This window comes from Methylovorus sp. MP688 (assembly GCF_000183115.1).
GTDB classification, from domain to species: Bacteria; Pseudomonadota; Gammaproteobacteria; order Burkholderiales; family Methylophilaceae; genus Methylovorus; species Methylovorus glucosotrophus.
On record NC_014733.1, the window covers coordinates 1439765 to 1552883 of the forward strand.

Annotated in this window: 120 protein-coding genes and 1 tRNA gene (1 of these 121 only partly in view); 45 read left to right on the forward strand and 76 right to left on the reverse strand. The window is 54.9% G+C overall.

Annotated features, from left to right (window positions below; genetic code table 11):
* Nucleotides 1-47 precede the first annotated feature (47 nt).
* The 13 genes from MPQ_RS06855 to MPQ_RS06915 all read left to right on the forward strand — a co-directional run bounded on the left by MPQ_RS06855 (nucleotide 48) and on the right by MPQ_RS06915 (nucleotide 12997).
* The gene (locus MPQ_RS06855; protein ID WP_013442180.1) at nucleotides 48-1439 is read left to right on the forward strand and encodes a cell division protein ZipA C-terminal FtsZ-binding domain-containing protein; all 1392 of its coding nucleotides are present in this window, start codon (nucleotides 48-50) and stop codon (nucleotides 1437-1439) included.
* A gap of 24 nt (nucleotides 1440-1463) precedes the next feature.
* The gene (gene ligA / locus MPQ_RS06860; protein ID WP_049821883.1) at nucleotides 1464-3563 is read left to right on the forward strand and encodes an NAD-dependent DNA ligase LigA; all 2100 of its coding nucleotides are present in this window, start codon (nucleotides 1464-1466) and stop codon (nucleotides 3561-3563) included.
* The gene (gene cysQ / locus MPQ_RS06865; RefSeq protein WP_013442182.1) at nucleotides 3553-4377 is read left to right on the forward strand and encodes a 3'(2'),5'-bisphosphate nucleotidase CysQ; all 825 of its coding nucleotides are present in this window, start codon (nucleotides 3553-3555) and stop codon (nucleotides 4375-4377) included. The genes ligA and cysQ overlap by 11 nt, the downstream gene beginning before the upstream one ends.
* 2 nt (nucleotides 4378-4379) lie before the next feature.
* Nucleotides 4380-5297, forward strand: a complete 918-nt coding sequence (locus MPQ_RS06870; protein ID WP_013442183.1) for a lipopolysaccharide assembly protein LapB — start codon at nucleotides 4380-4382, stop codon at nucleotides 5295-5297.
* A gap of 132 nt (nucleotides 5298-5429) precedes the next feature.
* Nucleotides 5430-6401, forward strand: coding sequence for a protein-methionine-sulfoxide reductase catalytic subunit MsrP (msrP, locus tag MPQ_RS06875; protein ID WP_202944356.1), 972 nt, complete (start codon nucleotides 5430-5432; stop codon nucleotides 6399-6401).
* 2 nt (nucleotides 6402-6403) lie between these two features.
* Entirely contained in the window at nucleotides 6404-7015 is a 612-nt protein-coding gene (locus tag MPQ_RS06880; RefSeq protein WP_013442185.1) for a sulfite oxidase heme-binding subunit YedZ, read from the forward strand.
* Between the two features lie 59 nt (nucleotides 7016-7074).
* Nucleotides 7075-7578, forward strand: a complete 504-nt coding sequence (locus tag MPQ_RS06885) for a DoxX family protein (RefSeq protein ID WP_013442186.1) — start codon at nucleotides 7075-7077, stop codon at nucleotides 7576-7578.
* A 217-nt stretch (nucleotides 7579-7795) separates the two neighbouring features.
* Entirely contained in the window at nucleotides 7796-8473 is a 678-nt protein-coding gene (locus MPQ_RS06890; protein WP_013442187.1) for a hypothetical protein, read from the forward strand.
* 104 nt (nucleotides 8474-8577) lie between these two features.
* Nucleotides 8578-8910 (forward strand): YnfA family protein, encoded by a 333-nt coding sequence (locus MPQ_RS06895; RefSeq protein ID WP_013442188.1) that lies wholly within the window; start codon nucleotides 8578-8580, stop codon nucleotides 8908-8910.
* 34 nt (nucleotides 8911-8944) lie between these two features.
* Complete coding sequence (locus tag MPQ_RS06900) at nucleotides 8945-9562, forward strand: cation transporter (RefSeq protein ID WP_013442189.1); 618 nt, start codon at nucleotides 8945-8947, stop codon at nucleotides 9560-9562.
* Between the two features lie 122 nt (nucleotides 9563-9684).
* Nucleotides 9685-9978 carry a hypothetical protein gene (locus tag MPQ_RS06905; RefSeq protein WP_013442190.1) on the forward strand — a complete coding sequence of 98 codons (294 nt, stop codon included), beginning with the start codon at nucleotides 9685-9687 and terminating at the stop codon, nucleotides 9976-9978.
* A 12-nt stretch (nucleotides 9979-9990) separates the two neighbouring features.
* Complete coding sequence (locus tag MPQ_RS06910) at nucleotides 9991-12189, forward strand: VTT domain-containing protein (RefSeq protein WP_013442191.1); 2199 nt, start codon at nucleotides 9991-9993, stop codon at nucleotides 12187-12189.
* A 73-nt stretch (nucleotides 12190-12262) separates the two neighbouring features.
* Complete coding sequence (locus MPQ_RS06915) at nucleotides 12263-12997, forward strand: endonuclease/exonuclease/phosphatase family protein (protein WP_041362140.1); 735 nt, start codon at nucleotides 12263-12265, stop codon at nucleotides 12995-12997.
* A gap of 144 nt (nucleotides 12998-13141) precedes the next feature.
* On the opposite strand, the gene MPQ_RS06920 is transcribed toward MPQ_RS06915, so the two are convergent.
* On the reverse strand, nucleotides 13142-13621 hold the full coding sequence (locus MPQ_RS06920; protein WP_013442193.1) for an EF-hand domain-containing protein: 480 nt from the start codon (nucleotides 13619-13621) through the stop codon (nucleotides 13142-13144).
* A gap of 213 nt (nucleotides 13622-13834) precedes the next feature.
* Here MPQ_RS06920 and MPQ_RS06925 point away from each other — a divergent pair, with 213 nt between their 5' ends.
* From MPQ_RS06925 to MPQ_RS06940, 4 genes are all read left to right on the forward strand, one after another.
* The gene (locus MPQ_RS06925; protein WP_013442194.1) at nucleotides 13835-14365 is read left to right on the forward strand and encodes a DUF4142 domain-containing protein; all 531 of its coding nucleotides are present in this window, start codon (nucleotides 13835-13837) and stop codon (nucleotides 14363-14365) included.
* A gap of 789 nt (nucleotides 14366-15154) precedes the next feature.
* Nucleotides 15155-16039 (forward strand): dihydrodipicolinate synthase family protein, encoded by an 885-nt coding sequence (locus tag MPQ_RS06935; protein ID WP_013442196.1) that lies wholly within the window; start codon nucleotides 15155-15157, stop codon nucleotides 16037-16039.
* Between the two features lie 267 nt (nucleotides 16040-16306).
* The gene (locus tag MPQ_RS13885; protein ID WP_148225268.1) at nucleotides 16307-16522 is read left to right on the forward strand and encodes a hypothetical protein; all 216 of its coding nucleotides are present in this window, start codon (nucleotides 16307-16309) and stop codon (nucleotides 16520-16522) included.
* Nucleotides 16523-16524: 2 nt separating this feature from the next.
* A complete protein-coding gene (locus tag MPQ_RS06940) occupies nucleotides 16525-17769 on the forward strand; it encodes a hypothetical protein (RefSeq protein WP_013442197.1) in 1245 nt (414 codons plus the stop codon).
* Between the two features lie 179 nt (nucleotides 17770-17948).
* Here the strand turns inward: MPQ_RS06940 and MPQ_RS06945 are convergent, their stop codons facing one another.
* From MPQ_RS06945 to MPQ_RS13890, 3 genes are all read right to left on the reverse strand, one after another.
* Nucleotides 17949-18782, reverse strand: coding sequence for an oxidoreductase (locus tag MPQ_RS06945; RefSeq protein ID WP_013442198.1), 834 nt, complete (start codon nucleotides 18780-18782; stop codon nucleotides 17949-17951).
* 98 nt (nucleotides 18783-18880) lie between these two features.
* Nucleotides 18881-19465, reverse strand: a complete 585-nt coding sequence (locus MPQ_RS06950; RefSeq protein WP_238525285.1) for a TetR/AcrR family transcriptional regulator — start codon at nucleotides 19463-19465, stop codon at nucleotides 18881-18883.
* Nucleotides 19466-19694: 229 nt separating this feature from the next.
* Nucleotides 19695-20117, reverse strand: a complete 423-nt coding sequence (locus MPQ_RS13890; protein ID WP_148225269.1) for a hypothetical protein — start codon at nucleotides 20115-20117, stop codon at nucleotides 19695-19697.
* 98 nt (nucleotides 20118-20215) lie between these two features.
* Between MPQ_RS13890 and MPQ_RS06960 the strand changes: the two genes are divergently transcribed.
* Nucleotides 20216-20686: a DUF4142 domain-containing protein gene (locus MPQ_RS06960; RefSeq protein WP_013442202.1), complete on the forward strand. Its 471-nt coding sequence runs from the start codon at nucleotides 20216-20218 to the stop codon at nucleotides 20684-20686.
* A 110-nt stretch (nucleotides 20687-20796) separates the two neighbouring features.
* On the opposite strand, the gene MPQ_RS06965 is transcribed toward MPQ_RS06960, so the two are convergent.
* The 8 genes from MPQ_RS06965 to MPQ_RS07000 form a co-directional block, all read right to left on the reverse strand.
* A complete protein-coding gene (locus MPQ_RS06965; RefSeq protein ID WP_013442203.1) occupies nucleotides 20797-21702 on the reverse strand; it encodes an SDR family oxidoreductase in 906 nt (301 codons plus the stop codon).
* A 118-nt stretch (nucleotides 21703-21820) separates the two neighbouring features.
* Nucleotides 21821-22465 carry a response regulator transcription factor gene (locus MPQ_RS06970; RefSeq protein ID WP_013442204.1) on the reverse strand — a complete coding sequence of 215 codons (645 nt, stop codon included), beginning with the start codon at nucleotides 22463-22465 and terminating at the stop codon, nucleotides 21821-21823.
* Nucleotides 22466-22770: 305 nt separating this feature from the next.
* Nucleotides 22771-23007 (reverse strand): KGG domain-containing protein, encoded by a 237-nt coding sequence (locus tag MPQ_RS06975; RefSeq protein ID WP_013442205.1) that lies wholly within the window; start codon nucleotides 23005-23007, stop codon nucleotides 22771-22773.
* 155 nt (nucleotides 23008-23162) lie between these two features.
* A complete protein-coding gene (locus tag MPQ_RS06980) occupies nucleotides 23163-23825 on the reverse strand; it encodes a DUF1345 domain-containing protein (RefSeq protein ID WP_013442206.1) in 663 nt (220 codons plus the stop codon).
* Between the two features lie 146 nt (nucleotides 23826-23971).
* Complete coding sequence (locus MPQ_RS06985) at nucleotides 23972-24577, reverse strand: YceI family protein (protein ID WP_013442207.1); 606 nt, start codon at nucleotides 24575-24577, stop codon at nucleotides 23972-23974.
* Nucleotides 24578-24633: 56 nt separating this feature from the next.
* Nucleotides 24634-25581 (reverse strand): succinylglutamate desuccinylase/aspartoacylase family protein, encoded by a 948-nt coding sequence (locus MPQ_RS06990; RefSeq protein ID WP_013442208.1) that lies wholly within the window; start codon nucleotides 25579-25581, stop codon nucleotides 24634-24636.
* 18 nt (nucleotides 25582-25599) lie between these two features.
* Nucleotides 25600-27804: a cation-translocating P-type ATPase gene (locus tag MPQ_RS06995; protein ID WP_013442209.1), complete on the reverse strand. Its 2205-nt coding sequence runs from the start codon at nucleotides 27802-27804 to the stop codon at nucleotides 25600-25602.
* A 228-nt stretch (nucleotides 27805-28032) separates the two neighbouring features.
* Entirely contained in the window at nucleotides 28033-28236 is a 204-nt protein-coding gene (locus MPQ_RS07000; protein WP_013442210.1) for a cold-shock protein, read from the reverse strand.
* Nucleotides 28237-28522: 286 nt separating this feature from the next.
* Here MPQ_RS07000 and MPQ_RS07005 point away from each other — a divergent pair, with 286 nt between their 5' ends.
* Together MPQ_RS07005 and MPQ_RS07010 are read left to right on the forward strand one after the other, a co-directional pair.
* A complete protein-coding gene (locus MPQ_RS07005; protein WP_013442211.1) occupies nucleotides 28523-28717 on the forward strand; it encodes a CsbD family protein in 195 nt (64 codons plus the stop codon).
* 33 nt (nucleotides 28718-28750) lie between these two features.
* Nucleotides 28751-29299 carry a hypothetical protein gene (locus MPQ_RS07010; protein ID WP_013442212.1) on the forward strand — a complete coding sequence of 183 codons (549 nt, stop codon included), beginning with the start codon at nucleotides 28751-28753 and terminating at the stop codon, nucleotides 29297-29299.
* Nucleotides 29300-29380: 81 nt separating this feature from the next.
* Here the strand turns inward: MPQ_RS07010 and MPQ_RS07015 are convergent, their stop codons facing one another.
* Nucleotides 29381-30427, reverse strand: coding sequence for a response regulator transcription factor (locus tag MPQ_RS07015; RefSeq protein WP_013442213.1), 1047 nt, complete (start codon nucleotides 30425-30427; stop codon nucleotides 29381-29383).
* 217 nt (nucleotides 30428-30644) lie between these two features.
* On the opposite strand from MPQ_RS07015, the gene MPQ_RS07020 reads away from it, so the two are divergent.
* Both MPQ_RS07020 and MPQ_RS07025 read left to right on the forward strand, forming a co-directional pair.
* Nucleotides 30645-30872: a hypothetical protein gene (locus MPQ_RS07020; protein ID WP_013442214.1), complete on the forward strand. Its 228-nt coding sequence runs from the start codon at nucleotides 30645-30647 to the stop codon at nucleotides 30870-30872.
* Nucleotides 30869-32419, forward strand: a complete 1551-nt coding sequence (locus MPQ_RS07025) for a sodium:solute symporter (RefSeq protein WP_013442215.1) — start codon at nucleotides 30869-30871, stop codon at nucleotides 32417-32419. The genes MPQ_RS07020 and MPQ_RS07025 overlap by 4 nt, the downstream gene beginning before the upstream one ends.
* A 215-nt stretch (nucleotides 32420-32634) precedes the next feature.
* Here the strand turns inward: MPQ_RS07025 and MPQ_RS07030 are convergent, their stop codons facing one another.
* The 6 genes from MPQ_RS07030 to MPQ_RS07050 form a co-directional block, all read right to left on the reverse strand.
* Nucleotides 32635-33351: a type VI immunity family protein gene (locus MPQ_RS07030; RefSeq protein ID WP_013442216.1), complete on the reverse strand. Its 717-nt coding sequence runs from the start codon at nucleotides 33349-33351 to the stop codon at nucleotides 32635-32637.
* Between the two features lie 2 nt (nucleotides 33352-33353).
* Nucleotides 33354-33854 (reverse strand): VRR-NUC domain-containing protein, encoded by a 501-nt coding sequence (locus MPQ_RS07035; protein WP_148225270.1) that lies wholly within the window; start codon nucleotides 33852-33854, stop codon nucleotides 33354-33356.
* A 262-nt stretch (nucleotides 33855-34116) separates the two neighbouring features.
* Nucleotides 34117-34257: a hypothetical protein gene (locus MPQ_RS13940; RefSeq protein WP_013442218.1), complete on the reverse strand. Its 141-nt coding sequence runs from the start codon at nucleotides 34255-34257 to the stop codon at nucleotides 34117-34119.
* A gap of 219 nt (nucleotides 34258-34476) precedes the next feature.
* The gene (locus MPQ_RS07040; protein ID WP_238525286.1) at nucleotides 34477-37281 is read right to left on the reverse strand and encodes a type VI secretion system Vgr family protein; all 2805 of its coding nucleotides are present in this window, start codon (nucleotides 37279-37281) and stop codon (nucleotides 34477-34479) included.
* Nucleotides 37282-37387: 106 nt separating this feature from the next.
* Nucleotides 37388-38005: a response regulator transcription factor gene (locus MPQ_RS07045; protein ID WP_013442220.1), complete on the reverse strand. Its 618-nt coding sequence runs from the start codon at nucleotides 38003-38005 to the stop codon at nucleotides 37388-37390.
* 142 nt (nucleotides 38006-38147) lie between these two features.
* Nucleotides 38148-38891, reverse strand: coding sequence for a ferredoxin--NADP reductase (locus MPQ_RS07050; RefSeq protein ID WP_013442221.1), 744 nt, complete (start codon nucleotides 38889-38891; stop codon nucleotides 38148-38150).
* Between the two features lie 150 nt (nucleotides 38892-39041).
* On the opposite strand from MPQ_RS07050, the gene MPQ_RS07055 reads away from it, so the two are divergent.
* On the forward strand, nucleotides 39042-39464 hold the full coding sequence (locus MPQ_RS07055; protein WP_013442222.1) for a hypothetical protein: 423 nt from the start codon (nucleotides 39042-39044) through the stop codon (nucleotides 39462-39464).
* A 52-nt stretch (nucleotides 39465-39516) separates the two neighbouring features.
* On the opposite strand, the gene MPQ_RS13695 is transcribed toward MPQ_RS07055, so the two are convergent.
* From MPQ_RS13695 to MPQ_RS07085, 7 genes are all read right to left on the reverse strand, one after another.
* Nucleotides 39517-39654, reverse strand: a complete 138-nt coding sequence (locus tag MPQ_RS13695) for a DUF2474 domain-containing protein (protein WP_013442223.1) — start codon at nucleotides 39652-39654, stop codon at nucleotides 39517-39519.
* Nucleotides 39654-40658: a cytochrome d ubiquinol oxidase subunit II gene (gene cydB / locus MPQ_RS07060; RefSeq protein ID WP_013442224.1), complete on the reverse strand. Its 1005-nt coding sequence runs from the start codon at nucleotides 40656-40658 to the stop codon at nucleotides 39654-39656. The genes MPQ_RS13695 and cydB overlap by 1 nt, the downstream gene beginning before the upstream one ends.
* A gap of 2 nt (nucleotides 40659-40660) precedes the next feature.
* Entirely contained in the window at nucleotides 40661-42079 is a 1419-nt protein-coding gene (locus tag MPQ_RS07065; RefSeq protein WP_013442225.1) for a cytochrome ubiquinol oxidase subunit I, read from the reverse strand.
* Nucleotides 42080-42372: 293 nt separating this feature from the next.
* Nucleotides 42373-44568 carry a xanthine dehydrogenase family protein molybdopterin-binding subunit gene (locus MPQ_RS07070; RefSeq protein ID WP_013442226.1) on the reverse strand — a complete coding sequence of 732 codons (2196 nt, stop codon included), beginning with the start codon at nucleotides 44566-44568 and terminating at the stop codon, nucleotides 42373-42375.
* 1 nt (nucleotide 44569) lies between these two features.
* Nucleotides 44570-45040, reverse strand: a complete 471-nt coding sequence (locus tag MPQ_RS07075) for a (2Fe-2S)-binding protein (protein WP_013442227.1) — start codon at nucleotides 45038-45040, stop codon at nucleotides 44570-44572.
* 70 nt (nucleotides 45041-45110) lie between these two features.
* The gene (locus MPQ_RS07080) at nucleotides 45111-45728 is read right to left on the reverse strand and encodes an NTP transferase domain-containing protein (RefSeq protein ID WP_013442228.1); all 618 of its coding nucleotides are present in this window, start codon (nucleotides 45726-45728) and stop codon (nucleotides 45111-45113) included.
* A 4-nt stretch (nucleotides 45729-45732) separates the two neighbouring features.
* Nucleotides 45733-46722, reverse strand: coding sequence for an XdhC family protein (locus tag MPQ_RS07085; protein ID WP_013442229.1), 990 nt, complete (start codon nucleotides 46720-46722; stop codon nucleotides 45733-45735).
* Nucleotides 46723-46886: 164 nt separating this feature from the next.
* On the opposite strand from MPQ_RS07085, the gene MPQ_RS07090 reads away from it, so the two are divergent.
* The gene (locus tag MPQ_RS07090) at nucleotides 46887-47804 is read left to right on the forward strand and encodes a LysR family transcriptional regulator (RefSeq protein WP_013442230.1); all 918 of its coding nucleotides are present in this window, start codon (nucleotides 46887-46889) and stop codon (nucleotides 47802-47804) included.
* A 62-nt stretch (nucleotides 47805-47866) separates the two neighbouring features.
* Here MPQ_RS07090 and MPQ_RS07095 read toward each other — a convergent pair whose 3' ends face one another.
* The 16 genes from MPQ_RS07095 to MPQ_RS07165 all read right to left on the reverse strand — a co-directional run bounded on the left by MPQ_RS07095 (nucleotide 47867) and on the right by MPQ_RS07165 (nucleotide 60267).
* On the reverse strand, nucleotides 47867-48280 hold the full coding sequence (locus tag MPQ_RS07095) for a hypothetical protein (RefSeq protein ID WP_013442231.1): 414 nt from the start codon (nucleotides 48278-48280) through the stop codon (nucleotides 47867-47869).
* An 80-nt stretch (nucleotides 48281-48360) separates the two neighbouring features.
* A complete protein-coding gene (locus MPQ_RS07100) occupies nucleotides 48361-49125 on the reverse strand; it encodes an MBL fold metallo-hydrolase (RefSeq protein WP_013442232.1) in 765 nt (254 codons plus the stop codon).
* Nucleotides 49116-49892, reverse strand: coding sequence for a TatD family hydrolase (locus MPQ_RS07105; protein ID WP_041362150.1), 777 nt, complete (start codon nucleotides 49890-49892; stop codon nucleotides 49116-49118). The genes MPQ_RS07100 and MPQ_RS07105 overlap by 10 nt, the downstream gene beginning before the upstream one ends.
* 119 nt (nucleotides 49893-50011) lie before the next feature.
* Entirely contained in the window at nucleotides 50012-50392 is a 381-nt protein-coding gene (locus MPQ_RS07110; protein ID WP_013442235.1) for a PilZ domain-containing protein, read from the reverse strand.
* Nucleotides 50389-51411 (reverse strand): DNA polymerase III subunit delta', encoded by a 1023-nt coding sequence (gene holB / locus MPQ_RS07115; RefSeq protein WP_013442236.1) that lies wholly within the window; start codon nucleotides 51409-51411, stop codon nucleotides 50389-50391. The genes MPQ_RS07110 and holB overlap by 4 nt, the downstream gene beginning before the upstream one ends.
* Complete coding sequence (gene tmk, locus MPQ_RS07120; protein WP_013442237.1) at nucleotides 51408-52013, reverse strand: dTMP kinase; 606 nt, start codon at nucleotides 52011-52013, stop codon at nucleotides 51408-51410. Before tmk ends, holB begins: the two co-directional genes overlap by 4 nt.
* Complete coding sequence (gene mltG, locus MPQ_RS07125) at nucleotides 52003-53007, reverse strand: endolytic transglycosylase MltG (protein WP_013442238.1); 1005 nt, start codon at nucleotides 53005-53007, stop codon at nucleotides 52003-52005. Before mltG ends, tmk begins: the two co-directional genes overlap by 11 nt.
* Nucleotides 52994-53827, reverse strand: a complete 834-nt coding sequence (gene pabC / locus MPQ_RS07130) for an aminodeoxychorismate lyase (protein ID WP_013442239.1) — start codon at nucleotides 53825-53827, stop codon at nucleotides 52994-52996. Before pabC ends, mltG begins: the two co-directional genes overlap by 14 nt.
* Nucleotides 53828-54148: 321 nt before the next feature.
* The gene (fabF, locus tag MPQ_RS07135) at nucleotides 54149-55381 is read right to left on the reverse strand and encodes a beta-ketoacyl-ACP synthase II (protein WP_041362697.1); all 1233 of its coding nucleotides are present in this window, start codon (nucleotides 55379-55381) and stop codon (nucleotides 54149-54151) included.
* Between the two features lie 50 nt (nucleotides 55382-55431).
* Nucleotides 55432-55668: an acyl carrier protein gene (acpP, locus tag MPQ_RS07140; RefSeq protein ID WP_013442241.1), complete on the reverse strand. Its 237-nt coding sequence runs from the start codon at nucleotides 55666-55668 to the stop codon at nucleotides 55432-55434.
* Between the two features lie 102 nt (nucleotides 55669-55770).
* Nucleotides 55771-56511 (reverse strand): 3-oxoacyl-ACP reductase FabG, encoded by a 741-nt coding sequence (gene fabG / locus MPQ_RS07145; protein ID WP_013442242.1) that lies wholly within the window; start codon nucleotides 56509-56511, stop codon nucleotides 55771-55773.
* Between the two features lie 18 nt (nucleotides 56512-56529).
* Complete coding sequence (fabD, locus tag MPQ_RS07150; RefSeq protein WP_013442243.1) at nucleotides 56530-57459, reverse strand: ACP S-malonyltransferase; 930 nt, start codon at nucleotides 57457-57459, stop codon at nucleotides 56530-56532.
* Nucleotides 57460-57481: 22 nt separating this feature from the next.
* Complete coding sequence (locus tag MPQ_RS07155; RefSeq protein ID WP_013442244.1) at nucleotides 57482-58435, reverse strand: beta-ketoacyl-ACP synthase III; 954 nt, start codon at nucleotides 58433-58435, stop codon at nucleotides 57482-57484.
* Nucleotides 58432-59490, reverse strand: a complete 1059-nt coding sequence (plsX, locus tag MPQ_RS07160; protein ID WP_013442245.1) for a phosphate acyltransferase PlsX — start codon at nucleotides 59488-59490, stop codon at nucleotides 58432-58434. The genes MPQ_RS07155 and plsX overlap by 4 nt, the downstream gene beginning before the upstream one ends.
* A 73-nt stretch (nucleotides 59491-59563) precedes the next feature.
* Nucleotides 59564-59743 (reverse strand): 50S ribosomal protein L32, encoded by a 180-nt coding sequence (rpmF, locus tag MPQ_RS13700; RefSeq protein ID WP_015830096.1) that lies wholly within the window; start codon nucleotides 59741-59743, stop codon nucleotides 59564-59566.
* Nucleotides 59744-59763: 20 nt separating this feature from the next.
* Nucleotides 59764-60267: a DUF177 domain-containing protein gene (locus MPQ_RS07165; protein ID WP_013442246.1), complete on the reverse strand. Its 504-nt coding sequence runs from the start codon at nucleotides 60265-60267 to the stop codon at nucleotides 59764-59766.
* Between the two features lie 54 nt (nucleotides 60268-60321).
* Here MPQ_RS07165 and MPQ_RS07170 point away from each other — a divergent pair, with 54 nt between their 5' ends.
* From MPQ_RS07170 to MPQ_RS07190, 5 genes are all read left to right on the forward strand, one after another.
* Nucleotides 60322-61740: an acetyl-CoA carboxylase biotin carboxylase subunit gene (locus MPQ_RS07170; protein WP_015830097.1), complete on the forward strand. Its 1419-nt coding sequence runs from the start codon at nucleotides 60322-60324 to the stop codon at nucleotides 61738-61740.
* Between the two features lie 39 nt (nucleotides 61741-61779).
* Nucleotides 61780-63630, forward strand: a complete 1851-nt coding sequence (gene oadA / locus MPQ_RS07175; RefSeq protein WP_041362153.1) for a sodium-extruding oxaloacetate decarboxylase subunit alpha — start codon at nucleotides 61780-61782, stop codon at nucleotides 63628-63630.
* A gap of 68 nt (nucleotides 63631-63698) precedes the next feature.
* Complete coding sequence (locus MPQ_RS07180; RefSeq protein WP_013442249.1) at nucleotides 63699-64280, forward strand: Maf family nucleotide pyrophosphatase; 582 nt, start codon at nucleotides 63699-63701, stop codon at nucleotides 64278-64280.
* A gap of 26 nt (nucleotides 64281-64306) precedes the next feature.
* Nucleotides 64307-65743, forward strand: coding sequence for a DUF4139 domain-containing protein (locus MPQ_RS07185; protein WP_013442250.1), 1437 nt, complete (start codon nucleotides 64307-64309; stop codon nucleotides 65741-65743).
* A gap of 4 nt (nucleotides 65744-65747) precedes the next feature.
* Complete coding sequence (locus tag MPQ_RS07190; RefSeq protein WP_013442251.1) at nucleotides 65748-66503, forward strand: SAM-dependent methyltransferase; 756 nt, start codon at nucleotides 65748-65750, stop codon at nucleotides 66501-66503.
* Here the strand turns inward: MPQ_RS07190 and rnhB are convergent.
* The 15 genes from rnhB to rpsB form a co-directional block, all read right to left on the reverse strand.
* Entirely contained in the window at nucleotides 66500-67066 is a 567-nt protein-coding gene (gene rnhB / locus MPQ_RS07195; RefSeq protein WP_013442252.1) for a ribonuclease HII, read from the reverse strand. The two genes, MPQ_RS07190 and rnhB, sit on opposite strands and share 4 nt — an antisense overlap.
* Nucleotides 67063-68199, reverse strand: coding sequence for a lipid-A-disaccharide synthase (lpxB, locus tag MPQ_RS07200; protein WP_013442253.1), 1137 nt, complete (start codon nucleotides 68197-68199; stop codon nucleotides 67063-67065). Before lpxB ends, rnhB begins: the two co-directional genes overlap by 4 nt.
* 14 nt (nucleotides 68200-68213) lie before the next feature.
* Nucleotides 68214-68999, reverse strand: a complete 786-nt coding sequence (gene lpxA, locus MPQ_RS07205; protein ID WP_013442254.1) for an acyl-ACP--UDP-N-acetylglucosamine O-acyltransferase — start codon at nucleotides 68997-68999, stop codon at nucleotides 68214-68216.
* Nucleotides 69000-69004: 5 nt separating this feature from the next.
* Entirely contained in the window at nucleotides 69005-69466 is a 462-nt protein-coding gene (fabZ, locus tag MPQ_RS07210) for a 3-hydroxyacyl-ACP dehydratase FabZ (RefSeq protein ID WP_013442255.1), read from the reverse strand.
* Nucleotides 69467-69475: 9 nt separating this feature from the next.
* Nucleotides 69476-70531 carry a UDP-3-O-(3-hydroxymyristoyl)glucosamine N-acyltransferase gene (gene lpxD / locus MPQ_RS07215; protein ID WP_013442256.1) on the reverse strand — a complete coding sequence of 352 codons (1056 nt, stop codon included), beginning with the start codon at nucleotides 70529-70531 and terminating at the stop codon, nucleotides 69476-69478.
* 29 nt (nucleotides 70532-70560) lie between these two features.
* Nucleotides 70561-71064, reverse strand: a complete 504-nt coding sequence (locus MPQ_RS07220) for an OmpH family outer membrane protein (protein ID WP_015830106.1) — start codon at nucleotides 71062-71064, stop codon at nucleotides 70561-70563.
* A gap of 39 nt (nucleotides 71065-71103) precedes the next feature.
* Nucleotides 71104-73452 carry an outer membrane protein assembly factor BamA gene (gene bamA, locus MPQ_RS07225; protein WP_013442258.1) on the reverse strand — a complete coding sequence of 783 codons (2349 nt, stop codon included), beginning with the start codon at nucleotides 73450-73452 and terminating at the stop codon, nucleotides 71104-71106.
* 5 nt (nucleotides 73453-73457) lie between these two features.
* A complete protein-coding gene (rseP, locus tag MPQ_RS07230) occupies nucleotides 73458-74810 on the reverse strand; it encodes an RIP metalloprotease RseP (protein WP_013442259.1) in 1353 nt (450 codons plus the stop codon).
* Complete coding sequence (gene ispC, locus MPQ_RS07235; protein ID WP_013442260.1) at nucleotides 74807-76000, reverse strand: 1-deoxy-D-xylulose-5-phosphate reductoisomerase; 1194 nt, start codon at nucleotides 75998-76000, stop codon at nucleotides 74807-74809. Before ispC ends, rseP begins: the two co-directional genes overlap by 4 nt.
* A 15-nt stretch (nucleotides 76001-76015) precedes the next feature.
* The gene (locus tag MPQ_RS07240) at nucleotides 76016-76855 is read right to left on the reverse strand and encodes a phosphatidate cytidylyltransferase (RefSeq protein WP_013442261.1); all 840 of its coding nucleotides are present in this window, start codon (nucleotides 76853-76855) and stop codon (nucleotides 76016-76018) included.
* 3 nt (nucleotides 76856-76858) lie between these two features.
* Complete coding sequence (locus MPQ_RS07245) at nucleotides 76859-77608, reverse strand: isoprenyl transferase (RefSeq protein WP_013442262.1); 750 nt, start codon at nucleotides 77606-77608, stop codon at nucleotides 76859-76861.
* Between the two features lie 39 nt (nucleotides 77609-77647).
* Nucleotides 77648-78205 carry a ribosome recycling factor gene (frr, locus tag MPQ_RS07250; protein ID WP_013442263.1) on the reverse strand — a complete coding sequence of 186 codons (558 nt, stop codon included), beginning with the start codon at nucleotides 78203-78205 and terminating at the stop codon, nucleotides 77648-77650.
* A 27-nt stretch (nucleotides 78206-78232) separates the two neighbouring features.
* Complete coding sequence (gene pyrH / locus MPQ_RS07255; RefSeq protein WP_013442264.1) at nucleotides 78233-78949, reverse strand: UMP kinase; 717 nt, start codon at nucleotides 78947-78949, stop codon at nucleotides 78233-78235.
* 127 nt (nucleotides 78950-79076) lie between these two features.
* Entirely contained in the window at nucleotides 79077-79952 is an 876-nt protein-coding gene (gene tsf / locus MPQ_RS07260; RefSeq protein WP_013442265.1) for a translation elongation factor Ts, read from the reverse strand.
* Nucleotides 79953-80039: 87 nt separating this feature from the next.
* Nucleotides 80040-80789 (reverse strand): 30S ribosomal protein S2, encoded by a 750-nt coding sequence (rpsB, locus tag MPQ_RS07265; RefSeq protein ID WP_015830110.1) that lies wholly within the window; start codon nucleotides 80787-80789, stop codon nucleotides 80040-80042.
* A gap of 185 nt (nucleotides 80790-80974) precedes the next feature.
* On the opposite strand from rpsB, the gene map reads away from it, so the two are divergent.
* From map to dinB, 3 genes are read left to right on the forward strand one after another with little or no spacing between them, the layout of a single operon-like run.
* Nucleotides 80975-81814 carry a type I methionyl aminopeptidase gene (gene map, locus MPQ_RS07270; protein WP_255348601.1) on the forward strand — a complete coding sequence of 280 codons (840 nt, stop codon included), beginning with the start codon at nucleotides 80975-80977 and terminating at the stop codon, nucleotides 81812-81814.
* A gap of 5 nt (nucleotides 81815-81819) precedes the next feature.
* A complete protein-coding gene (locus MPQ_RS07275) occupies nucleotides 81820-84408 on the forward strand; it encodes a [protein-PII] uridylyltransferase (protein ID WP_013442268.1) in 2589 nt (862 codons plus the stop codon).
* A 17-nt stretch (nucleotides 84409-84425) separates the two neighbouring features.
* The gene (dinB, locus tag MPQ_RS07280) at nucleotides 84426-85601 is read left to right on the forward strand and encodes a DNA polymerase IV (RefSeq protein WP_083801053.1); all 1176 of its coding nucleotides are present in this window, start codon (nucleotides 84426-84428) and stop codon (nucleotides 85599-85601) included.
* 29 nt (nucleotides 85602-85630) lie between these two features.
* Here dinB and MPQ_RS07285 read toward each other — a convergent pair whose 3' ends face one another.
* From MPQ_RS07285 to MPQ_RS07305, 5 genes are all read right to left on the reverse strand, one after another.
* A complete protein-coding gene (locus tag MPQ_RS07285; RefSeq protein WP_013442270.1) occupies nucleotides 85631-86419 on the reverse strand; it encodes an SDR family NAD(P)-dependent oxidoreductase in 789 nt (262 codons plus the stop codon).
* A gap of 176 nt (nucleotides 86420-86595) precedes the next feature.
* Nucleotides 86596-86871: a cupin domain-containing protein gene (locus MPQ_RS07290; protein WP_013442271.1), complete on the reverse strand. Its 276-nt coding sequence runs from the start codon at nucleotides 86869-86871 to the stop codon at nucleotides 86596-86598.
* Nucleotides 86872-86933: 62 nt separating this feature from the next.
* A tRNA-Ser gene (locus MPQ_RS07295) sits at nucleotides 86934-87023 on the reverse strand.
* Between the two features lie 69 nt (nucleotides 87024-87092).
* The gene (gene def, locus MPQ_RS07300) at nucleotides 87093-87626 is read right to left on the reverse strand and encodes a peptide deformylase (RefSeq protein WP_015830115.1); all 534 of its coding nucleotides are present in this window, start codon (nucleotides 87624-87626) and stop codon (nucleotides 87093-87095) included.
* The gene (locus MPQ_RS07305) at nucleotides 87616-88362 is read right to left on the reverse strand and encodes an S-methyl-5'-thioinosine phosphorylase (protein ID WP_013442273.1); all 747 of its coding nucleotides are present in this window, start codon (nucleotides 88360-88362) and stop codon (nucleotides 87616-87618) included. The genes def and MPQ_RS07305 overlap by 11 nt, the downstream gene beginning before the upstream one ends.
* Before the next feature lie 131 nt (nucleotides 88363-88493).
* Here MPQ_RS07305 and hpnC point away from each other — a divergent pair, with 131 nt between their 5' ends.
* The 5 genes from hpnC to MPQ_RS07330 are packed head-to-tail and all read left to right on the forward strand — an operon-like array spanning nucleotide 88494 to nucleotide 92744.
* Nucleotides 88494-89345: a squalene synthase HpnC gene (gene hpnC, locus MPQ_RS07310; protein ID WP_013442274.1), complete on the forward strand. Its 852-nt coding sequence runs from the start codon at nucleotides 88494-88496 to the stop codon at nucleotides 89343-89345.
* Nucleotides 89346-89361: 16 nt separating this feature from the next.
* Nucleotides 89362-90198 (forward strand): presqualene diphosphate synthase HpnD, encoded by an 837-nt coding sequence (gene hpnD / locus MPQ_RS07315; protein WP_013442275.1) that lies wholly within the window; start codon nucleotides 89362-89364, stop codon nucleotides 90196-90198.
* A gap of 46 nt (nucleotides 90199-90244) precedes the next feature.
* Nucleotides 90245-91594, forward strand: a complete 1350-nt coding sequence (gene hpnE / locus MPQ_RS07320) for a hydroxysqualene dehydroxylase HpnE (RefSeq protein WP_013442276.1) — start codon at nucleotides 90245-90247, stop codon at nucleotides 91592-91594.
* A complete protein-coding gene (locus MPQ_RS07325) occupies nucleotides 91591-91986 on the forward strand; it encodes a phage holin family protein (protein ID WP_015830119.1) in 396 nt (131 codons plus the stop codon). Before hpnE ends, MPQ_RS07325 begins: the two co-directional genes overlap by 4 nt.
* A gap of 11 nt (nucleotides 91987-91997) precedes the next feature.
* A complete protein-coding gene (locus MPQ_RS07330) occupies nucleotides 91998-92744 on the forward strand; it encodes a YciK family oxidoreductase (RefSeq protein WP_013442278.1) in 747 nt (248 codons plus the stop codon).
* A gap of 34 nt (nucleotides 92745-92778) precedes the next feature.
* Here MPQ_RS07330 and MPQ_RS07335 read toward each other — a convergent pair whose 3' ends face one another.
* Nucleotides 92779-93021, reverse strand: a complete 243-nt coding sequence (locus MPQ_RS07335; protein ID WP_013442279.1) for a hypothetical protein — start codon at nucleotides 93019-93021, stop codon at nucleotides 92779-92781.
* Between the two features lie 182 nt (nucleotides 93022-93203).
* Between MPQ_RS07335 and MPQ_RS07340 the strand changes: the two genes are divergently transcribed.
* Nucleotides 93204-93833, forward strand: coding sequence for a DUF2238 domain-containing protein (locus MPQ_RS07340; protein WP_013442280.1), 630 nt, complete (start codon nucleotides 93204-93206; stop codon nucleotides 93831-93833).
* A gap of 28 nt (nucleotides 93834-93861) precedes the next feature.
* Here MPQ_RS07340 and MPQ_RS07345 read toward each other — a convergent pair whose 3' ends face one another.
* The 10 genes from MPQ_RS07345 to ppc all read right to left on the reverse strand — a co-directional run bounded on the left by MPQ_RS07345 (nucleotide 93862) and on the right by ppc (nucleotide 103999).
* Nucleotides 93862-94506, reverse strand: coding sequence for an HAD family hydrolase (locus MPQ_RS07345; protein WP_013442281.1), 645 nt, complete (start codon nucleotides 94504-94506; stop codon nucleotides 93862-93864).
* 20 nt (nucleotides 94507-94526) lie between these two features.
* Nucleotides 94527-95885 (reverse strand): DNA repair protein RadA, encoded by a 1359-nt coding sequence (gene radA / locus MPQ_RS07350; RefSeq protein WP_041362159.1) that lies wholly within the window; start codon nucleotides 95883-95885, stop codon nucleotides 94527-94529.
* Entirely contained in the window at nucleotides 95878-96948 is a 1071-nt protein-coding gene (gene alr, locus MPQ_RS07355; protein WP_013442283.1) for an alanine racemase, read from the reverse strand. The genes radA and alr overlap by 8 nt, the downstream gene beginning before the upstream one ends.
* A 12-nt stretch (nucleotides 96949-96960) precedes the next feature.
* A complete protein-coding gene (dnaB, locus tag MPQ_RS07360) occupies nucleotides 96961-98343 on the reverse strand; it encodes a replicative DNA helicase (protein ID WP_013442284.1) in 1383 nt (460 codons plus the stop codon).
* A 52-nt stretch (nucleotides 98344-98395) separates the two neighbouring features.
* The gene (locus MPQ_RS07365) at nucleotides 98396-99565 is read right to left on the reverse strand and encodes a cystathionine beta-lyase (protein ID WP_013442285.1); all 1170 of its coding nucleotides are present in this window, start codon (nucleotides 99563-99565) and stop codon (nucleotides 98396-98398) included.
* Between the two features lie 116 nt (nucleotides 99566-99681).
* Nucleotides 99682-100131, reverse strand: a complete 450-nt coding sequence (gene rplI, locus MPQ_RS07370) for a 50S ribosomal protein L9 (RefSeq protein ID WP_013442286.1) — start codon at nucleotides 100129-100131, stop codon at nucleotides 99682-99684.
* An 11-nt stretch (nucleotides 100132-100142) separates the two neighbouring features.
* Nucleotides 100143-100370 (reverse strand): 30S ribosomal protein S18, encoded by a 228-nt coding sequence (rpsR, locus tag MPQ_RS07375; protein WP_013442287.1) that lies wholly within the window; start codon nucleotides 100368-100370, stop codon nucleotides 100143-100145.
* A 19-nt stretch (nucleotides 100371-100389) separates the two neighbouring features.
* Nucleotides 100390-100701 carry a primosomal replication protein N gene (gene priB / locus MPQ_RS07380; protein WP_013442288.1) on the reverse strand — a complete coding sequence of 104 codons (312 nt, stop codon included), beginning with the start codon at nucleotides 100699-100701 and terminating at the stop codon, nucleotides 100390-100392.
* Nucleotides 100702-101079 carry a 30S ribosomal protein S6 gene (rpsF, locus tag MPQ_RS07385; RefSeq protein WP_013442289.1) on the reverse strand — a complete coding sequence of 126 codons (378 nt, stop codon included), beginning with the start codon at nucleotides 101077-101079 and terminating at the stop codon, nucleotides 100702-100704.
* A 139-nt stretch (nucleotides 101080-101218) separates the two neighbouring features.
* Complete coding sequence (gene ppc / locus MPQ_RS07390) at nucleotides 101219-103999, reverse strand: phosphoenolpyruvate carboxylase (protein ID WP_148225272.1); 2781 nt, start codon at nucleotides 103997-103999, stop codon at nucleotides 101219-101221.
* Between the two features lie 173 nt (nucleotides 104000-104172).
* Here ppc and MPQ_RS07395 point away from each other — a divergent pair, with 173 nt between their 5' ends.
* Both MPQ_RS07395 and glgA read left to right on the forward strand, forming a co-directional pair.
* Nucleotides 104173-105435 (forward strand): putative Na+/H+ antiporter, encoded by a 1263-nt coding sequence (locus tag MPQ_RS07395; protein WP_013442291.1) that lies wholly within the window; start codon nucleotides 104173-104175, stop codon nucleotides 105433-105435.
* Between the two features lie 141 nt (nucleotides 105436-105576).
* On the forward strand, nucleotides 105577-107058 hold the full coding sequence (gene glgA / locus MPQ_RS07400) for a glycogen synthase GlgA (protein WP_013442293.1): 1482 nt from the start codon (nucleotides 105577-105579) through the stop codon (nucleotides 107056-107058).
* Between the two features lie 244 nt (nucleotides 107059-107302).
* On the opposite strand, the gene orn is transcribed toward glgA, so the two are convergent.
* The gene (gene orn / locus MPQ_RS07405; RefSeq protein ID WP_013442294.1) at nucleotides 107303-107851 is read right to left on the reverse strand and encodes an oligoribonuclease; all 549 of its coding nucleotides are present in this window, start codon (nucleotides 107849-107851) and stop codon (nucleotides 107303-107305) included.
* A 108-nt stretch (nucleotides 107852-107959) separates the two neighbouring features.
* Here orn and MPQ_RS07410 point away from each other — a divergent pair, with 108 nt between their 5' ends.
* The 5 genes from MPQ_RS07410 to queD all read left to right on the forward strand — a co-directional run bounded on the left by MPQ_RS07410 (nucleotide 107960) and on the right by queD (nucleotide 112036).
* Complete coding sequence (locus tag MPQ_RS07410; RefSeq protein ID WP_013442295.1) at nucleotides 107960-109204, forward strand: M48 family metallopeptidase; 1245 nt, start codon at nucleotides 107960-107962, stop codon at nucleotides 109202-109204.
* Nucleotides 109205-109220: 16 nt separating this feature from the next.
* Nucleotides 109221-109529, forward strand: coding sequence for a hypothetical protein (locus MPQ_RS07415; RefSeq protein ID WP_013442296.1), 309 nt, complete (start codon nucleotides 109221-109223; stop codon nucleotides 109527-109529).
* Nucleotides 109530-109577: 48 nt separating this feature from the next.
* The gene (gene rsgA, locus MPQ_RS07420; RefSeq protein WP_083801054.1) at nucleotides 109578-110456 is read left to right on the forward strand and encodes a ribosome small subunit-dependent GTPase A; all 879 of its coding nucleotides are present in this window, start codon (nucleotides 109578-109580) and stop codon (nucleotides 110454-110456) included.
* Nucleotides 110457-110582: 126 nt separating this feature from the next.
* Entirely contained in the window at nucleotides 110583-111500 is a 918-nt protein-coding gene (locus MPQ_RS07425; protein WP_013442298.1) for a histone deacetylase family protein, read from the forward strand.
* A gap of 95 nt (nucleotides 111501-111595) precedes the next feature.
* The gene (queD, locus tag MPQ_RS07430; protein WP_013442299.1) at nucleotides 111596-112036 is read left to right on the forward strand and encodes a 6-carboxytetrahydropterin synthase QueD; all 441 of its coding nucleotides are present in this window, start codon (nucleotides 111596-111598) and stop codon (nucleotides 112034-112036) included.
* A gap of 63 nt (nucleotides 112037-112099) precedes the next feature.
* Here queD and rfbD read toward each other — a convergent pair whose 3' ends face one another.
* Entirely contained in the window at nucleotides 112100-113005 is a 906-nt protein-coding gene (gene rfbD, locus MPQ_RS07435) for a dTDP-4-dehydrorhamnose reductase (protein WP_013442300.1), read from the reverse strand.
* 21 nt (nucleotides 113006-113026) lie between these two features.
* Nucleotides 113027-113119, reverse strand: partial view of a dTDP-4-dehydrorhamnose 3,5-epimerase gene (rfbC, locus tag MPQ_RS07440; RefSeq protein WP_013442301.1) — the end only. The gene runs 453 nt beyond the window's last position; the window shows 93 of its 546 coding nt (coding positions 454-546); the start codon falls outside the window, past its right edge — the gene reads right to left on this strand; it ends in the stop codon at nucleotides 113027-113029.

Genomic DNA, 113119 nt, shown 5'->3' on the forward strand with positions numbered 1-113119 from the left:
CGATTCCGCTTTATTTACAAGTAAACACCAATAGAGTGCATTAACACATGACCGATTTACAGCTAGCATTGATTGCCCTGGGCGCACTGATCATCATCGCAGTCGTGCTCTTCAACTGGTGGCAAGAGCGTAAGCTGCACAAAGAAACCGAAAGCCGTTTTGTCGAGCCTGAAACCGATGTGCTGATGGACGAAGACTTTCGCATCGACCCCCATACCGTGTTGCGCGGTGACAAACGCGAAGAACCCGAGGAAGAAGAATTCGTGGTTCGTGTGCGCATACAGGACGACGAGCCTGCACCGCAAGTGGCTCCTTCCTACGCTGCTGAGCTGAGCCTCAGCGTCGAAGAGCCAGAAGTCAAGGCAGCACCCGCTATCAGCGAACCTTCTGTTGATGAAGCTCCCGTCAGGATAGATAGCGCAGAAGATGTTGCTGAAGAAGAAGCACCCGCCGTATATGCATCTACCGTTGCAAGCGATTTGCCTCCCGACGAACAAGAACCTGTTGCCCCAGCCCAGTCAGAAGAGCCTGTCGTTAACCTCAGCTCGGCAACCGCCCCGTGGGATGAACCTGCCGCAGAACCCGAGCAAGCCGACGCCCCGGAATCCATTGCACTGCCTGCAGATGTGGATGCGCAAATCGACCTTAGCGCGATTCTTTACCTGCCACGCCCATACAGCGGCGCCGCTTTGCGCCAGCAGTTCCTGAATTTCTCCGAAATCGACAAGCCGGTGTATGCCTTTGGCCTTGATGCCTTCCGCGAGTGGCATTTGCTGACGCGCGAACAAGAGCAGGGCGAGTTTACCCGCTGCGTATGCAGCCTGCAGATGGCAGACCGCTCTGGCGCGGTCTCGCGCGAGATGCTGATCCGCTTTCAGAATGCCGCTGAAGATATTGCCCTTAATCTGGGCGCGCAGGTGGAATGGCAAGGCGCGCCTGATCCGCTGGTCTACGCCCAGGCGCTGGATGCGTTTTGTATCGAAGTCGATAAACTGGTCAGCCTGCATATTGTGCAAGGCAGCAATGGCCCGTTCACTGGCACCAAGTTCCGTGGCTTGGCCGAGGCCAGCGGTCTGGTGCTCGGCAACGATGGCGCTTTCCATTATCGCGATGAACAGGGCCACACCTCGTTTTCACTGATCAATCAGGATAGCAACCCCTTCAATGCCGACATGCTGCGCACGGTCGTGATCAAGGGCGTGGTATTCCAGCTGGATATCCCCCATGTGAAAAACTGCACCGAGGTATTCAACCAGATGGTGCTGGCCGCACGTCAGATGTCCCACAGCCTGAACGCCAACCTGGTGGATGACAACTACCGCCAGCTTACTGATACCCAGATAGACCGGATTCGCCAGCAACTGAAAATGCTGCACGCGCAGATGATTACCCGCGGCATCATGCCCGGTGGTCAGACGGCCGCCCGATTATTCTCCTGAGTTTGAATTTATTGCCCCCTGCCTATGACGAAGCCAGACCCCAGCCAGGGAGCATTGTTTGACAATGCACCAGCCACCGTGACCTCTGCCACGCCAGAGGTCCAGATCCGCCAGCTGCGCGAGCAGATCAATCTCTACAATTATCAGTACTATGTGCTGGATGACCCCAGCGTTCCGGACAGCGAATACGACAAGCTGTTTCGCGAGTTGCAGGCGTTGGAGCACGCTCACCCAGAGCTGCTCACGCCCGATTCCCCCACGCAACGCGTAGGCGCGTCGCCGCTCAAGGCGTTTGCCAGCGTGCAGCACCGGCAGGCCATGCTCTCGCTCAACAATGCGTTTGAAGAAAGCGAACTGACTGCCTTTGACAAGCGCATCCGTGATGCCTTGGGCATTGCGCAGGTGGAATATGCAGTAGAGCCCAAGTTTGACGGCCTGGCCATCACGCTGACCTATGAAAACGGCCTGTTCGTGCAAGGCGCCACTCGCGGCGATGGCTACACAGGCGAAGATGTCAGCTCCAACCTGCGCACCATACGCGCTATTCCCATGCGCCTGCCGGTAGAAAACCCACCGGCACTGATCGAAGTACGCGGCGAAGTGCTGATGCTGAAACGGGATTTCGACAAGCTGAACCGCCAGCAGGCCGAGCGCGGTGAAAAGCTGTTTGCCAACCCGCGCAATGCCGCCGCTGGCAGCCTGCGTCAGCTTGACCCTGCCATTACCGCGACGCGCCCCTTGATGTTTTTTGCCTATGGCCTGGGCATCGCCGAGGGCGTGCCGCAGCTCAGCACGCATGCTGCCGCCATGGATTATCTGGCATCACTACGCCTGCCGGTGAGTGATCAGCGCGATACGGTGCAAGGGCTGGCAGGATTGCTGGACTATTACGCCCGCATAGGCGCCGCCCGGCCCAATCTGCCGTTTGATATTGATGGCGTGGTTTACAAGGTCAACAGCATTGCCCAGCAAAACGAACTGGGCTTTGTGTCGCGCGCCCCGCGCTGGGCAGTGGCGCATAAATTCCCGGCACAAGAGGCGCTCACCGAAATACAGGCGATTGATGTGCAAGTGGGTCGCACTGGCGCCATTACACCCGTCGCACGGTTGAAACCGGTATTTGTCGGCGGCGTGACCGTCACCAATGCCACCTTGCATAATCAGGATGAAATCGATCGCAAGGATGTGCGCGTGGGCGATACCGTCAGCGTGCGCAGGGCAGGGGATGTGATTCCGGAAGTGGTCGCCGTGGTGCTGGAAAAACGCCCGGCCGATACCGTTGCCTATCGCCTGCTGGAAGCCATCAACCACCAATGCCCGGTGTGCGGCTCGCACGTCATCCGGCAAGAAGATGAAGCCGTGGCGCGCTGCACTGGCGGTCTCTTTTGCTCGGCCCAGCGCAAGCAGGCTGTGCTGCATTTTGCCTCGCGCCGCGCCATTGATATCGAAGGCCTGGGCGAAAAGCTGGTCGATCAACTGGTAGATGGGGCGCATATCCATACCCTGGCAGATATCTACCGCCTGGATCTCGCTACGCTGTCGTCCCTGGACCGCATGGCGGAAAAGTCCGCCCAGAACATTCTCGATGCCCTGCAAGCCAGCAAAGCCACTACGCTGGCGCGATTTATTTATGCCCTTGGCATACGCAATGTAGGCGAGGCCACGGCCAAGGATCTGGCGCGCTACTTTGGCAGCCTGCAAGCCTTGCTGGCGGCAGACATTGAACAGTTGCAACAAGTGCCGGATGTCGGCCCCATCGTCGCCGAATCCATACGCCAGTTCCTCTCCGAGCCACATAACCAGCAAGTCATCCAGGACCTGCAGGACGTCGGGCTGCACTGGACGGAATCCGACGGCGCAGGCACGCAGCAAGGCGTGCTCACCGGCAAAACCCTGGTGCTCACTGGCACGCTACCCACTATGTCGCGCGATCAGGCCAAGGCACTGATTGAAGCCGCAGGTGGCAAAGTCGCAGGCAGTGTTTCCAAGAAAACCGATTTTGTCGTCGCCGGTGAAGAAGCTGGCAGCAAGCTCACGAAGGCGCAGGAGCTGGGCGTTGCCGTGATTGATGAAAACGGCCTGCTGGCACTGCTGGAGGACAAGCAGGCCAGCCATGACGACTGATACGCCCATCGCCTTGCAGGCGCTCCTGCCAGAAGTCATCCGCATCGCAAAAGAAGCTGGCAAGGCGATCATGGAGGTGTATCAGGGCGAGTTTTCCGTTACCCGCAAGGCCGATGCTTCGCCCGTTACCGCTGCCGACCTGGCCGCACACGAGGTCATCGAAAAAGGCCTTAGTGCCTTGCCTTGGCAACTGCCCGTGCTATCAGAAGAATCAGTGCTGGCGCCTTACTTCGTCAGGCAGCAATGGCAACATTACTGGCTGGTAGACCCGCTGGATGGCACGCGCGAATTCATCAAGCGCAATGGCGAATTCACCGTCAATATTGCGCTGATCCATGAGGGCATTTCGATACTTGGCGTCGTCTACGCGCCCGTCACCGGTGATCTTTACTATGCAGCGCAGGGCGCAGGTGCATTTCACCAGGCAGACCAAAGCGAGCCACGACAGATTCATGCGCGTGCGCTGGCATTGCCTCAAATCACCATCGCTGGCAGTCGTTCGCACAGCCAGGTCCGTATGCAACATTTTATGGACCAGCTCAGCCGGAACTATTCGCCTCCGCAGGTAATCTCTATCGGCAGCTCCCTTAAAATCTGCCTGGTGGCAGAAGGGCGGGCGGATGTTTATCCCCGACTGGGCCTGACCTCGGAATGGGATACCGCGGCTGGCCAGTGTGTGCTGGAGCAAGCGGGCGGACATCTGGTGGATATGGCAGGCAACAGGCTGATCTATAACAGCAAGGAAAGCCTGCTGAATCCGGAATTTTTCGCATGTGGCGCCACGCCGCATGCCTGGCAACTTTATCTGGAATAACGATGCGTTTAAGAGTCTTTTTGTTTGCAGTGATGGTGGCCGCCAGTACGCTGGCCCAGGCCGGAGATGAAAATCTGGCGGAGAAAATTGCCGCCTGTAACCGCGCCATAGGCGAGGGCGATGCTTCCAAGGCCTTGGCCTTTGCCGAGCAGGTATTGAAGCAGGATAAATCCAACCGTCAGGCCTTGCTTTGCAAAGGCCGTGCACACGGCGGTACCGGCCAGTTTGATCAGGCCATCAATGCCCTGATGGCAGCGGAAAAGCTGTCGACCACCCCCATGGAACACATCATCGCGCTGACATTAATAGGCAATGTGCAAAAAAGCGCCCAGCGCTATCCCGAAGCACTGGCGGCTTACCAGCAGAGTCTGGCCCTCGCCAAAAGCGCCAACGATGCCAATTTTCAACGCATAGACCTCAACCTGATTGGCGATACTCTGGTCGCTTCTGGCGACCTCAAGGGCGGCCTGCAGCACTATCTGCAAGGCAGCGGCCTGGCGGCGAATGACAACGAACGTGCCGATGGCTTTGCGCGCATAGCCTCTACCTACAGCAGCCTGCAGCAACACGACCAGGCGGTGGAATACCAGCTCAAGGCCGTGCTGATGCAGGAGCGGGCAGGGGATATGGACCAGTTCTGTGATGCCAACCTTGAGCTTGGCCGCATTTACACCGCGGCACAGGACTACCCCAATGCCGAAAAATACATCCAGAAAGTGATCAAGATCGCCAAGGATCAGGGCGGCGCCTACTGGGAAGCCAAAGGCTATTACTACCTGGCACAGGCCAAGGCCGCCAGCAAGCATCCGGAAGAGGCCCGTCAGCTGCTGGCCGATGCCCAGCACATTACGCAAGACATTGGTGCCGAGCGCCTGGGGGATGAGATCGCCCGTAGCCAGCAAAGCTTGCCACGGCCGTAAATTTTCACGTGGGCCTGATGAAAATGTAAGGCCTTCGCTTTCTGTACGACTAAGGGGTAAGTCCGGCTGCCTGCGTGCAGGCATGCTGGTCGATATTCCGACCCACAGGCAGGTTTACGCAGGAGCATCATGATGCTGATAGGCAAACAATCCGATATCACCCCCTCCGAAATCACCCCGCAAAGCGTGTATCAGGACAGGCGGCAATTCATCAAGGCCGCCGGTTTTGGTCTGCTGGCAACGGCGGCCGCTGGTTATGGCCTGCTACCCAGGCAGGCCTGGGCCGCTGCCGAGCAGCGCAAAAAGATCACCGGTTTCACCAAAACCGCTTACGGGGCCGATGAAAAACTCACCCCGTATGACGACGTCACCACCTACAACAACTACTACGAATTCGGCACCAGCAAGAGTGATCCAGCAGAGCATTCCAAGCTGTTCAAGCCCACGCCATGGAGTGTTGCCATTGAAGGTGAAGTAAAAAATCCGCGCACAGTCAATCTGGAAGACATCCTGAAAATCGCTCCGCTGGAAGAGCGCATCTACCGCATGCGCTGTGTTGAGGGCTGGTCCATGGTCATCCCCTGGGTAGGTCTGCCTCTGGCGCAACTGATCAAATGGGCCGAGCCCACCGCCAATGCCAAGTTCGTGGAATTTGTCACGCTGGATGATTCACTCAGGATGCCCGGCGCCCGCGTGCCTATCCTCGATTGGCCTTATACCGAAGGCCTGCGCATGGACGAGGCCATGAATCCACTCACCATTCTCGCCGTAGGTCTCTATGGCGAGGTGCTACCCAATCAGAATGGCGCTCCGCTGCGATTGGTGGTGCCATGGAAATATGGCTTCAAAGGTGCCAAGGCCATCGTCAAAATCCGCTTTCGCGAAACCATGCCACAAACCACCTGGGTAAAAGCCGGGCCGCGCGAATATGGTTTTTATGCCAATGTGAACCCGACCGTGGACCATCCGCGCTGGACGCAAGCCTCAGAGCGTCGCATCGGCGGCAGTGTATTCTCGCCTCGCATCAAGACGCAGATGTTCAATGGCTACGCCGAACAGGTGGCCCACCTGTATAGCGGCATGGATTTGCGCAAGAACTTCTAGCCATGCTCCCTCCCAATCGAAAACAGCTGGGCCTGATCAAGGCCGGCCTGTTCCTGCTCGCGCTTATTCCGCTGGCCCGCCTGCTGTGGCTGGGCATGCAGGATGACCTTGGCGCCAACCCCATCGAATTCATCGAGCGGTCTACCGGTACCTGGGCCCTGGTCATCCTGCTGGTCACCTTGTCATTCACGCCATTACGGCTGCTGACGGGCACGGCGTGGCCGGTGCAATTGCGGCGCATGGCCGGGCTTTTCATGTTTTTTTATGCCTGTCTGCACATCACCACCTATGTCTGGCTGGATCACTGGTTTGATTGGCAGGAGATTGCCAAAGACATCATCAAGCACCCGTATGTGCTGGTGGGCTTTGCGGCATTCATGCTCAGCGTGCCGCTGGCGCTGACATCAAGCAATGCCATGATCAAGCGCCTGCGCCAGCGCTGGAAAACCTTGCATCGCCTGGTGTATCTGGTCGCCATCTTTGCCGTGCTGCATTTCTGGTGGCTGGTGAAAAAAGACATCACCGAGCCCATGCTGTATGCCCTGGTGCTGGCGGCGCTGCTGGCAATACGCCTGGTGTTCAGCCTACGCAAAAGAAAAGGGCAGATGGTGTAAGGATACGCGCGCCAGCTCGACTAAGCCTTGTAACACTCACTATTTACAAGGGGAATCCAATGTCGACTTCTTTACGCGTTTATCAATCCTTTCAACACATCAGCAACCGCATAGGCGATGCCTTGCCGCCGCTGGTGCTGCGCCTGATTCTGGCGTGGGAATTCGGCGAAGCCGGGTATGAAAAGCTCATGGGCAGCAACTGGTTTGCTGACGTGAGCTTTCCTTTTCCATTCAGCCTGTTACCGCCAGAAGCCAGCTGGCAGATCGCCACCTGGTTTGAGCTGGGTGGGGCCGCGCTACTGGTGCTGGGGCTGGCCACTCGCTTTATCAGTCTCTCCCTTATCATCCTGACCATCGTTGCCATTGCCGCCGTGCATTGGCCAGCCGAATGGCACAGCCTGCGTGAGTTGCTCACCGGCTACCGCATCATCGACGAAAACGGCGATGGCCTGGGCAATTACAAGCTGCCGCTGCTATACATCGTCATGTTCCTGCCGCTATTGTTCCGCGGGGCAGGCCCCCTCAGCCTGGATCACCTGCTACAGCGCCGCTTGTTTAAATAAGCCCATATTAATATTTTTATTTTCAATATTTACATATGGATAGGATTAAAACCTAAAGTAAAATAATATTATCAAGCCCTAAGTTTATTGCGAGATGGGACTAATTGCGCCAAAATGCAGCTCGGCTTTTTTGAGTCTACGCAGCACAACATCCATTCCACAGCTGCGGCCTTAGCGGTATTCAAGGTATCTCGCAATACATATTTAGGAGGATCCAATGCAAACTCAGATCGATATCTTTTTATCGTCTCTCAATCAGTTCTGGGGTCAGGTCGCGACATTTTTCCCCAAGTTGTTAGCCGTCATGGTGATCCTGTTTTTTGGCTGGGTACTCGCAAAAATCGCCTGTGTCGGCGTCAAGCGCGTCCTTGAGTTCACTCATTTCGATCAATTCGCTGACAAATCCGGCCTTGAAGCCTTCCTCAAGCACAGTGAATTCGACCTGACACTCAGCGGCGTCATCAGCCAGGTGGTTTACTGGCTGGTTATCCTGTTGTTCGTCATTACCGGCGCCAATGCTCTGGGCCTGAACGAAGTGGCCGTGATGCTGCACCAACTGGCGAACTACCTGCCCAAGATCATCATCGCCATTCTGGTATTGCTGTTTGGTACCTTGCTGGCCCGCTTTGTTAACCGCCTGGTATTCGCATGGCTGCACGGCATCAAGTTCAGCGGTGCGCTCGCTATCAGCACCTCGGCCGAATATGGCATCCAGATCCTGGCCATGTTTGTTGCCCTTGAGCAGCTGGATATCGGCACGCAATTGCTGACCTCGCTGTTCGTGATCGTATTCGGTGCCATTTTCCTGGCGCTGGCGATTGCCTTTGGCTTGGGTGGCAAAGAGTGGGCCGCTGGCATTATCGAAAACTTCCAGAAAAACAAAAACCAGAAGTAAGCCTGCTGGTTGTGATACTACTGAAAGCGCCTGCGGGCGCTTTTTTATTGTCCGCAAGCCGGGCAAAATGCAGGTATATTCAAGGCTTAACCAGAACATCCGATATGAATCCGCTCACGACCTTTTTATTGTTTGTGCTGACCGCGCTAGCCGAGATTGTGGGCTGCTACCTGCCATATTTGTACTTAAGCAAGGGCAAAAGCGCCTGGTTGCTGCTGCCTGCAGCGCTGTCACTCGCCCTGTTTGCCTGGCTGCTTTCCCTGCATCCGACGGCAGCAGGGCGGGTGTATGCGGCGTATGGCGGGGTGTATATTGCTGTCGCCATCGTCTGGCTGTGGCAAGTCGATGGCATACGGCCAACCGGCTGGGATCTGCTGGGCGCAGGCGTTGCCCTGTGCGGCATGGCCATCATCATGTTTGCCCCCAGAGCCGCCTGAGCGGGCAGGGGACTTTCATAACAGGAGGTGACGCATGGCAGATTGTTGTAATAACACATCGTGTGCCATCGAGGCGCTGAAGCAGCGCCAGAGCAAAACCCTGAAGATCGTGCTTGGCATCAATGCCACCATGTTCGTGGTGGTATTCGTCGCGGGCTTGCTGGCCCATTCCACCGCGTTGCTTTCCGATAGCCTCGATAACCTGGGCGATGCGCTGACCTATGCACTCAGCCTGTATGTAGTCTCGCGCAGCGCGCGCGAAAAGGCCGTGGTGGCTTTGTTCAAGGGCGGCCTCATTCTGCTGGCAGGCCTGTTTGTGCTGGGGCAGGTGATCTACCGGCTGTTTGTGCCGGCGTTGCCGCTGTTTGACGCCATGGGCGGCATAGGTGTGCTGTCGCTGCTGGCGAATAGCCTTTGCCTGTTCCTGCTCTGGAAGCACCGCAGTGATGACATCAACATGTCGTCGGTCTGGGCCTGCTCCCGCAATGACATTGCCACCAATCTCGCTGTGATCGTGGCTGCGGGTGCCGTGTGGCTGTTTAACTCTGCCTGGCCAGATCTGGTGGTCGGCCTGGCGCTCTCCGTGCTCCTGATCAGCTCATCTGCCAGGGTGCTGGCAGCGGCATGGCATGCGCTGAGAAGCGCTGCATGAGGCGTTTCATAAAGATCGTCTGACAAGCGCAAGCGGAACTGTAAGGCGCCTGGCTTTTCATACAGGCATGGCTTCTGCCATAAGGCATGTTTTTCATGACATTCACCTGACTGGAGCCCACCATGCCCATGCTACGTTTATGCTTGTTTGCAGCATCGTTGTGCCTGATGGCGATGATCTCCGTCAGCCATGCGGCCGATCCCTCGGGCAGTACACTGCCGCCCTGTGACCAATCATCCGCCACCAGCAAGCCGCCATGCAGCGCTGATAGCAAAAGCGTTACCGTTCCCCCTGCACACCCGCAAGAGCATAAAAGCGTGATTGTGCCGCCGCGCATGCCGCAAGAAGACCAGCCTGATCGCAGCACCAAGCCAGGCACGGACATCCACCAGCCTACCCCATCGACCAAACAATAGGCGCAGCCGACCGTGGATGCCTGGGAGGACACCAAGTTGCCGGATACTGAACACGCCAAGCCAGCGCAGCCCATGCAGCTGCACGACGCCAATACCTGGCACGCAGCGCAAGCTACGCACGCTGCGCTGCTGGTAGATTGCGCCAATTACTATCGCGCGCTGTATCACGCCATTTGCGAAGCCCGCCACAGCATTTTCATTCTGGGCTGGGATATCGACAGCCGCATTGAGCTGTTGCGCGGCGAAGAGGCCGCCAGTGCCAGCTGCCCACCCATGCTGTATGAGCTGCTGACCTGGAAAGCCGGGCAGAATCCGGCGATCCAGATCTACCTCAACCGCTGGAATTATTCGGTGTTTCTGGCCGCCGAGCGCGAGAGCTTTTCCGAATTCAAATGGAAATGGCAGGACGCCGACAATATCCACTTCGTGTTCGATGGCCAGCTGCCACTGGGCGCCAGCCATCATCAGAAAGTGGTGGTGGTGGATGATGAGCTTGCCTTTTGTGGCGGCATGGATGTCGCCATCGCCCGCTGGGACAAGCGCGAACACCATACCGAGGATGATCGGCGGGTAGACCCGGATGGCACTCTCAAACTGGGCGCCAAAAAGGAGTTCGGGCCTTACCATGATATTCAGGCCGTGGTGGCCGGGCCGGTTGTGCAGCCGCTGGCAACGCTGGTACGCGAGCGATGGCATCAAGCCACTGGCAAGCACGCCATTCCCACCCGCATGCCAGACAGCGATGCCTTGCCAGCTGTCTGGCCCAAGTTTGCCAAACCTGCGCTGACCAATATCCGCACCGCCGTGGCATTAACGCAACCCGCCTTCCTGCGCCAGCCCGTGCGTACCCAGATCAAGCAGCTTTACCTGGACATGATTGCCCGCGCCGAGCAGTTCATCTACATGGAAAACCAGTTTTTCACGCAGAAAGACATTGCCCGGGCGCTCAACAAACGGCTGAAGGAACGTCCTGGCCTGCGTGCACTCCTGATCAGCTGCGACCGGCCGCAGGGCATCATGGAACGTAAATCCATGTACACCGGGCGCGTGCATTTCAAGGAACTGCTGGAAGCCGGTGGAGTTGGGGGTCGCGTAGTCATGGCGTATCCAGCCAGCAGCGAGCATGGCGAAGAAAAAGCCATCCGCATCCATTCTAAACTGATGGTGGTGGATGACCACTACCTGCGCGTGGGCTCCAGCAATATCAATCGCCGCTCAATGACGCTGGATACCGAATGCGACCTTATGTTTGAGGCCCATGACGAGGCCACGCAACAGGCGATTGCCGGCATGCGCAATGACCTGATCCGTGAGCACACCGGCCGCGAGTTAGACGATATTCAGCAGCTGATCTCCAGCGGTGCCAGCGTGCAGACATTTCTGGAGGATATTCCGCATAGCCGCCAGCATCTGCGCCGTATCAATGACGAAGCCTATCGCCATGAGCGCTTTTCGCGCATCGCCACCTGGCTGGCCGATCCTGCGCATCCCTTGTTGCCGCGGCTGATCACATCGCGTGGGCAGCGCAAACAGTTCAGGGCGTCCATCCCGCCCAAGCTGGTGATTGCCGTGCTGGCGATCATCGCCTTGGTGCTGGCCTGGAAAGTCACGCCGCTGAGCGAATACGCCACTCCGGAAAAAATCGTCCCCTTGCTGGAGAAAGTAAAAAACACGGCATGGGCATTCCCGGCGGGCATGGCGGCTTATATCGTCGGCACGCTGATTTTCTTTCCGCACATGATCATGACCGCCACCGTGGTGATTGTGTTTCCTCCAATGGAGGCGTTTCTGATTGCCATGCTGGGCTCGCTGGTGAGCTGCATCATCGGTTTTTTTGCTGGCAAGCAGCTGGGGGAAGATTCGCTGCGCGCGCTCACCGGCCGCTATGCGAAAAATATCGCGCATTACGCAGACAAGGGCGGCCTGGTCGGGCTTACCTTGCTGCGGCTGGTGCCGATTGCGCCTTACACCGTGGTCAATCTGGCGTTGGGCATGATGAATGTGCCTTTCTGGCGGCTGATGGCGGCTACGGTACTGGGCATGCTGCCCGGTACCGCCGTCTCCGTGTTATTGGGGCAATCGGCACTCTCATTCTGGAAGCATCCGGACATGCACAACATGCTGCTGCTGGGCGGCGGGCTGCTGGCCTGGATACTGATCATCGTGCTGAGTCATCTGGCCGCCAAACACTGGCAGACTGCAGCAAAATGATTCGCGCCATGGATGTCGTTTGCCAATACGGTTGGCCCTATCTGCCTGCATGCCACGCAAGGCCTGTTTGCCTATGAGTCTCATGCGGTTGCTGTGCTTCAATATTCATGGCGGGCGCAGTCTGGATGGTCAACGCGATCTCCAGCGCATACACCATCTCATGCAGCGTCTGGATATTGATGCAGGGGTGATTCAGGAGATGGAAACGCGCCCCTCACGAGGTGGCCAGCCGGATGATGTTGAACGCCTGGCGGGGCCGGAGCGCCCGTTTCACCTGATCTGCCCCAGCATGCTGGAAGGGCAGGGCTGGTATGGCAACCTCATCGTCAGTCGTTACCCCATCGTGCGCGGGCTTATTCACAACCTGGAAACCCGGCCCAGCCTGGAGCCGCGCATGGCGGCCGATGCCCTGATTGCAGGCCCGCATGGCAATCTGCGTGTGATCGGCACTCATCTCTCGCTCTCGATCTACGAACGACGCAGCGAGGCACGTAACCTGATACGGCTGATACAAGCGGTGGAGGAGGAGACCAAAAACCCCTTGCTGCTAATGGGCGACATCAACGAATGGCAACGCCCCTCTGCCTTGCTGCGCTTTCTTGATGGTCATTTGACGCCGGTGCCCTGCAAGGCGACTTTCCCTTCCCTGTGCCCGGTGTTGCGGCTGGATAGGGTGTGGTACGAGGCGGAAGGTATCAAAATCACCGCGCATCGCATCCATGGCAACGATATCCGAAGGTTGTCAGACCACTTGCCGATCGTGATTGAACTGGAGTGGCCAGAATCTTGGCCGGAAAAGCGAACCTGACTTGGCAGGCAAAAAGTTGCTCTCGAAAAAGGCGCAGATATAGCCTGGAGGCATATCCTGCGCCATCTGACTTTTGATGAGTTTCAGGAGGAGTTTCAGTTAGTGCTCAAGGGGCCGATCGCCACCTTGAACACGTGAGACCTATCAGTTGCCCGTCTGTTTTGCCAGCCATTCCTGGCCGTCAATCTGATTGTCTCCTGATTTGTCCATGGCTTTGAATAACATGTCGTGATAAGCAATAAACTCATCTTTTGAGACTTTGTGGTCATTGTTTTTATCCACCATGGACATCATTTTCATTGATCGCAGTTCACGACTATATCCACCAGTGGCAATGCTGATTTGCTCAGTAGCCTTGGTACCAGCCCATTCAGTAGCGTCCAGATTGCCATCCTTGTTCTTGTCCAGCTCATCAAAAATACTGGAGTAATAGCGATCAAACTCACTTTTGGTGACCATGTGATTGCCATCCGCATCCAGCATTTTCATCATTTCCATCTTATGCATTTCAGTCGCATATCCTCCGGTGCTCAGCATGGGGTCAGCAGCCACGGCAGCAGTGGTGAATAGTGCGCCAAGCAGGGTGGCGGCAATCAGTCCGGCAGAAGTTGTACATGTTTTCATTTTTTAAATCTCCAAAGTATGGGAATTAATAGGGTGTTACATGCGTTAGTCGCCCCCATGACCTTTCCCTTACATAACTTTGGGATGGGATTACCAGTGGCACCTGAAAAGGCGGATTTATCCCACAGACAAATCGGACACTCCCCGATGACCCCTAATAAATAAGCCGCGTACCTTGTCAGTGTGCCCGCCACTATGACCAAGGAGAACACCATGAGTCTCACCCGAATGAAACTGCTATCTGTCTGCACGCTTGTTGGCTTGATGACATTGAGTACCATCCACCAGGCCTGTGCCGCGGATGTATCGATGAGCGACAAAAATTTCTTTGAAAACGCTGCCCAGGCCAACAAAGCTGAAATCGCCGCCAGTGAAATGGCCAAGAGCAAGTCCAAAAACCCTCAGGTATTGAAGTTTGCCGACCAGATGATCAAGGATCACACCGAGGCATATGCCGCGCTGAGCGCACTCGCCAAAACCAAGGGCGTGGAAATCCCCACGGAGCCTAGCCTGATGCAAAAAGCCAAGGCCAAGCTGCTCTCCACCAAGGATGGCAAGGATTTTGACGAGGAATATGCCGAATCCATAGGCGTGGCTGCGCACAAGGATACCGTCGAGCTGTTTGAAAAAACCGCGAAGAATGCCGACGATGCCGACGTAAAACAATTCGCCAATAAAATGCTGCCTGGCTTGAAGCACCACCTGGCAGAGGCGAAGAAGCTCAAAGCCAGCACCGACGATTAATCTCTAGACTCTTCGCCGCATATGGCGGAGTGTTTTCTCCACTCGCTCATGCAGCTTATATGGGCGAGCTTTTTATTGTCTGCCTGCCATGCATCGTGGCAGGCGGCCTTGCAAATTCACCCTACAGCAACTCCCGGTTGGCGCCTACAGGGCCTGGCGGCATACGCCATTAGCATCATGATTTGCGGCTCGGACCTGCACTGCGGCAAGATCCCCATGATGCTCAAAACAAAAGCCCCATATTTGGGGCTTTTGTTGACCTGCAACATGTGGCTAATAGATCCAGCGTAGTGAAAATATCAGACACAAGACAATAAAAAGAAAAATCGGCCCAGCAAACCCCCAGCTCTGTTTCTGGGTACCATTTGAATCACGTGCTTGTCTCTCATTTTTCATAAGAGCCACCTTTCCTTAACGCATTTAAGGACCAGCACTCCCTGCAATATTGAACCCTTCAAAATTCTCAGCTTGTCATGAAGCTATGCAGATTTGGATAGACCCCGACGCTCACGCCTCAGGTCTAATGATCTGCCTGGATAAATTTCGACAATACGCTCTCTGGTTATAAGTTAGCTGCCTTCATCGGAAGCTAGCGTTCAATATAGGCCTGAAATTTCCGTTTCACTATGACAAATCACATTTAAGCAACTTATTTTTAAAGGTTTTTTCAATTAAATATGCTTTTTGAAGGGTAGAGCAGGGCGCACCGGCCAATTAGCACTACGCGAGCCCCTGAAGTTGGCTTTAGAAAGCTAAAATGACGCATTTACGCGCATAGAAAGTTTCGCCATGTTTACAGGTTTAAGCGCCTTCCCGTTAACCCCCATGGACGAAGTATCCATCGATGAAAACGCCTTCAGCCAACTGGTGAGCAGGCTTGCCCAGGCCCAGGTAAATTCCATAGGCGTATTGGGGTCCACCGGCAGCTATGCCTATCTCAACCGCGAAGAGCGCAACCTGGTCACCCGACTGGCAGTGGAGAGCGCCCAAGGCACCCCCGTGGTGGTTGGCATAGGCGCATTGCGCACCAAAGATGTCCTGAAACTCGCCGAAGATGCTCAAAAAGCAGGCGCAAACGGCCTGCTGTTAGCCCCGGTCTCTTACCAAAAACTCACCGAAGACGAAGTATTCGCGCATTATCAGGCCGTCAGTCAACACAGCTCTATCCCGATCTGCGTGTACGACAACCCCACCACCACCCATTTTGAATTCAGCGACGTATTGCATGGCCGCATCGCCGCCTTGCCCAACATCGCCTCCATCAAAATCCCGCCGCTCTCAAACCATCTTGATGAAGCCAAAGAGCGCGTTGCACGCCTGCGCGCACATATCCCCCATCATGTGACGATAGGCATCAGCGGTGACCACTCCGGCGCCACAGGCCTTATCGCAGGCTGCGAAGCCTGGTATTCCGTGCTTGGTGGCTTGTTCCCATTACCTATCCTGGCAATAGTCAAAGCATCGCAGCAGGGCAACATCGATGAAGTCAACCGCCTATCCACCGCCCTGGAGCCCATCTGGGCCTTCTTCCGCCGCTACGGCAGCCTGCGCGTCATTGCCACCATCGCCGAATTAAAAGGGCTGGTGAAAGCCCCCAGCCTGCCATTGCCAATTAAATCGCTGGGTGGGGAAGAGCGGGAACGATTAAACGCCTGCATTGCGGATTTGCTATGAAATAGGGTGGCTGTGCGAATCGAGAGCGCCGAAAGGCGCTTTTTTTTGGCGTCTTCGTGACGAGACGGCAGTCCGGCGCGAAGCGCCGTCTAGATTTATATTACGGACACAATACAACCAGCGTGAGCTTTTCCTATTCGGAATCCCTGCGGCCAAGGACACAATAAAAAGAAAAGGGCGTAGATAGTGCAGGGATTTCATAACCGAGGTGAAGTTCCAGTACCCACATGGGCTGGACAACTCCGTAACTATTATTGGATGATACGAGTGGAAGGTCGTGATAAAGCAAAAAGAAGAAAATACTATCGATTAATTTCGAAAGAAAAATTAAGACTTGCAGAGTTAGGTATTAATCAAAAAGTCATACTTCAAGTATGTAGATATCTTTCTACATTGAAAATTAGAGATGGTTTGTTGATTGTGGATTTACTAGAAAGTACATACGTGCAGTTGTGTTTGGATTTTGAAAAAGGGGATAGGTAAATATGCATTTCGATATGACTCCAGTAATTACAAATATAGAGGCGGCAATTTCCTCTCTTGAAAATGGTATTCCCAAGTTGGCTCCAGAATATGCATATCAGGGGTTTCCAATAACCCCCAATGATCTTTTAGAGTCACTAATCATGCTAAAGCAACTGGCCATTCAAGTAGTGTCTCCTAATAATCCTGTTCTGATAGTTTCTCACTTACCTAATATAAATAATATAGGTAACATGCTCCAAAATTTGGTTATGCAGCTAATTTCATCTCCGAATAGCTCACCAGACAACTTAATCAATCACATTTGGAGTATGTATAGTTCCTTGTATTTTCTTTCGCCAAATCTAGTTAATTCGGACAAAGTTGATGGTCTTATAAAGTTAGTTTCTAAATCGTCTAAAGCCGGAAAAAGTATTACATCCGAGTTGGAAGCATTAAATTCAGCCTTGGTACGAACTGCTGAATCGCAAAAAAATGCATTAAAAGACGTTGACGAAAATAAATTAGCGCTAGCCTCAATTTTAGCCCAAGCACAAAAGGATTCTCTAGAGATTGCGAATGCGAAATCCAACGCATCTGCCAATGTGAGTGATGTTTCATCCAATAAACTATTAATAGAGAAATTACTGGGGGAAATTCAGACTGCGATGTCAAAGAATGATGCTTTATCTATATCTTTAGATTCAATTAAGGATAAAGCAGAGAGTACGCTTGGCACAACAAGTCAATTAGCATTAGCCAATTCCTTTAACAAACGAAAAGAAATTTTAGAGGGTGGCCAGAGGATCTGGATAGGTGCTTTTATATTTGGACTAATATTACTTCTTGGTTTGACCTTGATTTCAGTGCTATACCCAGAATTTTACGGCTTTCCACCACTAGTTAAATCGGGGGTTATAGACATATGGGGCTTAATTTCTAGGTTGTTAATTAGCACCCCACTTATTTGGTTTACTTGGTTTACAGTAAAAATCTACTCCAACAATATCTCTCTTATTGAAGATTATGCCTTCAAAGAAGCCTCGGCATATGCTTTCGTAGGCTACAAAAAGGATATTGATGATGATCCTGAGATGTTAAGATTTTTAAGAGAGTCTGCAATCAAAAACTTTTCTTACCCTCCATCTCGCTTTCTGATTAAAGATCATGTATCACCAGCACACGAGTTGCTCGAGAAGGCCTTAAGTGACAATACTATGTTCGATAAACTGGTTAAAATGATTAAAGCTTTTAAACCATCGAAATAATTCCCCAATCTTTTTCATAGCACTGATCATTTGCTGCATCTGGCAAATGGATATCGTATTTAACATAATATACATTATGCGCAGTTAAATAATAATATGGTTAAACCAAAAGTCATACGGCGCCTGCCTTAATGGTCTCTTCTTACCAAGCCCACCAAGGCGCTGCGCCGGTTATTGCTTTATGCTTGACTGGCGATGCTGTCGAGTGAGTCCAGTTTCATTTCTTTGCGAATACCCATATCCACTAATGCTGCAGGTGCAAATCTTCTCAGCAGGCTCAAGCGCCGCGCTAACTTTCCGGCGGCATATCGAAGCTTGGGATTTTTGGCACTGGCCGCTTTCAACACGACTTCGGCGACTACGCCAGGGTCGTCCCCAGCGGCTACGGAAATTTTGATCAATTTGGCGAGGGCTTTACGTGCTGTCGCGTATTCCGCCAGCTTGGAGTCTAGTTCCTGGGTGTTGGATTCAAATTGCGTGTTGGTATAGGCAGGCTCTATCACCGAGACCCGGATGCCCTGGGTGCGCAGCTCGTGATCGATGGATTCGGAGTAGCCTTCTACCGCGTGCTTGGTGGCGGCATAGGTGGCCATGTAGGGTGCGGGTATCAGGCCCAGGATAGAGCCGATATTGATAATTCTGCCCGCGCCCTGCTTTCTCATATAAGGCAAAACGGCTCGCGTCATGCGGACAAGGCCAAAAAAGTTGGTATCAAATATCCGCTGGGTTTGCTCGATGGAGCTTTCTTCCGCGCCACCAGGGGCAACGCCGAAGCCTGCATTATTCACCAGCAGATCAATCTGGCCTTCGATATCAATCACTTGCTTTAATGCGGCTGCGACTGAGGCCTCGCTGGTCACATCCAGTGCAATCATCTTGTAGGGTCGATTTGTTACCTGATCGGCTTTGCGGCTGGTGCCATATACCTTGTACCCCGAGTTTGCGAGTAATTCTGCTGTCGCTTCACCAATGCCGGATGAAGCGCCTGTTACGATTGCGACTCTTTTTTTCATATCTGTCTCCTATGTCATTCGATTAAATATATATGTCTTAATATGATGATCGTCATATTAAATGGCCAAAAAAAATACATGCTTGCTTTACAACCCTATTACTTGATGGCTTTGTAGTGCGATAACGCTGCCTGCCGAAAATCCTGACTCAGCTCAGGCTCATCAACCGCACGTGCCAACAACAATGTCCCGACCATGGTCGATATGGCGAGTAGTGCTTTCTCATGAGCATCGGGGCCTGTCAGCCGGCTTTCAACCAGGCTGATCATTTCCTTGATGCGGCGCGTAGACGCTTTTCTCACTTCCGGCGCCTGACGTGGCATTTCTGAACCCAGCGCAGCTAAGGCGCAACCCGATTCAATATTGGCCATATGCTCATTGGATAAATAGGCATTCATCAGGGCAAACAGCGCCTGCTCCTGAGGTGCCTCGGCAAATATGCTTTCTGCGATGGCAAGAGTGTCGGCGCCTGCCAGATCCGCCGCCTCTGCCAACATGGCATCGCGAGACGAAAAATGGGCATAAAAACCGCCATGCGTAAGGCCCGCCTCTTTCATGATATCGGCTACGCCAGTGCCATCGTAACCACTGCGGCGAATGGCGCGGGCCGCGGTTTCTACAATGCGTTTATGCGTTGTTTCTTTGCGATTGATGGCGTTACGTGTTGTGGTTACTTTATTCATGATGGTCATCATATATGACGATCATCATAAAATGCAAGAAAATTATGATCTTCAGCATTGAAAACAATGGCCATGTAGCCAAACCTCCCCACTCTCATTACGCAGTCAGGGGCTGCAGAGCATCTCAACGATGTCCTACCCGTCAATGCGGTGTTGGCTTATAACGCATAGCCCGTGCGTGGTTTAGCGTGAACCCTTCAGGTAATTACATACGTTGGAGGTCATCATGCTAGGTTCTATTCTTAGTAAAGCCACGTCTGGTCAACATGATCCCGTGGACATGCACATCAAGACCTGTACTGAGGATTGCTTTCATTGCGCGCGCTGGTGTGAGCTTTGCGTGACGGAATGCATACAGATGAATACGCCGGGGATGTCGCACATGACGGCCTTGTGCCGCGATTGTGCCGAAAGCTGCTTCATGGCGATCAAATTCATGTCGCGCAAGTCGCCCTATTTTTTCATGACTTGCCATGTGTGCGCTGAAATCTGCGATGCCTGTGCTGCGGCATGCGAACAACATGCCATCGAGCATTCGGATAACGAGATCTTCCATAATTGCGCTGCTGCATGCCGCCAATGTGCCGAGCGTTGCCTGGAAGCGGATGCGTTGATCAAAAATGCTGTGGAGCACTGATTTCGTGATTTTCATGGGCAAATTTTCAAGCCTGGTTGAGCCTCGTGTATAGGCCAGCGAAAAAAATGCGTTACAGGCGTTTTATGGCGCTTCTAGTCTTGAGCATGGCCGCAATGCCTTGTTTTGCTGCGGCTTTATCCATGCAGGATGAGATGTTCCTGAAAAATGCCGTCAAAGCCAGCGTGATGGAGATGGAGTTTAATCGCCTGGCGGTCGTGCACAGTAAAACGCCGGCGGTAAAGGAATATGCGCAACGTGTGTTGAAAGACCACGAAAAGTGCGGTGACAAGCTGAAGCGCATGGCCCTGAAGTTGGAACTGGAGTTGCAGGAAGAGCCCAGCCTGGTGGAAAAGCTACGATTGCATCTGATGTCTGCCAAAAATGGCAAACCGTTTGATCTGGCATTCATCGAGGATATTGGCGTGGAAGCGCATCAGGATGAGGTCGAGTTATTCGAAAGGGCGGCTGCCAAGGTGGAAAATCCGGAGCTGAAAGCGTTTGCCGCTCAAAACCTGCCCATGCTGAAGCAGCATCTTGAAGCGGGTAAACGGCTGGAAATATCGCTCAAGGAACCGCCGCACTAATGATTTAAAACATTAACTTTACTAATTATTCAATTGATTATTAATGGTTTATAAAATACAAAAAGGGGCCAAAGCCCCTTTTCTTTTGACGCGCTTATTGAGGTTAAAGCTCAGCCGTTAACCGAGGTGCCACCGTTGGGGTGTATGACTTGCCCGCTGATATACGAGCTGTCATTAGAGGCTAAGAAGACATAGGCCGGGGCCACTTCACTCGGCTGGCCGGGGCGGCCCATCGGGGTGTCATGTCCGAACTTCTCCACCTTTTCTGCGGAGAAGCTGGCGGGAATCAATGGAGTCCAGATCGGACCGGGGGCCACGGCGTTGACGGTAATCCCCTGCTCGCTCAATTGCTGCGCCAGGGAACGCGTAAAGGCCACGATGGCGCCCTTGGTGGCGGAATAATCCAGCAGTACCGGATTACCTTTATAAGCCGTAACAGAGGCTGTGTTGATAATGCGACCGCCTTTTTTCAAGTGTGGCAGCGCTGCCTGCGTGAGGTAAAACATGCCGAACACATTCACCTTGAAGGTTTGCTCCAGCTGCGATGGCGCAATATCCACCAGGCTATTCTGCTCAAACTGCTGCGCGGCATTGTTGACCACGATATCCAGCTGGCCAAATTTGTTCAGTATCTGGTCCACCACGCTGCGAGAAAAGCTGACCTCGCTGATATCGCCCTGGAATACCTCGGCATACACCCCGTAGTCGCTCAGGATATCCAGCGTCTTGTAGGCATCCTCTTCTTCGGCATCGGTGTAGTAGATGATCGCTACATTGGCGCCCTCTGCGGCGAAATGCACCGCCACTGCGCGCCCTATCCCACTATCCCCTCCGGTAATCAGCGCCACCTTGCCTTTCAGCTTGCCGCTGGCTTTGTATGCGGGGTCGATATACTGGGGACGCGGTTCCATGTCTTCTTCACGGCCCGGCTGCTGGTGTTGCTGCTGCGGAGGTTGCTGCATGTCGCGGTGATCGTGCCCGTGAGAGCCCTCTAGTACCTGGTTATCTGTTGGCATGGCGAAATCTCCTGCTGAATGAATGGGAATTTTCAGCTTAATTCAGACCCGCCATGCTGGCTGTCAGGATGCACGTCAAACCCGTGTAAGAATATATGGGGTCTGGGCCTGGCTGTGCTTAACGAGGCTGGAAAATATAATTGGGCGGCAACCACTCTTGTCGCAGGGCATACATGATCAGCTCACGCCTGTCGCGCAACTGCATTTTGCGCATGATGTTGGATTTGGTAACACTGACCGTGCTGGAGCTGATTTTCAGCTCATTGGACATGGATTTCGTGGTCATGCCCTTGATAGTCTTGAGAAATATCTGCATTTCCCGCGAGGACAGGCGCTTGGGATAACGTGATTTTTCAGGCAGTTGCGCGCTGGACTGATGGATGTAGGGAAAATACGAATCGCCAGCGAGTATGGCCTGGATGGCCTTGCACAGCTCGGCGTAATCCGCATCCTTGGTCAGATAGCCTTCGCAGCGGATATCCAGAAAGTGGTCTGCGTATTTCGCATGGTCTGGCCCGTTGATCACCAGCACGGGAATCTTGGGAAACAGCTGCTTGAGGTCAAGCAGGGCTTCCAAGCCGTTTTTGGTGGGCTTGGAGATATCCAGAATGACCAGATTCACCCGCTTCTGGCGGATGATGGCCTCGGCATCGACCACATTCATGGCCTGATCCACGGCATATTGCTTCTGGGTATTACTGATGAGTTGGCACAACAGCTTACGAGTGCCAGAGAAACCATCCACGACAATAATGTGTTTCATAAGACCTTGTATTTACGTTGTGTAGATGGTTTTTACTCTAGTCGCTATTCGAGCTCATCTGCATAAGGAAATCCTTATTCAGGTGTAGGACTCTCTTTATACGAGCGCCAAGCGGACATGAAAAAAGCAAGGCATGCGCCCTGCTTTTCTCTCACAGGTTTTATTACTACAGGTTTCTACAGGTTTAAGTTAAAACCTTACTTGGCTTCAGTACCGGCTAGAAAGTCGAACCCTGACTTTTACCAGTAAGTGGCTGATTTAACAGATAGACAAGTGTATGACGAAGACAAGATGAGGCTTATCGATTAATGTTGACCGCCCTTGCGGCCAGCTTCACGGGCCGACTGGGAGTCAAATTGATGGGCTGTGCCCTTGCGGTGTGCCGCTTGCCCGCCTTTCTGTCCTGCGAGCCGGGCTTCCTGCGAGGTGAATTCATGCGCAGAGCCCTTCTGGTGAGCGGCTTTGCCGCCCATGCTGGCGATCTCTCGCTGCTTGGCGGCGTCCATTGCGGCAAACCCGCGGTTGCTTTGCTTTTGAGCCATGATGTGTCTCCTTTAAGCGATGATTGAAAAACACTCTTCAACAAGAGCGTTCGTTCAGCTTAGGGAGTCAGGCGGGATACCGGCATAAGCGCATGTCCGAATCGGGGGTCAGACATTGTAAATAGGCTGGCGCCGCGCTACGCCAGCGCCAATCGTTAATTCCCGCCTATCATGCTTCCGGCAAGGTTGATCAGCAGGCCGATAAAAGCCACATTGAAAATAAAACTGAGGATGGACTGGGCGGTGACGGCCTTGCGTGTGCTGGTGTTCATCACCGCCACATCCGAGGTCTGCGCCGCCACGGCAATTGTGCTGGCGAAATAAAGAAAATCCCAGTAACTCAGCTCCACGGCATCGTCGGGGAATTTCAGCGGGCGATGCTTTTTGTCTGAAAGATAATACGAGTGGGCGTAATGGAGGGTGAATACCATGCCAACCAGCAGCCAGGAGCCGAAAATGGTAATCGCCGTGAGCGCATAATGCAGCACGCGCGCCGCACGGGTCACATCTTCCAGCGATGCCAGCTCAAAGCCTATCGCCACCAGGCTGAGTATGGAGCCCAGACAGAGCACGGCCAGCACGGCCATGGCGCCTTTGTCTTCCTGCTCGGCAATCCGGCGGATGTCGGCATGGCTGGTGTGCGATATCAGCCAGATGATGAGGATGAGGTAAAACCACACCACGCCATTCCATGTGACCAGCAGGCGCGTGACCAGATCCCAGTCATAAGGCAGCAACAGCCCCATGGCAAGGCCGGCGATGAGCGCCATCAACAGGCGGGGACGACGTTTTAACGGTTCAGGTATCACCATGCTCATGGAAGCTCGCTCGTGAAGTTGCGATCAGAGGGGCCGGTGCGCCTAATCCATATCGGCAGAGTCACACTAGGTCAATGACGGCTCATCGGTTTGCACGCATGCAAACTTACTGCCTTATTCACCGCACCGGCAGGGCATTCTACTCGTTATTGCCGATCAAACACCAGATTGAGGGTAACGGGCACCGCGGTGCTGATCGCAGGCAGCTGAGCGACTTCGCGCAGCTTTTCGATGCCGGCCACCAGCTCAAAATTCGCCGCGTCCACAATCACCGGCTGAATGGTACTGATCAGCAGCTTGTTGTTGCTGAGGCTGGTGACGCGCACCTTGCTGTTGAGCTCCACGGTCTTGCCATGCAAATCGAGCGTAAATTTCAGGCTCTCAATGCGGCTGGTGCCTGCGGGCAGGCTGCTGTAATCATTGGCTGGCGTTTTGCCACTGACCGAGGCGCTGGGGAACATGGCGGTATCAAACAGCATGTTACGCATGCGTTCATCCCGCACGGCGATGCCGGTATCCACACTGGCGAGCTTGATGCTGAGGCTGAAGGCACCGGCATCGCTGATGCTGCCGCTCAGCTCTTTGAAGTGATGGATTTCGGCGATGCTGTTCTTTTTGATGGAAACGAAACTGAGGTCCGAGGCCTGCGGATTCAGCACCCAATCGGCATGTGCGGGCACTGAAAAAGCGGCCAGGGAAAGCAAGGCCAAGGGTAAAAATGCAGCTTTGAGGCGGGAATGAACAACTGACATGAAAGGCTCCGATCGACCAGATGAATAGGGTAATGCTTGCGATCGGATACCGTGCTTCAGATACGCTGCACCGCCTTGGCCAGATAAAACCATTCTTGCCCGCAAGCCGCATCAGGATTGGGGAACAGGATATAGCCCCCCTCCTCTGCATACACGTCTTCGCCACTGCCGCGCGTACCAATCAGCTCGCCCGCCTGCACAACATCAAAGCTGCGCCAGACCTTGACGAAAGTATCCTGATCACTGGCACGATCTACGACCTCGTAAATGCGCAATGATTCCGCCTGGGCTACGGCAGCCGGTGCTGCTTCTCCCGATATTCCCAGATAAGCGAGCGTGTTGAGAATCGCGCGGTAGGCTACCTCCGGCGCAGCGGGGTCGTCATGCTGCCCGCATTCCAGGGTCAGGCCGTAGCCGCCCACCGTGCGCATGTATTCCGTGGTGCCTACGCCATAGCGCAGATCGCTCTCGGCGGCCGGGGTGGCTTCCGGGTTCATGGCCTGCCGCCGTGCAACACCACGCGCATAGGTATCCAGCCAGCCATCGACAAAACGCTGCACGCCGAGATGCCGGGCCAGGCCTTCTTCTTTTGCTGCATGGGAGAAAGGCTCGAGCGGACCGTTGTTATCCAGCGGGCCAATCAGTGCAAACGGCTCGCCATCGGTATGAAACGAATGCAGGTCGAGCAACACCTCATGCTGGGCGAGCAAGGGGCACAGCCAGTTGGCAATGTGGTCTTCAAACTCCACCGGCTGGACATTCGGGAATAAATTGCGATTGAGATTGCGGTCACCACTGCGGCGGTGATGCTGATATGCCAGAGGATTGGTAATCGGCACAAAGGTCACGGAGCCACGCAGTATGGAAATACTGCCCGCTGCGATTTCATCCAGCACGCGCAGAATTGCCTGCGTGCCGCAGGTTTCATTGCCATGTACTGCGCCCAGCACAATCAGCCGTGGCCCTTCTGCCGGTGCTTTAAAAGTTTGCGAATGAAAATACATGCCCGAAGCTTCCAATGGTTAATGGTCTGGCGTTGTTGGCGGCCGCCAGCGGCGCAACAACAAGGCATTGCTGACGACACTCACCGAGCTGAATGCCATGGCAGCCCCCGCTATCACCGGGTTCAGCAGGCCAAAAGCTGCCAGCGGAATGCCTATCACGTTATAGATAAATGCCCAGAACAGGTTTTGCCTGATTTTGCCATAGGTGCGGCGCGAAATGTCGATGGTATCGGCCACCAGCGCGGGATCCGAGCGCATCAGCGTCACGCCTGCCGCGTGCATGGCGACATCGGTGCCGGTGGACATGGCAAAGCTGATATCCGCAGCCGCCAGCGCAGGCGCATCGTTGATGCCATCGCCCACCATGGCCACTACGGCATGGCGTGTTTTAAGGTCCGCAATGCAGGCCGCCTTGGTCTCCGGCGTCTGCTCGGCCAATACGGTTTGAATGCCCACGCGGTCGGCCACGTAATGGGCGCTGCGCGGGTTATCGCCAGTGAGCATCACACTGGCGACATTCAGGCGGTGCAGGCTGGCAATGGCCTGGGCGCTGATAGCCTTGATCTGGTCACCAAACGCGACCAGCCCGAGCAACACCACTCTCCCCACATTGCCGGTTGCCAGCCACGATACGGTATGACCTTGCGCCTGCAAGGCATTCGCAGCCGCCTGCAATGGCGCGAGATCCACACCCAGCGCCTGCATCCAGCGACCATGGCCGAGATACACCGTGCGGCCTTCCACTTCACCCTGCAAGCCCTGGCCGACTTTTTCCTGCAGTTGCGTGACCACCGGCAGGGTAATCTGCTGTTCCTCAGCCGCTGTCAGCAAAGCCACCCCGAGCGGATGCCGGCTCCCCTGCTCCAGGCTGGCGGCCAGCCTGACCAGCGCTTGTGTGTGCTGAGGGTCGTCACCATCGACCGCCCTGGCCGCCATCAAGCGCGGCTTGCCTTCGGTCAGTGTGCCGGTTTTATCAAACACCACGGCATTGATCTGATGTGCAAGCTCCAGCACCTGAGCATCCTTGATCAGAATGCCATGTTTGGCGGCAATGCCCGTCCCCACCATGATGGTGGTTGGCGTCGCCAGGCCCAGTGCACACGGGCAGGCAATCACCAGCACCGCCACGGCATTGAGGATAGCCTGCTCGCCGCTTGCGCCCGCCAGCAGCCAGCCCAGCAAGGTAACAAGCGCGATCACCAACACCACGGGCACAAATACGGCGCTGACCTTGTCCACCAGGCGTTGAATATCGGGTTTGGCAACCTGGGCATCTTCCACCAGCCGGATAATCCGCGCCAGGGTGGATTCGGCGCCTATGGCCGTGGTTTTAACGCACAGCAGGCCATCCAGGTTATACGCGCCACCGGTCACATGGTCGCCCACTCGCTTGTGCAAGGGCATGCTCTCCCCGGTAATCAGGGCTTCATCCACTTGGCCTTCGCCTTCCTGCACCACGCCATCCACCGCAATGCGTTCACCTGGCCGCACAATCACCAAGTCACCCAGACTCACCTGCGCCAGGGGCAAGCTGAGCTCCTTGCCATCGCGTCGCACAATCGCGGTATCGGGACGCAAGGCCTGCAAGGCGCGTATGGCCTCGGTAGTCTGGCGCTTGGCACGGCTTTCCAGCCATTTGCCAAGCAATACCAGGGTAATCACCGCACTGGCCGCTTCAAAATAAAGATGCTCATGCCCCATCAGCAGCATGTAGACCGACAAGCCATAGGCTGCTGTCGTGCCCAGCGCCACCAGCAGGTCCATATTGCCGCTGCGATGCAGCACCGCCTGCCAGGCCGAACGATAGAACGATGCCCCCAGCCAGAGCTGCACCGGCGTGGCCAGCAGCCATTGCAGCCAGCCGGGGAGATTGAAATGAATGCCGACTACCATCAGCAACATGGGCAGTATCAAAGGCACGGTAAACGCGGCGGCCGTGGCGACTTTCCAGCCGCTATGGACTTCTGGCGGCGCAGAAAAAGCAGTTTCGGCCTGAAGTGGCGTCGCAGCATAACCCGCCTTGCTGACCGCTTGCACCACGCGCTCAGCACTGGCCGGGGAGGAAAATTGGATATGGGCACGCTCTGTTGCGAGATTTACGCTGGCCGCGCTCACGCCCTCCACTTTCAGAATGGCTTTTTCCACACGCGCGACGCATGAGGCGCAGGTCATGCCACTGATAGCAACATCAAGCTCGGTTAAAGGGGTATTCGCTTCCGACATGGTACTTTCCAAACAAAGGGAGACGGCGTGACGCCTGCCTTAAGGATACACCCAGGCATCGTCGCTGACGACTTTTGCCGCTGTGCGTTTGGGGATGATGAGAGATTGCCGGGATTGGATGGCGAGGAAAAGAGAATGGCGACCTCAGCCATGCATGACGTGCATATGCGATGTGGAGGCCTATAAATGCAAAACGGCCCCTGAGGGCCGTTTCTCAATTCAGGGCTATTACGCCTTCTGAATGTTCGATGCCTGCTTGCCCTTAGGACCAGTCGTGATGTCGAAACTCACGCGCTCGTTTTCCTTCAGACTCTTGAAGCCATTGCTGGCAATGGCCGAGAAGTGCGCAAACAAGTCTTCGCCTCCATCGTCCGGGGTAATAAAGCCAAAACCTTTTGCATCGTTAAACCACTTCACGGTACCTGTTGCCATTTGCTGTCTCCTGCACTTGATAAAAACATCGCCAAACGATGACGATGGGATGAAATAAAACGTACTACACCGCCAGTGTAGGCCATATTGCCCCTTCTGCCATACAGATTTTTCTGAATCGCCTGTAGGAGAAATCTTTCAAAGGGGGCTTTTTTTCGCTGACAGCCCATTCTGACGGCACTTTCAGCCATTAGACGACAGCCTGCTAAACCCTTGCTAGCTACTATGGCCCGGTGATCAATTGATCCAAAACAGCAAAAAAATCAAATAAACGAAAGGAAGCACCATGAATTGGGACCAAATCGAAGGTAACTGGAAACAACTGACCGGCAAAGTCCGTCAGCAATGGGGAAAACTGACCGATGATCATCTAGAGGAGATCAAAGGCAACAAGGACATGCTCGCAGGCAAGCTGCAAGAACTCTACGGCATCTCGAAAGAAGAAGCCGAAGCCCAGATCGAAAAGTTTCGCAACAACTAACGATTGCGTTACCCCCTTAATCACTGGAGCAACATGATGAATATCGGACACAAAATGGCATTGGGTGGCTTGCTGGCCATGCTGATGAGCAGCCAGGCCTGGTCGCAGGTCATTACCAAAGCCGAATATGAAGATGGCAAGAACCGCGTAAACGCCGTTTACGACCAGGAGAAAAAAGCCTGTGGCAAGCTTTCAGGCAACCAGGAAGACGTTTGCAAGGCCGAGGCAAAAGCCAAGCGTGAAGCTGGCCTGGCTGATCTCGATGCCAACCTGAAAGGCACACTCGATGCCCGTATCTCGGCAGAAGAAGAAAAGGTCAAAGGCACCTATGAAGTAGCCAAAGAAAGATGCGACGATTACAACGGCGATGCCAAGGACCTGTGCCTGACCAAAGCCAAGGCAGATCGCAGCACCGGCATGGCCAATGTAGATGCCACTCGCAAGACACTGGAAGCCCGTCAGGAAGCCGCAGAAAAGAAAATGGAATCTGACTACGAAGTAGCCCTGAAAAAATGCGATAGCTACGCAGGTGATGTGAAGTCCAGCTGCAAGGACAAAGCCAAAGCGGATTACCGTCAGTAAGCTTCAGCCTTCTCAAGCTTTCTATAGTTAAAAAAACCGGCATTTGCCGGTTTTTTTATGCGCTATTTAATTGCTCAATCCCTACCCTTTTCCCAGGTAATCCATATCAAGCCCATAGCTGTACGCGCCCTTCATCGCTATTGGGACTTCAAGTTCCAGTTCATGCCTGGTCACCAACCTGACCAGCTCAGCCTTATCGTTGATGGCAAGCTTGGCGTAGATACCCCGCAAATAATGGCGCACGGTGGCAGGAGACAAGCCGGTCTCAGCCGCAATTTCCTTATACGAATGCGCTTGTGCAAAGCCTAGTGCCACCTCGCGCTCGCGTCTGCTCAGTTTGTCCAGCGGCGATGGTCGCCCGATATCCAGCCTTGTCAGGCCGCCGGCCTGCTGCTGGTTTAGGTAAATGCCGATGGGTAGCTGGATGGACGATACCGGGTTGCTAACCAGCATATCCACTAAGGCATGTGGCAAGCGACCGCCACGCCAGGAAGGCCATACCTGGCTCACAAACTCGGCAAAGGCACTGTCGGCATAAACAATGCTGCCGCGGCGATCAACATAGGCACTCGCCTTGTCTTGCCATTTGTTTGGCAGGCGCGTGCGCTCGATATCTGCCAGCAGATTGGTGCGCCAGCAGGAGTACAAATGCGGCGTGAGCCACTGCTTCAGCCGGATATCGCCAGCCTCAAAGGCCCGTGCGCGGCTACCAGAGCGAAACAGGGAAATAAACAGAAAGGAGGTGCAGTCTGGCAGGAATACCGAAGTACACAATGCCTGACTGAGATCATGCCCGGTATTGAGATCGGCGAGCCCAGGGGTTGAGTGCAGAGCCTGCCGGTTGAAATGCACCGTGGTTCGGGGCTGAACATGGACATCGTGTGCGAGCGCATCGTCATTCTTGACCGCATTCCAGTGCTCCTCGAACGCCAAGGGTAGCTCATGGCGGTAGGAGCTAAGCAAGTCGAACCCGGCCTTGCCAGGCGACATGATGCCCCACCAGGCCCGATCAAACCCGATCACGCGCTCCAGATGTTTGAGCGCTTCTTGCTGAAAAACACGGGGACTCGCGGTCACGGCCGTCTGATACAAATCCGCCAACAGCGCATTGCCAGATGTGAAATCCATTTTCAAACATTCCCCTTCTGCAGGTTGTGAAAGCCTTCTCTTCTCGCAGATCATCCTTTAATCCACGCCCTTAATCAATTATGTGGACCTGCAGGCGAAGCAGCACCTACCCCTGCATTTGCAGGATGTTCACGTAGCATCCCCATCGCCATACTCCTGTCTGGAGTTGGCTTTAGCCATCCTCAAACGCGCAGGCAACTGATAATCGGGAGAAAAAATGCCGACCAAAAAATCCATGCAAGTTTATGTGGTCAGGACGTGGTTCCTGCTGAATGTATTCGTGGCGCTTTATCCGCCCTTGTACTGGGCAGCTAGCGAGCATCGCGAACTGATCCTGGGTCTGCCTGCGACCTTTGTCTACTTCACCGCGGTCAGCCTCTCCATTACACTGAGTATTCTCTATGCCTTTTGGCAGGATGCCGCAAACGGAGAGCTGACATCATGATCATCACGTTCGGGATGATACTGGTGTTCTTTGCGGGCCTGATTGTCATACTTCAGCGCATCAGGCTGGACGATAGCTCGTTTTCCAACTATGCCGTTGGCGACCGCTCCTTTGGCGCACGTTATCAGGCTATGTCGTTTCTCAATACCTGGTACCCGGGCGCCATGTTCACGGCCTTCGGCGGCATGGCAGCAGCGAGCGGCATTATTTCATTCTACGTGCTGAGCTATAGCCTTTTGACGGTGATGCTGATGTACATGATGGCCAAGCCAGTATGGATGTGGGGCAAAGCCTTTGACCTGAAGACGCAGCCTGATCTTTTTTCCTTGCGTTACAACTCGCGCCACATCCGCACCATTGCCGCTGTCATTGGCATCATCTCAGGCATTCCGTGGCTGATTCTCGGCATGCAGGCACTGGGTGAAATGTTCCGCTTCCTCTCTTTGGGCACGTTGACGTTTTCGCAGGCCGTGATATTGGGGGTGGTTGTAATCGCCTTCCGGCAGATATGGACAGTGCGCATCGGCATGCGTGGCGTCGTGATTTCCGATTTCTACCAAGGCATGGTGGCTTACCTGATAGGCACCGCCATGCTGATCGGGCTAATCGCCTGGCTGATCATGGCCAAGGGCATCCATTTCTCTAGCCTCGATGCAGCCCGATTCACGCTTCCTGGCCCTGGCTCTCAAGAAGGCCCGTTGTTTCTGTTCAGCCTGGTATTGACTGGCGCCCTGGGCGGATGGTGCTGGCCCTATATTTTCGTGCGCCTGTTTACCGCCAACGGGGTCGCCAGCCTGAAAAAATCGGCCGCCCTGGCGATTCCCCTCTCCTTCATTTTTTGTCTTGCCTTGCTCATTTTCGGCATGCTGGCTGGCATGCTGCCGTCTGCCAGCGGCCACCCTGATGCTGTCTGGTTCATCGCATCGCAAGAAGCAGGAGGATTAATACTGCTGGGCCTGGCAGGCACGGTCCTGCTGGCCGCCTCCATGGGCCATATTGATGGCAACATCCAGGCGACAGGAGCTCAGATAGCCAACGACCTGCTAGGTAACTACTTCACGCTCAGCACCCGGCAACTGATTGTCATCTCCAAAACCGGCATGCTGCTACTCACCCTGCTGGCATCCTGGCTCTCATGCATGACCCTGCCCGCCCTCTTCTCACTCGCCGTTCTGGCTTACCAAGGGATTATCCAGCTAGCAGTCCCGCAATTCCTGGGAATATTCTGGAAACGCGGCAACAAATATGGCGCCATGGCCAGTATGTCCATCGGCTTTGCCGTAGCTGTCACGCTGGAGCTGATGTATCACGGCAAACTCCCTTGGGCATACGGCCTGACGTCCGGCGCAGTCGCGCTCATCGTGAATGTCATCGTCTACGTGCTATTGGCTTATCTGATTCCGCAAAGCGCATCTGAAAAAGCACGCGTAACGGCATTATTCGAGCTGGTCGGAACTAAAAAAGTCATTCGTTCACATGCCGAGGACCGCCTTAACAGAGACCTTATCAATCATTTACCAAGCGATGGCGAAACGCGTAGCGGATGAGTTCATAGTTAAGCTATATCAGCAGACTGCATAATTAGCTGATTTTACAATCATGCTCCTCTAATCAAAGCCATAAATTACTGATTAGTTTTCGGTTTCCGGCATCTTATACATTCAGAGCAGCCGACACTTTCTTGTAGATCTGGTCGCGAAATCATGACGCAAGGCATGCACCAAGGCATAAGCCCCCCCAAGTTTTTGTAGCCAGGGGCCGCCTACCAGCCCCGCCCACACCAGTGGACGCATGCCGCCCAGAGGCCTCTTGTTTTGCTGTTCTCAAAACCGTTCCAGAACGGCTGCTCAATATCCAGCCCATAAAAATGCTGGGCCAGCCGGTATTCCAGCCCCTCAATATCCGCCGATGCGCCGAGGTCCAGTGGCCGGGCAAAGCCCAGGCCCATATAGCCCTGTTCGGCCCCCAGTTGCCGGGCCGTTTCACGCAGAAAGCGGCCAAAGACGTCCCGCTGGGTGTGCCACCATGTCAGAGTAAAGTCAAAGCGCAGGTTGTTGTAATCTTCTGTGTTATTCGCCAGTCTTACTTTGGAAGACAAGGCGAACTCGGGGGAGTCGGTGATGGCTTTTTCGCTGGTAAATCCATAATTGATATTTCTGTCCTTGCATGCTTCAGTATAGGCATGCCAGTCCTGCGGCAAGCGTTTGCCGCCAAAGGGATGGGGCCGGGAGGAATCAGGGTGTTCTGCCGTCACGAACTTGTTGCCTATCATGGCATTGAAGCGCTCTATGCAATCGACCACGATATGCGCTTTGTCCCGGGCCTCGCGGGCGGTGCCGGAGCGGAAGTACAGGGTGGCGAAGCAGCCTGTGCCTAACCATTGGGTGCGGCCATCTGGGAAATCCCATCCCCATACGGTATTCGGGTCTTCAAGTAAATCTGCAATTTTGCGGGGCAGTTTGTCCTGATCGAAATTCATCCTTATTTACCTCTTCCACGTTTTTGATGATTATCTCGCCCCCGTGTCGCATCCCGTCCATCCCGCGTCTTTGGCCGCAGGCTGACATGCAGGTCTTCCGGCACCCGCATCAGGGCGACGCGGTGTTCTTCCACCAACTTGGAATAATCTTCCAGCCGTTTTTTTCGAATGGGATCATTGGGGAATTTGATTTCCACCACGGCAAACACATTGTCACGCGGGGTGAGCGCGGCCGGTTGATGGCGGTTTTCTGCAATGGTCAGGTCGGGGATGAGCGCCCCTCTGGGTACCGGCCAGAAGGTAAACGGCAGATTGCCCACCCGCTTCGGCCGGGTGGGCGGGGCTGCATTCAGATAAGGGGCTTTGGTATCCGGGTTATAGGCCAGCTCCGCTTTCAGCGGGCTTTTCCAGTCCAGAATCGCATCCACGGTTTCAAAGCAAACGCAATGGCCGTGTATTGACGCAAGGCCACTTCTTAATGGTGCGGTGACGCAGTTCGCCACTAGCGCTCACCATCGTGCGCAGTCGCCGTGGCACGATTTGATCGGATGCTCGTTTGCCAGCTTAACCACATGGCTGATCGGCAGGCGGAATGGGATATTCTGCGATTAATGAAGGGGCGAAAGGTGGCTTGGTCACGCACTTCGGATTGGGTGCGCCATTTGCGTGGGTATTGCCACCGGAGTCAACACGAGCCAGCTGGCTCGATTTCACATCAATCTCCTATGCTTGAGATTGTCCAGCACAGCTTCTTTGAGAAAGGCTTTATATTGGGCTACTGCCTTTGGGCCAGTTCAGCGGCATCCACCATCGCCTGGGCAGCTTGATATGCTTCATAGGCACGCCACGGCCAATAACCCCCGCCTCAATGGCCATTTCGATCATGGCGATGACTAATGCACCCATTACAAGCCCCCTCCGCATCATTCGCCGCAAGGAAGGCGTCCAGGTCTGCCGGATCAGGAGGAGCGTTTCCGTGCGCTGACTCGGCACCGACAAGCCATTTATCTTCGCCTGATAATTCTCGGTGATGCCGGCTGATCCACCCGCAGGGGCGCCATTTCCGCGACGATGTTTTCTGGGAGGTCGGTGTAAAGAGATACTCGCCCAGGCCTTGATCGTCCGTCACCCCGCCAACGCTCTGCCCCTCCTCCGTGGTCTGACCCGATAGCGATGCCCGGCGAAATGTGTTTGTTCTGCCTCTGGAAGCTGATTTTTATTGAACTGGTAGCGGCCAAGTGGATGGTTGAGACTGATGGGCACCTCCGGCATCACCACCGGCAATGTTTTGGGGCCATCCATCCCATGCTGATTGGCATGGACTTTCCAGCTGCCTGCCGTGCCGCTCTCAATGCCGCTGGCGCTCCAGCGGGTGTAGCTGCCGCCTGCGTTCACCACGATTTCCTGTTTGGCGTTGAAGGTGATGTTTTCTGCGGTGTGGCGAATGTCCAGATTGGCGACCATGTCGATGCTGTGTTTGAGGGCTTGGATATCGATGCTCTCTTGTGCCGAAATGAGCTTGATGCCCGCCTTGTACGCAAACAGCCGTATCGCCTCACGTACACTGGCGATGAGGCTGCGATTGGCACTCAAGCTGACATTGCTGCCCGTGGTAATGGCATGGTCTTCGCCACTGTGCTGATGGGTGCTACCGGGGGTGGTGCTGGCAATGCCAGCGGGGCTAGCCATGACGAGGTGCGGTTGCTGCAGTTCGAGGAAGGCGGTGTCGTTGGAGTTTGTATTGCTGGTATTGCTGCTCTTGTTGCCGGTAATACCGTCATTCTGCCCCTGCAGCCGTTCGCTCACCCTGGGCTGGTCGTCGTTGTCCTGCGCCTGGTGCTGGCTGGCGAGCTGGCCCAGGTCGGCATGCTGGGCTTGTGCCTGTGTGAGACGTGCTGTGGTCTCGCTGAGGTCGGTGAGGTGGTTCTGGGCTTCTCTTCTCGCTTCGGTGGTGAGGATAAGGCCTTGTCTGGCGCGAATCGCCCCATGCCCATCGGTGCGGAGTTCCAGGCCTTCACCCCGGTAATCCAGCCGTCCGGCATTGCCGTCGATACGGGTGATATGCCCCAGGCTTAGGGAGGAGCTGTCATGGTCGCTCTTGAGCTGCAGCTGGATCTTGCCATCAGTGTCATCGAGGATGAGATGATTGCTGCGGCCGGCAGCGCCATTGCCCCCACCGGGGATGAGCTCGCGCGAGCGGATGCCACTCAAGGCTTGCTGAGCCGGGAGCTGCCACGGCGGCAGGTTGAGCTGGTTGTAGAGACGGCCGGTACATACCGGCAAGTCAGGATCCCCGCCGAGGAAGTCAATCAGCACTTCTTCGCCTATGCGCGGCAGGTGCATGGCGCCCAGCTGATTGCCTGCCCAGGCTTGCGATACCCGGACCCAGCAACTGCTGTGCTGGTTCTTCAGCCCATAGCGGTCCCAGGGGAACTGCACCTTGATACGACCGTACTGGTCGGTGTAGAGATTGCTCTCGGCGGTGTCGCCCGTAGGTCCGGTGACGAGGGCGGTCTCGGGGCCATGGGTGCGTGGCTTGTGGCCGGGGGCATGCGGCAGCAGCACATCGGGGCGCAGCACTTCGCGGGTGGGCTGGCCGCTGAAGTGGGTCTCCATGCGCCAGGTGCCGGTGAGTTCGCCTGTCAGCGCGCCACTGCTGCTATCGACGAGGGCGGACTGGATGGCGCTGAGCCCAGCGCCACTGCCGTGGCTTGCATTTCCTCCTGTCTTTCCGACGGTCTTGCCAACCGTCTCTTCACTCACATTCTCAATCAGCAAGGTGGTGCTGAGGATGAGGTACTCCTGATTGGCCTTTGCTCTGGGATGTTCTTTGAGGGTAAAGGTATGGCCAGGCACGACACCCCGGATATGGCCTTCGCCGGCCACCCGGTGGCCGGGCTGGCGCAGGGCTTCCATGCGCAGCCGGGCCAAGAGCTCACCTTGCGGCTCGGTCTGGTTGGCTTCGCGGTCCATGCCGGCATTGGGCTGGCTGTAGTCACTGCCATGGTCAGCGCGCCATTGGTAGACCTCGTTATCGCCATGGGCAGTATTGCGCGGCTGGGCATTACGCGCGGCAAGCTCGGCCCGGGGACGGGTGTAGTCGTAATCGCGGCTGGCATAGACGCCTGAGGTCAGTTGCTCGGCATCGCTGAAGTGGTGCAGGTACTCTGCATCGGTCTTATGGTCTGGTGGGTAATAGGCAATGGTGTGATAGCCACTGGCCGGGTCATCGGGCTGGAATGGCGTATAGGCGCCATTGTGATCGGCCAGTACCAGGGTATGGCGCCCGTCGTCATGGCGGAAATGAAAGCTGATGCCCCACTCCCGCCACAACCGGGTGAGGAAGGCAAAGTCGGATTCGTTGTATTGCACGCTGTGGTCCCGGGCGGGATAGGTCTCGATCAGCCGCTTCTCCAGCGCATAGGGATAGTCCGCCAGTACGGCTTCGGTGATCTCGACCACGGTCTGGTCCTGGAACACCTTGCAGTCGGTGGTGAGGGTGGCGAGGTGGAGCCAGGGGCGTAGCGTAATGACATAGAGCGCGTGGCGGCTGTCTTCGCCAGCGTGGCGTATGTCGGTGATGAGTCCACTGACATACCGTGTGCCTGCCCCCTGATTCGCCATGCCGAGATCGCCCAGCGCACCGGGCAGGAACTGGCCGTGGCCTTCGAGGCTGATGCCGCAGGTCAATACTTGCCCCATCAGCGGACCGAAGTCGAGATCACTGCCGACTTCCCCCAGACGGCTACGCGCCGTGAGCTGGTAGTCAAACAGGGTGTTGATGCCCTCCCGCCCTTCCAGGCGGACAGGCTCCAGCCCATCGGGCAGGATCTGATGGAGTGCGGGACATTGCAGGGTAAGCAGGCGACGGGAGGATAACAGCGAGGGCAGCATGACAGGGAATCCGGGGCTAAAGGCGGGTTCGATCATGCACAGGATTGCGAAATCAGGGAATTGCCCTTAAGGGCGAACCACGGTCAGTGGCGCATCAAGAAAAAAGATTATGTGCGTAAAAACATAACCTTGAAGGTGAATGTCAGGTATTTAGAAGGCGATGGCGGAACGCGTAGCTGATCAGTTCGGCGTTGTTGCTGCAGTGCATTTTGCGCAGAATTTTGCAGCGGAAAACGCTGACCGAGCTGACGCTGATCAGGAGTTCACGCGCGACGGAGGGTATGGATTTACCCGAGGTGAGTTTGAAGAACACCTGTCGCTCACGCGCGGAGAGATCGATGTGGGGCAGATGGACGGCGTCGGGGGTATTACGCCCCGAAGGTTCTGCGACAGGTTTGCTGGAGAGGAGCGCAGCCGCGGCCTGCAAGATGGCATGTTTGCTGGCATCGCGGGGGATATAGGCGCGACACCCCAAGCGTACATAGTGATTGCGCAATGCGGCATCCCCTGGGCCGCCTACGATCAGGCATGGCAAGTCAGGGAAGTCGTGCATGAGGTCGCACAGGGTTTCCAGGCCGTTCTTGGCCGGGTCGGAGATATCAATCAGCAACAAGTCTGGGGGAATGACAGCATGCGCGGCGGCTACTGCGCTAGTGGCAGATTCAGTGACTCTGAATTCACCTGTGGCTTCGAGCAGTTGTCTCAGGGCGTATCGGCTGACGCGATATCCATTCACCAACATGACATTGTGTATGCGCATTGAGCCTCCTTTTGCCGCATTTGCGAGGGGATGCATTCAATACCAGCATACGCCGCGAGCTCTGCTGTGGCTGTAGGCGTAATGCCATTCTGTTGTAGGAAATGGCCTTCGGATTGCTGTGACGGCGGATGGCCGCGAGCGATTACCAGTAGGTCTCGGTGGTGATGTGGCCGGGTTCGCGCCTTCTGTGCTTCTTGAGTCCACGCGTGGCGAGCAGGCTTTGCATATCTTCGACCATTTGCGGATTGCCACAGAGGATGATCTGGCTATGCTCGGGACTTAGCGTGGTTTGGGCATGCTGTTCCAGACGGCCATCTTGCAGAGCCTGCTGGATGCGGCATGGCAAGCCGATGTCGGAGGCTTCCCGCGTTACCAGCGGCACAAAGTGCAAACGGCCCGGATGCGCAGCCATGAGCGCCTGTATGCGCTCCAGATAGGCGAGATCGTGCTGATAGCGTACCGAGTACACCAGCACGGCATGTTCATATTGCTGCCACAAACGTTCCGTGCCGAGCATGGAAAGAAACGGCCCTATGCCGGTGCCACTCGCGATCAGCCACAGATCGCGGGCGGCGGGAATCTCATCCAGCGTCATGAAGCCATGGGCGGTGGGCGACAGCTGGACGACATCGCCGGGTTTCAAGGGCACCAGATGCGGACTGAGCTTGCCCTCTGGCACTTCAATGTAAAAAATCTCCAGCGGCCGTTGCTGCGGTGGGTTCACCAGCGAATAAGGATGCGCGACCACCTCGCCCTCTATGTCCAGCCCCAGTTTCACAAACTGCCCGGCGGCAAAAGGTGCCAGATCGGCTTCAATGTAAAGCGTATGCAGATAGGCATTCCAGTGTTTGTGCTCCACTACCCTGCCTTGTATCCATGTCGCCATTGCTAATCCTTAAAACGAAAATGGTGATGCAGAGATGACCGCAACACCTTCAATTATTCCTACTTTTATTACGGACTATTCCCTATAAAAAACAATGCATAATCGATGCATTCTGACACTTCACCTTACGATAAGGAAAGGAGTTTTATCATGCCTAGAGGCGCATCTCCCAAGCGGGAACACGAGTTTGAAAAGCTCAAGCACCAGTTTCAGCATGATCATCGCTACCCCGGGCGCGAAGAGGAAGTGGCAGCCCGCATTGTGAATAAACAGCGTAGCGAGGCAGGCGAAACCAAATCTTCCAGCGGCAAATCCGCCAACCCAGCAGGTTCCGCTCGGGCTTCTACGCGCAAAACTTCGCGCACCAGCGCATCTTCCCGCAAATCAGCCAATGCCCATACGGGTAACCCGCGGCTGTCGGTCAAGGAGTATGCCGGGCTTACCATCCCGGAAGTGTCCTCGCGACTGGCTACGCTGACCTTGTCGCAAATTCGTCGCTTGCGCGATTATGAGCTGGCCCACAAGCACCGCAAAGGCATGCTGGAAAAGCTTAACCGCAAGCTGGTGCATTAACGCGCACGTCGGGCAGCTGCTCAAGCACTAACTTGGCAGGTGCCCGGCTCTATTACGTGGTCAGCCCCACTGCCCGCATGATGAGGCGCAGCAGCAAGCTTACCGCGCCCAATGCCAGCACACTGCCCAGCCAGATCAGAAACAGCCAGCCCAGGCGCTGTCCCCAGCGTTTTTCAGATTTATCCGCCATTAATGGTAGCCCTCCCCGGCTTGCACCTTGCCGCGGAATACGTAATAGCCCCAGGCGGTATAGATCAGGATGATGGGGATAATGATCACCGCACCTACCAGGGCAAAGCCCTGGCTCTGCGGCGGTGCCGAGGCCGCCTGAATGCTGATGTCAGGCGGTACGATATTCGGCCACACACTGATGCCCAGTCCGACATACCCCAGGAACACCAAGCCCAGCGTAAACACAAAAGGCCATACCTCGGCCTTGCGCGCCAACGCTTTTTGCAGCTGATAGAAACAGAACAGCACCAGCAGCGGGATAGGCAGCAACATCCACATATCAGGCCCGAACCAGCGGGCGGCGATGCGGCTATCGATAAATGGTGTCCACAGGCTGATGATGGCGATAATCGCCAGCAACACCAGGCCGAGCACACGCGACAGCCGATAACACGTCGCCTGCAGCTCGCCTGAGGTTTTCATGACCAGCCAGGTGCTGCCCAGCAAGGCATAAGTCGCCAGCAGGCCAACACCGGTAAACAGCGAAAATGGCGTCAGCCAATCCAGCGCACCACCTGTATAGACACCATTCACCGCAGGAATACCACGGATATAGGCACCCAGAGTCACGCCCTGGAAAAAGGTCGCGGCCATGGAACCGCCTATGAAGGCCTTATCCCAGAAATGGCGCTCGTGATCGCGCGCCTTGAAGCGAAACTCGAAGGCCACGCCCCGGAAAATCAGCGCCATCAGCATGAAGATCAGCGGCAGATACAAGGCGCTGAGGATGATGGAATAGGCTTGCGGAAAGGCCGCGAGCAAGCCTGCGCCGCCCAGTACCAGCCAGGTTTCATTGCCATCCCACACCGGTGCTACCGTATTCATCATCACATCGCGGTCATGCCGGTCGCTGAAAAAGGGATAGAGAATGCCGATGCCAAGATCGAATCCATCCATGATGATGTACATCATGATGCCGAACAGGATAATGCCGGCCCAGATCAGGGGTAGATTGGCTTCCATGACTAGCGTCCTCCTTCGGTTGAGCCGGGCTTGTCGGCACTGAACTCCGGTGCCAGGGTAAAGACATGGTCTTCTTCCAGGTCTGGCGTGCTGGCTGGGGTTTCGTCAGGCTGCGGCGCAACGCGCATGAGTCTCAGCAGATAAGCCACACCGGCGCCAAACACCAGCAGGTAGATCAGCACAAACAGCACCAGCGTCAGGCCGACTTCTGCGGCACTATGTGGCGTGACGGCATCCGCCGTGCGCAGCATGCCATACACCACCCAGGGCTGGCGGCCTATCTCGGTGGTATACCAGCCTGCGAGGATAGCCACCACCCCGGCAGGCCCCATACAGAGGGCAAAGCGAAGAAAGGGCCTGGTGTCGTACAAACGACCGCGCCAGCGCAGCCAGGCAGAAATGACACCGAGCAAAATCATCAGCATGCCCAGCCCCACCATGATGCGGAACGACCAGAACACAATGGTGGCATTGGGCCGGTCTTCCGGCGCGAACTCTTTCAGCGCCGGGATAGGCGCATCCCAGGAGTGGCGCAGGATGAGGCTGCCGAGGTGCGGAATTTCCAAGGCAAAATGGGTTTTTTCCGCGGCCATGTCGGGCCAGCCAAACAGGATAAGCGGAGTGGCTTCACCAGGTTTATTTTCCCAGTGGCCTTCAATCGCCGCGATTTTGGCGGGCTGATGTTCCAGCGTATTCAGACCATGGAAGTCGCCAATGACCGCTTGCACCGGGGCCACCAGCAAGGCCATCCACATGCCCATGGAAAACATGGTGCGCACTGCCTTGGTAGCGGTACCGCGCAAGAGATGCCAGGCGCCGACAGCCGCGACCAGCAAGGCCGTAGCCAGATAGGCGGCCACTACCATGTGCATCAGGCGATAAGGAAACGAGGGATTGAACACAATCTGCCACCAGTCCACCGGGATCAATCGCCCATCCACCAGGGCAACCCCCTGTGGCGTATGCATCCAGCTATTGGAGGCGAGAATCCAGGTGGCGGAAATCAGGGTGCCGACCGCCACCATGAGCGTGGAGACAAAATGCAGGCCGGGCCCGACTTTGTTCCAGCCAAACAGCATGACGCCGAGGAAACCTGCTTCAAGAAAGAACGCCGTCAGTACTTCGTACGCCAGCAAGGGACCGGTGACACTGCCGGCATAATTGGAAAAGCCTGACCAGTTGGTACCAAACTGATAAGCCATGACCAGACCCGAGACCACGCCCATGCCAAAGGTAAGCGCAAAAATGCGCGACCAGTAGCGGTAGAGTTCGAGGTAATGAGCCTGTTTGGTTTTGAGCCACAAGCCCTCCAGTACCGCCAGGTAGCTCGCCATGCCGATGGTGATGGCGGGAAACACGATGTGGAACGAGATGGTGAACCCGAATTGTATGCGGGCAAGATCCAACGCTAAAACTGACATGATGCATCCTCAGGTTTTCTGGCTGTCTGGGCATATGACCCTGCTAACACCAGATAAATTTCCAATTAAATCCTAAGGATAAGCATGGCACTATGCAATGCACAGTCAGGCGCTATTTGATCGGTACAGTGTGATGCCGAAAAGGCGCCTGTTGGCAGCCCTGCCCTGACTTGGTCGCATGAAAAAGGCCGACCCGGTTAAGGTCGGCCTCTTCAACAAACATACTCAAGAGCCTTGTGAGCCAGGCTGCCTCATCTGCGATGAGAGCCAGCGTCTCAGGCTTGCCTGTGGGCTCAGGTAGTCGTGAGCGCCTTGGCAATCGGCAGCTTGCGCACGCGCTTGCCAGTGGCGGCAAACACGGCATTGGCCACCGCAGGCATCACGGCAGACGTGCCTGGCTCACCGATACCACCCGGGTTTTCCTGGCTGGGCACGAGATGCACCTCGACCACCGGCGCTTCATTCATGCGCATCATGCGGTAGTTATGGAAGTTGCTTTCCTGCACACGGCCCTGCTCAAAGTTGATTTCACCCCACAGCGCGCCGGTAATGCCAAACATGATGCCGCCTTCCATCTGGGCGCGTACAGTGTCAGGATTCACGGTGTAGCCGCAGTCCACTACGCAGACCACTTTCTTCACCCGTACCTGCTGATCCGCATCAACTTCCACTTCCACCACCTGGGCAATGTAGGTGCCAAAGGCAAACAGCACCGAGACGCCTTTGCCAGCCTTGCCCTTGGCGGGCGCTGTCAGTGGGCTGGACCAGTTGGCTTTTTCTGCCGCCAGTTCCAGCACCGCCTTGGCGCGCGGAGCGTTTTTCAGCAAGGCGAGGCGGTATTCCACGGGATCCTTGCCTGCCTTGGCGGCCAGCTCGTCAATAAAGCTCTCCACCACAAAAATGTTATGGGTGGGGCCGACGCCGCGCCAGAAAGCGGTGGGCAATGGCGGCTCGTGACGCACGTAATCGACATACACATTCGGCACGGCATATTGCAGATCGGTCGCGCCTTCGACCGCATCCGGGTCTACGCCATCCTTCACCGCGGCCGGGAAAAAGCGCGCCATGATGGATGAGCCGGTGATGTGGTGCTGCCAGGCTTGCGGATTGCCATGCTCATCGATGGCGGCCGAGATATGGTCGTAGTAATACGGACGGTACATATCGTGCTGTATATCTTCTTCACGAGTCCATACCACCTTGACCGGGAAGTTAACCTGCTTGGCGATGGATACCGCTTGTGCCACCGAGTCGACTTCCAGACGACGGCCAAAGCCGCCCCCCAGCAGATGGTTATGAATGCGCACCTTGTCTTGCGCCAGGCCAGTCAACTGCGCCGCCACCATCTGTGCGACCACGGGCACTTGGGTGCCGACCCAGATATCGCAGCCATCGTCCTGAACGTGTACGGTGCAATTGATGGGTTCCATCGTGGCATGGGCGAGGAACGGCAGTTCATAAACCGCTTCCAGCTTCTTGTCGGCAGAGGCAATCACGCCAGGCGCATTGCCCGTGTTCTTGGCCACGGCGCCTTTGGCTTCGGATGCCTTGGCAATGTCTTCGCGCAGACTGGCGCTGGAGAAGCCAGCGTGTTCGCCATCATCCCAGGTGATTTTCAGCGCAGCCAGGCTCTGCTTGGCGGCCCACATGTGGTCGGCAATCACGGCCACGGCATTGTCCAGCTTGATCACCTGCTGAAAGCCCTGAATCTTTTTGGCTTCGCTGTCATCGACGGAGACCAGTTTGCCGCCAAATACCGGGCTGGCACTGACGGTAGCGATTTTCATGTCCGGCACTTTGACATCAATGCCAAACTCGGCGGTGCCATTCACTTTGGACGGCGCATCCAGGCGGTGCACCGGCTTGCCGATGATCTTGAAATCCTTGGGGTCCTTGAGCGTCACAGCAGTGGGTGCAGGCAGGCGCGAGGCCTTCTCCACCAGATCGCCATACGGCACGCGACGCCCGGTTGGCTGATGGACGACTTCGCCATTTTCGGCGTAGCAGGTCTCAGGGCGCACTTTCCATTCATCGGCAGCGACTTGTATCAGCATCATGCGCGCACGGGCGCCAGCTTCACGCAGGGGCTTCCAGGCACCGCGCACGGAGGTGGAGCCCCCGGTAATCTGCGCGCCCAGCAAGGCATCGCCATAGGCTTTGTCATCCGGCGGTGCGTGTTGCAGCTTGACCTTGCTGACGTCGACTTCAAGCTCTTCGGCAATCAGCATGGGCATGGAGGTATATGTCCCCTGCCCCATTTCCACCTTGTGCGCGACGATGGTCACGACGCCATCCTGATCAATATGGATAAAGGCATTGGGCGTGAACTCCTGCTTGCCGCCAATGCCCAGCTTGCTGCAGGCGGTGCCCAGCAGACTGAACTCCAGCAGCAGGCCTATGCCCAGACCGGATGAAAGTTTAAGAAAGTCGCGGCGGCTGACATCCCCGCGTGCGGTTTCGGCTGTTTGTGTTTCGGGCAGCATGTGCATATCAGGCCTCCTTGGCGGCAGGCTGACCAGCAGCCAGCTTGATGGCGGAACGAATGCGCGCATAAGTGGCGCAGCGGCAGATATTGCCGGACATGGCATTGTCGATGTCCTGATCCGATGGCGTCGCATTTTCCTTTAGCAAGGCAACGGCGGACATGATCTGGCCGGACTGGCAGTAGCCGCATTGCACCACTTCCTGTTCAATCCAGGCATCCTGCACGCGCTTGCCGAGTTCGCTGGCGCCTATGCCTTCAATCGTGGTGATTTCCTTGCCTGTGGCAGCGGATACCGGTGTGACGCAGGACCGTATCGGCTTGCCATCCAGATGCACGGTGCAGGCGCCGCAAAGCGACATGCCACACCCGAACTTGGTGCCAGTGAGGCCGACTACATCGCGCAAGGCCCACAGTATGGGGGTGTCATCGGTCACATCCAGATCGTGCTGGTCGCCGTTTACATTCAAGGTGATCATGGTTACCTCATCTTGTTAGAGTTAAAAATAAAAGCAAAAAAATTCAGGGTAATCTGTATTGCTGGAAAAACTAGGGCGCGGCAAACGCCGACTCGCGCCGCTGCCAATCCGCCACCGTATCAATATCAAACAGCACGCCGGCGTCGTCGACATCCAGCGTCACCAATAGCTCCATATGATCCTGCACAATCTGCCTTGCCCCCTGGTCGCCCTGGCATGCCATCAGGGGCTGGCGAAACTGGGCATTGAATCCGACCGGGTGCCCGCGCTTGCCTGCATGAACAGGTGCTATCAGGGCATGGCCGCTTGCAAGCTTTTCCGCAAGTGATTGCAGTGTGTTCGCATGGATATCCGGCATATCGCCCAGCCCGATCAGCCAGCCACTGGCATGCTGAGTTTGCGCCACGCCAAAGGCCAGGCTGTGCCCCATGCCCCATGGCGACTGATCGCATGCCAGCCAGTGAATGCGGTCGGCCGCATCCAGCTCTTGCTCTACCTGCGCCCGTAGCGCCTTGTGCTCAGGCGGCACCACCACCCACACATCAGGAAAACTCGTCAGCCAAGGCTGCAATGCTTGTGAAAGCACACAGATGGCACCTATATCCCCGGTCAGTGGCTGCATCAGCTTGGGTCCGCCAAAGCGGGACGAACTGCCGGCGGCCAGCACAATCGGGCTGATGTCATGCATGTTGTCAGGCATGCTGCTTGAGTTCGGCCGGTTGAAACGAGGCAGCATTGAATTGGGGATGATTGCGTATGGACACCAGGTGAGCCACGATCGCCACCGCGATCTCCGGCGGAGTGCGGCTACCAATGCTTAGGCCTACCGGGCCGTGCAGGCGGTCAATTTCTTCAGGGGCAAGATCAAACAAAGCCAGCCGCTCGCGGCGCTGCTGATTGGTACGATGTGACCCCAGCGCCCCCACGTAAAATGCAGGGGATTTCAATGCTTCCAGCAAGGCCATGTCATCCAGCTTGGGGTCGTGGGTCAGCGCAATCACGGCGGTGCGGCTATCCACTTGCTGCGTCAAAATGGCGTCGTCCGGCATATCGCCAATGACGTGGGTGCCCGGCACCGACCACGTCTGTCTGAATTCTTCGCGAGGATCACACACGATCACGTCGTAATCCAGCGCTTGGGCCATTTGGGCGAGATAGACCGAGGTTTGCCCGGCGCCAATGATCAGCATGCGCCAGCGCGGGCCGTGTATCGTGGTCAAGTGGGTTGCGCTGAGCGTGAGCCTGCTGTCCGGGGCGGCATCGCTTACCACCACGTTCAGGCTATCCAGTTCGAGAGTACGAGAAACCAGGCGATGCTCAGCCACCAGAGACTGTACTTGCTGCAACCAGCGATCATCCCGCATGGGCTCAACCAGCAATTTGAGAACGCCACCGCATGGCAAGCCAAAGCGACGCGCTTCTTCCGTGGTGACGCCATAGGTAAGCACTTCGGCCCTGTGCTGAGGCAGTTGGCCAAGGCGCGCTTTATCGGCGAGATCGTCTTCGATGCAGCCGCCAGAAACCGAGCCCACCATCAGGCCATCTGCACGTAATACCAGCATGGCCCCTACAGGCCTTGGGCTGGAACCAAAGGTTTCAACCACCGTCATGAGCCACAAGGGCTGCTTTTGTCGCGCCCACTCAAGGGCTGTGGTGAATACTGAAAAATCGACGCTATCCATGGCGCTCCCCGCTAATGGCATAGGTGTGAAGACAAGGTGTACAACAAACTTGCGTGTAAGAATTTCATTATGCCCGCTTAGGACTTCATGATAAATGACATAGTCATGATTTTAGAATTCCATATTGTGGAATAATACACAGCATTACAAACAGGAATGCATACATGTCGAACAAACTGGAAATGATGCGGGTATTTTGCGCAGCAGCAGATGCCAGCAGTTTCAAAGAGGCTGCCCTCAGACTGGGTATTTCGCCGCAAGCTGTGACGCGCGCGATCAAGGATCTGGAATATGCATTGGGTGAGCTGTTGTTTCATCGCAATACACGGCAAATCCGTATCACTGAGTTTGGTCGCGGCTTTGCAATTGAAGCCAGAAAAGCCCTGGCGGATGTCGATAATCTCTTCACTCCGGGTGCGGGCAGCAAGCCTAGCGAATTCGGTGGGCTGGTCCGTATCACGGTGCCCATGGGCATAGGCCGCACTTTCCTGCTGCCCCTGTTGCGCGACCTCTCCTCCTCTTATCCCGGCATTCAGTTTGATATTCGCCTTTCAGACAATATTGCGGACGTCATTGATGAGCAGATCGACATTGGCATACGAGTGGGCGCCACCCTGAAAGACAACGGCTTCATAGCGAAGGCGGCAAGCCGGGTGGCTTTCTGGAATGTGGCATCCCCAGCCTTGATCAAGCGCACAGGCAAACCATTAACGCCGCAGGATTTGCTGCATCTGCCAACCACGGGGCTGATCGCCCCCAGCAGTGGCAGAGCCTGGCCATGGATGTTTGCGCGCGGCCAGCAGTTACAGATCAATAACCAGGTGTTATTGACCAATGACTCGCAGCTAGAAATACAAGCGGTGCTGGATGGCATAGGCATAGGCCAGATTGGGAGCTGCATGGCGATTCCCCACATACGCGAGGGGCGGCTGGTCCCGCTGCTGGAGGATTACACCGCGGAGCCCTGGACCCTGTATGTTTATCGCCCCCAGCGCGGCCCGGTCGCACCCCGCGTGCGCATTGTGTTTGATTATCTGGCAGAAGAACTGGCCAAGGAATCGGTGATGCCCACCATGCTGTAGTGCTCTATTAAGCACAATAAAAAAGGCTGCACATGGCAGCCTTTTTGTTGAGCATGCAAAAATCAACGATTGTTGAAAAACGCAATGTTCATGCAACGATCATTCACAAAAGTAAGCTCGGTCACCTTGTAGGTCTTTTTGGGGGAATACTCGACCAGATTGTTGTAGTACCACATTTCCACATTCACCGGCTTGGAGGTATCCAGCTTCTTGCCGACCACGCCAGCTGCATTGGATGGCATGACGGATTGTTCTTTTTTCACAGGCTTGCCCAGGCGCTCGGTCACGACCTGGCGCGACTTGCCGCTGAATGCACGCAAGAAATCGGTTTCTGAATAATTGCCTTTTTTTGCAGCTGTGGTCTTGGCAGGAGCGGTGTCGGCAGCCAGGGCAGGCAATGCAGCCACGGCAAATACAGCCGCCAGCAGCACAGAGGCAGAAAAAGTCTTGGTCAATTGCATGGTATTCAGTTGCATAGTGAGTTCCGATACACGTTTGAGGGGGCGATTATCGCACTTTTAGGCAGTACATGCAGCAGGATAGTTTCACTACCTGCTCATTCAAAATGCAATTGCAAACCGTCATAACCGACATGCACATTGGGCGGCAGCAAGGCACTGACCGCCGCATACTCCATCTCGTGGGTCATGTGGATAAGATAGGTGTCGGCCGCGGCAATCATGGCAGCATATTCCAGGCTTTGCTCCAGGTTGATATGCGTGTAATGCGGCTTGTAGCGCAGGCAATCCAGCAGCAGCACATCCAGGCCTTGAAGCAGGGGAAGCGAAGCCTCGGGGATTTCGGACACATCGGTCAGATAAGCCAGGTTTCCGATGCGGAAGCCCAGAATATCGCTGTAGCCATGCTTGACGGGAATCGGAGTCACGGTCTGGCCGAATAGCTCAAACGGCGCTTTTACCTCGTTGAGCCCCAGCACGGGCAAATCCCAGAAATCACTCGGCTCGCGGATGGTATAGCCAAATTTGTCGGCTATATGTGCCAGTGCATCGGCCTTGCCGTAGAGTGGAATCTGTTTTCGTTGTATCTGGCAGAAGGCTCGCAAATCATCAATGCCATGCAGATGATCGGCATGGGTATGGGTATAAAGCACGGCGTCTACGCGATTAAGGCCTTCACGCAGCGCCTGAAAGCGCAGGTCGGGCCCCGTATCAATCAACACCACTTCGCCATTGGGAAAGGTGATGGCCGAGGAACAGCGGGTACGTTTGTTGCGCGCGTCGCTCGAGCGGCAGGTTGCACACTGGCAGCCCACGACCGGCGTGCCCGCGCTGGAGCCCACGCCCAGCATGGTCAATTGCATGGACGTGCCTGCCTGAACAATGTGAAGAAATTACGGGTAGTAGCTTCGGACAACGCTTCCAGCGAGATGCCACGCAACCGTGCCACCTCTTCCGCCACATGCTTCACATAGGCAGGCTGATTGGTTTTGCCACGAAACGGGATAGGTGCGAGGTAAGGCGAGTCGGTCTCGACCAGCACGCGATCGAGCGGAATCTGCCGCGCGACTTCTTTTAGCGCGCCAGCATTCTTGAAGGTCACGATGCCGGAGAAGGAAATATAAAAGCCCAGCGCCATGGCCTGCTCAGCCACCTCCAGGCTTTCTGTAAAGCAGTGCATGACGCCGCCAATGCGCTCAGCGCCCTCCTCCCGCATGATGCGTATGGTGTCTTCAGCCGCAGACCGCGTATGAATGATCAAGGGCCGGTCCGCTGCGATGGCCGCGCGGATATGGGTGCGGAAGCGTTCCCGCTGCCACTCCAGATCGCCAGTGAGGCGAAAGTAATCCAGCCCGGTCTCGCCGATGGCAATCACCTTGGGATGCTGCGCCAGCTTGACCAGATCGTCTGCAGTGAAAAAGGGCTCGTCTTCATAGTCCGGATGCACCCCCACCGAAGCAAAAATGTTGTCATGGGCTTCGGCGACAGCCAGCACGGCGGGAAAGTCTTTTAAGGTAACGGAAACGCACAAGGCATGGCCAACCGCATTTTCAGCCATGGCCGCACGCAATCCAGGCATATTGCTGGCAAGGTCAGGAAAATTGATATGGCAGTGGGAATCGACAAGCATGGAGAATATTCACAATAACGGCAACAAACCGGGTTAACGACAATACGCAGAAGAACGACAACATAAATTAACTTCAGGTGAAACAAAACACTGGGATGTCCAATGCCAGCAAGCTGTAGCTACATGGTGTATGTGGGGCGAGGAGACTTCATGGCACCGCCCAACAAGGCTTCAATCTTGTTCTTGACCTCAATACCGCCATCTTTTTCGCTAAACCGAACACCAATCCCTTGCGGACGGCTACCTTGCGTCACAGGCGTTATCCATACCACGTGGCCCACAACTTTCAGCTTGACAGGATCATCCAGCAGGCTCAGCAACATGAAAACCTCATCGCCGATGCGATAAGGTTTGTTGGTGGGGATAAACAGGCCTCCCCCCTTGATGAAGGGCATGTAGGAGGCGTAAAGCGCCGCCTTTTCCTTGATGGCCAATGACAATACCCCAGGCTTGGCTGGGGAGCTGATCAAGGGGTCATTAGGAAGCGCGCTGGTACTCATGTTCTGGTTTTGGCGGAAAATAACTGCACATACTGCAACATCAGGCTTTCCAGTTGCAGCTCATTGTTCAATGGATGCGTCGCACTGCGGTAGGCATCGTCAAGTTTACGCTGTAATTCAAGCATTTGAGCCAAGTCTACGCTTTTGGCCAAGGCTTGCAAAGCGGCATTATGCAGGATGTGGTAACGCGCCTGTACGGCAAAGCGGCAGGCAAGTAGATCATAAAGCCATTTTTGCAATACCCGCATGGCTTCCGCCATTCCGAGGGCATTCAGCATTGTCGCCAGCGAATAAGCATCGGCGCCAGCTCCACGAGCCAGTTGCGCCAGTATCAGCTCCAGCGGCTTGCTGCCCTCCGCCTGATCGCGCGCAACCATAGGCGAGCCACCGGCATAGGCCAGCCTGACCTCCGCTTGATCTACCCTCTGCTCGTTCAGCCAGCTCAAGGCGCCCTGCATATCGGGCACCGGCATATCCACCTTGCGGCAACGGCTGGTAATGGTCGGCAGCAAGCGTTGCGGCTGATGGGCCACCAACAGGAACACTACGCCCGGTGGCGGTTCTTCCAGCATTTTCAGCAAGGCATTGGCTGAGGCCACATTCAGGCCTTCTGCCGGACATATCAGCGCGATGCGCACGCCATCGTTGTGATGGCTGGATAACTCCAGGAATCCACCCAGCTCACGCACCTGGGCGACCGATATCTGTGTTTTTTTGGTAGTGGGCTTGGCGGGCGCTGGCGCATCTTCATCGGCTTGATCCTGCTCGGGGGCCAGCAAGCGAAAATCAGGATGACTGCCCTGGGCAAACCACCCGCAACTGGCACAAACGCCACAGGCATGCCCATCGACTTGTGGCTGCTGACACAGCAGGGCTTTGCTCAGCGCTTGCGCGAACTGCAGCTTGCCTATGCCGGCCGGTCCGCGTAGCAACATGGCATGCGGCAGGGTTTTCCTCTGCGCGATCAAGCCCGCCCATACGGCGTGTTGCCAGGGAAAAATCATCAGCTCCTGGCTCATAAGGCACTCAGGGCAGCACGCACAGCCAGTTTGACCTGCTCCAGCGGCTGGTTGGAATCAATAATGCGAAAGCGCTCAGGAAACTGCTGTGCCCGGTCCAGATAGGCCCGGCGAATACGCCGGAAAAAATCTGCAGATTCACGCTCAAACTTATCCGGGGTGCGAGCCGCTGCCAGCCTTTGCACACTGACTTCCACTGGTACATCAAACAGCAAGGTCAAATCCGGCTGCAGCCCTTGCTGCACCCATTGCTCCAGTTGGGCAATGCGCTCCGAGGCCAGCCCTCTGCCACCATGCTGATAAGCAAACGACGCATCGGTAAAACGGTCCGACAGCACATAAGCGCCGCGCTCCAGTGCGGGCAGGATCAAGGTAGAAAGATGCTCTTGCCGGGCAGCGAACATCAGCAGGCTTTCCGTTTCAGCCGCCATCGGGGTATGCAATAGCACTTCGCGCAGCTGCTCACCCAGTGCCGTTCCTCCCGGCTCGCGCGTGGATATCACCTCTACGCCACGCGTCTGCAATTGCGCCAGAATGTCCGGTATATGCGTGCTTTTGCCCGCACCATCCATGCCTTCGAGAGTAATGAATTTACCGCGCACGATTGGGCCTCAATTGATACTGCACCACGGCCCGGTTATGTTCGGCCAGCGTGGATGAAAATTCATGGCTGCCATCGCCCTTGCCCACGAAATACAGCGCCTTGGTTTTCATGGGGTGCAGCGCGGCTTCAATGGCGCCCAGGCCGGGCATGGCAATCGGCGTGGGGGGCAAACCAGCCCGTGTATAGGTGTTGTATGGCGTATCCAGCAGCAAGTCTTTTTTACGCAGATTGCCGTCAAACCGCTCGCCAACTCCGTAAATCACAGTAGGGTCAGTTTGCAGGCGCATGCCCAGGCGCAGGCGATTAAGAAACACACCCGCAATTTGCGGCCGCTCAACGGCACGGCCGGTTTCTTTCTCAATGATGGAGGCCATGATCAAGGCCTGGTATGGCGTGGCATAAGGTAAGCCCGCGTCTCTGCCGGCCCAGGCCGTGGAGAGCTTTTGCTGCATGGTGGTGTAAGCCCGCTTGAGGATATCTTTATCACTGGATTGCGGCGTGAAGTAATAGGTGTCGGGGAAGAATAAGCCCTCGGCAATTTCTTCGGTGGCCCCTACCTCGGCCAATATCTGCTGATCGGTATATGCCATGGTCATGTGGCGTACCGACTCATGCGCATTCAGCGCAGCCCGCATTTGCTGAAAGGTCCACCCTTCAATAAAGGTAATGCTGGCTTGCGTGGTATTGCCATTGGTTAAGGTAATCAACAACTGATAAGGCGTGGTACCCGCCGCAATCTGATAATTGCCAGCCTTGATGTCACCCGCCTTGCCAAACAGACGCACCAGCACTTCAAAGCTCCAGGGCTCCGGCAGCACGCCCTGCTGCACCAGTTGCAGCCCGACGCTACGCAAGCTGCTGCCCGCTTTCAGGGAGACGTCTTCCGTGGTGGCACGCGCCGCCATTGGCGTCGTACTGTAGAAATATAGCCATGCACCTGCTACCACCAGCGCCAGGCATGCCAGTAACAGTAAAGATCTAATCAATTTCATGTTGTTCCTGCAATAAATACCTTAACTGTTCCGCCAGTTGCTGAGGCTGCCAGGTTTTTCCGTTGAAGCGAGTTGCCTGCCATGCACCAAACAGGCTGTTGCAAACGATGACCTCATCCGCTTGCATCATTTGATCCAGCGAAATATCCGCCACGCCTGCTTGCAGCCCAAGCGATGGCGCCAATTGCAGAATACGATCACGCGTGACACCCGCCACCCCGCAGCGCCTGAGATCCGGCGTCAACAAGCGGAAACCAAACCGTAGCAGAATATTCGACATGGTGCCTTCGATCACAAACCCTTGCTGATCCAGCACTACACCGTCAAAAATATCCGGGTCTTGCCACTCCATACGGGCCAGTACATTTTCCAGCCGGTTGAGATGCTTTATACCCGCCAGCCTGGGCTGATGAGCCAGCCTGAGATTGCACAGTGTCAGTTGCACCCCGGCTTCCGCATAATGCTGGGGGTAATCCGGCATGGCAGTTCGCATGACAATGCGGGTGGATTGCATCTCGGAACTGATGGCATAGCCGCGCCCTCCTGCCCCGCGACTGATGATGATTTTCGCAACCCCACTCGCATGATCGGCATAGAGCTGCCGAATATCATTTAACAGATCACTGGCTGGTGGGCAGGATAAGTTTAACCGTGAACAGTCTTCACTTAGCTTGCGGTAATGCAAAGCCCATACCTGAGGGTTGCCAAGAATAACGGGCAAGGTTCGAAATACGCCATCGCCATAGGCCAAGCCGCGGTCTGCAGGCGATATCAATGCATCGGGCCGACCATTTACCAATGTCGGCAAGGGATACGTCATCGGGCGCTCATGTGCTCGTTAAAAACACCGTTATCCTAAAGCATGTTGACGTCATTACAAAGGAGTGTTGCATCCACAAAAGCTGTGGATAGATTTGTGGAAGATTGCAGGATAATGCCGCTAAGTATCGCTGGGCATTAGATTTTTTGATTTTGACTCAAAAAGAGCTAAAAATAATTAGCTTATTAAAATCAACAACTTGAAAAATTAAAGCAATCTCGAGTGTGGCCTTCTGTCACAGGACCGTCAAATGCGACAAAACTGTGCATAACCATCAAGGCCATGCACAGTTTTGAGCATAAGACAAGCCTGATCGGCAGATCAGATTTTGGCAAACACCAGGGAACCGTTGGTACCACCGAAGCCGAAGTTGTTTTTCAGCGCCACATCAATCTTCAGATCACGCGCCTCATTGGCGCAATAATCCAGATCACACTCAGGATCCTGATTGAAAATGTTGATAGTGGGAGGCGATACCTGATGATGAATGGAAAGAACCGTAAATACCGACTCCAGACCACCCGCACCACCCAGCAAGTGACCCGTCATCGACTTGGTGGAGTTCACCACCAGATTCTTTGCATGGTCACCAAATGCAGCCTTGATCGCATTGGTTTCATTGGTATCACCCAGCGGAGTGGAAGTGCCGTGAGCATTGATGAACTGCACCTGATCCGGATTTACGCCAGCGTTATTCAATGCATTACGCATGGAACGACGTGGACCATCCATATTAGGCGCGGTCATGTGATACGCATCGGCGCTCATTCCGTAGCCTACCAACTCGGCATAGATCTTGGCGCCACGTTTCTTGGCAGATTCGTACTCTTCCAGCACCATGACACCAGCGCCTTCGCCAATGACGAAGCCATCACGATCACGATCCCATGGGCGGCTAGCCGTCGCAGGGTCATCATTGCGCGTGGACAATGCGCGCGCAGCGGCAAAACCGCCTACGCCCAGTTGCGTAATGGCCGCTTCTGCGCCACCGGCAATCATGACATCCGCATCGCCGTATTCGATCATGCGGGCAGCATCACCGATGGAATGCGTGCCTGTGGTACAGGCGGTAACAATCGCCACGTTCGGGCCCTTAAAGCCGTACATGATGGAAAGATTGCCGGAAATCATGTTGATAATGGTGCCGGGAATAAAGAACGGCGAAATTTTTCTTGGACCGGATGTGTGAAACGTCTCATCCGTCTCTTCAATAAGCTGCAAGCCGCCGATACCGGAACCGATGGAAACGCCGATACGCTCGGCATTTTCCTCAGTCACTTCAATACCCGAATCACGCACCGCCTCAATACCTGCTGCCATGCCGTACTGGATAAAGGTATCCATACGACGCGCTTCTTTGGCAGGCAAGAACTGGGAGACGTCGAACCCCTTCACTTCGCCCGCAATTTGCGAGGCGAAGGGACTAGGATCGAACTTGGTGATTCTGGTGATGCCGGATTTCCCGGCCAGTAGATCAGACCAGGACGCCTGAACACCGACACCAACCGGTGATACGACGCCCAGGCCAGTCACGACAACTCTGCGCTTCTGCAGATTGTGCTTGGACAAAAGCAACTCCAGAATTTAAGAATGGATGGGGGAAATTACTTGAGGTTGGCGCTGACGTAGTCAATCGCTTGCTGAACGGTTGTGATCTTCTCTGCTTCTTCATCAGGAATTTCACAATCAAATTCTTCTTCAAGTGCCATCACGAGTTCAACGGTGTCGAGCGAATCAGCACCCAGGTCATCTACAAAGGAAGACTCATTCTTTACATCAGCTTCATTTGCACCCAATTGCTCAGAAACGATCTTTTTAACGCGTTGTTCGATGTCAGACATCTAAATACCCCTTTCAAGTTTATGTTGCTTACAAAAGCTCGGGCTATTCTAGCAAAAGTCCCGAGGAATTCAAAAAACTGCTTGATACTAAAAACCTAGCGATCACGCCATGTACATGCCGCCATTTACGTGCAAGGTTTCGCCCGTAATATAAGCCGCTGATGGAGAAGCTAAAAACACGACGGCCGCTGCAATATCATCCACATGACCCAGCTTGCCCAGGGGAATCCTGCCAAGCAGATCATCCCGCACTTTTTCGGGGAGTTCACGTGTCATGTCGGTATCAATGAAGCCTGGAGCCACACAATTGACGGTAACACCACGACTGCCGAGCTCGGCAGCCAGTGACTTGGTAAAACCACTGACGCCAGCTTTGGCGGCGGCATAGTTTGCCTGGCCGGCATTGCCGGTGTGTCCCACGATAGATGAAATACTGATAATGCGGCCTTGACGAGCCTTCATCATGGGGCGCATTACCGCTTGCGAAAGGCGATATACCGAAGAAAGATTGGTGGAGATGACTGCGTCCCAGTCATCTTCCTTCATGCGCATCAACAAGGTATCGCGGGTAATGCCAGCGTTATTCACAAGAATGCCAATATCACCATACGACTTGGCAATCTGGTCAATCACGGCATCGATCTGCTCGGTGTTATTGACATCCAGTGCCAACCCCTGCCCTTTAATACCTGCCGCTTGCAGCGCCTTGGTGATTTGCTCAGCGCCGGCTTCACTGGTGGCGGTGCCGATAACAACCGCTCCATTGCGGCCTAATGCCTGGGCAATGGCTGCACCGATACCACGGCTAGCGCCAGTGACCAGCGCGATTTGATTCTGAAGCATCTGCGACTCCTGAATAAATTATGATTTGAATTGAGATTGAGCTTCGTCAATCGCAGCCTGACTGAGCAATGCAACACATGCCAACTCAGGAACAATGCGCTTGGCGAGCCCCGCCAGCACCTTGCCTGGTCCACACTCGGCACTTTGTGCAATGCCTTGCTGGCTGATCTTCTGGACAGTTTCTACCCAGCGAACCGGACTGTACAGCTGACGAACAAGGGCGTCCTTGATTTTCGCTGCATCATCATGCGACTCAACATCTGCATTGTGAATCACAGGAATACGGGATGGGCTGATGGTGACATCTTGCAGGTAATTCTTCAGCTCAGCAGCGGCGGGCTGCATCAGGGCGCAATGAGATGGCACACTGACCGGCAGCAGAATGGCGCGTTTGGCACCCTTGCCTTTGGCTGCTTCCATCGCGCGCTCCACGGCCTCCCGATGGCCTGCGATTACCACCTGACCTGGGGAGTTAAGATTAACCGCTTCAACAACCTGGCCTTGAGCCGCTTCAGAACAGGCTGCACGCACGTCTTCATCGCTTAAGCCCAATACGGCTGCCATGGCACCTACGCCTTCGGCAACTGCTTTTTGCATCACCTCTGCGCGGTAGCGCACCAATGGCAATGCCGCATCAAAGCTGAGTGCACCTGCAGCCACCAGAGCTGTATATTCGCCGAGACTATGCCCTGCCATGATGGCAGGCGCTTCGCCATGCTGAGCCTGCCAGGCACGCCATGTCGCGACTCCGGCCGTCAGCATCAAGGGTTGCGTATGGGCTGTCTGGTTCAGCAAGTCATTTGGCTCGGTCGCCATTTTCCAGAAATCCTCACCGAGAATATCGGAAGCTTCGACAAAGGTATCGCGAATCACAGCCAGACCATCAAAGCCCTGCATCATGCCGACGGATTGAGAGCCCTGTCCGGGGAAGAAAAATGCAAATGTCATGTCAATCTCTATGAGTTGTCTTTTAGAACTTCACTAGTACCGAGCCCCAGGTGAATCCACCACCAAAGGCTTCCATCAGGAGGGTTTCGCCGCGCTTGATACGGCCATCGCGCACAGCAACATCCAGCGCCAGCGGAATAGAAGCTGCCGATGTATTGCCATGGCGATCCACGGTAACAACGACTTTTTCCATGCCCATGCCAAGTTTCTTGGCGGTGGACTGGAGAATACGGATATTTGCTTGATGAGGCACCAGCCAATCCACATCGGACTTTTGCAGGCCATTGGCTTCCAATGTTTCATCCACGATAGCGTCGAGCGTATTAACCGCCACCTTGAAAACGGCATTGCCTTCCATATGGATGGTCTTGCTGCCTTCTTTTTGGGAAACACCGGTCGGCACATTGAGCAATCGTGCATATTGGCCATCCGCATGCAAATGCGTGGACAAAATACCCATCTCGTCAGAAGCACGCAGAATAACGGCGCCCGCGCCATCACCCCACAAAATGCAGTTGCTGCGATCAGTCCAGTCGGTAATGCGCGACATGGTTTCTGCACCAATCACCAACGCGGTTTTTGCGGCACCGGACTTGATGAAGTTATCTGCAGTGGCCAGGGCATACACAAACCCGCTACAAACGGCTTGAATATCAAATGCCGGACAAGGACCTAGCTCAAGACGAGCCTGTACCAGACAGGCTGTGCTCGGGAACACACGATCCGGTGTGGTGGTTGCCACAATCACCAGATCGATTTCTTCATGGGTAATACCGGCAGCTTCGATGGCACGCAATGCGGCTTCGTAAGCCAGGTCACTGGTAAACTGGCCTTCAGCAGCAATGTGGCGCTCGCGGATGCCAGTGCGAGTCACGATCCACTCATCACTGGTGTCGACCATGCGTTCAAGTTCTGCATTGGTCAGTATGCGCTCGGGCAGATAACTGCCAGTTCCGGCGATACGGGAATATGTCATGCTAATTCTTTCGTAGTCTCAGCGGGTAGCTGCGACGCTGGTGCTGGCTTGATATGTTCTATTTCCAGCTGTTCTGTAATGCGCTTCAATACGCCACTACGGGATTCTTCACTTGCCACATTGATGGCATGCAGAAAGGCAAATGTGTCCGCACCACCGTGGCTCTTCACCACAATGCCACGCAGGCCGAGGAAACTGGCGCCATTATAGCGACGATGATCCAGCCGCTTGCGGAATGCCTTCAGAACCGGCATGGCAGCCAGGGCCATGATCTTGGTCAGCCAGTTGCGCTTGAATTCCTGCCCAAGAAAACTACCCATCATCTGAGCCAGGCCTTCCGAGGTTTTCAAGGCAACGTTGCCGACAAAGCCATCACACACCACCAGGTCTGTCGTGCCCTTGTAGATGTCATTGCCTTCAATGTTGCCGTAAAAATTCAAATGACTCGCCCGCAGCAACTCTCCAGCCTGTTTGACCACTTCATTGCCCTTGATATCCTCGGAGCCGATATTAAGCAGGCCCACCGTGGGTCTTTCCTTGTGCTCGACACAGGACACCAGCATGGCACCCATAATGGCAAACTGCAGCAGATGCTCTGGCGTGCAGTCAGCGTTGGCGCCAAGATCCAGCATATAGGTAAGGCCCTTGCGACTCGGCAAGGTGGCGGCAATGGCTGGTCGATCGATACCCGGCAAGGTTTTCAGCACAAAACGGGCGGTCGCCATGAGCGCTCCCGTATTGCCAGCGCTAACGCAGGCGTGGGCTTCTCCACTCTTGACCAGATTGATGGCAACACGCATTGAAGAATCTTTTTTATTCTTCAGCGCGCTTTGCGGGGATTCGTCCATGGTGACGACCTCGCTTGCATGATGAATGCGCAAGCGGGGGCCGACCTTTGCATGATGCGCAGCCAGCTCAGCCTCGATAACCTCGGCTAATCCAACCAGAACGATATTGATTTCAGCATCCTGCTTTAACGCTTGCAGCGCAGCAGGAACGGTGACATGAGGGCCGTGGTCGCCGCCCATGGCATCCACAGCAACTGTGATATCCATGTACTAATTGGCTTTTATATAAAAACAAAGCGCCGATTCTTTATCAGAACCGGCGCATCTGTTTGATACTAACTTACTCGCCCTTGGCAGGCAGAACCTTACGACCACGGTAGTAACCGCTAGGGCTTACGTGGTGACGCAGGTGAGTTTCACCTGTGGTTGGCTCAACAGCCAATGGTGGGTTAGTCAGAAAATCGTGCGAACGGTGCATACCGCGCTTCGATGGGGACTTCTTGTTTTGTTGAACTGCCATGATCTACTCCTGTTAACTAATTAATCCCGGTGCTTTCCGGACTTCAAACCCTGCAACACCGCAAATGGATTAGGTTTTCCCAGCTCAAGACGATCACCCTTTACGGCACAATCCTCTTGTTCGTGCTTGGGTGCCAGCGGCATCGCCAGCAACACCTCATCCTCTATCAATTCCGACACTTGCATATGCGTTTCAGCAACCAGGTAATCCCTGTCATCGAGATCCTCTTCTTCTGACGGAATAGCATCCTCATCGGGCACCAGGTAATACAATGTCGAAATGTCGATGTTGTATGACATGGCTTCCAGACAACGCTGACATGTTAAACCCAGATCCCCGGACACCTTTAATTGCAGTGTTGGTTTGCCGTCGTTAACATTCCCCAGCAAGCGCCAATTCAGCGCGCCATCGGCTGATGCATAGGCATCCTGAAGGCGCGGAAATTGCGAAACCGGAATTGTACCATGAATTTCAAGCGCTTTTCGCGCAAACTCAATGCTGTTGATGATGTTCTGTGCAGCCATAGGGGCGCATGATATAATTTGCATGTTTCTGTGTCAAAAAATCAGGTCTCAAGCGTGATCAAAAAAATACTTATAGCTAATCGCGGTGAAATTGCTGTCCGCATCGTTCGCGCATGTTCAGAAATGGGAATCAAGTCAGTCGCCATCTACTCTGATGCCGACCGCCACGCATTACATGTAAAGAAAGCCGACGAAGCCTATAACATTGGCTCAGACCCTGTGGTGGGTTATTTGAATGCACATAATATCGTCAACCTGGCCGTGGCTTCAGGTTGCGACGCCCTGCATCCCGGCTACGGCTTTTTGTCCGAAAATCCCGAATTAGCCGAAATATGTGCCCGCCGCGGCATCAAATTCATTGGTCCGGATGCAAAGGTCATTCGCCAGATGGGCGACAAGATTCAGGCACGTAATGCCATGATCAAGGCCGGCATCCCCTGTGTGCCTGGCAGTAACGGCAACCTGGCCGATCTCGAGGAAGCCCGCACCCTTGCCCGCAAAATCGGCTACCCCGTCATGCTGAAAGCCACTAACGGTGGCGGCGGACGTGGCATTCGCCGCTGTAATGATGAAAAAGAATTGCTCAGCAACTACGACCGCGTGATCTCGGAAGCCAGCAAAGCGTTTGGCAAACCCGAAGTATTTCTCGAAAAGTGCGTGGTTAATCCCAAACATATTGAAGTACAGATCATGGCAGATAGCCATGGCAACGTGATTCACCTGTTCGAACGTGACTGTTCCATTCAGCGCCGCAACCAGAAACTGATTGAAATTGCCCCCTCGCCGCAGTTAAGCAATGCGCAACGCGAATACATTGGCAAATTGGCAGTCAAGGCTGCCAAGGCCGTGGGCTACAAGAATGCTGGCACCGTGGAGTTTTTGCTGGACTCGGATAACAGCTTTTATTTCATGGAAATGAACACCCGCCTGCAGGTAGAGCACACCGTTACCGAAACCATCACTGGTATTGATATCGTGCAGGAACAGATTCGCATTGCCGATGGTCTTAAACTTCAATACAAGCAGGAAGATGTGCACTACCGCGGGTTTGCCATGGAGTTTCGCATCAATGCTGAAGATCCGAAGAAGGACTTTTTGCCAAGCTTTGGCAAAATCACGCGTTACTATGCCCCGGGCGGCCCAGGTGTCCGTATGGATGCGGCAATGTACAGTGGTTACGTCATTCCGCCTTATTACGACTCCATGTGCGCCAAGTTAACGGTGTGGGCACTCAACTGGGAAAGCGTGATCGAGCGTGGTCGCCGGTCGCTGAACGACATGGTGGTTTACGGCGTGAAGACCACGATTCCTTACTATCAGGAAATTCTTAATCATCCTGATTTTCGCAGTGGCAAGTTTGATACCAGCTTTGTTGAATCCCATCCGGAGCTGATCAATTATGAAACCAAACTACCGCGCGAATTGATCGCCGCCGCCATCTCAGCCGCCATAGCAGCGCACGAAGGCATCTAAATAGAACCCGTATTAATAGTGAAGCGATAAGTTAAGAATATGGCAAAAGTATATGTTACTGATGTAGTTTTACGCGATGGCCACCAGTCATTGATCGCAACGCGCATGCGCACTGAAGACATGCTGCCCATCTGCCCACAGCTTGATGCCATTGGTTACTGGTCATTGGAGGCTTGGGGTGGCGCAACATTTGATGCTTGCGTACGTTATCTGAAGGAAGACCCTTGGGAGCGTCTGAAGAGTTTGCGCAAGGCCTTGCCATCGACGCCCATCCAAATGCTGCTGCGCGGCCAGAATCTGCTTGGCTACCGTCATTATTCCGACGATGTGGTACGCGCATTCGTGCAAAAGTCCGCCGATAATGGCGTGGATGTTTTCCGCATATTTGATGCGATGAATGATCTGCGCAATCTGCGCACCTCTATCGAAGCCGTGAAAAAAGTCGGCAAGCACGCCGAAGGTACTATCAGCTACACCACCAGTCCCGTGCATGGCATTCCTTATTTTGTCGAGCTGGCCAAAGAGTTGGCCTCCTTCGGCTGTGACACCATCGCCATCAAGGACATGGCCAGTCTGCTGACGCCTGAAATCACCGGCGAGCTGGTCAAGGAACTGCGTGCTGCCACCAATTTGCCTATACACCTGCATGCCCACGCCACTTCCGGTCTGGCCAGCATGTCCATCCTGCGTGCAGTGGATAACGGCGTCGCGATTGTGGACGGTGCGATTTCCTCCTTTGCGGAAGGCGCAAGCCTGCCGACCACTGAAAGCATTGTGGCGGCATTGCAAGGTACCGAGTACGACACCGGCCTTGATCTGGGCAAGCTGCAAGAAATTGCCGCCTACTTCCGTGAAGTTCGCAAGAAGTACTGGCAGTTTGAAAGCGCCTTCACTGGTGTTGATACACGCGTACTGGTGAATCAGGTGCCAGGCGGCATGATTTCGAATTTGTCCAACCAGCTGAAAGAGCAAGGCGCTCTGGACCGCATGGACGAAGTACTGGCAGAAATTCCACGTGTGCGTGAGGATTTGGGCTTCCCTCCCTTGGTCACGCCTACCTCGCAAATCGTGGGAACCCAGGCCGTACTGAATGTGATGACCGGCGCCCGTTACAAATCCATCACCAACGAGGTGAAAAACTACCTGCTGGGGCAGTATGGCAAGGCACCAAGCACCGTCAATACCGATGTGAAACACCTTGCTGTAGGTGATGCCGTGGTCGTTACCTGCCGCCCAGCGGATCTGCTGGATGCAGAAATGGATAAACTGCGCGCCGAATCCGAAGGATTGGCAAAGACAGAGGAAGATGTGCTGACCTACGCCATGTTCCCTGATCTGGCCAAAACCTTCCTGCAGGAGCGTAATGCTGGCACGCTGAAACCAGAAGCGCTACTGACCAAAGAAGCTGCCTCAACTTCGGCCGCTCGCTACGCGCCTCATGAGTTTAACGTGACCCTGCACGGTGAAACCTTCCACATCAAGCTGACAGGTAGCGGTCATGCTGGAGAAGATCAGCGCCCATTCTATGTGTCCGTGGATGGGGTGGCTGAGGAAGTGGTTGTAGAAACCCTCAGTGAAATTGAAGTCAGCGATGGCAACACGAATGGCAATGGCCGTAAAAAAGCATCCAGCAATGCCAGCAGCAGCACAGGCCGCCCTCGCCCATCCCATGTCGGTTGTGTGACCACCGCCATGCCGGGAACCATTGTGGAAGTGAAGGTTAAAGCGGGTGACCAGGTAAATGCCGGGGATGCCGTGTTGGTGATTGAAGCGATGAAAATGGAAAATGAAATCCAGGCGCCTAAATCCGGCATCGTCGTCGCTGTGCATGTCGCCAAAGGTGACAGCGTGACTCCCGACGAGTCTTTGCTGGAAATCCAGCCCGCTTAACCGCAGCGTCATCCATAACAAGCCGGCAGTTTTCATATCTGTCGGCTTTTTTATTGGTAAAAGAACTTATGTCTATCGAACTGATTCTTGCCTCTTCCTCCCCATTCCGCCGCGACTTGCTGACCAGGCTGGATATCCCGTTTATCTGCTGCTCACCTGATATTGATGAATCACCTTTAGCCAATGAAAAGCCCGAAGACACCGCCTTGCGGCTCAGCCAGGAAAAAGCGCGCAAAGTCGCCGCGCAATACCCACAAGCCCTGATCATTGGCTGCGACCAGGTGGCGACGCTGGATGGGCAGCAAATTGGCAAACCGGGTACGCACGCAAACGCAGCAAGGCAATTGCAAAGCATGCGGGGACGCGAGGTCACCTTCCATAGCGCGCTATGTCTATACAATGCCGCGACTGGAACCATGCAGGCGGATGTTGTGCCTTACGTGGTCGAATTCAGAATGCTGAGTGATGCCCAGATTGAAAACTATCTGCATAAAGAGCAGCCATACAACTGTGCGGGCAGCGCCAAATCGGAAGGGCTTGGAATTGCGCTCATTGCACGCATGGAGGGCACAGACCCGAATGCCCTGATCGGGTTACCATTGATCTGCCTCATCACTATGCTGCAAAACGAAGGCTTAACCATTATCTAAGCGGGCAACGCCCCAAGGAGATTTTCATGCAAAACCGTGTTCTCGCTCTATGTCTGAGCAGTCTGTTTGCCAGCCAGGTACTGGCCGCTGATACAGAAGAAATACTGAGTACATTGCAGGATCAAACCCAGGTAGCCGTCACCATTTACAACGAGGACCTTGCCCTCATCAAAGACCAGCGAAAAACCAGACTGCCTGCGGGCAACAGTGTATTGACCCTGCGCGATGTCAGCGCCCAATTGCGCCCCGAGACTGCACTGTTACGCAGCCTGAGCACACCCAATACGCTGAACGTCGTTGAGCAGAATTTCGACTTTGATTTGCTGACGCCGGAAAAGCTGCTGGAAAAATATGTAGGCAAGACAGTCCAGCTCGTTCGGACCAACCCTGCCACGGGCGTTGAGACCAGCGAGCAAGCGCAGGTGCTGTCCGCGAATAATGGTGCCGTGCTCAAAATTGGCAACCGCATTGAAACCGGCATTGCAGGCCGCATTGTCTACCCGGATGTCCCTGCCAATCTGCGCTACCGCCCCACCCTGCTTACCCATCTCAGCAACAAGCAGGCTGGCGACCAGACTGTGGAGCTCAGCTACCTGACCGGTGGACTATCCTGGAAAGCTGACTATGTTGCCGAACTGAATGCGGCTGAAGACAAGCTGGACTTGTCAGCCTGGATCACGCTCAACAATACCAGCGGCGCTACGTATCGCAATGCCAAATTGCAACTGGTAGCCGGCGATGTGCATCGCGCACCACAAGCTAGGCCCATGCTAATGAAGATGGCACGATCGGAAATGGCGATGGATGCCGCCGCCCCGGTCAGTGAAGAATCCCTGCTGGAGTATCACCTCTACAGCCTGGATCGCCCCACTACCCTGGCTGAAAACCAATCCAAACAAGTTGCCCTGCTCAGCGCAAGCCAAGTGCCTGTTCGCAAAGAGCTATTGCTGAAAGGCGCGGATTATTACTATGGTTCCAGCGTGGATGAAATCGGCCAGAAACTCAAAGTCGGGGTCTTTATCGAGTTTGATAACAAGGAAGCAGACCGCCTTGGCATGCCTTTGCCTAAAGGCACCCTGCGCGTGTACAAAAAAGATCGCCAGGGCAATGCTCAGTTTGTAGGTGAGGACAATATTGACCATACCGCACGCAATGAAACAATCAGACTGAAGCTGGGCGATGCGTTCGACATCAATGCCGACAAGAAGCAAACTGACTTCAAGCAATTACCCAATCCAGCCAAAGCTAGCAGGGCCACAGAAAGCGCTTACGAAATTGTGCTGCGCAATGCGAAAAAAGAAACTGTCACGGTCATTGTGCAAGAACCAATACCTGGCGATTGGAAAATCCTGAAGGAAAGTCAGCCAGGTAACAAGCTGAACAGCCATCTGTACGCCTGGAAAGTCCAGATCCCAGCCGAAGGCCAAGCCGTACTCACTTATCGCACGCAGGTTAAATATTGATTTCATGAGCACGACCTCCTCCTCCACAGTCACATCATCGCCCTTGGGTACGCTTTATCTGCTGCCTGTCACACTCGGGGATGATCGACTGGATAATGCGCTGCCCGCTGAGGTATTGAAACTCGCCAGAACGCTGGACACCTTTGTGGTGGAGAACGAAAAAACGGCGCGGCGCTTTTTATCGCTGATCAAAACAGATAAGCCGGTACGTGAACTGACCCTGTTGCCGCTCAATGAGCATACCGAAGAAAAAGCCTTGCCTGAGCTGCTCAAGCCTCTGCTGCAAGGTCGTAACGTAGGGATTATGTCGGAAGCAGGTTGCCCGGGCATTGCAGACCCGGGCGCCAGACTGGTGGAACTCGCGCACCGCAAAAGCATCAAGGTGGTGCCCTTGGTCGGTCCTTCGTCCATATTATTGAGCCTGATGGCCTCAGGGCTTGATGGGCAGCGATTCAGCTTTCATGGGTATCTACCAAGCGACAAGGCTGCGCGAATTCAACGCTTGAAAGAATTGGAGCGGGAATCGCAGAAGTGGCAACAGACTCAGCTATTCATCGAAACGCCATACCGTAACCAACATATGCTGGAGGATATTCTGGCCCAGTGCCAGGGGACGACGAGGCTTTGTGTGGCCACCAATATCAGCCTGAGCACAGAGCGCATCGTGACTAAAACAATCTCCGAATGGAAGCGGCACGAGCTGCCGGATATCCACCGTCAACCCACCGTATTTCTGTTATTGGCAGCTGACGGGCGCTAGAGCAGTTTTTTGACAGGCGCATAACTGCGCCGGTGCACTGGCGAAACGCCATGCTCAATCAGCATGGCCATGTGGAATGCGGTGGGATAGCCTTTGTGTTTGGCAAATCCATAATGAGGATATTGCTGGTCAAGCGCGTACAGCTCTTTGTCGCGTGCAGTTTTCGCCAGAATAGAGGCCGCAGAAATCGCCTCGACCTTGCTGTCGCCATCAACAATCGCTTCTGCCACCATGGAAACCTGTGGGCAGTGCAAGCCATCCACCAGTAGCTTATGTGGCTGAATGCCGAGTTGTTCGACCGCCCTGCGCATTGCCAGCATACTGGCTTGCAGGATATTGATGCTATCGATTTCTTCTACTGTGCTGTGGGCAATCGCCCAGGCAAGCGCATGCTGCTTGATTTCCAGCGTCAGCGCATCCCGTTTTTTTTCGGACAGTTTTTTGGAGTCAGCCAACCCTGGAATAGGCCTGGCAGGATTCAGAATCACGGCAGCTGCGTAAACGGCCCCAGCCAAAGGCCCCCGCCCGGCTTCATCCACCCCGCAAATGATGAGTTCACTCATGGCAAGCAAGCCAGAATGGCACTTGCAGCTTTTTCCTCAGTATTTTGCCGCAGAAGATGATGAATACGCGTGAATTCAGCTTTGATTTCTTCCATCTGGGTTTTGTCGTTCACCATCTTAAGCGTGGCTTCAGACAATTTTTCCGGGGTCGCATTATGCTGCAGCAACTCTGGCACCACAAAGCGGCCTGCCAGCACATTCGGCAAGCCGACATAAGGCAGATAGAGCATGCGTTTCAATATTTGCCAGCTCAGCCAAGGCATACGATAGGTGATCACCATGGGGCGCTTCAGCAAGGCTGCCTCAAGTGTGGCGGTGCCCGATGCCACAATGACGGCATCCGCAGCTTCCATCGCCATATGGGCATGCCCAAATAAAATATTGATCGGCAGTTCTTCCGCTTTTTCATCGTAAATGGCCTGCTCAAAAATCCTGCGGGTTTCACGCGTAATCAGGGGAACAACAAACTGGATACCGGGCTGATGCTCCAACATTTTTCGGGCGGTTTGCACATAGAGCGCCGCCAATTGGCGGACTTCACTCTGGCGGCTACCCGGCAACATGGCGATGACGACCTGCTCTGCCTTGATCTTGAGATTCTGACGTGCCTGCACCTGATCAGGCTCAATAGGCAGGATATCTGCCAATGGGTGCCCCACATAACTGACCGGCACCCCGGCCTCTTTGTATAAGTCAGGCTCAAAGGGGAATAGCGCCAGCATATGGGAAACCGCACGCTTGATTTTTGACATCTTGCCACGGCGCCAGGCCCAGATGGAGGGGCTCACGTAATGAACAGTGGGAATGCCGCGGCGCTTGAGTTTGCGTTCCAGGCCAAAGTTAAAGTCGGGCGCATCAATCCCGATGAAAAGCTCGGGGCGAGCCTCGATAAGATCACGGGCAAGCTGGCGGCGCAACCTTAACAAACCTGGCAGATGACGCAAGACCTCCAGATAGCCGCGAATGGACAGGCGCTCCATGGGGAAAAGTGTGCGTGCCCCTTCGGCCTGCATCTTAGGGCCTGCAATGCCGACAAACTGCAGATCCGGCCTATGCTTTTTCAAGGCTCGGATCAAATGACTGCCAAGAAGATCACCGGACGACTCTCCGGCCACAATGCCGATAATGGGCATGCTACAGGTCTTTCTTAACGGACAATGCCGCGGGTGGAAATATTCAAAAAGTCTAACAAGATATCCAGCTCCTGGCACTCCGTGAGTTGCAAGGCCAGTTGCTCTTTGGCTTCTTCCAGGGTCAAGCCCTGACGGTAAAGCGTCTTGTATGCGCGCTTGATACGGGTGATGCTATCCGCGCTGAAACCACGTCGCTTGAGCCCTTCAGCATTAATGCCATGCGGCTTGGCGTCATATCCCGCGGCCGTTACATAAGGTGGAATATCCTTGAAAACAACGGTGCCAACGGCGGTCATGACATGCGAGCCGATTTTGCAGAACTGATGCACCAGGGTAAAGCCCCCCAGAATGGCATGGTCGTACATATCGACATGTCCGGCCAGCGAGGAGTTGTTTGCCAGAATCGTGTGATTACCTACCTGGCAATCGTGGGCAATATGGACATACGCCATGATCCAGTTATCGTTTCCGATACGGGTCACGCCCTTATCCTGAACCGTACCGCGGTTCAGGGTGCAGAACTCGCGAATGGTGTTGTTATCGCCGATTTCGAGCCGTGTGGGTTCGTCACGGTATTTTTTATCCTGTGGCGCCTCACCTAGCGAGGAAAAATGAAACAGGTGATTGTTCTTGCCTATGGTCGTAGGGCCTGCAATCACCACATTATTGCCTACGCGCGTTCCTGGCCCGATCTGCACATCCGGACCTATGCTGGTATAAGCGCCAACTTCAACAGTGCTATCAAGCTCCGCTCGCGGATCAATGATCGCTGTCGGGTGGATTTTAACCTGGGACGTCATAATGGCTACTCAATTGCCTTCAATATGCACATCATTTCGGCTTCTGCCACGACCACATCATCAACCAAGGCCTGACCTTTGTATTTCCAGATACCACGAAGGATACGATCTATGCTGACCTTGAGAATAAGCTGGTCACCTGGCGATACCGGCTTTTTGAACCGCGCGCTATCAATGCCGGCAAAGTAATACACCGACTCATCATTCGGCTTGGTGTCCATCGTCTTGAACGACAGGATGGCAGCCGCCTGGGCCATGGCTTCCACAATCAGAACGCCAGGCATGACAGGATGATAAGGAAAATGGCCAGGGAAAAAAGGCTCGTTCATGCTGACGTTTTTGACAGCCACGATCTCCTTGCCAAGCTCCAGGGATAATACCTTGTCGACCAGCAAGAAAGGGTAACGGTGCGGCAGGTGCTCTAATATTTCATGGATATCCATGCTGGTAACAGCCTGATCATTCATGGCATTTCCTCAATTTCTATTTGTTATGTCCAGCTGCGCCCTGATCTGCGCCAACTCATTTTCCAACTGCTTTACCCGCTCGGACATATCGCCCAGACGACGTATATTTGCCGCCGTCTTGAGCCAATCGCCATGTGTCTGGAACGGCATCAGCGCTGTGTAAGTATCTGTTTTCAGCAATGATCGCGTAATCATGCTGCCCGGCGAAATCGTCACTCCATCTGCAATCTCCAGATGCCCCAGTATCATGGCAGCACCCCCTATCCGGCAATGCTTGCCAACGATTGCGCTACCGGCAATGCCAACGCATCCCGCAATCACGGTATGGGCACCTATCCGGCAGTTGTGCCCGATCTGAATCAGGTTATCAAGCTTCACACCCTGCTCAATAATCGTATCGTCCAGGGCGCCTCTATCTACCGAGGTATTGACGCCAATTTCCACGTCATCTTCGATAATGACTCTGCCAACCTGAGGGATTTTAACCCAGCGCCCCTGATCATTGGCGTATCCAAAACCATCCGCGCCTATCACCACGCCTGCCGCCATGACACAACGCTCACCGATCTGGCAATCTGCATAGATCGTGACATGAGACTGCAGCACCGTCTGGCTGCCGATATGTACATTGCGCCCAACCACACAGCCTGGGCCAATCACCACGCCTTCACCGAACTTCACCCCAGGCGCTATCACAGCATAATCCATGACAGTACATGAGGCAGGTACGACAGCATCCGCAGCCACACTGGCATTCGGGCTAATGCCTGGCACATACTCGACACGCGGATTCAGCAGATCTGAAACACGTGCGAAATAGGCATAAGGATTATCGGTCACGATGCGCGGCAGCGTCGTCAATGCACGATGCTGTTCACTGATGATAATCGCACTCGCTGCCGTATCGGCAAGCTGAGTGCGATACTTGGAATCAGTTATGAAGCTGATATGCCCAGCTTGGGCATTGGCCAGTGAGGCGACACGGCTAATGACAATATCACCATCACCGACCAGCTCGCCTCCCAGCCTGGATATGATCTCCGTTAAGGAGTATTGCGCTTTCATCAGGCCAGGATCGCTTTCTAATACCAGAATTACTTCTTGCCCAGAGCCTTCAGTACCTTGTCGGTAATATCAATTTTCTTGCTTGCGTACGCTACGCCACCGTAAACAACCAGATCATAACCTTCAGCTTCGGATACCGAAGTAACGGCTTTGTTGATGCGGTCTTGCAAAGCACCCAGCTCTTCGTTTTTGCGCATGTTCACATCTTCACGCAATTCGCGCTGTTTACGCTGAAACTCGATCTTCAGGTTGGATGCATCACGCTCTTTATTACGACGGTCAGTTTCTGACAAGGTGAGGCTGTCTTTGTCCAGCGAGGTTTCGATATCTTTGATCTGCTTTTGAAGACGGTCCAACTCTTGGGTACGAGGGCTAAATTCCTTCTCGAGCTTTTTACCGCTCTCCGCCGTTTGTGGCGCCTCTTGCAGAATCTTGTCCACTTGTACGTAACCCACCTTGAGCTCTGCTGCAGACACGTTCAGTGTAAAAGCAGCAAATGCTGTCAAGACCAGGCTTTTCAATAATTTACTCAATTCATTCTCCAATATTTAACACTTAATCATACAAACAGCTTAGAACTGCGAACCCATCTGGAATTGCAGGATCTGCGTCTTATCGTCGTTATACAAGGTTTTGCCATCGGTTTGCACAGCATCCTTTTGTGCGTTGAGGGCCTTGGCCAATACGAGCTTGATAGGCCCGAACGGCGAATACCAGCTCACGCCAATACCTGCTGAGTAGCGCAGATCGCCAAGATCCATACGCTCATCCGATGTATAGACGTTACCCGCATCGATAAATGTACTCAGGCGCAATTGCTTGGAATCCTTCATGCCAGGAATGGGGAAATACAACTCCGCATTACCCAGCAGACGCTTGGTACCGCCAATAGCATACCCGCGTTCATTCACCGTGTCATAGAGACGAGGACCAATCGAGCTGGTTTGATAACCGCGCACCGAGTTTACACCACCAATGTAGAAGTTCTTGAAGAACGGGAAGTCCTTGCTGCCATAAGTGTCACCATACCCTGCTTCACCATTCAACATGAAGGTGATATTAGGCGTAATGTCCTTGTACCAGGAATGCTTGTATTCCACCTTGTAATACTGCAAGTCCAGGCCAGGCAGACCAATTTCTGTGCTCAAACGCTGGTAAACACCCTTGTTTGGGAACAACACATTGTCCCGGGTATCATGTGCCCAGCCCAGATTGAGCAAGACGCTGGTGTTATCGCACCCATTGGCGTTAGAGTCACCGCAATAGCGACGATACTGTATGGGGCTGCTGGAAGTCAGATCAACCTGGGTAAAGTCAAAGGTCAGACCTGCACTCACCGAATCACGTTCATTCAGCGGCATGCCAAAGCTTACGCCGGTACCGTAAGAAGATGTTTTGTAACTACCCGTACTCAGATACGAAGTATCAATATCGCGGCGATACGCATTGAAGGTACGGCTTACGCCATCCGGCGTGAAGTAAGGATCGGTATAGCTCAATGAGTAGATAGTGTTTACCTTACCGGTATTCACCTGCGCAGACACCCGATTACCCGTTCCCAGGAAGTTGTTCTGGTTCACCGTAACACCGAATACCACACCTTCAGCACTGGACAAGCCAGCGCCAAACATTACGCTACCGGTCGATTTTTCAGTGACGTTGATATTCAGGTCCACCTGATCATTTGTGCCCGGTACCGCAGGCGTTTCCACGTTCACATCCGAGAAGAACTGCAAACGCTCCAGACGCTGCTTGGAACGATTAATCTTGTCAGCGCCATACCATGCGGATTCCATCTGGCGCATTTCACGACGCAATACCTCATCGCGGGTGCGTGTATTACCGGTCAGGTTGATACGACGGACATATACACGGCGACCTGGGTCGATGAAAAAGGTGAAGGCAACAGTATGCTTGTCTTTATCAACATCAGGCACAGCATTGACGTTAGCAAATGCGTAACCGTCGTTACCAAGACGGTCGCCAATGGCCTTGCTGGATTCTGTAATTTTCTGGCGATTGAAGTATTCACCTGTTTGGAGGCTGATCAGCTTGCGCGCTTCTTCTTCCGCCAGCAGCATTTCGCCAGCCAGCTTGATATCGGTAACGGTGTATTTCTCACCCTCACTGATATTGATGGTGATGTAAATGTCACGTTTGTCTGGGGTAATCGAGACCTGGGTGGACTCAATATTGAACTCCAGAAAACCTTGATTCATGTAAAAAGACCGCAAGGTCTCCAGATCAGCGGTCAATTTTTGCTTGGAGTACTGATCATTCTTGTTCCACCAGGTCATCCAGCCTGGCGTGGTCAATGAAATGGTTTCCAGCAGGGTTTTGCTATCAAAAGCCTGATTGCCGACAATATTGATGCTGCGAATCTTGGAGATGGCACCTTCTTCAATATTGAACTGTACTGCTACGCGATTGCGCTCCAGAGGAGTGACCACGGCTTTCACGGTAGCGCCATACTTACCCTGGGAAAGATACTGACGTTTGATTTCCTGTTCGGCACGGTCCAGCATGGATCGGTCAAAAATCAAGCCTTCAGCCAGGCCAATCTGCTTCAGGCCTTCTTTCATTTTGTCACTGGGGAAGGATTTATTGCCGCTGAAATTCAGCTGGGCAATCGCAGCGCGCTCCTGAACGACAACAACCAGCACATCCTGATCTGCCTCGATACGCACATCCTTGAAGAACCCAGTGCCATAAAGCGCTTTAATTGCCTGAGTCGCCTTGTCATCATCCATGGTCTCACCGACCTTGACTGGCAGGTAGTTGAATACGGTACCGGCTTCGGTACGCTGTATCCCATCTACTCGAATATCCTTCACTACGAATGGCTCAAGTGCCATTGCTGATGTTGCATACATACCCAATACCACAAACGGTATATGCTTAAGCTTGATGCTTAAATTCATTCAGATCAGCCTGTTATCAATCGATTTATATCGTTATAAAAAGCGCATGCCATCAACAATCCAAGCAGCGCCAGTCCAATACGTTGACCAATTTCCATGACGCGCTCGGAAACCGGGCTGCCCTTGAAAACCTCAACAATATAATACAACAAATGCCCCCCATCCAACACAGGGATAGGCAGCAGATTTAGCACGCCAAGGCTAATACTGACGAGTGCCAGAAAGCCCAGGAAAGCTTCCCAGCCAATCTTCGCACTCTGACCGGCATAACTGGCAATCGTCACAGGCCCACTCATGCCACGCCACGACACATCCCCAGTCAGCATGCCTCCCAGCATTTGAAGACTGAAAACCGAGGTTTCCCATGTCTTGGTAACTGCCTTGGCAGCCGCCACGCCTGGTGAGTAGCTCACCGTCGTCATGATTTTATCCAGCTCGCTCTGGTTTGCCTTGTAAGCGGCGCCAATTCGGCCTATGTCCTTGCCATTTTCTCGAACACTATCGGGAATAACCTGTAAATCCACCGTTTGAGCATTACGTGCGACGGTGACCTTCAATGGCGTATGCGGATGAAGGCGTATGGTATCCACCACCTGATCCCAAGCTGTAATGCCAACGCCATCAATTGCGCGTATGTTGTCTCCTGCACGCAAACCAGCCTTTTCTGCTGCGCTTCCGGCCACGACCTCCCCCACCACAGGTGGCATGCTTGGGCGATAAGGTACGAGGCCCAATTTTGGCAGGAAGTCTCCCTCAAAATCATCTTTGTCCAACACAGATAAATTCAATTGATGATGCAGGGAAACGTCGTTCAGCCGCCCCTCTACCGAGACCGGGGAGTCACCAAGCGCCTGACGCATCAGTATCCAGCGTACGTCTTGCCAGCTGGCCACAGTCTCGCCAGCGATATCGGTAATCAGCTCGCCGGATTTCATTTGCGCAATGGCTGCGGGTGTTTCTGAAGGAATATCCCCTAACAGTGGCTTGATACCCATGACGCCATGCATAAACAGCACCCAGTAAAGCAGGATGGCGAGTAACAGGTTCGCCACCGGCCCAGCCAGCACGATGAGCATACGTTTCCATACGGCTTGCCGATTAAAGGCGCGATGCAGCTCATGCTCGGCAACTGGGGCTTCGCGCTCATCCAGCATTTTCACGTAGCCGCCCAGGGGGAAAGCCGCCAGCACGAACTCGGTATTGTCCTTGCCGATATTTCTGGTCAGCAATGGCGTTCCAAAGCCCAGTGAAAATCGCAAGACCTTGACGCCACACCAGCGCGCGACCTGAAAATGTCCATACTCATGAATCGTAATCAGGATGCCAAGGGTAACAACAAACGCGATGACAGTGATCATGCTGATTGCACCATCCATTCCTGAGCCAGCTGACGGGCGGCCTGGTCAGCTGCAATCAGGTTGGGAATGTCAGTAACGGGTTCTATGCTGGATAGCGAGAGCACGCGCTCGATGAGGGCGGGGATATCCATGAACCCTATGCGAGATTGCAGAAACGCCTCAACAGCGACTTCATTAGCTGCATTGAGAATCGCAGGTGCTGTTCCACCGCGCTTCAGCACATCAAAAGCCAGGCGCAAACATGGGAAACGGCCAGTGTCAGGACGTTCGAAATTCAATGTCGCAATCTTGAACAAGTCGAGCGAGCCCACGCCGCTGTCTATGCGCTCAGGATAAGCCAGGGCATAAGCGATGGGCGTACGCATGTCGGGGTTCCCCAATTGCGCCAGCACCGAGCCATCCACATATTCCACCATGGAATGAATGACGCTTTGTGGATGCACCACCACCTCAATCTGCTCGGGCGTTGCATCAAAAAGCCATTTCGCTTCAATCACTTCCAAACCTTTGTTCATCAAGGTGGCAGAGTCAATGGTGATCTTGGGTCCCATGACCCAATTGGGATGATTGAGCGCCTGCTGCGAAGTCACTTGCAGCAATTGCTCCCGGCTGGCATTGCGGAATGGACCGCCGGATGCCGTCAGCAATATTTTGCGTACACCGCCACTGTGAAGGTCAGGGTATTTTTTGGCAGGCATGACCTGAAAGATGGCGTTATGCTCGCTATCGATAGGCAGCAAGGTCGCACCACTCTCTTCCACCGCCTGCATGAACAAGCTGCCGGCCATCACAAGCGTTTCCTTGTTGGCCAGCATGATGCGCTTGCCGGCATGGGCAGCGGCCATGGCAGGCCTGAGACCGGCTGCCCCCACAATGGCGGCCATGACAGCATCCACCTCAGGAGCGGAAGCGACTTGCTCCAGGGCATCCATGCCAAACAGAACTTCCGTTTCAATACCCGCCTGGATGAGCATCTGCCGCAGGCGATCTGCCGCGGCCTCCTGCAACAGCACGGCATATCGCGGATGATATTGCTTGCATAGATCAAACAAGGCCTCGGCGCGACCGTTAGCCGTTAATGCATAAGCGCGGTATTTGTCAGGGTGACGGGCAATCACATCCAGCGTATTGAGCCCGATGGTGCCAGTGGCACCAAGGATGGTAATGTTTTGTGGTGATGACTGTAACAAATTTCGCCCCCAAGGCTATTGGGAAACACTTGCCCATAAAGGATAGGCGTAGTGGTAATACAACGGGAAATAAATAAAGAACGCTGCCAGCGGCAAGCTTGAGGTCAAGCCATCGATGCGATCAAGCACGCCGCCGTGCCCAGGTAACAAGCGACCGCTGTCCTTTACTTCGGCATGCCGCTTCACCAGCGACTCCAGAAGATCTCCCATGATACTCAGCACGGTAATCCCCCAAAGCCCCAGGATAATCCAGGGGGTGATTCCCAATGTGCTACAAAGGATGAGCCCATATACGCTGACGGCCAGCCAAGCGCCCAGCACGCCCTCCCAGGTTTTCCCCGGGCTGATTTTCGGTGCAAGCTTGTGGCGGCCAAAACGCTTGCCCGCGAAATAAGCCGCACTATCGGCAATCCATACCGCAACCATCAAGGCAAGCAACAGCCCTGGCTGGATGCGGTGCAAACTGACGAAGGCGAGCCAGGTCGGGATAAGGATTACCCATCCGATAACGGCTACCCCCACCTGGTTTCGAATACGAAAACGTCCGGATAACCAGATGGGGACAAAAAAGGTCCAAAAAATGGCAGAGGCCAGCAAGCCCCAGAACAGAAGATGCTGTTGAATAAACACATACGATGAGTCAGTGACGGCAACCGCGAGCAGGCCAATGGCAAATGTCACTGCCGGATATAACCATTGCCCCCCGCCCAGTCGATTCATGCTCGCCCATTCCCATGCACCGATGGTAATGATGAAGAGCATCAGCAAGGCCCAGTAGACCTCGGGAAGATAGAACAGCGCAGCCAGAAAAAGTGGTATCAGTACCAGGGATGTAAGAACGCGCGCTTTTAGCATGACTTATTGTTGTAACTGTTCGCTGGTGCGGCCAAAACGACGCTCACGCTGACGATAAGATGCAATGGAAAGTTCGAAAGCAGCCGAGTCAAAATCGGGCCATAAGGTGTCCGTAAAATAGAGCTCGCTGTATGCCAGTTGCCACAGCAAGAAGTTACTGATGCGCTGCTCGCCGCCTGTACGGATGAATAAATCAGGCTCCGGGGCATAATGCATGGAAAGATAAGGCGCCAGATGCTCTTCATTATAATTGCCAGCAAGCTCAGGGTGCTCGGCCTGCAAACGGTTCACCGCCTGCAATATATCCCAGCGGCCGCCGTAATTCGCAGCAATGGTCAGCGTGAGGCCGGTATTATCCCGCGTCAGGGCTTCCGCACGGGCAATCTGCTCGCGCAAGGACTCATCAAAGCGGGAATGGTCGCCGATCATGACCAGGCGAATGTTATTTTTATGAAGCTTGGAAACCTCTTGTTGCAGGGCTTCCATGAAAAGCCCCATCAGGAAGGAGACTTCCTCCTGCGGACGGCGCCAGTTTTCACTGCTGAAAGCAAACAGCGTCAGGTATTCAACGCCGATGCTCGCACACTGCTTGACGATGTCGCGCACCACTTCGACGCCACGTTTGTGGCCCGCGACTCGCGGCAGGAATCGCTTTTTGGCCCAGCGCCCATTGCCATCCATGATGACGGCAATATGGCGCGGCACCTCAGCGGTGGCGGGAATGGATTGCGTGGAGCTGAAAAAAAGCGCCAATCAAGACTCCGTTTCTAAAGGCAAATCAAACAAGGCAGTTTACACCGCCATAAGGTCGGCTTCTTTGACTTGCAGAAGCTTATCAACCTCAGCCACAAAACGGTCCGTCAGCTTTTGCACCTCGTCTTGCATGCGGCGCTCGTCATCCTCACTGATTTCTTTGTCTTTGGTCAGTTTTTTCAGCTGATCATTGGCATCACGGCGCACATTGCGGATAGCCACCTTGGCATTTTCACCTTCGGTACGCACGACCTTGATAAGGTCGCGACGGCGTTCTTCCGTCAACATGGGCATAGGCACACGAATCACGTCCCCATTGGTTGCCGGATTAAGGCCCAGATCACCATCACGGATGGCTTTCTCGATCTTGGCCACCATGTTCTTTTCGTAAGGCTGCACGTTGATGGTACGAGCATCGCCCAGCGTAACGTTCGCTACCTGATTCACTGCGACCATGGAGCCATAGTATTCCACCATGACATGATCCAGCAGGCCGGTATGTGCACGGCCCGTACGCACTTTACCGAGGTCACTCTTGAGCGACTCCAGGGATTTCTGCATCTTTTGTTCTGCGTTTTTCTTTACTTCGTTGAGCATCACTCTCTCCTAAAGCTGGCGCATGCCTTAAGGCAATACGCGCGTACCTTCATCTTCGCCCATGACTACACGCTTAAGGGCGCCCTGCTTGAATATACTGAATACGGAAATAGGTAATTTCTGATCGCGACACAGCGTCAGTGCCGTCGCATCCATGACCTTGAGGTTCTTGATGATGGCTTCATCAAAGGTCAGTGTTTTGTAACGCATGGCATCGGGATTGGTCTTGGGATCATCGGTATAAACCCCATCGACCTTGGTGGCTTTCAGCACGATCTCCGCATTCATCTCCATACCGCGTAACGCTGCTGCAGTATCTGTTGTGAAAAAAGGATTACCGGTACCGGCACCGAAGATCACAACGCGCCCTTCTTCCAGATAACGAATCGCCTTGCCACGAATATACGGCTCGGCAACCTGCTCGATATTGAGGGCGGACTGCACGCGGCTCACCAGCCCAATGTGACGCATGGCGTCCTGCAAGGCCAATGCATTCATCACCGTTGCCATCATGCCCATATAGTCAGCCGTCGCTCTATCCATGCCTTCAGCCGCAGGCGCAACTCCACGAAAGATGTTGCCGCCACCGATGACCACGGCCACCTGCACGCCCATATCCACCACTTCCTTGATTTCATTCACAATCCGGGAAATGGTCGCACGATTAATCCCGTAACTGTCATCACCCATGAGGGCTTCACCGGATAATTTAAGCAGGATGCGTTTAAAGGCGGGGGATGTCATGGGGCTCCTATCTGAATTGTGCAAAACGACAATGCGTTATTAAATCACATTATCGTTTTGCAGCGAGTACATCATTACAGCCGCAGGGGTGAAGCCCCCGCGGTTTTACTACCAGAGAAACTGCAGCCTAGATCTTGGCTGCAGCAGCGACTTCAGCAGCGAAGTCGGTAACAACCTTCTCAATGCCCTCACCCACGACGTACATGGTGAAAGAGGCAACAGAAGCGTTTTTGGATTTGAGCAATTGCTCGATGGACTGCTTGTCATCCTTGACGAAAGGCTGGCTGAGCAGCGTCACTTCCTTCAGGAACTTCTGCACGGTACCTTCTGCAATCTTTTCCAGCATGGCGTCTGGCTTGCCAGCTTCCTTGGCCTTCTCAATCGCCACGCGACGCTCGGCTTCGATCAGGGCTGCATCCACGCCGCTGGCATCCAGCGACTTGGGCTTGGCAGCGGCAATGTGCATGGCAATGTCCTTGCCCAGCGCTTCGTCACCGCCCACCAGATCAACCACAACACCGATCTTGCTGCCGTGAACATAGCTGTACAGCTTGCCTTGTGCATCTGCACGCAGGAAGCGACGTGGAGTGATGTTTTCACCAATCTTGCCAACCAGCACAGTGCGGTTTTCTTCAACGGTAGCGGAACCCATCTTCAGGCCTGCAACGTCAGCGATATCGGCTGGCTTGTTGCTGGCAATCACTGCGGCCAGTTCGTTAACGAAGTTCACGAAATCCTGGTTCTTGGCACAGAAGTCAGTTTCAGAGTTCACTTCTACCATGGCGCCAGTCTTGCCATCAGCGCTGATGCTGATGCCAACGGTACCTTCAGCAGCAACACGGCCAGCAGCCTTGCTTGCCTTGTTACCGAAACGTACACGCAGAATTTCTTCTGCACGGGTCATGTCGCCTTCGGCTTCTGTCAGTGCTTTTTTGCAATCCATCATGGGCGCATCAGTGCGCTCACGCAATTCCTTTACCATGCCTGCGGTAATTTCAGCCATTATTTGCTCCTTCAATGATGATTTCGGCCAGACTAGGCCATATAACAGGTATAAAAAAGGGGGCTTTCGCCCCCTTTTGTCAGGGTCTTACTCTGCCGCGGTTTCTTCAACCTCGACGAATTCTTCTTCGCTAGCAGACTTCACGATTTCCGTGATGGCTTGGCTGCGGCCTTCCAGTACTGCATCAGCAATACCGCGGGCATACAGACGAATCGCACGGCTGGAGTCGTCGTTACCAGGAATAACATAAGCAACGCCATCTGGAGAGTTGTTGGTATCAACAACACCGATAACAGGAATACCCAGCTTGGCAGCTTCAGTAACAGCGCCGCTTTCGTGACCTACGTCCACGATGAAAATCGCGTCTGGCAGGCCACCCATTTCCTTGATGCCACCGATAGAGCGTTGCAGCTTTTCAACTTCACGCTTGTAGCCCAGGGCTTCTTTCTTGCCGAACTTGTCCAGGCTGCCATCTTGCAGCATGGTTTCGTAGTCGTTCAGGCGCTTGATGGATTGCTTGACGGTCTTGAAGTTGGTCAGCATGCCACCCAGCCAGCGGTGGTTAACGTAAGCGCAGTTAGCGCGCTCAGCTTCTTCCTTCATGATGTCGCGTGCTTGACGCTTGGTGCCAACAAACAGGATACGGCCCTTGTTAGCAGCCAGTTGACGCACATACTTCAGTGCATCTTCGAACAGTGGCAGGGTTTTTTCCAGGTTGACGATATGAATCTTGTTCCGGTCACCGAAGATGAACGGTGCCATCTTGGGGTTCCAGTAGCGGGTTTGATGGCCGAAGTGAACTCCGGCTTCCAGCATTTGACGCATAGTTACGGACATAAAAGTCTCCAGTAAGGGTTAATTGCTTCCACACGCCCAACCAACATCCGTATGAACGGACACCCTGTACGGGGCATGTGTGCAGATTTTGCATGCGAATAAAAAGATCAAGCGCATGCTGGTTAAGGCCGCCAACAGCCAATTAAGCTGCTAAACGGGTGCAATATGTTAACATAAGCGACTGTCTGAACTCAAGGAAAAACAAGCTTCGGCTTAATGCAGTGAATATGGCAATTACCATCAAGAATGACCTCGATATTGAGAAAATGCGCATCGCGGGCCGCCTTGCCTCCGAAGTGCTTGATTTTATCACGCCTTATGTCCAGGCCGGCGTCACCACCGAGCATCTCGACAAACTGTGCCATGACTACATGGTCAATGAACAAAAAACCATCCCGGCGCCTCTTAATTATGCGCCGCATGGCCACACACCCTACCCCAAGTCCATCTGCACCTCCATCAACCACCAGATCTGTCATGGTGTTCCGGGCCCCAAGGTGTTGAAAAACGGCGACATCGTGAATCTGGACATTACGGTGATCAAGGATGGTTACCATGGCGATACCAGCCGCATGTTCATGGTGGGCGAGCCCTCCATTCAGGCAAAACGCCTGTGCGACATTACCTATGAGTGCATGTGGCTGGGCATACAACAGGTAAAACCAGGTGCGACGCTAGGCGATATCGGCCATGCCATTCAGGTGTATGCAGAAAAAAGTGGCTATAGCGTGGTGCGTGAATTCTGCGGCCACGGCATAGGCAAGAAATTCCACGAAGATCCACAGGTGCTGCATTACGGCAAGCCTGGCGCTGGCGTCAAGCTGCAAAAAGGCATGATCTTCACCATTGAGCCCATGATCAATGCTGGCAAGCGCGACATCAAGCAACTGGGAGATGGCTGGACCATCGTCACCAAAGACCACAGCCTGTCGGCCCAATGGGAACACACGGTGCTGGTGACGGATACCGGTTACGAGGTTCTCACGGTTTCCGCTGGCTCGCCCGCCATTCCCAGCTTCATCTAACCAGTATGCCTCAAGCGTTGCCGGATACTCCTCACGCCAGCCTGGCGAAAGACTGGCGCCAGCAACTGCATGCGCGCCAACAGGCCTTGCAAGAAGCTTTTGAGCAATCCGGCAATACCACGGCCCTGTTAAAAGGGCATTCCAAATTTGTGGATCAGCTCCTGCAGGCGCTTTGGCAGGACGCTGGCTTGAATCAGGATGTCTGCCTTATCGCCGTCGGCGGTTATGGGCGCGGCGAGCTGTTTCCACACTCCGATGTCGATTTGCTGATTCTGCTGCCTGACAATTACGACCAGGCACTGGATCGCCAGATTGAAGCGCTGGTAGGCACTTTCTGGGATATTGGCCTGGCTGTGGGTCACAGCGTACGCACCCTCAGCGAATGTGCAGACGAAGCATCCAAGGATGTGACAGTACAGACCAATCTTCTGGAATCGCGCTGGTTGGCCGGGCACAAGCAGCTTTATGCCGAATTTCAGGCCGCATTCGCCGCCAACATGAATACGCAGGCGTTTTTTGAAGCCAAGATGCTGGAACAACGCCAGCGCCATGCCAAGTTCAACCACACCCCCTATAACCTTGAGCCCAATATCAAGGAAAGCCCGGGGGGATTGCGCGATTTGCAAACCATACTCTGGATTACACGCAGCCTGAGTCTGGGCAGCGCCTGGAGCACCCTGGTCAAGCACGGCCTGATCAGCCAACAGGAAGCACGCCAGATTCGTCGCCATGAGCAATACCTGCAGATGCTGCGTATCCGCTTGCATTACCTTGCCAAGCGTCGCGAAGACCGCTTGATCTTTGACTTCCAGAATGATCTGGCCAAGCAGCTCAATCACGTCACCAGCCGCAGCAAACGCGCCAGCGAGCAGCTGATGCACAACTACTACCGCAGCGCCAAATTCATTCATTTGATGAATGAGATCCTGCTGCAACTGCTACGCGAAAAAATCTACCCGAATGCCGCCCCTGCGGTGCTGATCAATGATCACTTCGAGGCTAGAAATAACCTCCTGGATGCACGCTACAGCGCTCTTTTGCAAAAAAACCCGACCACGATTCTGGAAAGTTTCTTATTGCTGGAGCAGCATCCCGAATTAACCGGCATGAGCCCCACGCTGCTTCGCACGCTGTATCGGGTTAAAAAGCTGGTAAATCGTGACTTCCGGCAAAACCCGATCAACAAACAGCTGTTTCTGGATATCCTGAAACAGCCAGACGGCGTCACCCATGCCCTGCGCCGCATGAATCGCTACGGCATTCTGGGCAACTACATTCCCGCCTTCGGCCGCATCGTCGGGCAGATGCAGCATGACCTGTTCCATGTGTACACGGTGGATGAGCATATTCTGAATGTGCTGCGCAATCTGCGTCGCTTTGCCCTGCCCGAGCTGGCGCATGAGTTTCCGCTGTGCAGTCAGCTCTTCATGCAGTTTGACAAGCCTTACCTGCTTTATCTGGGCGCCTTGTTCCATGACATTGCCAAAGGCCGTGGCGGCGACCACTCAACACTGGGCGCCGTCGATGCCAAACGTTTCTGCAAGGCGCATGGACTCAATCGCGAAGACAGTGAGCTGGTGGCATGGCTGGTCGAGGCCCATCTCATCATGTCCAGCACCGCCCAAAAGGCCGACCTCAGCGATCCCTTGGTCATCGAAAATTTCGCGCGCCAGATGGGCAGCGAGCGTCGCTTGACCGCACTTTACCTGCTCACCGTGGCCGATATCCGCGGCACCAGCCCGGCGGTATGGAACGCCTGGAAAGCCAAGCTGCTGGAAAACCTGTTTACAGCCGCCCAGCGCCTGATGCGTGACGCCAGCGCCAATGCAGACTGCAATATCGAGATCAAGCTGCGCCAGCAACAGGCAGAAGAAACACTCAGCTATTACGGCATCAAAAAGCCCAGCTATCAGCCACTTTGGGAGCAGCTGGGCTCCAGCTATTTCCTCAAGCACACCAGCCAGGAGATTGCATGGCACAGCCGCTTGCTGCTGCCCCATCTCAATACCGAAAAACCGATCGTCCGTGCCCGTCTGAGCCCGGCAGGCGATGGCATTCAGACCATGATATACATGCGTGACCGTGACGACCTGTTTGCCCGCATTTGCAGCTTTTTCGATCGCATGAGTTATAACATTCAGGAAGCCCGTATCCATACCAGTCGCCATGGTTATGCGCTGGATAGCTTTCTGGTGGCCGACCAGAGCAGCAAGTCGGTGGTATACCGCGACCTGCTCAACTTCATTGAATACGAGCTCACGCAAAAGCTCATGCCAGAACAGCCGCTGGAAACACCGTTGCAAGGCCGCCTCAACCGGCAGGTCAAACACATGCCGATCAGCGCCACCATCCACCTGCAGCGCGAAGGCCAATCCAACTATCATCTGCTGGATATTGTGGCGGGCGACAGGCCAGGCTTGCTGTCACAGCTGGCGCACACCTTTCTGGCCCATGGCATTCACCTGCACACGGCCAAGATCAACACCCTGGGCAATCGGGCGGAAGACACCTTTCTCATCTCAGGCAAGTCTGGCCAGGCATTGACGGATAGCGCCCTGCAAAAGCTCAAAGAAGACCTTAGCCGTCAGCTTTAACAGGGCATTTCTGCTCCGTGTCTATCGCCACAAGTCCATCGCCTCCCACCCCTCCCAGACGCATTGCCCATCTGGATATGGACATGTTCTTTGCCGGGGTGGAATTGCTGCACTATCCCCAGTTAAAAGGGCTACCGGTGGTGGTTGGTGGCCGTTCGATTGATACGCCACGGCAACTGGCCGATGGTCGCTGGCAATTTGCACGCCTGGGCGATTATGCAGGTCGCGGCGTGGTAACCACGTCTACCTACGAAGCCCGCGCGCTCGGCGTTTTTTCTGCCATGGGATTAATGAAAGCGGCGGCCAAGGCGCCAGATGCGATTATCCTGCCCGCCAATTTTGACGCCTACCGCCATTACTCCAGGCTATTTAAACAAGCCGTGCGGGATATTGCGCCGCATGTGGAAGATCGGGGCATAGACGAGATTTATATCGACCTCACTGACCATACTGAGCCCAGCCAGGCGCTTGCCCAGCGTTTGAAAGATGCTGTCTACAGTGCGACGGGGCTCACTTGCTCCATCTGCATCGCCCCCAACAAACTGCTGGCCAAGATAGGCTCGGAACTGGATAAACCGGATGGCCTGACCCTGCTGGACGAAAGCTCGCTGCAATCGCGCATCTGGCCACTATCTGTCAGCAAAATCAACGGCATAGGACCGAAAGCAGTCGCCAAACTTGCCACGATAAGCATCCATACCATTGCCGAGCTGGCTCAAGCCGACGTGGGGCTTCTGCAATCGACCTTTGGCCGCAGCTATGCCGCCTGGCTGCTGAATGTGGCGAATGGACAAGACCATCGCCCGGTTACCACCTATTCCGAACCCAAATCAATAAGCCGGGAAACGACTTTCGAGCGCGATTTGCATGTCAGGCACGACCGTGCCCGCCTTGGGGAAATATTCACCAGCCTGTGCGAGCGCGTCGCCCAGGATTTGAAAGCCAAGCGCTATATGGCAGGCACCGTCGGCATCAAACTGCGCTATCAGGACTTCACCAGCGTCACGCGAGACCTGACGCTACCCTCCCCGATCAGCGATGCGGTAGCCATACGCAAAGCCGCCGGGGAATGCCTCAAACGGGCACCACTGACCAAGAAGATACGTCTGCTAGGCGTAAAACTCAGCCAGCTGATGCCGATGGAAGACAGCGAAAATCCCGCACAGAAACAAGCGCCGCTGCCTTTTGAGTAGCAAAAGACAGGGATATTTCTAAATCAGCCTCAGAATGCGGTCCTCACCAGGCCACCCTCTGCGCGAATATTGGAGCCATTGATCACCGCAGCACGCGGGCTGCATACAAAGGCCACCACATTGCCGATTTCCGCGGGGTTGATCAGGCGTGAAATCAATGAAGTCGGGCGATTCTCTGCCATGAACTTCTTTTCGGCTTCCGCCAGCGATAAGCCTGGGTATACATCCAGTATGAATTTCTCCACGCTTTCGGTACGAGTGGGGCCTGGCAATACCGCATTCACAGTCACCGCCGTATTTTTGGTGAGCTCTGCCAGAGAACGGGAGATACCAAGCTGCATGGTTTTCGTCGCACTGTAATGCGCCATCTCAGGTGCAGGCGAAACACCCGACTCACTGGAGATAAACACAATGCGCCCTTCATTGCGCTGCAGCATGCCAGCAAGATAATGCCGCGCGAGACGTACGCCGCTCATAATATTTACCTCGAACAGGCGCTGCCAGTCAGCATCACTCTCTTCAAAAAATCCTACCGCCTCATAAATCCCCAGGTTGTTTACCAGAATATCCACGGCAGGAAACTTATCAATGGTGGCTTCACACCCCGCCTGAGTACCATTGTCGCTGACCAGGGCGTGCAGCTTTGCTGCAGGATGCGAACGGCGAATCTCGGCGATTGCCTTCTCCACCACCGCCGCGCTACGGCCGTTAATGATGACGCTGACGCCTTCTGCCGCCAGGCTGCGCGCAATTTCCAGACCGATGCCACCAGACGATGCTGTTACCAGCGCAAGTTTGTTATCCAGTTCGAGTTGCATGAGAGTTACTCCCTTGATGTAAAGATGCCATTGTGACCTGAAGTGAAGCGCAGGATTGCATGTTTTGAAGGGAAGGATTGTCAGCTCAAGCTGGACAATAGAGTAAAAAATGGCAGAAATAGACAAGAAAAAACCCGCTTGCGCGGGTTTCGGTATGACAGGCAAAACAGCCGGAATTAACCGTGCTTGTAGTGCTTGCGCAGTGGCTTAACCACTTCCCAGTTAGTGTCCAGACCAGCTGGGAACACAACCAGGTCACCAGGAACGATACGGACTGGCTCGCCACCCTTAGGAGTAACGATGATTTCGCCTTCCAGAACGTAAGCGGTTTCCTTGATGCCGAAATCCAGTGGGAACTTGGAAACTTCCTTTTCCCAGATAGACCAGCTGGAAACGCCCAGTTGCTTCAGTTTTTCTTCGCTTGGGTTGTGCTCAACAATGATTTGGCTCATGTCTAAATCCTTAATTAAATGAATGGCATCGGTATGAATCTAACACCGCTGACGGGTATTCTTGGCGGAAGAGGTGAGATTCGAACTCACGGTGGGCGTGAACCCACGACAGTTTTCAAGACTGTTGCATTAAACCGCTCTGCCACTCTTCCGGAAACGCTTGCTTCACGCTGCGCATGACCAACCGCGCTGCAAACAATCGCAAAATTATACCAGCGTATTCAGTCATCCGCCAGATCGGCATTCGGAAACAACACATCCTGGAAGCCAAAATTCGCCAGATCGCGTATGCGCATGGGGTAAAGAATGCCATCCAGATGGTCGCACTCATGCTGAACCACGCGGGCATGAAAACCGCTCACCAGACGGTCTATCGGGTTGCCATACTGGTCAAAGCCAGTGTAATGCAGGCGCACATAACGTGGCACGATGCCGCGCATGCCTGGCACGGAAAGGCAGCCTTCCCAGCCATCTTCCTGATCATCATTCACCGGCTGCAGGGTTGGATTGACCAGGACGGTGTATGGGACTTGCTCGGCATCCGGATAGCGGGGATTCTTACCTACCCCGAAGATCACCACACGCAGGCTGACCCCTATCTGGGGCGCCGCAATGCCAGCCCCATTCATATGGGCCATGGTGTCTTCCATATCCTTAATCAAGGCGTGCAGCTCGGGAGTATCAAACGCCGTCACCGGCGCAGCCTTTTGCAGAAGTAGCGGATCACCCATCCGCAATACAGGCCTAATCGGCATGATTCATCACCACCTGTTCTATCAAGTTACGTACTCGCTCCATGGTTTGGTCCAGCACGGCGCCTATCTCTTCATAACGAATGCCATGCGCACTGCTGCCGCGCCCGGCGGCATGGTTCACCACCGGACAAATGGCGGCGTAGCTGATCTCCAGCTCACGCGCCAGTACGGCCTCGGGCATCCCTGTCATTCCGACCATGGTGGCGCCGTCGCGTTCCAGCTTGTTGATTTCGGCTGCCGTTTCCAGCCGCGGCCCCTGCATGGCGGCATAGACGCCGCCATCAATCAGCGGTTCGCCAGACTGGCGCGAGGCCTGCAGGCAAAGGCCGCGCAGGCGCGGACAATACGGCTCGGTAAAGTCGATGTGTATCACCGGCTTGTCCACATCATCGTAATAGGTGTTTTTGCGGCCATGGGTGTAATCAATAATCTGGTCTGGCAAGGCAATGGTCCCCGGCCCCAGATCGGCATGAATACCGCCAACCGTGGCAACAGCAACGATGTCACGCACGCCCTCTGAATGCAGGGCCCACAGATTGGCGCGGTAATTGACGCCATGCGGCGGTATGGTATGCCCGCTGCCATGGCGCGCCAGGAACACCACCGACTTGCCGCCCAGCTCACCAAAGGTTAATGGCCCCGAGGGCTCGCCATAAGGCGTGCGTATAAGCTGCCGCCTTGTGATCTTGAGGTTGGCCAACTGCGTAAGCCCGGTACCGCCTATGATTCCCAGCATTAAAAAATTCCTAGCGTTCGGTTGTCAAAAAGTATCCGCGATTGTAACGCAAAGCGGCCGCGGTAAATTCTGCAGATGCGCCCTCTCCGCAAGCTTTAAGCAGGGCATTTTGTGGCATACTTCACCCAGCCATGAATACATTCCAAGCCGTTACTGCCGAAAGCCTGGCCCACGCCAGTGCGCACTACGAAAACTTCCCTGTTGCCTCCGTGCTGCTGCCCATGCGGCTTAGACGCCCCATTGGCGTGATTTATTCCTTTGCGCGGCAGGCCGATGACTTTGCAGATGAAGGCGATCATACCCCCGAGCAACGTCTGGCCCTGCTGGATGGGTTCAAGCAGGAGCTGGACCTGATAGCGCAGGGCAACACGCCCAACACCGCATTTTTTGTCACGCTGGCCGACACCATCAAACGCCATGCCCTGCCCCTGCAGCCTTTTTACGATCTGCTGGATGCATTCAGCCAGGATGTGGTGAAAAGCCGCTACGAAAACTTTGGCGAAGTCATGGATTACTGTCGACGCTCGGCCAACCCGGTTGGGCGCTTGCTGTTGCATCTCTACCAGGCGGCCACGCCACGCAATATCGGGCTTTCCGATGCCATCTGCTCCTCGCTGCAACTCATCAATTTTTTGCAGGATGTGGAGATTGATTACAAGAAAGACCGCATTTACTTCCCGCTTGATGAAATGCGCAAATACCGCATTGAAGAAAAGCAGATTGCCAATGCTGACAGCAGCGGCACCTGGGGGCTGTTCATGGAATTCCAGATCAACCGCGCCCGGCGGCTGCTGCAATCGGGCGCGCCGCTCGGCAAGGCACTATCCGGCCGCACCGGGCTCGAAATGCGCACCATCATTGCTGGCGGCGAGCGCATCCTGCAAAAGCTGCATAAATCACGCGGTGACATGTTCACCCAGCGGCCTGTGCTCAAGCCCCATGACTGGGCGCTGATGCTGTACAAGGCCGTACGCGCCAAATAATCACCCGGAGCATCCCTTGTCCCCACAAGAATATTGCGAAAACAAAGCCGCTGCCAGCGGCTCCAGTTTTTACGCCAGCTTTCGCTTCCTGCCCAAGCCGCAGCGCGATGCCATTACCGCGCTGTATGCCTTCTGTCGTGAAGTCGATGACATTGCCGACGAATGTACCGATATCGGCATTGCCCGCACCAAGCTTGCCTGGTGGCGCGAGGAGATTCATGGCCTGTATGCAGGCAATCCGCAACATCCAGTCAGCAAGGCATTGCAAGGCCCGATCAGTACCTACCGGCTGCAAGAGCAACACTTTATTGAGATCATCGCTGGCATGGAGATGGATTGCGAGCAGAATCGCTATGCCAATTTTGCCGCGCTTGAGCTCTATTGCTATCGGGTCGCCAGCGTGGTTGGCCTGTTGTCTGCCGCCATTTTTGGCTACCGCAACCCGGCCACCGAGCAATATGCGCTGGATCTTGGCATGGCATTTCAGCTGACCAATATCATTCGCGATGTGGGGGAAGACGCGAGGCGCGACCGCATTTACCTGCCCCAGGACGAACTGGCCCAATTCGGCGTCAGCGAAATCGACATCCTGCATGGGCATGAAACCCCAAAAGTACGGGAATTGCTGGATTTTCAGATTGCCCGAGCCGAGCGTTATTACGACAAAGCCTTGGGCGAGCTGCCACAGGAAGACCGCAAAACCCAGCGCACCGGCCTCATGATGTCAGCCATTTACCGAACGCTGCTGCGCGAAATCAAGGCCGACGGCGCCGAAAAAGTGCTCAATTCACGTACCTCGCTCGGTGGTTTGCGCAAAATGTGGCTGGCATTCAGCACCTGGCTGCGGAACTAGAGCATCGGCGCCATGCACTTCCCTCCTCTGCACACCCCATAACACCGTGTCGATCTCATCATCCTCTCTGGCAAATGCGCATATTGGCATCATAGGCGCAGGCTGTGCCGGCTTGGCCGCTGGCGCCAGCCTGGCCAGACAGGGCATCAAGGTCACCGTCCTGGAATCCGCTCCCCAGGCTGGAGGCCGTGCACGCAGCCTGAACTGGAAAGGTGCCCGGCTCGATAATGGTCAACATATCCTGTTGGGCGCGTATCAACAAACCTTGGCGCTGCTTTCGCAAGCAGGTGTGGATGAAGCACAGGCGCTGATGCGCTTGCCGCTGGATTTGCGGCTGGCAGAAGGATTTGAACTGCAGGCGGCAGATGCCTGGCCAGCACCGCTGCATTTGCTGGTGGGTTTGTTGCGCGCCAAAGGCTTGAGCTGGAGCGAGCGATTTTCCGCCATCCGCTTCATGACCTGGCTGCAACTGCGCAGATTTAAACTGGCACGTGACATTTCCGTGCTGACCTTGCTCCATGAACGCAAGCAGACATCGACATTGATCCGTTGCCTGTGGGAGCCCCTGTGTCTCGGTGCGCTCAACACGCCGATTGATCAGGCGAGCGCACAGGTATTCGTCAATGTTCTGCGCGACAGCTTTGCCCGCGACAAGCACGATAGCCACCTGCTACTCCCCAGGCAGGATTTGTCGACGCTGCTGATCGCACCGCTGATGGAGGATATCCAGCAGCACGGAGGAGATGTGCAGCTGCGCAACGGGGTACAGAAGATAGAAGCCGAAGGGAATGGTTACCGGCTCCATACCGAAGATCAGAATAGCGCGCTCTATACGCATGTCGTCCTGGCCTGCCAGCCTTTCCGGGCGACACCTCTGCTGGCGGACCTGCCCGGCACCGAAGCGTTGCAACATTCGCTGACGAGCCTGCAATATCAACCTATCTACACGCTTTACTTCCAGTTTGATGCCAGCGTAGCACTGGACTTTCCCATGCTGGGCCTCAATGCAGGCATCAGCCAATGGGTGTTTGACCGTGGGCAACTGGATGGGCAGCAAGGCCTGATTGCCGTTGTCATCAGTGCCGAGGGCGCCCATCAGTCCTTGCGACAGGATGCCTTGGCCGAAATCGTGCTGGCCGAACTGCGCGATCACTACCCCGCACTCCGGGCGCCCATCTACTGGTACAAAGTCATCGCCGAAAAACGTGCCACGTTTAGTTGCACAGTCGGGCTGGTTCGCCCAGGCCACCATACTGGCCTGCCCAAGCTCTACCTGGCGGGCGATTATGTGGCGGGAGATTATCCCGCCACCATTGAAGGCGCCATCCGCAGCGGCGTACAATGCGCCCAGCACATCACACTATCCCTCACCTCTCATACAGAAAGCCATCGATGAACGCTGATCTCTCGAACTTCCTCCTCCATTGGGCCATCATGAGCCTGTCGCTGTGGGTGGCCAGCTACCTGTTCAGCGGCATCAAGTTCAGCGGCGTGCCATCTCTGCTGGTGTCGGCACTCGTCCTCGGGTTTGCCAATGCGGTCATACGCCCTATTCTGTTTTTCCTGACCTTGCCGATCACACTGGTCACGCTGGGCTTCTTTGTGCTGGTGATCAATGCCCTCATGATCATGCTGGTGGCCAAGCTGGTGAAAGGCTTTCAGCTTTCCGGTTTCTGGACGGCATTTTTCGCCAGTATTTTCATTGCCATCTTTACCCTGATCATTGAATGGATGCTGCCTAGCCAGGGCGCCATCATCATTCAAAACGCCAATACCATCTCTATCTAGATTGAAGTTTCATGCATAACTACCAAGCCCCTGCCCAACTGTTAGCAGACCACGTCATCCTTGTCACTGGCGCAGGCCAGGGCATAGGGCGGGAAGCCGCCCTGGCCTTTGCGCGTCATGGTGCCACTGTCATTTTGTGTGGTCGCACGCTGAAAAAGCTGGAAGCGGTTTACGACGCCATTGAAGCCGCGGGCTATCCGCAGGCAGTGATTTTCCCTCTGGACCTGAGTAAAACCGATGAGCCATCCTTTGCAGCAATGGCAGAAGGCATTTATCAGCAATTGGGCCGCCTGGATGGCATTCTGCACAATGCCGCGCATTACGATAATCTGAGTCCGCTGGAGATTCAGACCATGGAACAGTTTGAAAGCATGTTCAAGGTGAATGTGACTGCGCCCTTTGCCTTGACCAAAGCATGCTTGCCATTGCTGAAGCGTGGCACTGACACTTCGGTTATTTTCACCTCTTCCACTGCCGGGCATCAGGCTGGCGCCTACTGGGGCAGCCATGGCATCAGCAAGCAAGCCGTGGAGCATCTGGTAAAAACCTGGGCGCTGGAGCTGGAAAATACACCGAATGTGCGTCTGAATGCAGTGATACCCGGCCCCGTGCAATCGCCTCAGCGCAAGAAAAGCCATCCTGGAGAAGTGCATGACTCCTTGCCGACAGCCGAGAGTCTGATGCCGGTATATCTCTATTTGATGGGGAAAGACAGCGCTGGCGTCAGCGGCCAGATAGTTCAGGCGCAGACCGCGTAAAGCGCCTTGGGCGCATAGTCAGCCCTGCAAGGGGTCAAATACTGGGCGCCGGATAATCGCTGGCGCGGATGGGAGGCGGCAAGCGCATGATCTTGTCGATCACCAGCCGTGCCATGGCCCAGGCTTTATCTTCCAGCATCATCTCTTTTTCCAGATCCGAGAATGGCAGGTAGCGGTTGCCGTGCGTCAGCGAAAACCGTTTGGATTCCTCGACATTCAGATAGGCCAACATCACATCCTGCACACGTTCGTCACGACTTTTGTAAAGCGATGGCATTGCGCTCCCATTAAGTGATTCAAATGAAAAGGCCAGCTTGAGAAAGGCCGCTTGTCAGCGGCCTTGTGTGAATATACCGCAAGCGACCTGATGTGGGTAGTCCATGCGCCAACGCACAAAGCTGGATTGTCGGCAGGGGCTGGGCTGGCTATGATTCATCACCTGTTCACTGAAAATTTGCCATGCCATCCACCAGACTCCCGCTTACCGTTGCCTTTCTCGTGCTGCTGAGCCTCCTGCTTTCCGGTATCGCCCCTTATGATCGTGCCACCTGGCTCATGGAAACACTGCCCGTCATGATTGCCCTGCCCTTGCTGATCAAGACATATCGTCAATTCCGGCTGACGGACATGCTGTATGTGTTGATAGGCCTGCATGCGCTGGTACTCATCGTCGGCGGCGCTTATACCTATGCCCGCGTACCTGTCGGCTTTGACGTGCAGAATTGGTTCGGGCTTGATCGCAACCCGTACGACAAACTGGGTCACCTGATGCAAGGCTTTGTGCCTGCCCTGATCGCCCGCGAGATATTGCTGCGCATGCGCTATCTCACCAGCCGCCGCATGACGGCCTTTCTGTGCGTGGCGATTGCGCTCGCTATCAGCGCGGTTTATGAGCTGATTGAATGGGGTGCTGCTGTTGCCATGGGGCAAGGGGCGGATGAGTTTCTGGGCACGCAAGGCGATGTGTGGGACACACAATCCGATATGCTGTGCGCCATGATAGGCGCGATCGTGGCACTACTGGGCTTGTCCAGACACCATGACCGGCAGATGCTGTCGCTGGAAACCCACCGCCGCGACGAGCCTTGACAGACTGATTGAGTGAGCTGAAACCAGCTTATTGCTTGATAATGGCTTCTGCCAGCGCCTGAGGCTGGTCAAAGCTTAGCCAATGTGCCTGCATATCCCCCGAGGCCGGGTCCAGATAGCCCCAGGTGACCATGGCAAAAGCCAGTTGATTGGCCTCTGCCGCCATGCCATCCTCCATGCGGTCACCGATATACATGGTCTCGGTTTTATTCATGCCATGGGCCGCGACAATATTTCCGACCATCGTCGCCTTGTTGGGGACGGCAGGATGAAAGTAATCGAGCGCATACACTTCCTGAAAATACGCCCCCCAGCCGAGATGGTCGAGAATGCGGCGGGTCGGGTAAATACGCTTGTTGGTACCAATATAGAGCTTGTGATCACGGGCAAGTCGCGCCAGCATGGGTTCAATGTCGGGGAACACGGTGGTCAGCTTATAGCCTTCGCTGTCGTAATGCTGTTTGAAAGCCTGCGCCAGTGCTGCCAGTGTATCGGCATCATCGTGTCCGGCAATTAAGGAAAGGCATTGCATCAAAGGAGGGCCAATCAATTCCGGCGTTAATGGTCGGGCAGGTGTGATGCCATGTTGACGAAAAGCTTCCTCGTAACTTTCAAGTATGCTGCCCGAGGAATCGATCAATGTCCCATCAAGATCAAAAATTATATTTTTCATAAAGTTACATTGATCTTTGATTATAGTTCTTTAATTTTCTGCAAGGCTTGATCCAGGCGTTCGACAGCGATAACCGTCAAATCCGGAATGGCTTGCTTGGGGGCATTTGCCTTGGGCACGATGGCATGGGTGAAGCCCAGCTTGGCCGCTTCCTTCAGGCGCTCCTGACCACGTTGTACCGGCCTCACCTCTCCCGCCAGCCCAACCTCACCAAATACAATCAGTTTGTTATGCAGTGGCTTGTTTTTCAAAGAAGATACTATCGCCAGCAATACCGCAAGATCGACTGCAGGCTCGCTGATCCGCACGCCACCCACCGCATTGATAAACACATCCTGGTCAAAGCATGCGACACCCGCATGGCGATGCAATACCGCCAGCAACATGGCCAGCCGATTCTGCTCAAGGCCCACGCAAAGGCGCTTGGGGTTGGGTGCATGCGCCTCATCGACCAGGGCCTGTATCTCGACCAGCAAAGGCCGTGAGCCTTCCTGGGTAACCGTAATACAAGAGCCCGCCACTTGCTCGGCATGATGGGAAAGAAACAGCGCCGATGGATTGCTAACTTCGCGCAAGCCCTTCTCTGTCATGGCAAACACACCCAGCTCGTTGACCGCTCCAAAGCGGTTTTTGAACGCGCGAATCAGGCGGAAACTGGAGTTGGGGTCGCCCTCGAAATACAGCACGGTATCGACAATATGCTCCAACACGCGTGGCCCGGCGAGCGAGCCTTCCTTGGTCACATGGCCTACCAGGATCACCGTGATACCGAGTTGCTTGGCGGCACGTGTTAACTGGGCTGAGCATTCACGCACCTGTGCCACCGAGCCAGGGGCAGACTGCAAGGCCTCGGAGTAAATGGTCTGGATGGAGTCGATGACGGCAATATCCGGCTTGTGCGTCTGCAGGGTCGCCAGAATTTTTTCCAGCTGAATTTCGGCCAGGAGATCAATCGGGCCAGCATCCAGCCCCAGACGGCGGGCACGCATGGCAATCTGCTGCGCAGACTCCTCACCGCTAACGTAGATGGCTTTACGCAGATGGCCAACGTGGCACAGTGTCTGCAACAGCAAGGTGGACTTGCCTATGCCCGGGTCGCCCCCGATCAGCACGACCCCGCCTGCCACCAGGCCGCCGCCCAGCACACGATCAAACTCGCCGATGCCAGAAGGCTGGCGCGGCACCTCGGCTGCCTCCACTTCCGCCAGCTTTTGCAAGCCAGCAGTCTGCGCCAATGCTGCATAGCGGTTGGCCGTCGGCGCTTCCGCTATGCTCTCGACCAGCGTGTTCCATGCCATGCAACTGGGGCACTGTCCTTGCCATTTGGGTGAGGATGCCCCGCACTCGGTGCAGGTGTAAACGGTTTTTGCCTTAGCCATGCACGACCTTGAAATTAACCCGCGAAGTCACCGCACAAAGCAGCTCGTAGCCCACCGTTCCGCAAGCCTCTGCTACGGCATCCACGGGAATGGTGGCGCCCCATAGTTCGACCGGACTGCCGATGTCAGCCCCTGGAATATCCGTGATATCGACAAACAGCATATCCATGGAAACGCGCCCCAGGGTCTTGCTCACCTGCCCGGCCACGGCAATGGGCGTACCCCCAGGCGCATGGCGTGGATAACCATCGGCGTAGCCACAAGCTACTATCCCAACCCGGGTTTCGCGCTCGGCCACAAACGTGGCGCCGTAGCCCAGGCTCTCCCCGGGGGGCAAGGTCTGCAAGGCAATCAGCTCCGATTGCAGATGCATCACCGCCTGCAGTCCAAAATGGGCGGCCGTAACCGATTGCACCGGGGTTGCGCCATACAGCATGATGCCGGGGCGCACCCAGTCGGCATGACTTTCAGGATGGCGCAAAATGGCAGCCGAGTTGGCAAGGGATTTCGGATACTGCATGCCGGCAGCGCCCGCTTCAAATCGCTGCAGGGCCGTGGCAATGCCTGGCGCTTCATCGGCCGTGGCAAAATGGGTCATCAGGGTAATGCTGCTCACCTGTGGGCAAGCGGCCAAGCGGGCAACGGCAGATGCAAATGCCTGAGGCACAAAACCCAGGCGATTCATGCCGGTATTCATTTTCACGAAGACAGCGATGGGCACAGGCAAGCTTGCCTGCTCCAGCATGGCAATCTGGTGTTCAGCATGCACGACGATGGACACTCCGGCGTCGGCAGCCGCATTCAACTCCGCAGACTCAAACACGCCTTCAAGCAGCAGCAGGGTTTGTCGATAACCCGCCGCCCGCAGCTCCAGTGCCTCTTGCAAACGGAGGACAGCAAATCCATCGGCCTCGGCCAGGCCGCGCGCCACATTCAGCAGGCCATGGCCATAGCCGTTGGCTTTGACGACCGCCATGGTGCGCGCATGCGGCGCATAGTCACGAACGCGGCGCAGGTTGTGCTGCAAGGCAGCAAGATGAATAGTGGCGGTAATGGGACGCATGGAAAGAGGATATTAATATTCGTCCTGGAAGGAACTGCCAGAGACGTGATTCTCGAATCGCGTGAATTGGCCCATGAAGGTAAGACGCACGCGGCCAATCGGGCCGTTACGCTGCTTGGCGATAATGATTTCCGCCGTGCCCTTGTCCTGTGAGTCAGGGTTATAAACTTCGTCACGGTAGATAAACAGAATCAAGTCGGCATCCTGCTCGATAGCGCCAGATTCACGCAAGTCGGACATGACTGGACGTTTATCAGTGCGCTGCTCCAGGCCGCGGTTAAGCTGGGACAATGCCACTACCGGCACATCAAGCTCCTTCGCCAAGGCCTTGAGTGAGCGGGAGATTTCGGAGATTTCCGTAGCGCGGTTTTCACTCTGCCGACCAGCCGCACCCGTCATCAGCTGCAAATAGTCGACCACGATCAAGCCCAGCTTGCCGGTCTGGCGATGCAAACGGCGCGCACGCGCACGCACTTCAAAGGAGCTCAAGCCCGCACCTTCGTCAATGAATACCGGAGCGTCATTCAACTTGCCCAGCGCCGTCGTCAGGCGCACCCAGTCTTCGTCTTCCAGATTACCGTTACGCATACGGTGCTGATCCAGACGCCCTACCGAACCGATCATACGGGCAGCGAGCTGTGTCGCCGCCATTTCCATCGAAAATACGGCGACAGGCAGCTTGGTTTCAAGCGCCACATTCTCGGCAATATTCAGCGAGAAAGCTGTTTTACCCATGGATGGGCGGCCAGCGACAATAATCAGATCGCCAGGCTGGAAGCCAGAGGTACGCTCATCCAGATCGCTGAATCCGGTAGGCACGCCCGTGACGCCGCCCTGATTCTCGCGCTGGTAGAGGTAATCAATACGGTCTGCCACCTTGGGCAGAATGGTCTTCATGTCCAGAAAGCCTTGCGAGGTTTTGCGTCCACCTTCTGCGATCTGGAATATTTTGGCCTCGGCTTCATCCAGCAGTTGCTGGGCATCGCGCCCCTGCGGATTATAAGCACTCTCGGCAATGCCGGACCCCACTTCCACCAGCTTGCGCATGACGGCACGCTCATGCACGATTTCTGCATAGCGGCGGATGTTGGCGGCGGTAGGCGTGTTTTGCGCTAGCGCCCCCAGATAAGCGATACCGCCCACACCGGACAGCTCAGCAGAATTCTCCAGCGACTCGGCGACGGTAACGATATCGGCAGGCTTGTTACGCTCGATGAGACGCGCGATGTGTTCAAAAATGAGCCTGTGGTCGTGGCGATAAAAGTCGGCAGGTCCGAGCAGGTCGGCAATGCGGTCAATCGCCTCGTTCTCAAGCAGCAGGCCGCCAAGCACAGACTGCTCGGCTTCTACCGAATGCGGGGGTAATTTCAAGGATTCAAGGATATCGTCAGCCATGCCGCATTATAACAAGCGCGGCCATGGCAACGAGTGGAAAATCGTGCTTATGTTACAGATTGATCGTCTGCGCCAATGCCTGCTCAACATCGGCAATGAGGTCATCCACATCTTCAAGCCCGACATAAAAACGTACCAGCCCGCCGCTATGCGGATACCGGTCACGCACATCATAAGGGATCGCCAGACTCACCGCCCCGCCCCAGCTGTAGCCAATATGGAATAGCGCCAGGGCTTCAACAAAACGATCAATGCTGGCCTGCGCAATATCGGGCTCGAACAAGACAGAAAACAGACTGGCAGCGGCAGTGAAGTCACGCTGCCAGATGGCATGTCCAGGGCAACTGGGCAAGGCCGGATGCAAGACACGCGCAATACCCGGTTGCGATGACAGCCATTCAGCAAGTTTGCGGGCCGCGACATCCTGCGCCAGATAGCGCAGGCGATAATGCGGCAGACTGCGCAACACCAGCTGGCAATCTTCCGGGCTCACCCCCAGCCCGAGCTGCATATGGGTTTTCAGCAATTGCTCATGCAGCGCATCGTCGTCGGTACTGACGCTGCCCATCATCACATCACTGCCGCCGGACTGGTATTTGGTCAGCGCCTGCATGGCTATATCGGCGCCCGGGGTAAACACATTCTGGGCTATGCCGGCAGACCACGTGGCATCGGCTGCCACGAGAACACCACGCGCGTGAGCAAGCTCAGCCAATTGCCTCAGATCAGCCACTTCCATGGTCACCGACCCTGGCGTTTCCACCCAGAGCAGACGTGTGTTGGCAGTAAAAGGCACAGCCTCTGGTTGCAAGGGATCATAAAAATCGACCTCAATGCCAAAACGCACCGCCAGCATGCGCGCCAGGTCGACCCCTGGCTGATAGGCATTGCGCGGCAACAGCACGCGCTCTCCACTTTTCAGCAATGCCAGAAAAATCAGGCTGACAGCAGCCAAACCGGAAGGCAGCAGCAATGCGTGCTGCACGCCATCGATCAAAGCAAGTTTATTCTCGAGCCGCCGCGTCGTAGGCGTACCAAGCAAGCCATAGCTGTATTGGGTTTTGCTGCGCCAATCCCGCTCGCGCATGCTTTTGACATCCGGAAAGACCACGGTAGACGCTCGTTCCATACTACCGACCAGGCTGGAAAATACCGCTCCGCGGGTGCCGGCCAAGTCCTCAGGCTGCACTAATTCCGTCCAGCGGGAATGCTTTTTTGTCATTCAGACACTCATGATTAAAGACGCTAAGCGGGCAAGTTTACCCCAATCATTTTGATCAGCCATAAAAAAAGGCCGCCCGCAGGCAGCCTTTTTCATTCAGTGCGATGACGAGAAATTTAAGCTTCGCCAGTCACTGACACGGTGATTTCAACAACCACATCGTGGTGCAGCGCGATGCTGACAGAGTGATCACCGATGGTCTTCAGAGGACCGTTAGGCATACGTACTTCAGCCTTGGCCACTTGTACACCCTTGGCAGTCAGCGCTTCAGCGATGTCGCCATTGGTAACTGAACCAAACAGACGGCCATCAACGCCAGCCTTCTGGCTCACAGCCAATACGTACTCAACCAGTGCTTCAGCACGTTTCTGAGCAGCAACCAGCAGTTCAGCCTGTTGCTTTTCCAGTTCAGCGCGGCGAGCAGCGAATTCAGCCTTGTTGGCTTCAGTAGCGCGCTTTGCCTTGCCTTGAGGAATCAGGAAGTTACGGCCGTAGCCGTCTTTTACCTTAACGATGTCACCGAGGTTACCCAGGTTAACGACTTTTTCCAACAGAATAACTTGCATGACGTATCCCCTTAGTGCTTATCGGTGTATGGCAGCAGCGCCAGGAAACGGGCGCGCTTGACGGCGGTGGTCAGCTGACGCTGATAACGGGCCTTGGTGCCGGTAATGCGTGCAGGGATGATCTTGCCGTTTTCGTTGATGAAATCTTTCAGCAGATCTACATCCTTGTAGTCTACTTCTTTAATGCCCTCTGCCGAGAAACGGCAGTAGCGGCGGCGTTTGAACATATCACGTGCCATGATGAACCTCTTTCTAAATTCAGATTATCTCTAATGTAGTAATGTGCAATACCAGTTGCGTGCTTTTCATGCTGCGCTTGGCGAGGAATCCGGCCGCACGGGCCTTGGTTCCTTCCTTGAGGTGCTTGTGCTGTTCTGCGATGGAGCCCATCGCAATTACCGGCACTGCACACTCGACTCTGCGCTGCATGCCTGCCTCGGTTTTTTCCGAGATATGCTGCAGGGTAAAACTCAACAACGGTATTCCTGCTGGCGTGTAACGAAGTTCTGCAATCTGCACCACTTCGCCCGCGATGACTAACTGATTAGCCTCCAGCGTGGTAGAACTCAATTAAGCAGCAGCTTCCTCAGCAGGAGCGGCTTCATCCTTGCCCAGCAATGACTTGGATTTTTCTTCCTTCATCATGGGGGATGGAGCAACAACGGCTTCTTTGGTCGCAATGGTCAGATGACGCAGAACGGCGTCATTGAACTTGAATGCATGCTCAAGCTCTTCCAGCACGGTTTGATTGCATTCGATATTCATCAGCACGTAGTGTGCCTTGTGAATTTTCTGGATAGGATAAGCCAGTTGACGACGGCCCCAGTCTTCCAGACGGTGGATAGCGCCGCCGTTGGAAGTTACCAGGGTACGGTAACGCTCGATCATGGCTGGCACTTGTTCGCTCTGGTCCGGATGGACGATGAACACTACTTCATAATGTCGCATAAACACTCCTTTTGGGTTAGCAGCCTCCCGTTTGCGACAACGGTAAGGCAAGGTGGAAAGCCCGCGATTATAGCGGGTATCCAGCCCCAAGACAATGTTTTTGCGGCTTTATTACTCGGAGTGAGATATCACCACGCCATTATCCGGTATTGCGCAGCCCGGCGGCAATGCCATTGATGGTGAGATGTATCGCCAGCTTGACCCGATCATTGGTCGCGCCCTGGCGGTACTGGCGGATCAGCTCAACCTGCAGGTGATTGAGCGGATCCAGATACGGCAGGCGATTCTGAATGGAATTGGCCAGCGCCGGATTGCTGCTCAGGCGTTCCGTGCTGTTCAGCAGCAGATTGAGCGCTTCTGTCGTCAGCTGATATTCATGCTCAATGGCGGCAAAAATGCCTTCACGCAGCTTCTTGTCCGGCACCAGCATGGAGTAACGCTGTGCCACGGCCAGATCGGTCTTGGCCAGCACCATGTCCACATTGGAAATCAGGCTGCGGAACAGTGGCCATTGCTCCAGCATGTCATGCAGTGTTTTGAGGCGTGCCGGCTGCAATTTATCTTCAATGAACAAATACTCATGAATGGCGCTGCCTACCCCAAACCAGCCTGGCAGCAGCAAACGGCATTGCCCCCAGGAAAATCCCCAGGGGATGGCGCGCAGATCTTCAATGCGCTGGGTAGCCTTGCGCGAAGCAGGACGGCTGCCGATATTCAGTTCGGCGATTTCCGAGATAGGTGTGGCATTAAAGAAATACTCGGCAAACCCGGCTGTTTCATACACCAGGGTGCGGTATGCGGTCATGGCCGTGGCTGACAACTCCTCCATGATGATCTCGAAGGAGCGCCGCTTTTTTGCCAGCAAAGGGTCAGGTGGAAACAGCGAGCCATCAATGGTGGCCGCCACCAGCGTTTCCAGATGCTGACGGCCGACCCGCGGCTCGGAGTATTTGTTGGCGATGATTTCACCCTGCTCGGTCAGGCGTATCTGACCATCGACCGTGCCTTGTGGTTGCGCCATGATGGCCTGATAGGTCGGGCCGCCGCCACGCCCCACCGTGCCGCCACGACCGTGGAACAACCGCAGGCGGATATTGGCCTGGCGGAACAACTCCACCAGCGAAATTTCGGCCTTGTACAGTTCCCAGTTGGAGGTGATGAAGCCCCCGTCCTTATTACTGTCCGAATAGCCCAGCATGATTTCCTGCTCATTGCCCTGATACCGCAGCAGATGGCGGATACCCAGCAGGCTCAGCCATTGCCCCATGATCATGGGCGCATGCCGCAAATCGGCGATGGTTTCAAACAGCGGGACGATATTGAGGTCCATCTGTACCTTGGCCGAGCCCCACACCCCGCGCAACATGCCGGTTTCTTTCTGCAGCAGAGCTACCTCAAGCAGGTCAGACAAGGTCTCTGTATGGGAAATGATGTACTGGCGTATGGCGCGCTTGCCGTATCCGGCGCGTATGCCGCGTGCCTTTTGCAACACCTCCATTTCAGACTGCACCAGCTCCGAATACTGCTGAAACGGCGAAAACAGCAAGCGTGGCTGCTTGAGCTCCTCCAGCAGCACCTCCACTTTTTCATCTTCATCCAGCGTGGCGTAGTTGAAGTCCTGCCCGGCCTTGAGAAAAAGCTCCTTGATCACCAGCTCATGTACATCGGAGCTTTGCCGCAAATCCACCGTGGCCAGGTGAAACCCGAAAGTCTCAATGGCCTTGATCAGCTTGCCTAGCCGTGGGTAGATCAGCGCCTCGCCCTGCTGGCTTTGCAGCGACTCTGCAATCACATTCATGTCGGCCAACAGAGCCTCGGCACTGGTATATGGGATGGCACTGATCTCGCGCCGCACATCGCCGCGCTCGTTCACCAGCAGCTTGGCCGTTTGGGCCAGGCGGGCGTGTATGCCATTGAGCGCCAGCCGATAGGTTTCATCCTGCCTGTGCAGGGATTGCTCTCCGGATGCCTCCGCCAATTTGACCAGCGCCGGCGTCACGCCCACCAGCCGGGTGGATAGCGAAAGCTCCGAGCGCAAGGCCTCCACCTGTTCCAGATAATAGGCAAATGCCGTAGCCGACTGCTGAATAATGGCCTGCTCCAGCGTAGCGCCATTGACGAAGGGGTTGCCATCGCGATCGCCGCCTATCCAGCTGCCCATCTGCAAAAACGATGGCAGCTTGTATTCCGGACTCAGCTTATCGGCAAACACATGGCGCAGGTCGTTTTCAAAATCCTGCATCAGCTCAGGAATCACCTGCAGGAACGTCATGCGGTAATAGCTCAGCGCATTTTCGATTTCATTCGCCACCGTGAGCTTGCTGAAACGCAGGATACGGGTCTGCCACAAGGTCGTAATTGCGCCCACGATCATGCGTTCATTGCGCTCGGCTTCGCGGATGGAAACTACATTGCTCTTTTCAACCAGCAACAGGGAAAGCGCCCGCTCGGTATCGAGAATGCTTTTACGCTGCACCTCGGTTGGGTGTGCGGTCAATACCGGCGAAATCAGCGCATTGGCAAAAAAGTCGCCAATTTCTGCAGCGTCCAGATCACTGGCCGCCAGCTTCTGCAGTGAATGCGTCAGCATGCCGGGCACGGCCTGATCTTCCACCAGACGACTTTGCTGATGCGCATGCAGATCTTCGGCGATATTGACCAGATGCTTGAAGTAACTGAAAGCCCGTATGACGGGTATCGCCTGCTCTACCGTCAGTGTCTTGAGCAGCTTTTCCAGGCTCTTGGCTGCCTTGGTATTGCCATGCCGATGAAAGTTGACCGCCGCTGTTCGTATTGCCTCAATGCGGTCGAATGTCTCTTCGCCCTCTTTGCTTTTAATCACCTCCCCCAGCACTCTGCCGAGGTAGCGTATGTTTTCGCGCAACAGCTTTTCGTTATGGCTATAAATCCGGCTTGTCATTCCATGCTCCCCAATCACCATCCAACCTTTATGTTCCGCTTTTTCATGCCATGCATGGCTTACCTCAGTGAAGCAATAAACGATCCAAATCAGCCAGCGCGAGCAGTCTCGTCTAATTGCAACAGAATTCCCTCTATAATAAAACCACGCCCACCTGTAACGGAGATCCCCGTTTGAGCCCGACGTCGATTCAAATCACCGCCGCCATCATTTTTGGCATCGCCCTGCTTCACACCTTTAGCGCCAAATTCTTCGAGAGTCTGGCCCATCGCCACCCGCGCCATGCCGGGCTACTGCATTTATTGGGCGAAGTAGAGGTCGTCTTCGGCTTCTGGGCTTTTATATTGATTGGGCTGATGGCAGTGATGGCAGGCGGCGAGCAAGCCATTGAGTATGCCGAATCCCGGCACTACACCGAGCCACTTTTTGTCTTTGTCGTCATGGTGGTGGCGGCATCCAAACCTATCTTGCAAGCCGTGCAGCAAATCATTGCCGTGATCGCGCGGCTATTGCCCATCAATACTGCCGTGGCCCAGGCTTGGCTTTGCCTGGCCGTTGTGCCATTGGTGGGTTCATTCATCACCGAGCCTGCCGCCATGACACTGGCAGCACTGATGCTGGCACCGCAAGTGTTTCGCCATGGCATCCCGGAGTGGTTGAAATACGCCGCCCTGGGTGTGCTGTTCGTGAATATCTCGATTGGCGGCACGCTGACATCGTTTGCTGCCCCGCCGGTGCTGATGGTCGCCGCCACCTGGCAGTGGGATAGCGCTTTCATGCTGGCCCATTTTGGGTGGAAAGCAGCCATAGCCGTGCTATTCAATGCCACCATCATCACCATCATGTTGCGCAAGCATCTGGATCAGTTTCAGGGGCGTGCCGGAGAAACCAGCCCAGGCCAGAAAACGCCATTGCTGGTATCGGGCATCCACTTCCTGTTTCTGGCGGGCGTGGTCATGTTCGCCCATCACCCGGTCATTTTCATGGGCCTGTTCCTGCTGTTCCTGGGCTTTACCCAGGCCTATGAACGCTATCAAAACCCGTTGATCCTGAAAGAAGGCCTGCTGGTCGGCTTTTTCCTGGCAGGCCTGGTCGTGCTGGGCGGCATGCAGCAATGGTGGTTGCAACCTATCGTGGCAAGCCTTGAGCCTGTCGCGCTGTTCTTTGGCGCCGTGGCATTAACGGCCGTCACCGATAACGCCGCCCTCACTTATCTGGGATCTCTGATCATGGGCATTTCAGACGAATCAAAATACATGCTGGTCGCCGGGGCTGTTGCGGGTGGCGGGCTCACCGTAATTGCCAATGCCCCCAACCCGGCGGGCGTCGCCTTGCTGAAAAATGGCTTTCAGGATGCCTCAATAGGCGCAGGGCAATTATTACTCGGCGCATTACCCCCTACCCTGGTGGCGATTGTGTGTTTCTTCATGCTCTAAACGAGTGCAAAACGGCCATGATCGGTGCGTTTTTTTTGCCATTGCTGCCCAGCTTGCCCTATGGCGGACGGGTCAGTATGATGATTTGCCACTCCCCCGTTGGTCAGGAAAACGGCTGTTGGCATCCCTGTATTGATTACAATGAAAGTCGCTCGATTGCGTATTCTTTTTGTTAGCTCAGAAGCTCATCCCCTCATCAAAACTGGTGGTCTGGCCGATGTCAGCGGCTCGCTCCCTGCGGCGTTGCGGGATCAGGGCGAAGAAGTCCGGTTACTGATTCCTGGCTACCCGTCGGTCATGAAAAAACTGCAGGACCAGGCGAAAGTACTGGAACTGCAAGACCTGCCCTACGTCGGCCGTGCCAGCCTGGTGCTGGGGAAAATGCCCGACACCGGCGTTGAGGTGCTCGCCATTGACTGTCCCAGCTTGTATCAGCGCGCAGGCAACCCCTATCTGGATACCACAGGGCGCGACTGGGAAGATAATCCGGTGCGTTTCGGCGTCCTCTCCATGATTGCAGCCCGACTCGGCTGTAGCGACAGTCCGTTGCAAGACTGGATTCCCGATATCGTGCAATGCAATGACTGGCAAACCGGCTTAACTCCCGCTTACATGCAATTTCATATCCGTTCCCAGCCCGATGTGCGCCGGGCGCGCTGCGTATTCGGCATCCACAATCTGGCGTTTCAAGGCTGCTTTGGTCAGGAATGGGTAGCCCGACTAGGCTTGCCAGCGGATAGTTATCAGATGCAGGGGCTGGAATATTACGGGCAGATGTCGTTCCTCAAAGCGGGTGTGTTCTACGCCGATGCACTGGTGACGGTAAGCCCGACCTACGCCCGGGAAATCCAGACGCCGGAATTCGGTTTTGGCATGCAGGGCTTGCTAGCAGAGCGTGGCAGCGAGATACGCGGAATACTGAATGGCATTGATGTGGACGAATGGAACCCGGCTGCCGACGTCCATCTGGCCCAAGCCTATAATGAAAACACACTGCCAAAGAAACAGGCGGTCAAGTTGGCGTTGCAACAGCAGCAAGGCCTGCAACCAGCAGCCCAGCGACCATTGCTGGGGGTGGTAAGCCGCCTCACCCATCAAAAAGGGTTGGACATGCTGCTGCCGATTGCCGATGCGCTGATTACCGAGCAGCAATGCCAGCTGGTGCTGCTGGGCGGCGGAGAGGCTGCACTGGAGCAAGGTTTTCGTGCGCTTGCGCAGCGTCACCCAGGCTCGGTCAGCGTGAGCATTGGGTATAACGAAGCCCTGTCGCACCAGATCATGGCAGGCGCGGATATTTTCGTCATGCCATCGCGCTTTGAGCCATGCGGCCTGAATCAGATGTACGGCATGCGCTATGGCACCCCGCCAGTGGTCAATCGTACCGGTGGCCTGGCCGACTCCATCATCGATACCGACCCGGCAAGCCTGCAAGCGCAAACCGCGACCGGCTTTGTGATGGATGCTGCCGACACCACGGAGCTTTACAACACACTGCGACGCGCCATCAACTACTTTCATGACCATGCCACCTGGCAGAAAATCCAACAGAACGGCATGCGCAGGGAGCTAGGCTGGAAGCAAAGCGCGAAAGAATATATCAATGTCTATCAAAGCATTAGATAACACTTCTGACCTAATACCTTAAAATGAAAAAGCCTGATCAACTGCATCAGGCTTTTTCATTTGGATGTCATATTAATTACTTATAGTACAGCTGAGCTTCAGTTTCAAAAGCCCACTCAAATGTTAACCACCGATGGCATGCAACATGCTTGGTGTTGAGTGAGCTTCTTCCAAAGCTTGACTTCTCCTCACTTAAAGGGTGCCTGCGGGCACCCTATTTTTTTGCTGTTAAGCTTGATAACGATTAATCCAGCTTGAGGAAATGCTCGCGGTAGTATTTCAACTCTTCAATCGATTCATAGATATCCGCCAGCGCCTCGTGCTTGCTGGCCTTCTTGAAACCGCCGTGAATACTGGGTTTCCAGCGACGTGCCAATTCCTTGAACACGCTGACATCCAGATTGCGATAGTGGAAATAGGATTCCAGCTCCGGCATGTAACGCGCCATGAATCGTCTATCCTGACAGATGGAGTTGCCACACATAGGCGACTTGCCTGCTGGCACAAACTGTTTCAAAAACTCAATCATTTGTTGCGAAGCAGACACTTCATCCAGCGTCGATGCCTTGACCTTGTCAATCAGACCCGATTTTCCGTGCGTGCCCTTGTTCCAGGCGTCCATACCATCCAGCACGGCATCGGACTGGTGCACGACCAGCACGGGCGATTCCCCGAGGATATTCAAATCGGCGTCGGTAACGACGGCCGCCAGCTCGAGGATGCGGTCGCTATCCGGCAGCAGGCCGCTCATTTCCATATCCAGCCAGATGAGGTTATTTTGATCTTGTGACATAATGATTTCCATTAAAATAGGCTAATGCAGCGCGCTTTGGTGAACCTTCGCCGTAACGATGCTTCATACGGCAGTACCTTATAAGTTTAACTGAAAAACCCCGACATTATGGCCTCGACACTTACTCTCCTCTTCACCGCCCTGTTGATTCTGACCACCGCCATCAAGCTCTGGCTGGGTCGACGGCATATACGCCACATCGTGGCGCATCGCATTGCCGTGCCTGCAGCCTTCAGCCAAACCATCAGTATTGAAGCGCACCAGAAGGCTGCCGACTATTCCGCGGCAAAAACCCGGCTGATGCTGAGCGAGAGCGTGGCGCAGGCGGTCTTGCTGGCGGCGTTAACCTTGGGTGGTGGCCTGGAATTGATAGACAGCCTGTGGCGCGACGCCTTGGCCAATCATGAAATTCTGCGCGGCGCTGCTGTCATTTTGTCCGCCATGATCGTCAGCAGCCTGGTGGAGTTGCCATTTGATTACTACAAGGCTTTTGTCGTCGATCAGCGCTTTGGCTTCAACAAAATGACCCCTGCCATGTTTTTTACCGACATGGTCAAGCATGCGTTCGTGGGCTTGCTGCTCGGCGCCCCGTTGCTGTTTGCGGCCCTCTGGCTGATGCAAGGTGCCGGTGATTACTGGTGGCTTTACCTGTGGATCGTCTGGAGTGTCTTCAATCTGGTGATGCTGGCGGTATACCCAACCTTTATCGCGCCCTTGTTCAACAAGTTCACGCCCCTGGCCGATGCTTCACTGAAGTCACGCATTGAAACCCTGCTGACCAAATGTGGCTTCAAGTCGCAAGGCCTGTTCGTGATGGATGGCTCCACCCGCAGCAGCCATGGCAATGCCTATTTCACTGGCTTTGGCTCCAGCAAGCGCGTGGTGTTTTTTGACACCCTGCTCGACCGGCTGGATGAAGACGAGATTGAAGCCGTGCTGGCGCACGAGCTTGGTCACTTCAAGCATCATCATGTGATAAAGCGTATTGTGCTCATGTTCTTCGTGACCTTTGTCGGCCTCGCCCTGCTGGGATGGCTCAAGCAACAGGCATGGTTCTATACCGGCCTGGGCGTAAGCGAGACCAGCGATTACATGGCCTTGCTGCTGTTCCTGCTGGTAAGCCCGGTGTTCCTGTTCCTGCTGCGCCCACTGATGGCCAGCTACTCACGTAAAAATGAGTTTGAAGCGGATGATTATGCAGCCAAGCATGCCGATGCACGCCACCTGATTGAAGCCTTGGTCAAGCTGTATCGAGACAACGCTTCTACCCTGACGCCTGATCCTTTGCACTCGGCGTTTTATGATTCACACCCACCGGCCAGCATCCGTATTGCCAAGCTGGCAGTCAAATAAGATCGGAGAGCTCGTCATGCGCACATCGTTCCTGCTTTTGCTGCTTAGTCTGGCAATGAACGCGCATGCCGAGCCTTTTGCCGAAGGCGATGCCGCCATCGGCAAAACCATGGTGGAGAAAAACTGCATACAGTGCCACGCGAGCAAATACGGTGGCGATGGATCTGCCATCTATATCCGTGAACATCGCCTGGTGAAAACCTCCCGTGGTTTACTGGCGCAAATCCGCAATTGCAACACCATGCTCGGTATGAAATGGTTTGAGGATGAAGAGCTGCATGTGGCCCGCTACCTGAATCAGACCTACTATAAATTCGATAAATAACCCGCGGGACAGGTATCATGCCTGATCACCACTGACAGAAATGTGCCTTTGAAAAATCAGGAACTGCAACACGGCCTCGTCATTGCCGCCTATGGCAAGCGCTATGGCGTGGAGTTAGACGATGGTCGCGAAATCAGCTGCGTCACCCGCGGCAAAAAAACCGACCTGGCCTGCGGTGATCGCGTCAACATCAAGCTCACCGACACGGCCGAGGGCGTGATCGAAAGCAATGATCCTCGTACCAGCCTGCTCTATCGCAGCAATGCCTTCCGCAGCAAGCTGCTGGCCGCCAATGTCACCCAGATCATTATTATGCTGGCTACCACGCCCAGCTTTTACGAAGAGTTACTCAACCGTTGCCTGCTGGCTGCGGAAGCCGCGGGCATTGAAGTTGTGATTGTGCTCAACAAATGCGACCTGGGTGACAAGCAGGAAGCCATGGCCAAGCTGCAGCGCTATGAAGCCTTGGGTTATCGCGTACTGCATATGTCTGCACATGAGGATATCAGCCCCTTGCGACCTTTATTGCAGGGGCACACCAGCGTACTGGTCGGCCAATCCGGCATGGGGAAATCAACTATCGTCAACGCCCTGCTGCCAGGCCAGCAGGTGCGCACGCAGGAAGTCTCGCAAGTGCTGGATAGTGGCAAACACACGACTACCGCTGCCCATCTTTACCATCTGGATGCCGATAGCCATTTGATCGACTCCCCCGGACTGCAGGAATTCGGCCTGCACCATCTCGATATTGAAGCTCTGGAGCGCGCATTCATTGAATTCCGGCCCTATCTCGGCAAATGCCGTTTCAATAATTGCCGCCACCTGCAGGAACCAGATTGCGCGCTGATAGAGGCGGCAGAGCGGCATGAAATTCATCCCGAGCGCCTGCAGTATTACCAATCCATGGCCCAGGAGCTGTTGCGCTAACAGTTTTTCTGGCGGGCTGCTGAGATGGACAGACAACAGCAAGCTGAGTAACGGGTGGGAACAGCCAACCCCCTCACCTGTCCCTGCCGATGACAACTCTTACTCATTCAGACTGGAGTCGTGCTTATGACCACTGCCATGATCAGCCATCCGGACAGCCTGTTGCATGTGATGGATGGCAAACACCCGGAATCCCCCGCCCGCATCACGGCCATCCATGAAGCACTCGCGGCCAGCGGGCTGATCAAGCAACTCAGTTTGTATGAGGCCCCTGCCGCCACGGATACGCAACTGGCCCGCGTCCATAACCCGGATTATATTGCCCGCATACGCCAGCTTTCACCGCCAGCCGGGCTGGTGCGGCTGGATGCCGACACGGCCATGGGGCCGATGACCCTGTCAGCCTGCCTGCACGCCAGTGGAGCCGCGATACTTGGAGTAGACCTGGTCATGTCAGGCAAGGCGCAGCGCGCCTTCTGCTGCACACGTCCGCCTGGACATCACGCCGGGCGCAGCAATGCCGCAGGCTTTTGCATCTTCAACCATGTGGCCGTCGCCACGGCGCATGCCCTGAGTCAGCACAAGCTGGACCGTGTGGCTATCCTGGATTTCGATGTCCACCATGGTGATGGCACCGAAGACATTTTTCGCGACAATGCCCATGTCATGCTGTGCTCCACGTTTCAGCATCCCTTTTACCCGCATCGCGGCGCTGATACGCGCAGCGCCAACATGATCAATGTCCCGCTGCCTGCCGGCACCAGCGGTCCAGCTTTCCGGGAAGTCGTGGAAAGGGAAATTGCCCCGGCGCTTGCCCGTTTCAAACCACAATTACTCATGATCTCCGCCGGATTTGATGCGCATCGGGATGACCCGCTGGCGGGATTGAAACTGGAAGCCGCGGATTACAGCTGGATAACCGCCTTTGCCAGAAAGATAGCCGATCAGCATGCACAAGGGCGTATCGTCTCGGTGCTGGAAGGTGGCTATGCGCTGCCCGCGCTAGCAGAGAGCGCCGTCGCGCATGTGCGAGGCCTGCTCTGAATAGGGGCCAGATATTCTGGCAAACACCCTGTTTTGCATAGAAATTCGCGTCGGGTTGGAGACAGCCGCCTCGCGACACCTGCTATAATCCCGCCATGCAAATTACTACCCGCCTTGAATTCGATGCCGGTCATCGCATCCCCTGCCACAAAAGCCAATGCCGCAACCTGCACGGCCATCGTTACGCCATGGAAATTACCCTGTCAGGCGACATCATCCAGCAGGATGGCAGCTCCGATAACGGCATGGTGATGGACTTCTCCGACGTCAAAGCCATTGCACGCGAGAGCGTGGTGGACGTATGGGATCATGCATTTCTGGTCTACAAAGGCGATGCGGATGTGCTGAACTTCCTCAACAGCCTGCCCAATCATAAAACGGTGGTGATGGAGAGCGTGCCAACTGCCGAAAACATGGCGGCAGAAGCGTTTCGTATCCTGAATAGCCGTTATCAGGATGTGTATGGCAATCATCTGAAGCTGGAACGCGTACGCCTGTATGAAACGCCAAACAGCTGGGCTGATGCGCTCGCCTGAGCGTTATCAGTCTCCCGCCCTTCGGTAACTTTCTCGCAAACTTCCTCGGGCTTTATCCCAGGCCTACCCTAACAGCGCAGGTGTTTCCATCACCTGCACCAAAGCCTGACGCCAATCCTGCAGCCTGAGACCCCAATCCTGCTCCAGCAAATCGCCATCCAGCCGTGAATTGGCAGGCCGGGCTGCCGGGGTGGGATATTCGGCCGTCGTAATCGCCCTTACCGCCTCCGAAGACACGCGCAATGGCGGCCAGCCGCGCTCGGCCTGCAGTCCTTCATACGCTTGCAGGATGGCGACAGCAAAGCCATGCCAGCTGGTGTATCCGCTGTTGGTGAGGTGATAAATACCACTGCGCTCTGGTTGCCAGGATTTCAGGAGGGTAAGCGTTGCGCTGGCGATATCGTGACTGCTGGTGGGTGCACCCAATTGATCTGCGACAATGCCCAGACTGTCGCGCTCGCGGGCAAGCCGCAGGATGGTATGCAGGAAATTCTTGCCATAAGCGCCATATACCCAGCTGGTCCGCAAGATGAGATGCTGCGCACCGGCCTGTTGCACGGCCTGTTCCCCCGCCAGCTTGCTCGCACCATAGACGCCAAGAGGATTGGTCATGTCAGTTTCGCGATAGGGCTTGCTGGCGCGGCCATCAAACACATAATCCGTTGAGTAATGCACCATGCGCGCGCCCAGCTCTGCCGCCTCTTCCGCCAGGATGCGCGGCGCTTCAGCATTAATGGCATACGCCAGCTCAGGCTCGGTTTCGGCCTTGTCCACCGCGGTATAGGCAGCGGGATTCACAATCACATCGGGGCGCAATGTGCGCACAGTTTTACGGATGGCGGCCTCATCAGATAAATCCAGCGCAGCACGATCCAGCGCCGTGACCGTGCCCCAGGTAGCCAGCATGGGCAACAATGCATGACCAACCTGACCATGCACACCGGTGAGTAAGATACGGGGAGAAGTCAATGGGAGCGATTCAGGGGAAAGTTAATCGAAACAAGGCGCTAACAGGAAATCCAGTCCACGGCTGTCTTTGGCAGAAAGCGCAGGCGGTGCGGTCAGTTGCCAGTCAATGTTCAG

Excerpts from the sequence above, each read along its gene's own strand:
- MPQ_RS06855 (WP_013442180.1), top strand. The coding sequence starts at position 48 with ATGACCGATTTACAGCTAGCATTGATTGCCCTGGGCGCACTGATCATC.
- ligA (WP_049821883.1), top strand. The coding sequence starts at position 1,464 with ATGACGAAGCCAGACCCCAGCCAGGGAGCATTGTTTGACAATGCACCA.
- cysQ (WP_013442182.1), top strand. The coding sequence starts at position 3,553 with ATGACGACTGATACGCCCATCGCCTTGCAGGCGCTCCTGCCAGAAGTC.
- MPQ_RS06870 (WP_013442183.1), top strand. The coding sequence starts at position 4,380 with ATGCGTTTAAGAGTCTTTTTGTTTGCAGTGATGGTGGCCGCCAGTACG.
- msrP (WP_202944356.1), top strand. The coding sequence starts at position 5,430 with ATGCTGATAGGCAAACAATCCGATATCACCCCCTCCGAAATCACCCCG.
- MPQ_RS06880 (WP_013442185.1), top strand. The coding sequence starts at position 6,404 with ATGCTCCCTCCCAATCGAAAACAGCTGGGCCTGATCAAGGCCGGCCTG.
- MPQ_RS06885 (WP_013442186.1), top strand. The coding sequence starts at position 7,075 with ATGTCGACTTCTTTACGCGTTTATCAATCCTTTCAACACATCAGCAAC.
- MPQ_RS06890 (WP_013442187.1), top strand. The coding sequence starts at position 7,796 with ATGCAAACTCAGATCGATATCTTTTTATCGTCTCTCAATCAGTTCTGG.
- MPQ_RS06895 (WP_013442188.1), top strand. The coding sequence starts at position 8,578 with ATGAATCCGCTCACGACCTTTTTATTGTTTGTGCTGACCGCGCTAGCC.
- MPQ_RS06900 (WP_013442189.1), top strand. The coding sequence starts at position 8,945 with ATGGCAGATTGTTGTAATAACACATCGTGTGCCATCGAGGCGCTGAAG.
- MPQ_RS06905 (WP_013442190.1), top strand. The coding sequence starts at position 9,685 with ATGCCCATGCTACGTTTATGCTTGTTTGCAGCATCGTTGTGCCTGATG.
- MPQ_RS06915 (WP_041362140.1), top strand. The coding sequence starts at position 12,263 with ATGAGTCTCATGCGGTTGCTGTGCTTCAATATTCATGGCGGGCGCAGT.
- MPQ_RS06920 (WP_013442193.1), bottom strand. The coding sequence starts at position 13,621 with ATGAAAACATGTACAACTTCTGCCGGACTGATTGCCGCCACCCTGCTT.
- MPQ_RS06925 (WP_013442194.1), top strand. The coding sequence starts at position 13,835 with ATGAGTCTCACCCGAATGAAACTGCTATCTGTCTGCACGCTTGTTGGC.
- MPQ_RS06935 (WP_013442196.1), top strand. The coding sequence starts at position 15,155 with ATGTTTACAGGTTTAAGCGCCTTCCCGTTAACCCCCATGGACGAAGTA.
- MPQ_RS06940 (WP_013442197.1), top strand. The coding sequence starts at position 16,525 with ATGCATTTCGATATGACTCCAGTAATTACAAATATAGAGGCGGCAATT.
- MPQ_RS06945 (WP_013442198.1), bottom strand. The coding sequence starts at position 18,782 with ATGAAAAAAAGAGTCGCAATCGTAACAGGCGCTTCATCCGGCATTGGT.
- MPQ_RS06950 (WP_238525285.1), bottom strand. The coding sequence starts at position 19,465 with ATGAATAAAGTAACCACAACACGTAACGCCATCAATCGCAAAGAAACA.
- MPQ_RS13890 (WP_148225269.1), bottom strand. The coding sequence starts at position 20,117 with ATGAAAATCACGAAATCAGTGCTCCACAGCATTTTTGATCAACGCATC.
- MPQ_RS06960 (WP_013442202.1), top strand. The coding sequence starts at position 20,216 with ATGCCTTGTTTTGCTGCGGCTTTATCCATGCAGGATGAGATGTTCCTG.
- MPQ_RS06965 (WP_013442203.1), bottom strand. The coding sequence starts at position 21,702 with ATGCCAACAGATAACCAGGTACTAGAGGGCTCTCACGGGCACGATCAC.
- MPQ_RS06970 (WP_013442204.1), bottom strand. The coding sequence starts at position 22,465 with ATGAAACACATTATTGTCGTGGATGGTTTCTCTGGCACTCGTAAGCTG.
- MPQ_RS06975 (WP_013442205.1), bottom strand. The coding sequence starts at position 23,007 with ATGGCTCAAAAGCAAAGCAACCGCGGGTTTGCCGCAATGGACGCCGCC.
- MPQ_RS06980 (WP_013442206.1), bottom strand. The coding sequence starts at position 23,825 with ATGAGCATGGTGATACCTGAACCGTTAAAACGTCGTCCCCGCCTGTTG.
- MPQ_RS06985 (WP_013442207.1), bottom strand. The coding sequence starts at position 24,577 with ATGTCAGTTGTTCATTCCCGCCTCAAAGCTGCATTTTTACCCTTGGCC.
- MPQ_RS06990 (WP_013442208.1), bottom strand. The coding sequence starts at position 25,581 with ATGTATTTTCATTCGCAAACTTTTAAAGCACCGGCAGAAGGGCCACGG.
- MPQ_RS06995 (WP_013442209.1), bottom strand. The coding sequence starts at position 27,804 with ATGTCGGAAGCGAATACCCCTTTAACCGAGCTTGATGTTGCTATCAGT.
- MPQ_RS07000 (WP_013442210.1), bottom strand. The coding sequence starts at position 28,236 with ATGGCAACAGGTACCGTGAAGTGGTTTAACGATGCAAAAGGTTTTGGC.
- MPQ_RS07005 (WP_013442211.1), top strand. The coding sequence starts at position 28,523 with ATGAATTGGGACCAAATCGAAGGTAACTGGAAACAACTGACCGGCAAA.
- MPQ_RS07010 (WP_013442212.1), top strand. The coding sequence starts at position 28,751 with ATGATGAATATCGGACACAAAATGGCATTGGGTGGCTTGCTGGCCATG.
- MPQ_RS07015 (WP_013442213.1), bottom strand. The coding sequence starts at position 30,427 with ATGGATTTCACATCTGGCAATGCGCTGTTGGCGGATTTGTATCAGACG.
- MPQ_RS07020 (WP_013442214.1), top strand. The coding sequence starts at position 30,645 with ATGCCGACCAAAAAATCCATGCAAGTTTATGTGGTCAGGACGTGGTTC.
- MPQ_RS07025 (WP_013442215.1), top strand. The coding sequence starts at position 30,869 with ATGATCATCACGTTCGGGATGATACTGGTGTTCTTTGCGGGCCTGATT.
- MPQ_RS07030 (WP_013442216.1), bottom strand. The coding sequence starts at position 33,351 with ATGAATTTCGATCAGGACAAACTGCCCCGCAAAATTGCAGATTTACTT.
- MPQ_RS13940 (WP_013442218.1), bottom strand. The coding sequence starts at position 34,257 with ATGGGTGCATTAGTCATCGCCATGATCGAAATGGCCATTGAGGCGGGG.
- MPQ_RS07040 (WP_238525286.1), bottom strand. The coding sequence starts at position 37,281 with ATGATCGAACCCGCCTTTAGCCCCGGATTCCCTGTCATGCTGCCCTCG.
- MPQ_RS07045 (WP_013442220.1), bottom strand. The coding sequence starts at position 38,005 with ATGCGCATACACAATGTCATGTTGGTGAATGGATATCGCGTCAGCCGA.
- MPQ_RS07050 (WP_013442221.1), bottom strand. The coding sequence starts at position 38,891 with ATGGCGACATGGATACAAGGCAGGGTAGTGGAGCACAAACACTGGAAT.
- MPQ_RS07055 (WP_013442222.1), top strand. The coding sequence starts at position 39,042 with ATGCCTAGAGGCGCATCTCCCAAGCGGGAACACGAGTTTGAAAAGCTC.
- MPQ_RS13695 (WP_013442223.1), bottom strand. The coding sequence starts at position 39,654 with ATGGCGGATAAATCTGAAAAACGCTGGGGACAGCGCCTGGGCTGGCTG.
- cydB (WP_013442224.1), bottom strand. The coding sequence starts at position 40,658 with ATGGAAGCCAATCTACCCCTGATCTGGGCCGGCATTATCCTGTTCGGC.
- MPQ_RS07065 (WP_013442225.1), bottom strand. The coding sequence starts at position 42,079 with ATGTCAGTTTTAGCGTTGGATCTTGCCCGCATACAATTCGGGTTCACC.
- MPQ_RS07070 (WP_013442226.1), bottom strand. The coding sequence starts at position 44,568 with ATGCACATGCTGCCCGAAACACAAACAGCCGAAACCGCACGCGGGGAT.
- MPQ_RS07075 (WP_013442227.1), bottom strand. The coding sequence starts at position 45,040 with ATGATCACCTTGAATGTAAACGGCGACCAGCACGATCTGGATGTGACC.
- MPQ_RS07080 (WP_013442228.1), bottom strand. The coding sequence starts at position 45,728 with ATGCATGACATCAGCCCGATTGTGCTGGCCGCCGGCAGTTCGTCCCGC.
- MPQ_RS07085 (WP_013442229.1), bottom strand. The coding sequence starts at position 46,722 with ATGGATAGCGTCGATTTTTCAGTATTCACCACAGCCCTTGAGTGGGCG.
- MPQ_RS07090 (WP_013442230.1), top strand. The coding sequence starts at position 46,887 with ATGTCGAACAAACTGGAAATGATGCGGGTATTTTGCGCAGCAGCAGAT.
- MPQ_RS07095 (WP_013442231.1), bottom strand. The coding sequence starts at position 48,280 with ATGCAACTGAATACCATGCAATTGACCAAGACTTTTTCTGCCTCTGTG.
- MPQ_RS07100 (WP_013442232.1), bottom strand. The coding sequence starts at position 49,125 with ATGCAATTGACCATGCTGGGCGTGGGCTCCAGCGCGGGCACGCCGGTC.
- MPQ_RS07105 (WP_041362150.1), bottom strand. The coding sequence starts at position 49,892 with ATGCTTGTCGATTCCCACTGCCATATCAATTTTCCTGACCTTGCCAGC.
- MPQ_RS07110 (WP_013442235.1), bottom strand. The coding sequence starts at position 50,392 with ATGAGTACCAGCGCGCTTCCTAATGACCCCTTGATCAGCTCCCCAGCC.
- holB (WP_013442236.1), bottom strand. The coding sequence starts at position 51,411 with ATGAGCCAGGAGCTGATGATTTTTCCCTGGCAACACGCCGTATGGGCG.
- mltG (WP_013442238.1), bottom strand. The coding sequence starts at position 53,007 with ATGAAATTGATTAGATCTTTACTGTTACTGGCATGCCTGGCGCTGGTG.
- pabC (WP_013442239.1), bottom strand. The coding sequence starts at position 53,827 with ATGACGTATCCCTTGCCGACATTGGTAAATGGTCGGCCCGATGCATTG.
- acpP (WP_013442241.1), bottom strand. The coding sequence starts at position 55,668 with ATGTCTGACATCGAACAACGCGTTAAAAAGATCGTTTCTGAGCAATTG.
- fabG (WP_013442242.1), bottom strand. The coding sequence starts at position 56,511 with ATGCTTCAGAATCAAATCGCGCTGGTCACTGGCGCTAGCCGTGGTATC.
- fabD (WP_013442243.1), bottom strand. The coding sequence starts at position 57,459 with ATGACATTTGCATTTTTCTTCCCCGGACAGGGCTCTCAATCCGTCGGC.
- MPQ_RS07155 (WP_013442244.1), bottom strand. The coding sequence starts at position 58,435 with ATGACATATTCCCGTATCGCCGGAACTGGCAGTTATCTGCCCGAGCGC.
- plsX (WP_013442245.1), bottom strand. The coding sequence starts at position 59,490 with ATGGATATCACAGTTGCTGTGGATGCCATGGGCGGCGACCACGGCCCT.
- rpmF (WP_015830096.1), bottom strand. The coding sequence starts at position 59,743 with ATGGCAGTTCAACAAAACAAGAAGTCCCCATCGAAGCGCGGTATGCAC.
- MPQ_RS07165 (WP_013442246.1), bottom strand. The coding sequence starts at position 60,267 with ATGGCTGCACAGAACATCATCAACAGCATTGAGTTTGCGCGAAAAGCG.
- oadA (WP_041362153.1), top strand. The coding sequence starts at position 61,780 with ATGGCAAAAGTATATGTTACTGATGTAGTTTTACGCGATGGCCACCAG.
- MPQ_RS07180 (WP_013442249.1), top strand. The coding sequence starts at position 63,699 with ATGTCTATCGAACTGATTCTTGCCTCTTCCTCCCCATTCCGCCGCGAC.
- MPQ_RS07185 (WP_013442250.1), top strand. The coding sequence starts at position 64,307 with ATGCAAAACCGTGTTCTCGCTCTATGTCTGAGCAGTCTGTTTGCCAGC.
- MPQ_RS07190 (WP_013442251.1), top strand. The coding sequence starts at position 65,748 with ATGAGCACGACCTCCTCCTCCACAGTCACATCATCGCCCTTGGGTACG.
- rnhB (WP_013442252.1), bottom strand. The coding sequence starts at position 67,066 with ATGAGTGAACTCATCATTTGCGGGGTGGATGAAGCCGGGCGGGGGCCT.
- lpxB (WP_013442253.1), bottom strand. The coding sequence starts at position 68,199 with ATGCCCATTATCGGCATTGTGGCCGGAGAGTCGTCCGGTGATCTTCTT.
- lpxA (WP_013442254.1), bottom strand. The coding sequence starts at position 68,999 with ATGACGTCCCAGGTTAAAATCCACCCGACAGCGATCATTGATCCGCGA.
- fabZ (WP_013442255.1), bottom strand. The coding sequence starts at position 69,466 with ATGAATGATCAGGCTGTTACCAGCATGGATATCCATGAAATATTAGAG.
- lpxD (WP_013442256.1), bottom strand. The coding sequence starts at position 70,531 with ATGAAAGCGCAATACTCCTTAACGGAGATCATATCCAGGCTGGGAGGC.
- bamA (WP_013442258.1), bottom strand. The coding sequence starts at position 73,452 with ATGAATTTAAGCATCAAGCTTAAGCATATACCGTTTGTGGTATTGGGT.
- rseP (WP_013442259.1), bottom strand. The coding sequence starts at position 74,810 with ATGATCACTGTCATCGCGTTTGTTGTTACCCTTGGCATCCTGATTACG.
- MPQ_RS07240 (WP_013442261.1), bottom strand. The coding sequence starts at position 76,855 with ATGCTAAAAGCGCGCGTTCTTACATCCCTGGTACTGATACCACTTTTT.
- frr (WP_013442263.1), bottom strand. The coding sequence starts at position 78,205 with ATGCTCAACGAAGTAAAGAAAAACGCAGAACAAAAGATGCAGAAATCC.
- pyrH (WP_013442264.1), bottom strand. The coding sequence starts at position 78,949 with ATGACATCCCCCGCCTTTAAACGCATCCTGCTTAAATTATCCGGTGAA.
- tsf (WP_013442265.1), bottom strand. The coding sequence starts at position 79,952 with ATGGCTGAAATTACCGCAGGCATGGTAAAGGAATTGCGTGAGCGCACT.
- rpsB (WP_015830110.1), bottom strand. The coding sequence starts at position 80,789 with ATGTCCGTAACTATGCGTCAAATGCTGGAAGCCGGAGTTCACTTCGGC.
- MPQ_RS07275 (WP_013442268.1), top strand. The coding sequence starts at position 81,820 with ATGCCTCAAGCGTTGCCGGATACTCCTCACGCCAGCCTGGCGAAAGAC.
- MPQ_RS07285 (WP_013442270.1), bottom strand. The coding sequence starts at position 86,419 with ATGCAACTCGAACTGGATAACAAACTTGCGCTGGTAACAGCATCGTCT.
- MPQ_RS07290 (WP_013442271.1), bottom strand. The coding sequence starts at position 86,871 with ATGAGCCAAATCATTGTTGAGCACAACCCAAGCGAAGAAAAACTGAAG.
- def (WP_015830115.1), bottom strand. The coding sequence starts at position 87,626 with ATGCCGATTAGGCCTGTATTGCGGATGGGTGATCCGCTACTTCTGCAA.
- MPQ_RS07305 (WP_013442273.1), bottom strand. The coding sequence starts at position 88,362 with ATGCTGGGAATCATAGGCGGTACCGGGCTTACGCAGTTGGCCAACCTC.
- hpnC (WP_013442274.1), top strand. The coding sequence starts at position 88,494 with ATGAATACATTCCAAGCCGTTACTGCCGAAAGCCTGGCCCACGCCAGT.
- MPQ_RS07325 (WP_015830119.1), top strand. The coding sequence starts at position 91,591 with ATGAACGCTGATCTCTCGAACTTCCTCCTCCATTGGGCCATCATGAGC.
- MPQ_RS07330 (WP_013442278.1), top strand. The coding sequence starts at position 91,998 with ATGCATAACTACCAAGCCCCTGCCCAACTGTTAGCAGACCACGTCATC.
- MPQ_RS07335 (WP_013442279.1), bottom strand. The coding sequence starts at position 93,021 with ATGCCATCGCTTTACAAAAGTCGTGACGAACGTGTGCAGGATGTGATG.
- MPQ_RS07340 (WP_013442280.1), top strand. The coding sequence starts at position 93,204 with ATGCCATCCACCAGACTCCCGCTTACCGTTGCCTTTCTCGTGCTGCTG.
- MPQ_RS07345 (WP_013442281.1), bottom strand. The coding sequence starts at position 94,506 with ATGAAAAATATAATTTTTGATCTTGATGGGACATTGATCGATTCCTCG.
- radA (WP_041362159.1), bottom strand. The coding sequence starts at position 95,885 with ATGGCTAAGGCAAAAACCGTTTACACCTGCACCGAGTGCGGGGCATCC.
- alr (WP_013442283.1), bottom strand. The coding sequence starts at position 96,948 with ATGCGTCCCATTACCGCCACTATTCATCTTGCTGCCTTGCAGCACAAC.
- dnaB (WP_013442284.1), bottom strand. The coding sequence starts at position 98,343 with ATGGCTGACGATATCCTTGAATCCTTGAAATTACCCCCGCATTCGGTA.
- MPQ_RS07365 (WP_013442285.1), bottom strand. The coding sequence starts at position 99,565 with ATGACAAAAAAGCATTCCCGCTGGACGGAATTAGTGCAGCCTGAGGAC.
- rplI (WP_013442286.1), bottom strand. The coding sequence starts at position 100,131 with ATGCAAGTTATTCTGTTGGAAAAAGTCGTTAACCTGGGTAACCTCGGT.
- rpsR (WP_013442287.1), bottom strand. The coding sequence starts at position 100,370 with ATGGCACGTGATATGTTCAAACGCCGCCGCTACTGCCGTTTCTCGGCA.
- rpsF (WP_013442289.1), bottom strand. The coding sequence starts at position 101,079 with ATGCGACATTATGAAGTAGTGTTCATCGTCCATCCGGACCAGAGCGAA.
- ppc (WP_148225272.1), bottom strand. The coding sequence starts at position 103,999 with ATGACAAGCCGGATTTATAGCCATAACGAAAAGCTGTTGCGCGAAAAC.
- glgA (WP_013442293.1), top strand. The coding sequence starts at position 105,577 with ATGAAAGTCGCTCGATTGCGTATTCTTTTTGTTAGCTCAGAAGCTCAT.
- orn (WP_013442294.1), bottom strand. The coding sequence starts at position 107,851 with ATGTCACAAGATCAAAATAACCTCATCTGGCTGGATATGGAAATGAGC.
- MPQ_RS07410 (WP_013442295.1), top strand. The coding sequence starts at position 107,960 with ATGGCCTCGACACTTACTCTCCTCTTCACCGCCCTGTTGATTCTGACC.
- MPQ_RS07415 (WP_013442296.1), top strand. The coding sequence starts at position 109,221 with ATGCGCACATCGTTCCTGCTTTTGCTGCTTAGTCTGGCAATGAACGCG.
- MPQ_RS07425 (WP_013442298.1), top strand. The coding sequence starts at position 110,583 with ATGACCACTGCCATGATCAGCCATCCGGACAGCCTGTTGCATGTGATG.
- queD (WP_013442299.1), top strand. The coding sequence starts at position 111,596 with ATGCAAATTACTACCCGCCTTGAATTCGATGCCGGTCATCGCATCCCC.